Annotated in this window: 119 protein-coding genes, 2 pseudogenes and 1 riboswitch; of the genes and pseudogenes, 66 read left to right on the top strand and 55 right to left on the bottom strand. The window is 72.0% G+C overall.

The genetic code is table 11. The features are described 5' to 3' along the window. The first annotated feature begins 274 nt into the window (after positions 1–274). Complete coding sequence (locus LPA41_RS32320) at positions 275–1,114, top strand: DUF998 domain-containing protein (RefSeq protein WP_229074902.1); 840 nt, start codon at positions 275–277, stop codon at positions 1,112–1,114. After that, entirely contained in the window at positions 1,021–2,322 is a 1,302-nt protein-coding gene (locus LPA41_RS32315; protein ID WP_229074901.1) for a hypothetical protein, read from the top strand. The genes LPA41_RS32320 and LPA41_RS32315 overlap by 94 nt, the downstream gene beginning before the upstream one ends. A 97-nt stretch (positions 2,323–2,419) precedes the next feature. On the opposite strand, the gene LPA41_RS32310 is transcribed toward LPA41_RS32315, so the two are convergent. Next, on the bottom strand, positions 2,420–2,854 hold the full coding sequence (locus tag LPA41_RS32310) for a hypothetical protein (RefSeq protein WP_229074900.1): 435 nt from the start codon (positions 2,852–2,854) through the stop codon (positions 2,420–2,422). A 61-nt stretch (positions 2,855–2,915) separates the two neighbouring features. On the opposite strand from LPA41_RS32310, the gene LPA41_RS32305 reads away from it, so the two are divergent. Further along, positions 2,916–3,557 carry a TetR/AcrR family transcriptional regulator gene (locus LPA41_RS32305; RefSeq protein ID WP_229074899.1) on the top strand — a complete coding sequence of 214 codons (642 nt, stop codon included), beginning with the start codon at positions 2,916–2,918 and terminating at the stop codon, positions 3,555–3,557. Here the strand turns inward: LPA41_RS32305 and LPA41_RS32300 are convergent. Continuing rightward, the gene (locus LPA41_RS32300; protein WP_229074898.1) at positions 3,523–4,158 is read right to left on the bottom strand and encodes a hypothetical protein; all 636 of its coding nucleotides are present in this window, start codon (positions 4,156–4,158) and stop codon (positions 3,523–3,525) included. The two genes, LPA41_RS32305 and LPA41_RS32300, sit on opposite strands and share 35 nt — an antisense overlap. Before the next feature lie 131 nt (positions 4,159–4,289). Between LPA41_RS32300 and LPA41_RS32295 the strand changes: the two genes are divergently transcribed. Beyond that, positions 4,290–4,658 carry a hypothetical protein gene (locus tag LPA41_RS32295; RefSeq protein WP_229074897.1) on the top strand — a complete coding sequence of 123 codons (369 nt, stop codon included), beginning with the start codon at positions 4,290–4,292 and terminating at the stop codon, positions 4,656–4,658. Between the two features lie 102 nt (positions 4,659–4,760). On the opposite strand, the gene LPA41_RS32290 is transcribed toward LPA41_RS32295, so the two are convergent. From LPA41_RS32290 to LPA41_RS32280, 3 genes are all read right to left on the bottom strand, one after another. Then, positions 4,761–5,663: a hypothetical protein gene (locus tag LPA41_RS32290; protein ID WP_229074896.1), complete on the bottom strand. Its 903-nt coding sequence runs from the start codon at positions 5,661–5,663 to the stop codon at positions 4,761–4,763. 173 nt (positions 5,664–5,836) lie between these two features. Further along, complete coding sequence (locus LPA41_RS32285) at positions 5,837–6,328, bottom strand: CAP domain-containing protein (RefSeq protein WP_229074895.1); 492 nt, start codon at positions 6,326–6,328, stop codon at positions 5,837–5,839. Positions 6,329–6,692: 364 nt separating this feature from the next. Beyond that, positions 6,693–7,298, bottom strand: coding sequence for a TetR/AcrR family transcriptional regulator (locus tag LPA41_RS32280; RefSeq protein WP_229074894.1), 606 nt, complete (start codon positions 7,296–7,298; stop codon positions 6,693–6,695). A 434-nt stretch (positions 7,299–7,732) separates the two neighbouring features. Here LPA41_RS32280 and LPA41_RS32275 point away from each other — a divergent pair, with 434 nt between their 5' ends. Continuing rightward, complete coding sequence (locus LPA41_RS32275) at positions 7,733–8,431, top strand: hypothetical protein (protein ID WP_229074893.1); 699 nt, start codon at positions 7,733–7,735, stop codon at positions 8,429–8,431. Positions 8,432–8,562: 131 nt separating this feature from the next. Here the strand turns inward: LPA41_RS32275 and LPA41_RS32270 are convergent, their stop codons facing one another. Next, positions 8,563–9,393 (bottom strand): hypothetical protein, encoded by an 831-nt coding sequence (locus tag LPA41_RS32270; protein ID WP_229074892.1) that lies wholly within the window; start codon positions 9,391–9,393, stop codon positions 8,563–8,565. Positions 9,394–9,618: 225 nt separating this feature from the next. Continuing rightward, the gene (locus LPA41_RS42555; RefSeq protein WP_304523811.1) at positions 9,619–10,518 is read right to left on the bottom strand and encodes a LysR family transcriptional regulator; all 900 of its coding nucleotides are present in this window, start codon (positions 10,516–10,518) and stop codon (positions 9,619–9,621) included. A 69-nt stretch (positions 10,519–10,587) separates the two neighbouring features. Here LPA41_RS42555 and LPA41_RS32260 point away from each other — a divergent pair, with 69 nt between their 5' ends. The 3 genes from LPA41_RS32260 to LPA41_RS32250 all read left to right on the top strand — a co-directional run bounded on the left by LPA41_RS32260 (position 10,588) and on the right by LPA41_RS32250 (position 13,215). Beyond that, on the top strand, positions 10,588–11,517 hold the full coding sequence (locus LPA41_RS32260; RefSeq protein WP_229074891.1) for a DMT family transporter: 930 nt from the start codon (positions 10,588–10,590) through the stop codon (positions 11,515–11,517). 153 nt (positions 11,518–11,670) lie between these two features. Beyond that, positions 11,671–12,567 carry an LCP family protein gene (locus LPA41_RS32255; protein WP_229074923.1) on the top strand — a complete coding sequence of 299 codons (897 nt, stop codon included), beginning with the start codon at positions 11,671–11,673 and terminating at the stop codon, positions 12,565–12,567. 81 nt (positions 12,568–12,648) lie between these two features. Next, positions 12,649–13,215 (top strand): TIGR03086 family metal-binding protein, encoded by a 567-nt coding sequence (locus LPA41_RS32250; RefSeq protein ID WP_229074890.1) that lies wholly within the window; start codon positions 12,649–12,651, stop codon positions 13,213–13,215. 58 nt (positions 13,216–13,273) lie between these two features. On the opposite strand, the pseudogene LPA41_RS32245 reads toward LPA41_RS32250, so the two are convergent. Then, positions 13,274–13,498 (bottom strand): annotated as a pseudogene (locus LPA41_RS32245) (DUF2332 family protein); the annotation flags it as partial. A 29-nt stretch (positions 13,499–13,527) separates the two neighbouring features. Between LPA41_RS32245 and LPA41_RS32240 the strand changes: the two are divergent. Further along, positions 13,528–13,989, top strand: coding sequence for a GNAT family N-acetyltransferase (locus LPA41_RS32240; protein ID WP_229074889.1), 462 nt, complete (start codon positions 13,528–13,530; stop codon positions 13,987–13,989). Between the two features lie 101 nt (positions 13,990–14,090). Further along, entirely contained in the window at positions 14,091–14,543 is a 453-nt protein-coding gene (locus LPA41_RS32235) for a hypothetical protein (RefSeq protein WP_229074888.1), read from the top strand. Positions 14,544–14,612: 69 nt separating this feature from the next. Here the strand turns inward: LPA41_RS32235 and LPA41_RS32230 are convergent, their stop codons facing one another. Beyond that, positions 14,613–15,389 (bottom strand): maleylpyruvate isomerase family mycothiol-dependent enzyme, encoded by a 777-nt coding sequence (locus tag LPA41_RS32230; RefSeq protein WP_229074887.1) that lies wholly within the window; start codon positions 15,387–15,389, stop codon positions 14,613–14,615. Between the two features lie 925 nt (positions 15,390–16,314). Here LPA41_RS32230 and LPA41_RS32225 point away from each other — a divergent pair. Then, positions 16,315–17,322, top strand: a complete 1,008-nt coding sequence (locus LPA41_RS32225; RefSeq protein WP_229074886.1) for an RNA polymerase subunit sigma-70 — start codon at positions 16,315–16,317, stop codon at positions 17,320–17,322. A 48-nt stretch (positions 17,323–17,370) separates the two neighbouring features. Here LPA41_RS32225 and LPA41_RS32220 read toward each other — a convergent pair whose 3' ends face one another. Beyond that, on the bottom strand, positions 17,371–17,934 hold the full coding sequence (locus LPA41_RS32220) for a dihydrofolate reductase family protein (protein WP_229074885.1): 564 nt from the start codon (positions 17,932–17,934) through the stop codon (positions 17,371–17,373). 680 nt (positions 17,935–18,614) lie between these two features. Between LPA41_RS32220 and LPA41_RS32215 the strand changes: the two genes are divergently transcribed. Together LPA41_RS32215 and LPA41_RS32210 are read left to right on the top strand one after the other, a co-directional pair. Next, entirely contained in the window at positions 18,615–19,067 is a 453-nt protein-coding gene (locus LPA41_RS32215; protein WP_229074884.1) for a hypothetical protein, read from the top strand. A 461-nt stretch (positions 19,068–19,528) separates the two neighbouring features. Beyond that, complete coding sequence (locus LPA41_RS32210) at positions 19,529–19,759, top strand: hypothetical protein (RefSeq protein WP_229074883.1); 231 nt, start codon at positions 19,529–19,531, stop codon at positions 19,757–19,759. Between the two features lie 77 nt (positions 19,760–19,836). Here the strand turns inward: LPA41_RS32210 and LPA41_RS32205 are convergent, their stop codons facing one another. The 7 genes from LPA41_RS32205 to LPA41_RS32175 form a co-directional block, all read right to left on the bottom strand. Next, positions 19,837–20,805 (bottom strand): hypothetical protein, encoded by a 969-nt coding sequence (locus LPA41_RS32205; protein ID WP_229074882.1) that lies wholly within the window; start codon positions 20,803–20,805, stop codon positions 19,837–19,839. Positions 20,806–20,835: 30 nt separating this feature from the next. Continuing rightward, positions 20,836–21,660, bottom strand: coding sequence for a hypothetical protein (locus LPA41_RS32200; protein WP_229074881.1), 825 nt, complete (start codon positions 21,658–21,660; stop codon positions 20,836–20,838). Positions 21,661–21,844: 184 nt separating this feature from the next. Next, the gene (locus LPA41_RS32195) at positions 21,845–22,666 is read right to left on the bottom strand and encodes an alpha/beta fold hydrolase (protein WP_229074880.1); all 822 of its coding nucleotides are present in this window, start codon (positions 22,664–22,666) and stop codon (positions 21,845–21,847) included. Positions 22,667–22,860: 194 nt separating this feature from the next. Beyond that, the gene (locus LPA41_RS32190; protein ID WP_229074879.1) at positions 22,861–23,268 is read right to left on the bottom strand and encodes an arsenate reductase ArsC; all 408 of its coding nucleotides are present in this window, start codon (positions 23,266–23,268) and stop codon (positions 22,861–22,863) included. A gap of 61 nt (positions 23,269–23,329) precedes the next feature. Then, complete coding sequence (gene arsB / locus LPA41_RS32185; protein ID WP_229074878.1) at positions 23,330–24,409, bottom strand: ACR3 family arsenite efflux transporter; 1,080 nt, start codon at positions 24,407–24,409, stop codon at positions 23,330–23,332. Further along, the gene (locus tag LPA41_RS32180; protein WP_229074877.1) at positions 24,402–25,091 is read right to left on the bottom strand and encodes a helix-turn-helix domain-containing protein; all 690 of its coding nucleotides are present in this window, start codon (positions 25,089–25,091) and stop codon (positions 24,402–24,404) included. Before LPA41_RS32180 ends, arsB begins: the two co-directional genes overlap by 8 nt. Positions 25,092–25,140: 49 nt before the next feature. After that, positions 25,141–25,500, bottom strand: a complete 360-nt coding sequence (locus LPA41_RS32175; protein ID WP_229074876.1) for a metalloregulator ArsR/SmtB family transcription factor — start codon at positions 25,498–25,500, stop codon at positions 25,141–25,143. Between the two features lie 138 nt (positions 25,501–25,638). Here LPA41_RS32175 and LPA41_RS32170 point away from each other — a divergent pair, with 138 nt between their 5' ends. The 3 genes from LPA41_RS32170 to LPA41_RS32160 are packed head-to-tail and all read left to right on the top strand — an operon-like array spanning position 25,639 to position 28,656. Continuing rightward, positions 25,639–26,121, top strand: a complete 483-nt coding sequence (locus LPA41_RS32170; RefSeq protein WP_229074922.1) for a GNAT family N-acetyltransferase — start codon at positions 25,639–25,641, stop codon at positions 26,119–26,121. A 25-nt stretch (positions 26,122–26,146) separates the two neighbouring features. Continuing rightward, on the top strand, positions 26,147–27,583 hold the full coding sequence (locus LPA41_RS32165; protein WP_229074875.1) for an FAD-dependent oxidoreductase: 1,437 nt from the start codon (positions 26,147–26,149) through the stop codon (positions 27,581–27,583). A gap of 5 nt (positions 27,584–27,588) precedes the next feature. Then, positions 27,589–28,656, top strand: coding sequence for an MFS transporter (locus LPA41_RS32160; protein WP_229074874.1), 1,068 nt, complete (start codon positions 27,589–27,591; stop codon positions 28,654–28,656). Positions 28,657–28,671: 15 nt separating this feature from the next. Here LPA41_RS32160 and LPA41_RS32155 read toward each other — a convergent pair whose 3' ends face one another. Continuing rightward, the gene (locus LPA41_RS32155) at positions 28,672–29,403 is read right to left on the bottom strand and encodes a VOC family protein (RefSeq protein WP_229074873.1); all 732 of its coding nucleotides are present in this window, start codon (positions 29,401–29,403) and stop codon (positions 28,672–28,674) included. Between the two features lie 100 nt (positions 29,404–29,503). On the opposite strand from LPA41_RS32155, the gene LPA41_RS32150 reads away from it, so the two are divergent. Continuing rightward, the gene (locus LPA41_RS32150; RefSeq protein WP_229074872.1) at positions 29,504–29,959 is read left to right on the top strand and encodes a hypothetical protein; all 456 of its coding nucleotides are present in this window, start codon (positions 29,504–29,506) and stop codon (positions 29,957–29,959) included. Positions 29,960–30,063: 104 nt separating this feature from the next. On the opposite strand, the gene LPA41_RS32145 is transcribed toward LPA41_RS32150, so the two are convergent. Then, positions 30,064–30,903, bottom strand: a complete 840-nt coding sequence (locus LPA41_RS32145) for a helix-turn-helix domain-containing protein (RefSeq protein ID WP_229074871.1) — start codon at positions 30,901–30,903, stop codon at positions 30,064–30,066. A gap of 101 nt (positions 30,904–31,004) precedes the next feature. On the opposite strand from LPA41_RS32145, the gene LPA41_RS32140 reads away from it, so the two are divergent. The 3 genes from LPA41_RS32140 to LPA41_RS32130 all read left to right on the top strand — a co-directional run bounded on the left by LPA41_RS32140 (position 31,005) and on the right by LPA41_RS32130 (position 32,544). After that, entirely contained in the window at positions 31,005–31,604 is a 600-nt protein-coding gene (locus LPA41_RS32140; RefSeq protein WP_229074870.1) for an NADPH-dependent FMN reductase, read from the top strand. 69 nt (positions 31,605–31,673) lie between these two features. Continuing rightward, positions 31,674–31,817, top strand: coding sequence for a hypothetical protein (locus LPA41_RS32135; RefSeq protein WP_229074869.1), 144 nt, complete (start codon positions 31,674–31,676; stop codon positions 31,815–31,817). Between the two features lie 7 nt (positions 31,818–31,824). Next, positions 31,825–32,544, top strand: coding sequence for an AAA family ATPase (locus LPA41_RS32130; RefSeq protein ID WP_229074868.1), 720 nt, complete (start codon positions 31,825–31,827; stop codon positions 32,542–32,544). 218 nt (positions 32,545–32,762) lie between these two features. Here LPA41_RS32130 and LPA41_RS32125 read toward each other — a convergent pair whose 3' ends face one another. Then, positions 32,763–33,872 (bottom strand): LysR family transcriptional regulator, encoded by a 1,110-nt coding sequence (locus LPA41_RS32125; RefSeq protein ID WP_229074867.1) that lies wholly within the window; start codon positions 33,870–33,872, stop codon positions 32,763–32,765. A gap of 70 nt (positions 33,873–33,942) precedes the next feature. On the opposite strand from LPA41_RS32125, the gene LPA41_RS32120 reads away from it, so the two are divergent. From LPA41_RS32120 to LPA41_RS32100, 5 genes are all read left to right on the top strand, one after another. Continuing rightward, positions 33,943–34,752 carry a dihydrodipicolinate synthase family protein gene (locus LPA41_RS32120; RefSeq protein ID WP_229074866.1) on the top strand — a complete coding sequence of 270 codons (810 nt, stop codon included), beginning with the start codon at positions 33,943–33,945 and terminating at the stop codon, positions 34,750–34,752. Between the two features lie 23 nt (positions 34,753–34,775). Next, on the top strand, positions 34,776–35,150 hold the full coding sequence (locus tag LPA41_RS32115; RefSeq protein ID WP_229074865.1) for a GntR family transcriptional regulator: 375 nt from the start codon (positions 34,776–34,778) through the stop codon (positions 35,148–35,150). Further along, positions 35,147–36,046, top strand: a complete 900-nt coding sequence (locus tag LPA41_RS32110) for an ATP-binding cassette domain-containing protein (protein WP_229074864.1) — start codon at positions 35,147–35,149, stop codon at positions 36,044–36,046. The genes LPA41_RS32115 and LPA41_RS32110 overlap by 4 nt, the downstream gene beginning before the upstream one ends. Beyond that, a complete protein-coding gene (locus tag LPA41_RS32105) occupies positions 36,043–36,720 on the top strand; it encodes a hypothetical protein (RefSeq protein WP_229074863.1) in 678 nt (225 codons plus the stop codon). The genes LPA41_RS32110 and LPA41_RS32105 overlap by 4 nt, the downstream gene beginning before the upstream one ends. Before the next feature lie 85 nt (positions 36,721–36,805). Next, positions 36,806–37,159 (top strand): DUF6204 family protein, encoded by a 354-nt coding sequence (locus LPA41_RS32100; protein ID WP_229074862.1) that lies wholly within the window; start codon positions 36,806–36,808, stop codon positions 37,157–37,159. Between the two features lie 6 nt (positions 37,160–37,165). Here LPA41_RS32100 and LPA41_RS32095 read toward each other — a convergent pair whose 3' ends face one another. Beyond that, positions 37,166–37,534 (bottom strand): VOC family protein, encoded by a 369-nt coding sequence (locus LPA41_RS32095; RefSeq protein WP_229074861.1) that lies wholly within the window; start codon positions 37,532–37,534, stop codon positions 37,166–37,168. A gap of 169 nt (positions 37,535–37,703) precedes the next feature. Here LPA41_RS32095 and LPA41_RS32090 point away from each other — a divergent pair, with 169 nt between their 5' ends. Then, entirely contained in the window at positions 37,704–38,771 is a 1,068-nt protein-coding gene (locus LPA41_RS32090; RefSeq protein WP_229074860.1) for an SGNH/GDSL hydrolase family protein, read from the top strand. 57 nt (positions 38,772–38,828) lie between these two features. Here the strand turns inward: LPA41_RS32090 and LPA41_RS32085 are convergent, their stop codons facing one another. Beyond that, positions 38,829–39,326: a 2'-5' RNA ligase family protein gene (locus LPA41_RS32085; protein WP_229074859.1), complete on the bottom strand. Its 498-nt coding sequence runs from the start codon at positions 39,324–39,326 to the stop codon at positions 38,829–38,831. Between the two features lie 248 nt (positions 39,327–39,574). Between LPA41_RS32085 and LPA41_RS32080 the strand changes: the two genes are divergently transcribed. Next, positions 39,575–40,450: a sigma-70 family RNA polymerase sigma factor gene (locus tag LPA41_RS32080; RefSeq protein ID WP_229074858.1), complete on the top strand. Its 876-nt coding sequence runs from the start codon at positions 39,575–39,577 to the stop codon at positions 40,448–40,450. 160 nt (positions 40,451–40,610) lie between these two features. On the opposite strand, the gene LPA41_RS32075 is transcribed toward LPA41_RS32080, so the two are convergent. From LPA41_RS32075 to LPA41_RS42225, 5 genes are read right to left on the bottom strand one after another with little or no spacing between them, the layout of a single operon-like run. Then, a complete protein-coding gene (locus tag LPA41_RS32075) occupies positions 40,611–40,979 on the bottom strand; it encodes a PadR family transcriptional regulator (RefSeq protein WP_229074857.1) in 369 nt (122 codons plus the stop codon). Positions 40,980–40,998: 19 nt separating this feature from the next. Then, the gene (locus tag LPA41_RS32070; protein WP_229074856.1) at positions 40,999–42,105 is read right to left on the bottom strand and encodes a hypothetical protein; all 1,107 of its coding nucleotides are present in this window, start codon (positions 42,103–42,105) and stop codon (positions 40,999–41,001) included. 38 nt (positions 42,106–42,143) lie between these two features. Then, complete coding sequence (locus LPA41_RS32065) at positions 42,144–43,259, bottom strand: hypothetical protein (protein WP_229074855.1); 1,116 nt, start codon at positions 43,257–43,259, stop codon at positions 42,144–42,146. After that, positions 43,256–43,618, bottom strand: a complete 363-nt coding sequence (locus LPA41_RS32060; RefSeq protein WP_229074854.1) for a PadR family transcriptional regulator — start codon at positions 43,616–43,618, stop codon at positions 43,256–43,258. The genes LPA41_RS32065 and LPA41_RS32060 overlap by 4 nt, the downstream gene beginning before the upstream one ends. 14 nt (positions 43,619–43,632) lie before the next feature. Further along, positions 43,633–43,755 carry a hypothetical protein gene (locus tag LPA41_RS42225; RefSeq protein WP_255690798.1) on the bottom strand — a complete coding sequence of 41 codons (123 nt, stop codon included), beginning with the start codon at positions 43,753–43,755 and terminating at the stop codon, positions 43,633–43,635. Between the two features lie 229 nt (positions 43,756–43,984). Between LPA41_RS42225 and LPA41_RS32055 the strand changes: the two genes are divergently transcribed. Genes LPA41_RS32055 through LPA41_RS32035 form a run of 5 tightly spaced genes read left to right on the top strand, consistent with a single transcriptional unit; the run spans position 43,985 to position 49,599 of the window. Beyond that, complete coding sequence (locus tag LPA41_RS32055; protein WP_229074853.1) at positions 43,985–45,586, top strand: ABC-F family ATP-binding cassette domain-containing protein; 1,602 nt, start codon at positions 43,985–43,987, stop codon at positions 45,584–45,586. Between the two features lie 4 nt (positions 45,587–45,590). Then, positions 45,591–46,541: a tyrosine-type recombinase/integrase gene (locus LPA41_RS32050; RefSeq protein WP_229074852.1), complete on the top strand. Its 951-nt coding sequence runs from the start codon at positions 45,591–45,593 to the stop codon at positions 46,539–46,541. A gap of 58 nt (positions 46,542–46,599) precedes the next feature. After that, positions 46,600–47,436, top strand: a complete 837-nt coding sequence (locus LPA41_RS32045; RefSeq protein ID WP_229074851.1) for an undecaprenyl-diphosphate phosphatase — start codon at positions 46,600–46,602, stop codon at positions 47,434–47,436. A 32-nt stretch (positions 47,437–47,468) separates the two neighbouring features. Next, a complete protein-coding gene (locus LPA41_RS32040; protein WP_229074850.1) occupies positions 47,469–48,437 on the top strand; it encodes a DUF3626 domain-containing protein in 969 nt (322 codons plus the stop codon). Positions 48,438–48,447: 10 nt separating this feature from the next. After that, entirely contained in the window at positions 48,448–49,599 is a 1,152-nt protein-coding gene (locus LPA41_RS32035) for a hypothetical protein (RefSeq protein ID WP_229074849.1), read from the top strand. On the opposite strand, the gene LPA41_RS32030 is transcribed toward LPA41_RS32035, so the two are convergent. After that, positions 49,573–50,079, bottom strand: coding sequence for an alpha/beta hydrolase (locus tag LPA41_RS32030; protein ID WP_229074848.1), 507 nt, complete (start codon positions 50,077–50,079; stop codon positions 49,573–49,575). The two genes, LPA41_RS32035 and LPA41_RS32030, sit on opposite strands and share 27 nt — an antisense overlap. Positions 50,080–50,137: 58 nt before the next feature. Between LPA41_RS32030 and LPA41_RS32025 the strand changes: the two genes are divergently transcribed. The 4 genes from LPA41_RS32025 to LPA41_RS32010 all read left to right on the top strand — a co-directional run bounded on the left by LPA41_RS32025 (position 50,138) and on the right by LPA41_RS32010 (position 54,494). After that, positions 50,138–50,449, top strand: a complete 312-nt coding sequence (locus LPA41_RS32025; RefSeq protein ID WP_229074847.1) for a hypothetical protein — start codon at positions 50,138–50,140, stop codon at positions 50,447–50,449. A 30-nt stretch (positions 50,450–50,479) separates the two neighbouring features. Beyond that, positions 50,480–51,181: a hypothetical protein gene (locus tag LPA41_RS32020; RefSeq protein WP_229074846.1), complete on the top strand. Its 702-nt coding sequence runs from the start codon at positions 50,480–50,482 to the stop codon at positions 51,179–51,181. A 324-nt stretch (positions 51,182–51,505) separates the two neighbouring features. Next, complete coding sequence (locus tag LPA41_RS32015) at positions 51,506–53,914, top strand: DUF3289 family protein (protein WP_229074845.1); 2,409 nt, start codon at positions 51,506–51,508, stop codon at positions 53,912–53,914. A gap of 19 nt (positions 53,915–53,933) precedes the next feature. Then, positions 53,934–54,494, top strand: coding sequence for a hypothetical protein (locus LPA41_RS32010; protein WP_229074844.1), 561 nt, complete (start codon positions 53,934–53,936; stop codon positions 54,492–54,494). Positions 54,495–54,592: 98 nt separating this feature from the next. On the opposite strand, the gene LPA41_RS32005 is transcribed toward LPA41_RS32010, so the two are convergent. From LPA41_RS32005 to LPA41_RS31985, 5 genes are all read right to left on the bottom strand, one after another. Then, positions 54,593–54,949, bottom strand: coding sequence for a GntR family transcriptional regulator (locus LPA41_RS32005; protein WP_229074843.1), 357 nt, complete (start codon positions 54,947–54,949; stop codon positions 54,593–54,595). 28 nt (positions 54,950–54,977) lie between these two features. Continuing rightward, positions 54,978–56,348, bottom strand: coding sequence for an MFS transporter (locus LPA41_RS32000; protein WP_229074842.1), 1,371 nt, complete (start codon positions 56,346–56,348; stop codon positions 54,978–54,980). A gap of 69 nt (positions 56,349–56,417) precedes the next feature. Beyond that, the gene (locus LPA41_RS31995; protein WP_229074841.1) at positions 56,418–56,903 is read right to left on the bottom strand and encodes a hypothetical protein; all 486 of its coding nucleotides are present in this window, start codon (positions 56,901–56,903) and stop codon (positions 56,418–56,420) included. Continuing rightward, positions 56,900–58,657, bottom strand: coding sequence for a dynamin family protein (locus tag LPA41_RS31990; RefSeq protein ID WP_229074840.1), 1,758 nt, complete (start codon positions 58,655–58,657; stop codon positions 56,900–56,902). Before LPA41_RS31990 ends, LPA41_RS31995 begins: the two co-directional genes overlap by 4 nt. Further along, a complete protein-coding gene (locus LPA41_RS31985) occupies positions 58,645–60,174 on the bottom strand; it encodes a dynamin family protein (RefSeq protein ID WP_229074839.1) in 1,530 nt (509 codons plus the stop codon). Before LPA41_RS31985 ends, LPA41_RS31990 begins: the two co-directional genes overlap by 13 nt. 267 nt (positions 60,175–60,441) lie before the next feature. On the opposite strand from LPA41_RS31985, the gene LPA41_RS31980 reads away from it, so the two are divergent. The 4 genes from LPA41_RS31980 to LPA41_RS31965 all read left to right on the top strand — a co-directional run bounded on the left by LPA41_RS31980 (position 60,442) and on the right by LPA41_RS31965 (position 64,933). After that, positions 60,442–63,273, top strand: coding sequence for a LuxR C-terminal-related transcriptional regulator (locus tag LPA41_RS31980; protein ID WP_229074838.1), 2,832 nt, complete (start codon positions 60,442–60,444; stop codon positions 63,271–63,273). Continuing rightward, positions 63,270–63,815: a LuxR family transcriptional regulator gene (locus tag LPA41_RS31975; protein ID WP_229074837.1), complete on the top strand. Its 546-nt coding sequence runs from the start codon at positions 63,270–63,272 to the stop codon at positions 63,813–63,815. Before LPA41_RS31980 ends, LPA41_RS31975 begins: the two co-directional genes overlap by 4 nt. A 64-nt stretch (positions 63,816–63,879) precedes the next feature. Next, positions 63,880–64,539, top strand: a complete 660-nt coding sequence (locus LPA41_RS31970; protein WP_229074836.1) for an MSMEG_1061 family FMN-dependent PPOX-type flavoprotein — start codon at positions 63,880–63,882, stop codon at positions 64,537–64,539. A 31-nt stretch (positions 64,540–64,570) separates the two neighbouring features. Beyond that, a complete protein-coding gene (locus LPA41_RS31965) occupies positions 64,571–64,933 on the top strand; it encodes a nuclear transport factor 2 family protein (protein WP_229074835.1) in 363 nt (120 codons plus the stop codon). Positions 64,934–65,042: 109 nt separating this feature from the next. On the opposite strand, the gene LPA41_RS31960 is transcribed toward LPA41_RS31965, so the two are convergent. Next, the gene (locus LPA41_RS31960; protein WP_229074834.1) at positions 65,043–65,264 is read right to left on the bottom strand and encodes a hypothetical protein; all 222 of its coding nucleotides are present in this window, start codon (positions 65,262–65,264) and stop codon (positions 65,043–65,045) included. A 710-nt stretch (positions 65,265–65,974) separates the two neighbouring features. On the opposite strand from LPA41_RS31960, the gene LPA41_RS31955 reads away from it, so the two are divergent. Continuing rightward, positions 65,975–66,856 carry a MarR family winged helix-turn-helix transcriptional regulator gene (locus tag LPA41_RS31955; protein ID WP_229074833.1) on the top strand — a complete coding sequence of 294 codons (882 nt, stop codon included), beginning with the start codon at positions 65,975–65,977 and terminating at the stop codon, positions 66,854–66,856. 209 nt (positions 66,857–67,065) lie between these two features. Next, entirely contained in the window at positions 67,066–68,016 is a 951-nt protein-coding gene (locus LPA41_RS31950) for a DUF3500 domain-containing protein (protein ID WP_229074832.1), read from the top strand. Here the strand turns inward: LPA41_RS31950 and LPA41_RS31945 are convergent. After that, positions 68,001–68,864, bottom strand: coding sequence for a 1-acyl-sn-glycerol-3-phosphate acyltransferase (locus LPA41_RS31945; protein ID WP_229074831.1), 864 nt, complete (start codon positions 68,862–68,864; stop codon positions 68,001–68,003). The two genes, LPA41_RS31950 and LPA41_RS31945, sit on opposite strands and share 16 nt — an antisense overlap. Positions 68,865–68,970: 106 nt before the next feature. Continuing rightward, positions 68,971–69,040: riboswitch (guanidine-III (ykkC-III) riboswitch) on the top strand. 15 nt (positions 69,041–69,055) lie between these two features. On the opposite strand from LPA41_RS31945, the gene LPA41_RS31940 reads away from it, so the two are divergent. Beyond that, positions 69,056–69,370, top strand: a complete 315-nt coding sequence (locus LPA41_RS31940; RefSeq protein WP_229074830.1) for a multidrug efflux SMR transporter — start codon at positions 69,056–69,058, stop codon at positions 69,368–69,370. A gap of 17 nt (positions 69,371–69,387) precedes the next feature. Here the strand turns inward: LPA41_RS31940 and LPA41_RS31935 are convergent, their stop codons facing one another. The 3 genes from LPA41_RS31935 to LPA41_RS31925 form a co-directional block, all read right to left on the bottom strand. Then, positions 69,388–70,071 carry a hypothetical protein gene (locus LPA41_RS31935; protein ID WP_229074829.1) on the bottom strand — a complete coding sequence of 228 codons (684 nt, stop codon included), beginning with the start codon at positions 70,069–70,071 and terminating at the stop codon, positions 69,388–69,390. 85 nt (positions 70,072–70,156) lie between these two features. Beyond that, positions 70,157–70,864, bottom strand: coding sequence for a VOC family protein (locus LPA41_RS31930; protein ID WP_229074828.1), 708 nt, complete (start codon positions 70,862–70,864; stop codon positions 70,157–70,159). An 11-nt stretch (positions 70,865–70,875) separates the two neighbouring features. Then, entirely contained in the window at positions 70,876–71,622 is a 747-nt protein-coding gene (locus LPA41_RS31925; RefSeq protein WP_229074827.1) for a metallophosphoesterase, read from the bottom strand. Positions 71,623–71,704: 82 nt separating this feature from the next. Between LPA41_RS31925 and LPA41_RS31920 the strand changes: the two genes are divergently transcribed. From LPA41_RS31920 to LPA41_RS31895, 6 genes are all read left to right on the top strand, one after another. Continuing rightward, the gene (locus tag LPA41_RS31920; protein ID WP_229074826.1) at positions 71,705–72,202 is read left to right on the top strand and encodes a polyketide cyclase; all 498 of its coding nucleotides are present in this window, start codon (positions 71,705–71,707) and stop codon (positions 72,200–72,202) included. Between the two features lie 1,031 nt (positions 72,203–73,233). Next, entirely contained in the window at positions 73,234–74,190 is a 957-nt protein-coding gene (locus LPA41_RS31915) for a tyrosine-type recombinase/integrase (RefSeq protein ID WP_229074825.1), read from the top strand. A 123-nt stretch (positions 74,191–74,313) separates the two neighbouring features. Next, positions 74,314–75,081 carry an L-2-amino-thiazoline-4-carboxylic acid hydrolase gene (locus LPA41_RS31910; protein ID WP_229074824.1) on the top strand — a complete coding sequence of 256 codons (768 nt, stop codon included), beginning with the start codon at positions 74,314–74,316 and terminating at the stop codon, positions 75,079–75,081. Continuing rightward, positions 75,074–75,217 (top strand): hypothetical protein, encoded by a 144-nt coding sequence (locus LPA41_RS31905; RefSeq protein WP_229074823.1) that lies wholly within the window; start codon positions 75,074–75,076, stop codon positions 75,215–75,217. Before LPA41_RS31910 ends, LPA41_RS31905 begins: the two co-directional genes overlap by 8 nt. 191 nt (positions 75,218–75,408) lie before the next feature. Beyond that, on the top strand, positions 75,409–77,571 hold the full coding sequence (locus LPA41_RS31900) for a hypothetical protein (protein ID WP_229074822.1): 2,163 nt from the start codon (positions 75,409–75,411) through the stop codon (positions 77,569–77,571). Between the two features lie 68 nt (positions 77,572–77,639). Beyond that, entirely contained in the window at positions 77,640–78,083 is a 444-nt protein-coding gene (locus tag LPA41_RS31895; RefSeq protein ID WP_229074821.1) for a hypothetical protein, read from the top strand. Between the two features lie 10 nt (positions 78,084–78,093). On the opposite strand, the gene LPA41_RS31890 is transcribed toward LPA41_RS31895, so the two are convergent. The 3 genes from LPA41_RS31890 to LPA41_RS31880 all read right to left on the bottom strand — a co-directional run bounded on the left by LPA41_RS31890 (position 78,094) and on the right by LPA41_RS31880 (position 79,523). Continuing rightward, positions 78,094–78,477: a MerR family transcriptional regulator gene (locus tag LPA41_RS31890; protein ID WP_229074820.1), complete on the bottom strand. Its 384-nt coding sequence runs from the start codon at positions 78,475–78,477 to the stop codon at positions 78,094–78,096. Positions 78,478–78,672: 195 nt separating this feature from the next. Beyond that, complete coding sequence (locus LPA41_RS31885) at positions 78,673–79,092, bottom strand: organic hydroperoxide resistance protein (RefSeq protein ID WP_229074819.1); 420 nt, start codon at positions 79,090–79,092, stop codon at positions 78,673–78,675. Continuing rightward, positions 79,089–79,523 (bottom strand): MarR family winged helix-turn-helix transcriptional regulator, encoded by a 435-nt coding sequence (locus LPA41_RS31880; RefSeq protein ID WP_229074818.1) that lies wholly within the window; start codon positions 79,521–79,523, stop codon positions 79,089–79,091. Before LPA41_RS31880 ends, LPA41_RS31885 begins: the two co-directional genes overlap by 4 nt. Positions 79,524–79,589: 66 nt before the next feature. Here LPA41_RS31880 and LPA41_RS31875 point away from each other — a divergent pair, with 66 nt between their 5' ends. Next, positions 79,590–80,096, top strand: a complete 507-nt coding sequence (locus LPA41_RS31875; protein WP_229074817.1) for a GNAT family N-acetyltransferase — start codon at positions 79,590–79,592, stop codon at positions 80,094–80,096. Here LPA41_RS31875 and LPA41_RS31870 read toward each other — a convergent pair. Continuing rightward, complete coding sequence (locus tag LPA41_RS31870; protein ID WP_229074816.1) at positions 80,060–80,836, bottom strand: endonuclease/exonuclease/phosphatase family protein; 777 nt, start codon at positions 80,834–80,836, stop codon at positions 80,060–80,062. The two genes, LPA41_RS31875 and LPA41_RS31870, sit on opposite strands and share 37 nt — an antisense overlap. Positions 80,837–80,956: 120 nt before the next feature. Here LPA41_RS31870 and LPA41_RS31865 point away from each other — a divergent pair, with 120 nt between their 5' ends. The 6 genes from LPA41_RS31865 (at position 80,957) to LPA41_RS31840 (ending at position 86,811) form a co-directional block, all read left to right on the top strand. Continuing rightward, a complete protein-coding gene (locus LPA41_RS31865) occupies positions 80,957–81,721 on the top strand; it encodes a TSUP family transporter (RefSeq protein ID WP_229074815.1) in 765 nt (254 codons plus the stop codon). Beyond that, positions 81,718–82,194 (top strand): heme-degrading domain-containing protein, encoded by a 477-nt coding sequence (locus LPA41_RS31860; protein ID WP_229074814.1) that lies wholly within the window; start codon positions 81,718–81,720, stop codon positions 82,192–82,194. The genes LPA41_RS31865 and LPA41_RS31860 overlap by 4 nt, the downstream gene beginning before the upstream one ends. A 59-nt stretch (positions 82,195–82,253) precedes the next feature. Beyond that, positions 82,254–83,315 carry a reductase gene (locus LPA41_RS31855; protein WP_229074813.1) on the top strand — a complete coding sequence of 354 codons (1,062 nt, stop codon included), beginning with the start codon at positions 82,254–82,256 and terminating at the stop codon, positions 83,313–83,315. Positions 83,316–83,833: 518 nt separating this feature from the next. Then, on the top strand, positions 83,834–84,436 hold the full coding sequence (locus LPA41_RS31850) for an ABATE domain-containing protein (RefSeq protein WP_229074809.1): 603 nt from the start codon (positions 83,834–83,836) through the stop codon (positions 84,434–84,436). Between the two features lie 629 nt (positions 84,437–85,065). Continuing rightward, the gene (locus LPA41_RS31845; RefSeq protein WP_229074807.1) at positions 85,066–85,548 is read left to right on the top strand and encodes a hypothetical protein; all 483 of its coding nucleotides are present in this window, start codon (positions 85,066–85,068) and stop codon (positions 85,546–85,548) included. Between the two features lie 78 nt (positions 85,549–85,626). Further along, positions 85,627–86,811, top strand: a complete 1,185-nt coding sequence (locus LPA41_RS31840; protein WP_229074805.1) for an MFS transporter — start codon at positions 85,627–85,629, stop codon at positions 86,809–86,811. Positions 86,812–86,936: 125 nt separating this feature from the next. On the opposite strand, the gene LPA41_RS31835 is transcribed toward LPA41_RS31840, so the two are convergent. Next, positions 86,937–87,461 (bottom strand): hypothetical protein, encoded by a 525-nt coding sequence (locus LPA41_RS31835; protein ID WP_229074803.1) that lies wholly within the window; start codon positions 87,459–87,461, stop codon positions 86,937–86,939. 122 nt (positions 87,462–87,583) lie between these two features. Between LPA41_RS31835 and LPA41_RS31830 the strand changes: the two genes are divergently transcribed. Beyond that, complete coding sequence (locus LPA41_RS31830) at positions 87,584–88,258, top strand: TetR/AcrR family transcriptional regulator (RefSeq protein WP_229074801.1); 675 nt, start codon at positions 87,584–87,586, stop codon at positions 88,256–88,258. A gap of 67 nt (positions 88,259–88,325) precedes the next feature. On the opposite strand, the gene LPA41_RS31825 is transcribed toward LPA41_RS31830, so the two are convergent. Next, positions 88,326–89,204, bottom strand: coding sequence for a helix-turn-helix transcriptional regulator (locus tag LPA41_RS31825; RefSeq protein WP_229074799.1), 879 nt, complete (start codon positions 89,202–89,204; stop codon positions 88,326–88,328). A 102-nt stretch (positions 89,205–89,306) separates the two neighbouring features. On the opposite strand from LPA41_RS31825, the gene LPA41_RS31820 reads away from it, so the two are divergent. Continuing rightward, a complete protein-coding gene (locus tag LPA41_RS31820) occupies positions 89,307–90,140 on the top strand; it encodes an SDR family oxidoreductase (RefSeq protein ID WP_229074797.1) in 834 nt (277 codons plus the stop codon). A 21-nt stretch (positions 90,141–90,161) separates the two neighbouring features. On the opposite strand, the gene LPA41_RS31815 is transcribed toward LPA41_RS31820, so the two are convergent. Then, on the bottom strand, positions 90,162–90,848 hold the full coding sequence (locus LPA41_RS31815; RefSeq protein WP_229074795.1) for a response regulator transcription factor: 687 nt from the start codon (positions 90,846–90,848) through the stop codon (positions 90,162–90,164). Then, positions 90,845–91,924, bottom strand: a complete 1,080-nt coding sequence (locus tag LPA41_RS31810) for a sensor histidine kinase (RefSeq protein WP_229074793.1) — start codon at positions 91,922–91,924, stop codon at positions 90,845–90,847. Before LPA41_RS31810 ends, LPA41_RS31815 begins: the two co-directional genes overlap by 4 nt. Positions 91,925–92,083: 159 nt before the next feature. Here LPA41_RS31810 and LPA41_RS31805 point away from each other — a divergent pair, with 159 nt between their 5' ends. Continuing rightward, positions 92,084–92,800, top strand: coding sequence for a hypothetical protein (locus tag LPA41_RS31805; RefSeq protein ID WP_229074791.1), 717 nt, complete (start codon positions 92,084–92,086; stop codon positions 92,798–92,800). Positions 92,801–92,896: 96 nt separating this feature from the next. On the opposite strand, the gene LPA41_RS31800 is transcribed toward LPA41_RS31805, so the two are convergent. Next, a complete protein-coding gene (locus LPA41_RS31800) occupies positions 92,897–93,559 on the bottom strand; it encodes a hypothetical protein (protein WP_229074789.1) in 663 nt (220 codons plus the stop codon). Between the two features lie 42 nt (positions 93,560–93,601). Further along, the gene (locus tag LPA41_RS31795; RefSeq protein ID WP_229074786.1) at positions 93,602–95,272 is read right to left on the bottom strand and encodes an FAD-binding dehydrogenase; all 1,671 of its coding nucleotides are present in this window, start codon (positions 95,270–95,272) and stop codon (positions 93,602–93,604) included. A 163-nt stretch (positions 95,273–95,435) separates the two neighbouring features. On the opposite strand from LPA41_RS31795, the gene LPA41_RS31790 reads away from it, so the two are divergent. The 3 genes from LPA41_RS31790 to LPA41_RS31780 are packed head-to-tail and all read left to right on the top strand — an operon-like array spanning position 95,436 to position 99,578. After that, the gene (locus tag LPA41_RS31790; protein ID WP_229074782.1) at positions 95,436–96,848 is read left to right on the top strand and encodes an IucA/IucC family siderophore biosynthesis protein; all 1,413 of its coding nucleotides are present in this window, start codon (positions 95,436–95,438) and stop codon (positions 96,846–96,848) included. Positions 96,849–96,870: 22 nt separating this feature from the next. Beyond that, the gene (locus LPA41_RS31785) at positions 96,871–98,430 is read left to right on the top strand and encodes an IucA/IucC family protein (RefSeq protein ID WP_229074780.1); all 1,560 of its coding nucleotides are present in this window, start codon (positions 96,871–96,873) and stop codon (positions 98,428–98,430) included. Beyond that, a complete protein-coding gene (locus tag LPA41_RS31780; protein ID WP_229074779.1) occupies positions 98,427–99,578 on the top strand; it encodes a type III PLP-dependent enzyme in 1,152 nt (383 codons plus the stop codon). The genes LPA41_RS31785 and LPA41_RS31780 overlap by 4 nt, the downstream gene beginning before the upstream one ends. A gap of 108 nt (positions 99,579–99,686) precedes the next feature. Here LPA41_RS31780 and LPA41_RS31775 read toward each other — a convergent pair whose 3' ends face one another. Then, positions 99,687–100,439, bottom strand: a complete 753-nt coding sequence (locus LPA41_RS31775) for an alpha/beta fold hydrolase (RefSeq protein WP_229074777.1) — start codon at positions 100,437–100,439, stop codon at positions 99,687–99,689. Positions 100,440–100,446: 7 nt separating this feature from the next. On the opposite strand from LPA41_RS31775, the gene LPA41_RS31770 reads away from it, so the two are divergent. Next, entirely contained in the window at positions 100,447–101,193 is a 747-nt protein-coding gene (locus LPA41_RS31770) for a TetR/AcrR family transcriptional regulator (protein WP_229074775.1), read from the top strand. Further along, positions 101,163–102,104, top strand: a complete 942-nt coding sequence (locus LPA41_RS31765) for a YafY family protein (RefSeq protein WP_229074921.1) — start codon at positions 101,163–101,165, stop codon at positions 102,102–102,104. The genes LPA41_RS31770 and LPA41_RS31765 overlap by 31 nt, the downstream gene beginning before the upstream one ends. Here LPA41_RS31765 and LPA41_RS31760 read toward each other — a convergent pair. The 6 genes and pseudogenes from LPA41_RS31760 to LPA41_RS31735 form a co-directional block, all read right to left on the bottom strand. Continuing rightward, positions 102,095–103,009 (bottom strand): SDR family oxidoreductase, encoded by a 915-nt coding sequence (locus LPA41_RS31760; protein ID WP_229074773.1) that lies wholly within the window; start codon positions 103,007–103,009, stop codon positions 102,095–102,097. The genes LPA41_RS31765 and LPA41_RS31760 overlap by 10 nt on opposite strands. A gap of 127 nt (positions 103,010–103,136) precedes the next feature. Further along, the gene (locus LPA41_RS31755) at positions 103,137–104,024 is read right to left on the bottom strand and encodes an RNA polymerase sigma-70 factor (RefSeq protein ID WP_229074771.1); all 888 of its coding nucleotides are present in this window, start codon (positions 104,022–104,024) and stop codon (positions 103,137–103,139) included. Next, positions 104,021–105,091 carry an NAD(P)/FAD-dependent oxidoreductase gene (locus tag LPA41_RS31750; RefSeq protein WP_229074770.1) on the bottom strand — a complete coding sequence of 357 codons (1,071 nt, stop codon included), beginning with the start codon at positions 105,089–105,091 and terminating at the stop codon, positions 104,021–104,023. The genes LPA41_RS31755 and LPA41_RS31750 overlap by 4 nt, the downstream gene beginning before the upstream one ends. 162 nt (positions 105,092–105,253) lie before the next feature. Beyond that, positions 105,254–105,697 (bottom strand): hypothetical protein, encoded by a 444-nt coding sequence (locus tag LPA41_RS31745; protein WP_229074768.1) that lies wholly within the window; start codon positions 105,695–105,697, stop codon positions 105,254–105,256. Between the two features lie 159 nt (positions 105,698–105,856). Then, positions 105,857–106,419: pseudogene (locus LPA41_RS42795) on the bottom strand (DUF6653 family protein). Positions 106,420–106,428: 9 nt separating this feature from the next. Beyond that, a complete protein-coding gene (locus LPA41_RS31735) occupies positions 106,429–106,959 on the bottom strand; it encodes a serine hydrolase (RefSeq protein ID WP_229074765.1) in 531 nt (176 codons plus the stop codon). Positions 106,960–107,150: 191 nt separating this feature from the next. Here LPA41_RS31735 and LPA41_RS31730 point away from each other — a divergent pair, with 191 nt between their 5' ends. Both LPA41_RS31730 and LPA41_RS31725 read left to right on the top strand, forming a co-directional pair. After that, positions 107,151–107,483 (top strand): hypothetical protein, encoded by a 333-nt coding sequence (locus LPA41_RS31730; RefSeq protein WP_229074763.1) that lies wholly within the window; start codon positions 107,151–107,153, stop codon positions 107,481–107,483. A gap of 35 nt (positions 107,484–107,518) precedes the next feature. Then, a complete protein-coding gene (locus LPA41_RS31725) occupies positions 107,519–109,066 on the top strand; it encodes an ATP-binding cassette domain-containing protein (protein ID WP_229074762.1) in 1,548 nt (515 codons plus the stop codon). Positions 109,067–109,602 lie beyond the last annotated feature (536 nt).

Raw genomic sequence — 109,602 nt, 5'->3', positions numbered from 1 at the left:
TCCGTCCTAGAATCCTAGGATGCATTAGGCGGTGTGTCACGGGGATCGCCGTCGTAAACGCCGACAACCGAGCAGAACTAGGCAACTGATTGTCAGGGTTGCGACGGAATCGACCCCCGAGAGCTGAACCTCGACGAGCTGAACCTCGACGGAGGTGGCTCCACTGCGACGGAGCGATCGCAGCGGCCGTGTTCGTGGATCGACGACGATGGTGTGGTGTGGGCCGGCGACGGTGGTGGTCGCGATCGTGCGGCAGCGACAGGGGAGTGGGCGTGTGAAGGTGCTGGTCTTCGCCGGGCTCGGTGTGGTGTGTGTGGTGGCGTCCCTGATGCTTTACGGCGTGTTGCACCTCGTGCCGCCGTCGGCCGAGCTGGATTGGGCGCGCCGGACGATCAGTCAGTACGCGCTGATGCCGAACGGCTGGCTGTTCGACACGGCGACGTTGCTGCTCGCGGGTGGTTCGGCGGCGATCGTGGTGGCGCTGCTGCGGGCGGGCCTCCTCACGCGTGGTGCCCTGGCGGGGCTCGTGCTCTGGGTTGTCGGGCTGGTAGGCGTCGTCTGGTTCGAGAAACACAACTGGTCTGTCGGGCCGTCGGTGGGCGGCGACATCCACCGGGTCGCCAGCGTCGTGGCGTTCCTGAGTCTGCCGCTCGGCACCCTGCTGGCTGCCGCCCCGCGGATGCGCGAGCCCGGCGCCCGCCTCGTAGCGGCCGCGGCCGCGGTTGCCCTGCTCTGTTTCACTCCCATCTTGTGGGCGGTAACGTCCGAGCCGTGGACCGGTGTCCGCTGGTGGCGTGCGATCCCGCTCGGCGGCGTGGAACGTCTGCTCGGTCTCGCCGAAGTCATCACCGTCCTGCTCCTGGCCTGGTGGGCCGCCCGCACCGCCCGCCGCACCGGTGCCGGACACCGCGTCCGCCGCTGGGCGGTGATCGACCGGGACAGCGCCGGCGACGACGTCCCGCCCGCAGGCGGCGATCGGCCGGCACGGTGGGTTGCCCGGGACGGGCAGACTGGTCGGTCATGGAGGATCCGGGGCGGTCCCCGGCTGCCGGCCAGCTGGTTCTGGTGTGGGCGGCCGGGTCGACGGCGGTCGCGCTCACGTTCTACGCCCTGATCGGTGCGGTCCTCAGTGGTGGCGCGGCGGCACCGGTCCTGGTGGCCGTACCCGCGGGTGGACTTGTCGCGTTCCGCGCGATCGCGGGTGCGACGGCGACCGCCATGCCGCTCGGGGCCACGCGGGGCGGGCGGTGGGGCTGGGCTGTCCTGGTGGCCGGCGGCGGCGCCGCGCTGTTGGCGGCGGGCTGGGCGGTGCTCGCCGCGGTCGTGCGGCCCGGGCTCGGCTTCGTGGTGCTGGCCGGGGCGCCGTACGCACTGGTCGCCGCTCTGTTGCTGAACGCCTCCCGGCTTCGCCTGGTCGCCTGGTCGCTGCTGCCGGCCATCGTTCTCGCCGGGTCGGTCGCCCTGCGGCTGACCGGGCCCGACGAGGTGGAACTGCGCCTGGCGGCGGCCGGCCTGCAACGGGAGTCGCTGTATGTGGTGTCGGTGCCGGGTTACCGGCCGGCGGACGGTGATCACGGCCGTGGGCTGGGCTCGCGTGCCTTCATGCCCGAGGATCCCGCGGCCGTCCCGCCGTACCGGACGGCGAACGTCGCCGCTTACGACCGGGAGGTCTGCCGGGACGTCAACTCCGGCACCCGGCTGGACTTCCTGCCGTGCGAGACCGAGGCGGACGGGCTCGTCTACCGGGCGGGTGCCGACATCCACGGGTACGAGGTGCGCCGCGACGGCCGCACCGTGGTGGCCTCCGGCCCGCGCTCGGTCGGCCGTGAGCAACTGCGCGAGGGCGCCAGGACGGTTCGCCCGGCGGCCGCCGCCGACCTGAGGGCGATCGGCCGTGCGGGGGAGAAGGGCCTGTACGTCGCCGACATCCCGGGTTTCCGGTTGGCGCCGCTGCTGGCGGACGGCGTCCAGTTCGACCCCGTGGGTGGCAGCGGCGGCCCGGCAGCGGTCGGGATCATGCTGGCGACCGGGCAGTCTGCCGCTCAGTTCTGTCAGGGACTGCGGTGCGAGACGGCGGGGGATCTCACCTACCGTCACGGGACCGGCTCGGGGGCGGTCGAGGAGTACGCCGGGTACCTGCTGGCGCGCGGCTCCACCACGGTGCAGGTCACCGGTGGCGCCGCGGTGGACCGGGCGGTGCTGCGGGACGCGGTGCTGGCGGCGCGCCCGCCGACGGACAAGGAGATCCTGCACGCGTTGCCACCAGCGCACGGGCGGGACCCGGTGGCGTGGTGGCGGAGCTGGCTCAAAGAGCACTTCTGACACCGGCTTCTCCTCTCCGCGGCGGCTGCGAAGAGGAGAACAGAGGGGTACGACACAAACCGCGCGGGAGCGGGCCTCGGGCGTACCCCGGTGGCTGTCAGTTGCGGCTAGCGAGACGCTGCTGTCGCAGGTCGCGCACTGTCCGGATGGCGCCGGTGGAGCCGAGGGCCCACGCGACCAGGACCGGCTGGAAGAAGAGCCGGGCGAATCGTTCGGTGTCGGTGTCGAGGCCGAACCCGTCCTTCTGCTCTGCCCACTGCGCGATGTTGCCCGGGAAGACGGCCACGAAGAAGGTCGCGGCGGCAGCGCCGACGAGGCCACGGTACGGCTGTTTCCATACCGCCAGGAGCGCCGCGCCGAGTCCGATCTCGACCACACCGGAGGCGAGGACGACTAAGTCCGCGTCGAGGGGGAACCAGGACGGCACCTGAGCCTGGAACTCCTCGCGCGCGACGGTGAGGTGGGAGGTGCCGGCGAAGGCAAGGCCCGCGCCGAGAGCCGCTTGGCCGATCGCTCCGAGGATGCGCTTCATATGGCGGACGCTATCAGTTCTGATGAGATCCTCAACTTATCGTCTGCCCTAGGATCGGGGCATGACCGAGAACCGCCTCGACCGGCGTCGCGCCCGCACCCGCGCCGCGCTCCTCGGGGCGGCCCGTGAGCTGCTCGTCCGCCGCGCGCCCGCCGAGGTGTCGATCCAGGAGATCACCGACGTGGCAGACGTGGGGTTCGGGAGTTTCTACAACCACTTCGCGTCGAAGCAGGCTCTTTTCGATCAGGCGATCGCCGAGCTTGCCGCCGAGCACGGGCAGGTGCTCAGGACGGCGACGGAGGGCCTGAGCGATCCGGCCGAGGTGTTGTCGGTGGCGGTACGGGTGACCGCCCGGCTGCCGGTCGACCGGCCCACCTTCGCCAGGGTGATCGATCGGGCCGGGCTCGGTTATCTGGACGCGTTCTCGCCGGCGGCGCTCGGGTTCCTGCGGCAGGCCCATGCGGTGGGGCGGTTGTGCTTCGACGACGTACACGTGGCGTGGGCCTGTGCCGGTGGCGCGGCTCTCGGCGTCCTTCGCCATAACCTGGCGTTGGCCGGTTCTGGTCAGTTCCAGGAACTGGAGCTGTCCGGGATGGATCAGGCGGGGACGCAGGCGGCGCTGGGGTTGCTGCGGATGTTCGGTCTCGCCGAAGGCGATGCCCGGCGTATCACCGGGCGTTCGCTTCCTGTCCCATTCGGCTGATGGTGCCATCCGGCAGGCGGACCGTGGACGGCTGCGGCGCCGGCTCGGCCGGGCAGTGTTCGCGCGCGAGCCGGCCGAACGGTTCGGCGGGTGGTGGGTTGCCGGGGCCGCAGAAGAGCGCGCCGTCGGCGGTCCCCGTCCACGAGATGAAGGTTCCGGTCACCGGTGTGGCGCAGTCCGCGGTGAACCGGGCGCTCACCGCGTCCACGCCCGCGTAGAGCATCAGCTCACCGGTGCCCGCTGCGATACCGGGTTCGGTGCTGCCCGTGGGCGCCGTTCCGGTCCGCACCGGGTCACCGATCCGTTCGCCGAGCGATGCGGCGAGGACCTCGGTCCACTCCGGGGGCGCCGCCACATCGGTGATCGTGGTGGTGAACGCCTCGTCGAGCACGGCGGTGCCGGTGGTGTCGCCGGTGCGGAACAGCGTGACGCGCGTCAGGCGCGGCTGTGTCACCGGCTCCGACCAGCGCACCCGCACCTCCGACAGCGCGCAGTCCACCGAGCGTGCGGCACTCGAGTCGTCGTCGGCGGATCCGGTGCAGCCGGCGGGCAGCGTCGCGGCAAGGAGAAGTACCGCGCCGGCGACCCTGTAGTTGATCATCGCGCGATCATCGCGCACCGCTGATGCGCTGTCACATCGGTGTTAGGTCGCTCCGTCTACGTTGGTCCCGTCAGCTTGTTCCGGCCGGCATTCAGCGGGGGGGCCACCATGACCGAAGACGGCGGATCGCCGTGATCACCGCTGTCTGCGCGGTGATGGGACTTGCCGCGCTGCTCTGGGTGATCCGGGCGCGGGCTGATCATCTGCCCCGGCCCCGCGATTTGTGGTACGTGCTGCCACTGCTGCTGTTCTGGAGCGGCGACGCGCTGGTCGGGGAGGGACGTTCGGCGGAGGAGCGGACCTACAAGGGCATCCTGGCCGGCCTGCTCTGGCTGACCCTGATCGTGCTCCTGGTGCGCCGCCGACGCTGGCTGGCCGTGCTCCTCGCCCGTCACCGACGCTACCGCGCTGTGCGCCGGGTGCAGCGCCGACGCACGGAGGCGACGTCGGGCGGTCGGGTGGACGGCTCGGCGGGTGGCACCGGCCAGTTCCCGAGGTGACAGGACTCGAACCGACAGGAGCCGAAGTGGCAGGAGCCGAGGTGGCAGGAGCCGAGGTGGCAGGGGCGGGCGACTTGCGGGTGCGTACGCGGCCGAGCCGCGCTACGTCCGCTCCGCCGCCGAGACCGGTACCGAGTCGGACCGGCGCCGCGCCGGGCCGGGCGGCATCACCAGGAAGGCGAGAGTCAGCGCGGCGGACGCACCGAGGCCGCCCCGCAACCCCGAGTCGGGCGTCAACTCGTCGAAGTCGGCCGAGGAGGGCTCGTAAGCCAGCAGCCACTCGTGGCCCAGGATCAGGAAGACCAGGGCCGCCGCGGCGGCGGCCAGGCCGATCAGCCGGAACCGCAGGACGTACGCCGGCAGCCAGGCGGCCGCCCCGGCCATGGCCAGCGCGGCGAGCACGGCGACGAAGAACACCGACCGCCACGTGTCGACGTCGAGGGTGGTGGGCCCCTCCGGGTCCAAAGCGCCGAAGTCGATGCCGTACCACGGCATGGACAGCGCCGGGACCACGGCGACCAGGGCGACGCCGGCCAGGATTCGGTAGCCGCCGACCCGCCACGGCAGGGTACCGGCCCGGACCGGGACGCGGGCAGCACCCGCGACGGCGACGCCGAGCAGCACCGAGGCCAGACCCGCCGCGTAGAGCAGGTACCCGCGGGCCACCCCGGAGGCACCCACCACGACCGGCTCGTCCGGCGGCCCGCCCTGCACGGTGCCCAACTGCAGCAGCACCTCGAGTACCCGGAACAGATATCCGGCCGCGAGCACCGTCGCGACCAGCACGAACGTGAGCCGCGGTGCGGACGGCAGCCGGCGTCCCCCGGCGAGGCAGAACGCGGCACCGGCGCCCACGACGACCAGCATCAGCACCGCGCCCCGGCTCTGCGCCGGCGGCAGCTCGGCGAGATGTCGGGACTCACTCGACCAGGGCAGCAGCAGGGAGACCAGCGCCAGAACGGCACCGGTGACGCCGAGCGCCGACCCTGCCCGCCATGCCGCCACCACGCCACCATACCGATACCGATGTATGCGACAACCCGCCGACGTGAAGCCGGTCTCCCGGGGTAGGGGCCTAGATCAACTGCTCGGCGTTGTTCTGCGTCTGGAAACTACTCAAGACCGGTACGGCGATGCCCCAGCCGCAGGGGGATCGGCTGGGGCATCGCTGGTCTGTGTCAGTAACCGAAGTCCTGGGTGTAGTACGGGGCGCCGTTGGCGCTGAAGACGACGCCGACGCCGACGGTCTTGGACTTGCAGTTGAGGATGTTGGTGCGGTGGCCGGGGCTGTTCATCCAGCCGTTGACGACCTGCGTGGCGCTGCGGTAGCCCCAGGCGATGTTCTCTGCGGACGGCTTGGTGTAGCCGGCGGCCTTGGACCGGGCCACGAAGTTGGAGTTGGCGCGGCCGGTGTGGGAGAACTTCCCGGTCTGGGCCATCCACGCGGAGTGGCCGCGGGCGGCGGCGGTCAGGGCGGCGTTGACCTTCAGTGCCGAGCAGCCGCGCTGGGTGCGTTCGGCGTTGATGAGCTGGTTGATCTGGTTCTGCAGGGCGGTCTCGCTGGCCTTCGCGGGGGCGGCCTGGGCGGGGGTCGTGGTCAGCAGGGCGGCGCCGATGGCGGCCGGGGTGAGGACGACGGCCAGGGCGAAGCGGCGAAGAACGTTGCGCAAGAGCGGTCCCTTTCGTAGGTGTTTCGCGGTTGCACTGTTCTCTTCGGCGCCGCACCGGGCGGTTGGATCACCGGCACGGTGCGCCTGCGTCGCCGTACGGTTGCCGGATTTCAGTGGGGAGGCGATCTTGGGGCGGACGGCCACCGCTATGGGCGGAGATCAGGACCCCCATGACGGCCTCGACCAGATAAGGCCGGGACCCAGCGTTCAGTGGATGACTTCGTGTCAGCCCGGTACGACCCGGGCCGCGACGATCACGAGTTGGTTCGAGGGTGAGAGGAGGCCGGTCAGGGGGACGGCCACCCCGTGCGGGACGGCGGCTGACCTCTGGATCAGTGCGCCCGCGACGCCCGGCGCTGTCGTGTCATCGCGGCGGGAACAGGCGGCGCAGGTAGTACTCCATGACGGCGACCGCGTCCCCGGTGTCGCGGACGCCGACCAGCATCGTCGACGAAAGGCCGGCGGCGAGAGCGGCCAGGCCGCGTGCTTCCAGGTCGGGGTCGATGCCGGGCGGTACGGCGCCGGACTCCTGGCCGGTCCGCAACTGCTTGGCGATCACGGACTCGAGCTGGTGCTGCGGGTTCTTGGCGTCCGCTCTGGCGAGGGCGGGATCGGTCAGCGCCGCCGCGTAGTAGGCGGCGTGCACCCGGGACAGCAACAGGCTGTCCGCATCCGTGGGAAGGAGTTCGAGGACGCAGATGCGTACCACGTCCTCGGGTGTCGGCGGGTGACCGAGCGCGGCGAAGCGCTGCCGGATGCGCTCGCCGGCGGCCTGCGCGCCCAGTTCGAGGGCATGGACGAGCAGTTGCTCCTTGGTCTGGAAGTAGTACTGCACCAGGCGCATCGACACGCCCGCCTCGGCTGCCACCTCCCGCAGCGTCGCGGCGGGCAGTCCCCGGGTGGCGGCGATCCGCCACACGGCCTCGGCGATGTGGCGTCGTCGTTCGTCGTGGTCGACCCGCTTCGGCACACCCAGACTTTCGCACAGCCACCCGCCGGGCGAACACGCACGGCGTCGCTGGAGCGAGGCGGCCTGCGTCGTTGGAGCGAGGCGGGCGGCGCGGTGCCCGGTCGGTGCGTTTCCGTTCGCAGGCCTGCACGAAAGAGTGAAGATGTCCGGAACTGATCCCGGGGCCGCCGGACCCGGTTCATCCGCGTCGGCGGTCGCGTCCAGCGAACACCGCGCGCGCTCTGGGCCTTCCGATGTCGTAGCAGCTCAGCCCGGCGAAGTCGGCCGGGACGACGCGGTGGCCGGGCATCCGACCCGAGGCTCTGCCGGCGGGCACCACGCTGCCAACCGGACTTAAACGACGAAACCAGGCGCAAACTTAATGATCACTCGTGTGGATCAGGGTCCCGGCGATTCGCGTGGATTGCGCGGAAGATCGTCTTACGTTGGCGGCCATGCGATTCCGTACTCGTTTGATGTTGGCGTCCGGCTTGGCCGCCGGGCTCGCGGTGGGACCGTCGGCAGCGGTGACGGCCGCCCCGCCGGCGATCCCGTCCCAGGAAGAAGCGTGGAGGGCCAGCACGAAGGAGGAAGCGCGGACGGCCGGCACGAAGGATCTGGCCACGATGCTGTTGACCGAGAAGGATCTGCCGGCGCAGTACGCCCGGGTGGAGCAGGACCCGTTCGCGTCGGTGCGGGATGACCTGTTCGGCCGTACGGGGAAAGCCTGCACCCTGCCGATCGACGTACGCCGGTCGGTGCACGCGGTGTTCCGGACCGAGGTGCGGAACACGCTCGACCTCGAATCCCTCGTCGAAGTGATCACCGAGCCGGGCGCGGACGCCGCCCGGGCGCTGGTGGAACGGGCCCGGGCGTTGCCCGGGAAGTGCGCCAAGGTCGAGACGCCGCGACACACGATCTTTGTGAGGCCGGCCGTGATGGACCGGATCGGCGACTCCTCGGCGGCCCTGCGGGTGACCGTCTGGGTGAAGGCGGCGAGTTCGCCGACGAACTACGTCGATGTCGTGGAGGCCGAACTCGCGGTGGCGGCGAAACGGAACCGGGCGGTGACCGTCGTCCTGCTCGGGTTCTACCCGACTCACGCGGCCACACCGGCACGGGTTCTGCGCACGGCGGTGGCCAGATTGCGTTGACGTACGGGCGCGCGCACGGTCCTCTGGACAACAGTGCCGGGGTGCGCGGCCCGTTCGTGTGCGAAAGGCTGCTGCGAAAGGCTGCTGCGAAAAGCTACTGCGAGAGGCTGCTGTGAGAAGCTGCGCTGCTCTTAGCCGTGCCGGTGGTGTTTCTTGACGAAGGTATACCCCGGGGCCAGCGGCTCATCGATCTGTTCCGATTCTATGGCCTGCCGGTGCAGCGACATTTGTTTCGGTGACGGCCGGGCCCCCGGCGGCAGTTTCCGGACGAAACCGTTCACCCAGTGTTCCGACCGTTCCCCGGACGGGTGGGGGACCGGTTCCACCAGCGGCGCATAGAACATCATCTCTGCTTGTTGCTCGCCGTCGACCGCGGGGTAGGAGGGGTTTCCGTCCGCGTCGAGGCTGCCTTCGACGCGTGTCACGTACCCCTCACGGAGCAGTTGTTCGACCGCGTTCTTCAACAGGAAAGTTCCTTTCGTGCCGCGGCCCAGGCCCGACCGCGCGGCCAGGTCCGCCTCCGCGAACACGGCACTGCCGTCCTCGAAGACCCGCCCCTGTGTACGGATCACGCCCAGCACCTGGCCGTGATTGGACCGGCCGGGGTCGAATTCGCGCGTGACGACCCGGGGGTCGTACTCGTGGAAGTAGTCGACGCCGTCCACCCGCATCGGCTCGTCGAGTGCCACGGTGCGCAGGTGCAGCTCCTCCTTCGCGGCCTGCCAGGTGAGGCTGATGAGCACGCCGGGCTGCAGGTCGTCGGGCCAGGCGATGTCGCTGAGCTGCCACCCGATGTCCTGGCTGAGAGTGCTGGTGAAGCCGATGCGCCCGGGGGTGACACCGTCCGCCCGGTGGTCGAACACGACGGTCAGGGAGGAGGGCAGCCGCTTGGCGAGTTGCTCGGGCACCTGGCACACGTCGGCGGCGAGGTCGGCGCGGGTGACGGCAAGACGCGTCTTCACGCAGCTCAAGATACCCGGCAGCCAAACATCCTATCTTCCTAGGATGCCTTACGGGGTGTGCCTCGCGGCTCAGCGGCTCGCTGAAAGCCCGTAAAAAGCAAAAAGGAATCAACGGCAGCCGCCCAACAGAACTTTGGTCGGCCGATTCCGGGAGGCTGCGGCTCGCCGTGCCAGAAGTCCGGGATGCACGGACCCGGACGGTGCGGTGGGGCTGCGCGGTGGGGCTCAGAGCGCCGTCCCGTACGCCTCTCGGCTCAGCCGGATCAGGTCGGGCAGCTGGGCCGGTGGGTCGTCGCGCCACCAGGCCAGCCACACCTCGATGGGTGGGACGGCGCGCAGGGTGCGGTAGGCGACTCCGGGGCGGGGGTTCTGGTTGGCGGTGGCCTCGGAGGTGATGCCGACGGCCTGGCCTGCGGCGATGAGGGTGAGCCACTCGTCGACGCCATGGGTGCGGCGGATGGTGGCGGGGGCGTGGCCGGTGGGCCACAGCTCGGGGGTGGTGGTGCCGGTGCGGGCGTCGATGGCGACGGTGAAGCGGGTGAGGTCCTCGATGCGCAGGGTGCGGCGGCGGGCGAGCGGGTTGTCGGTGGCGATGGCGGCGCAGCGGTGCTCCAGGCCGATCCGCGCGGTGTCGAAGCGGGCGTCGAGCAGGGGGCCGGCGGGAGGAGGCGCGGGAGAGAGGGCGGGGGCGCCGCGGCGGAGGACGGCTACGTCGGCGGTGCCTTCGCTGAGGCCCGCGGTGGCGGTGTTGGAGTGGACGAAGACGAGGGGGACGGCGGGTTGGACGGTGGCCCAGGCGCGCTGCAGGCGGCGGGTGTGTTTGCCGAGGGCGGCCCAGGCGTACCCGATGCGTAGTTCGGTGCGGGATTGTTCGGCGATGCGGTGCAGGTGGGCGGTTTCGTCGAGGATGCGGCGGGCGCCGGCGAGGACCTGTTCGCCGGTGGCGGTGAGGGCGAGGCGGCGGGTGGTGCGTTGCAGCAGGCGTACGCCGAGGGTGGTCTCCAGGGCGGCGACGGCGCGGGAGACGGCGGCCTGGGAGGTGCGGAGTTCGGTGGCGGCGTCGGTGAAGGTGCCGGTGTCGACGACGGCGACGAGGGCGCGCAGGTGCCTCAACTGGACGTCCATGCGGTGAGCGTATAAGTCGGGTGCCGCGCGTATTTCTCTGTCGGCCGGTGGGGTTGAAGACTGGCGGTCGTGACTGCGGGAGTGGTGGAGCTGCCGGTGGCGGCGCGGGGGCCGGGGCTGGCCGGTGGCCTGGTGACGATGGTGGCGAGCGCGGCGAGCAATCAGGTCGGTGCGGCGGTGGGTGCGCGGGCGTTCGACGCGATCGGGCCGGCCGGGGTGGTGGCGGTGCGGCAGTTCGTGGCGGCGGCGGTGTTGTTGCCGGTGGCGCGGCCGAACCTGCGGCGGTTCACGTGGGCGCAGTGGTGGCCGACGCTGCTGCTGGGGTTGGTGTTCGCGACGATGAATCTGAGTTTGTACACGGCGGTGGACCGGATCGGGTTGGGGCTGGCGGTGACGCTGGAGTTCCTGGGTCCGCTCGGGGTGGCGTTGGCGGGTTCGCGGACGCGGCTGGACCTGGTGTGTGCGGTGGGTGCCGGGTTGGGGGTGTATGCGCTGGTGCTGCCGGGTGGCAGCAGTGACTGGTTCGGGATCGGTGCGGGTGTGCTGGCGGCGGTGTGCTGGGCGGCGTACATCGTGTTGAACCGGATGCTGGGTGCCCGGTTGCCGGGGTTGCAGGCGCCGGCCGCGGCGACGACGGTGTCGGCGGTGGTGTATCTGCCGGTGGCGGTGGTGCTTGTCGTGCAGGGGGCGTTCACGTGGGTGTCGGTGCTGTTCGCGGTGGGTGCGGGTGTGCTGAGTTCGGTGATTCCGTACGCCTGTGATCTGGTGGCTCTGCGGACGGTGCCGCCGCGGTTCTTCGGGGTGGTGATGAGCGTTCACCCGGTGTTCGCGGCGCTGGCGGGGCTGGTGCTGCTGGGTCAGGTGCTGGCGGTGCACGAGTGGGCGGGCATCGTGATCGTGGTGGTGGTGAACGTGCTGGCGGTGGTGGCGGCGCAGCGGCGTCGCCCGTCCGGGGCATCGGGTGCGGAACGGCGGGCCGGGCGGCGGTCGCGGTTCTAGCGTTTGCCTGGTGTCCGATGCGGGACGGGACGGGGGGTTGTGCTGGTGGGCCGGTGGTGGGGGCGGATCGGGGCGGGCGTGGGCAGTGTGTTGCTGGCGCCGGGGCTGTTGACGAGTCCGGTGGTGGCGGCGGAGCCGGTGCGGCCGTTGAACATGCTGATCGTGGGGATTGATCCGCGTGACGATCGGACGGCGCCGCTGGCGGACACGATCATCGTGGCGCATGTGCCGGCGGATCGGCGTGGGGTGTATCTGTTCTCGTTGCCGCGGGATCTGGTGGTGCGGGTGCCGGGGTTCGTGAAGTCGGGTACCGGCCCGACCCGCGGGAAGATCAATTCGGCGATGGCGTTGGGCAGCCGGAAGCGTGACGGGTCGTTCGACGTGGCGCAGGGTTTGGAGCTGCTGGAGCGTACGGTCGGTGAGGTGACCGGGATCCGCCGGTTCGACGCCGGGGCGGTGATCGGCTTCGGTGGGTTCAAGCGGATGGTCGGGGCGCTCGGCGGGGTGCGGATGCGCATCGATCAGGATGTGGTGTCGGAGCATCGCAAGCCGGACGGGCGGCCCCGGGACCGGTTGCCGCGGTGCCGGGTGAACCCGGATTGCCTGCGGCCGTACACGGGGCCGCAGAAGGTGTACCGCGAGAGTTCCCGGCCGGTGCGCCTGAAGCCGTGGGAGGCCTTGGATTATGTGCGGCAGCGGTACGGGCTGCCGAACGTCGACTACGACCGGCAGCGTCATCAGCGGCAGTTCGTGCGGGCGGTGGCGAAGCGGATCGCGGCGGACCCGGTGCGGCTGGTGCGGGTGGTGGACGCGGCCGGTGATGCGCTGACCGTCGACTCCGGGCGGCGTGGGGTGCTGGGGTGGGCGGCGGAGCTGGCCGGGCTGGAGGTGCGGCGGATGACCACTCTCGGTCTGCGCGGGGAGCCGTATTTCGAGGACGGCCGCTATCTGGGTGAGCGGGTGCGTGCCGGTGGGTTCTTCCGGGCGGTGCGGCAGGACCGGGTGGCGGCGTTCCTGCGGGCGCATCCGGGTGCCGTGGACGTGGACTGAACGGCCTCGGCATTCATGTCCGGCGATTCCCTTCGGGTGAAGGCCTGGAAGCCGGTGCCGGATCTCCGTACGCTGGTCCGGGTGTCCACAGAGATCAGCGAACTTATCGACGCCGAAGCACCGGCGGCGACCGGCCTGGTCCGCGGTGTCCGCGACGACCAGCTCGACGCGCCCACGCCGTGCACCGACTACCGGGTGCGTGACCTGCTCAATCATCTGCTGCAGGTGACCGGCAACTTCGCCGACCTGGCGGCCCGCAAGGAGGTCGACTGGTCGCCGGGCCCGGACCGGCTCCGTGGTGACTGGCGGGCGGCGTTCGGCGCCGACCTTCGGGCGCTGAGTGCGGCGTGGGGTGATCCGGCGGTGCTGGAGGGGGTGTCACCGGGGATGGGTCTGCCGCAGCGCACGGTCGGGTTGATGCTGGTGACCGACCTGCTCGTGCACGGCTGGGACCTGTCGGTGGCGACGGGTCAGGGTTTCGACGTGCCGCCGGCGGTGCTCGCGGCCGGTCGGGAGTTCCTGGACGAGATGGGCGACATGGGCCGCAAGATGGGCGCTTTCGGTCCTGAGGTGGCGGCGCCTGCGGGGGCCGGCGCGTTCGCGCGGTTGCTGGCCCGGACGGGGCGGGATCCGGGCTGGAAGCCCTGACGGGCTTTGCGGGGGTACGGGTGGGAAGCGGTGGCGGGGTGCCGTGATGGTTCAGGCGGGCACGGGTGAATTCGTGGAAGGCGGCCGGGTCGTGGACGGGACCGCCGAGCAGCCGGACCGCGGCGAGCAGCAGATTCGGTTGCCGTTTGGCCGCGGGAACGGTGTCGAGCAGGGCGAGGATGTCCGGGTCGGCGGCAATGGCGCGGCAGAGGCGTTCATAGGTGAGTGAGGCGCCGCGGGCTTCCCGGTCCGCGAAGGCGGTGTACGTCAATGCGGTCGTCACTTCCGGCATCGTGGCACGACAATGGACGGATGCGCATTCGTGTCGTCCGTGCCGGGGAGCTCGAGGTGTTGCGGGACATCGAGCGGGCGGCGGGGATGCCGGAGATCGCCGACGACGAGCCGTTGCCGGTGGCGGTGCTCGAGCAATACCGGCGGGCCGGTCGTGCGTGGGTGGCGGCCGACGACGCGGATGTGCCGTGCGCTTATCTGCTGGCCGATGTGGTGGACGCGCATCCGCACGTGGAGCAGGTGTCGGTGCATCCGCGGTGCGCGCGGCACGGTGTGGGTCGCCGGCTGCTGGACAGTGTGCCGGGTGTGCTGACGCTGACGACGTTCGCGCGGGTGCCGTGGAACCGGCCGTACTACGAGCGGTGCGGGTTCGTCGTGCTCGCCGACGAGGAACTGACGCCGGCGTTGCGCGAGATCCGGGCTCGGGAGGCGGCGCACGGGCTGGACCGGTGGCCCCGGGTCTGCATGCGCCGCGGCGCATGAGGCGGTCCAGAACACGGCAGGAAACGGCACATGCATGGCCGGGTTCGCATCGCGCCGGCGTCTACGATGGCCGAGAACCGGAAGCGATCTGGGGAGGCCGTGTGAATCCGGCAGGCGACTTCGATCCCGGCACCATTCCGCCCTGGTATGACAGGCCGGACTATCTGGCGGGCACGAGCATTCCGAACCCGGACATCATCCCCAACAGCAACGTGCCGTACGCCGCCGTCCATCATCCTCGGCCCGTCTCCCCGCCACGTCCGGGATCGACGACCTACCGCGCGGACGGCACTCTCGCCTTCCCGTCGGCGCAGCCGCCGGTCACGGGCCGGGCTGCCGTGGGCGGCCCACCGCGGGACACCGGTGGCATCGCGGCGGTCACGCGGTCGCCGGAACTCGAGCCGCCGGCGCCGGCGGCGCCCCGTGCCGGCGGGTTCGCGCTCCGGCACTCGGCGGATCGTTGGCGGCGGTACCGCGTCGGGCTCATGGTGTGGTCGCTTCCGCTGCTGGCCGGGCTGATCTGCGCGGTCTGGTACGCGTCGACCCTTGACTGACGGCCTGGAGGACGCCCACCGGGCGCCGGGCCCACGGCGTGGGGCGAGAGGCGCCGCGGCCGGCGCGTCCTATCCCTCCGGTTCCCAGGCGATCAGCTGGTCGAGGACGCGGCGGTCGCCGTCGACCCGCAGCGAGTCCGCCGGAATGCGGCCGTAGAAGAACATGACCAGCTCGTTGGCCGTGCCCCGGGCGGACACGTAGGCCACGTCGGGCCTCTCGGCGGCGGCCGGCTCGGGGAGCCGGGTGGTGCGGGCACCGTCGGTGGAGAACCAGAGCCGCCAGGACCGGCCCTCGGTGGCGTGGTAGTCGATGACCGCGGGCCGGTGCGGCCACGCGGCCGTGTTCGCGACGCACGTGGTCAGGAACTCGTCGACCCCGTCGAGGGCCACCTCGTCCGGCAGCGGCTGCGGGGTGCCCACCGCGACCTGTGCGTCGTAGGTGTGCACGGCGACCTGCTGGAGCTGGTGCCGGGCGACGGCACCGGTCGTCTGCGGCGACTGCGACGGACCCCACCACGTCCAGCAACCACGATCCGGGCCGGCCTCGCGCAGTGCGTCCCGCAGGGCCACCGTCGACGCGGTGAACCAGTCCAGCAGGGCCTCGCGTTCCCGCGGCACCACCGGCGCGGACGTCGGCGGCGGAGTGTCGGCGGGCCCCGCGGCCACGATGGCGGCCCAGCGGTGGCGTCCCTCGCCCAGGTGCTGCACCAGGTCGAACACCGTCCACTCGGGGCAGGTCGGCACCCGTACGTCGAGGCTGGGTGCCGCGGCGACCGCCGCCCGGAAAGCGGTAGCCCGGTCGTCCATCAGCCGCAACAGGTCAGCGAACTCCACAGTGTTCTCCACCGCGGCTTTCTACCATCCCCGTGCGACAACCGACACCGGATTTCCCCGCCCCCGGACGGCAGGTCACGCGGAAAATCCGTTGCCCGGCGGCCCACCGGCTGACCATGTTGACGCGGCCAAAACTACAAGATCAACTATCTGGCACTTGGTGACACGTTGATTGCCGGCCCCCCGATTCCGTCGATCTCTTCGCAATCCTCGCTGAACTGTTCGCCCAGCACAGGGCTCGGCCACTCTTCAGAATCAACGGCACGGTGCCGCCCGGCCGGTCCGTCCCCGGAGCGGAGCTCAGCCTGACCACAGACGTCGCGTGTTTCGATGTCGGGGCCTGCAACGGGGGATCGACCATGGCAGTCGGTATCGGAACCACACCACCGCGGTGGGCGAAGGTGCAACGTGTCGCCGGGTACGGGGCGGCGTTGGCGACGGTGCCGTACTTCGTCGTCAAAATCGTCTGGACACTCGAGGGCCTGCGCGGCGCAGGACTGCACGACGGGGCCTGGAGCAGGCTCGACCGGTCGCTGATCAACGGTCTGACCGTCGGTATGGCGGGAGCCGCCATCCTGCTGGGCCTGGCGCTGGGTCAGGGGTGGGGGATGCCTCGCGGTGGCGATCGCTTTCCCGCTCTACGTACGCCACCGCTGGCCCGATGCCTTCACCGGCCGGGGCGCCGACGGCCGGCGCGGCCCGGGCCGTACAGGGCACGGTGGCGACGCTCGCCGCGTCCGGCTTCCTGTTCGCGTGGGGCTCGTGGAAGGCAATCTTCGCCTTCGCCGTCGTACCCGATCTCCCGCCGCCGGAGCCTCTCTGGGTGCTGGCGGGAATCAACCATTTCGGCGCTCTCGCCAGGCTTCACCGATCAGGATTGCTCCGCCACGTCGTCAGTTCTGTCGGAACTCCCGCACCGGTGGAAGGATCAATGACCATGACCGACGCCAGACAGCTGGGCGCCGACGAGGCCGCGTTCATCGCGGCGGTCCGCGCGGCGGATTCCGGGCGGTTCGCGCAGCTGACCGAGCGCCACCGGCGTGAGTTGCAGGTGCACTGCTACCGGATGCTCGCGAACTACGAGGACGCTCAGGACCTGACGCAGGAGACGTTCCTGCGGGCGTGGCACAAGCGGGAGTCGTTCCGGGGCCACGCGACGCTGCGGACCTGGTTGTACCGGATCGCGACGAACGCCTGCCTGGACTTCCTGGAGAAACGCAACGGCCGCACGCCCGTACGGTCGGAGCTGCCGGACCCGGACTCCGAGGTGCCGCACCTGCAGCCGTACCCGGATCGGATGCTTCCCGAGGACCCGCAGGAATCGGTGGTGGCACGGGAGACGATCGAGCTGGCGTTCATCGTCGCCGTGCAGCACCTGCCGCCGCGGCAGCGGGCCGTGTTCATCCTGCGCGACGTCCTCGGCTGGCCGGCGTCGACAACCGCCGGCGCCCTCGACCTGAGCGTCGCATCAGTGACCAGCGCCCTGCAGCGGGCCCGGGTGACGATGCGCGAGCGGCTGCCCGGCCGCCGCCTCGACTGGCGAAGCCCCGCCACGAACGAGCTGTCGGAGGCCGAGCGTGGCGCTGTGACGGCGTACATCGAAGCCCATGAGCGCAACGATCTCGCCGGGCTGACGTCCCTGCTCCGCGACGACCTGCGCTTCGCGATGCTGCCCGATCCGGGCGTCGTGACCACGACGGCCGGGGACGCGGTGGACGGCTGGGTCTCCGGTGGGCTCTTCCAGCGCGGCCACGACGACTGGCGCGGCGTCATGACGACGGTCAACCGCATGCCTGCCGCCGTGCTGTACCTCCGCACCCCCGGGGATGCGGAGTACCGGCTGTTTGTCGTCGCGGTCCTGCGCGTCATCGACGGGAAGATCGCCGAGCTCACCGGATTCGAGGCCGCCGACAAACCATGGCTGGGCCTGCCACCGACACTGTGAGACACCACCGCCCCGCCGGCGGGGCGGTCACCGGCGTCGTGGCCGTGTTCAGCGCTTCGTCTCGTACCGGGTCAGTACCACGCCGCCGGAAAACGTCCGCGTCTCCACGAGGTTGAGGTTCACCCAGCTGTCCAGGGCGGTGAAGAACGGCGTGCCACCGCCCACCAGCGCCGGTGCGGTGAGCAGCACGTACTCGTCGATCAGCCCGGCCCGCATGGCCGCCGCGGCGAGGGTGGCGCCGCCGATGTCCATCGGGCTGCCGTCCCCGGCCTTGAGCCGGGTGATCTCGGTGACCGCGTCGCCGGTGACCAGGCGGGTGTTCCAGTCGACCGGGCGGGGTGTCGAGGAGAACACCACCTTCGGCATGTCCCGCCAGCGGCGAGCGTACTCGATGTGCGCCGGTGTGGCGCCGGGCCGCTGGTCCGCGGTCGGCCAGTGCGCGCTCATCTCCTCCCACAGCTTGCGCCCGTACAACGCCAGGCCGGTCGCCCCCACCCGGTCGGACCACCACTGGAACAGCTCGTCGCTCGGTACGCTCCACCCCAGATCACCGCCCGGCGCGGCGATGTAGCCGTCCAGGCTCACGTTCATCCCGAAGGTCAGTTTTCGCATCGTGCGGCCTCTCGTCAGTTCGATCTCACACGTACAGACGGGCGCGACGCGCGAAGCTGATCGGTGCCCGATCCGCGTCCGCGACCAGTTCTCGCGTCCCGGATCCGGCACGGCGTTCTCGGGTGGGCTCAAGCGCCACCCTCAGCTTCACCTTCGCACGAGGCAGCGGCGTGTCCATGGCCCGGCCCTCTCGGACGTGTCCCGGGCGGATCACGCCGGTCCTATTACCGCATTGCTATTACCAGTAATCCGATAATACGGCCGCGCGATTGAAACGGACAAAACCGGCTAGCACCATAATGACTGTTATGTTGTTCGACCTGTTGCGCCAGGAGGCGACGGGGCGGGTCACATCCGGGTAGGAAACGGCCTCACGGAAATATCCGCACCGGCTGGCCTGTCGCGCCAGCTGTACCCCCGGGGGTACAGCTGCGGACCGCCGATAGGACAAGAGGACGCAGCCGGAACGCATCTCGTTTCGCCTGGACCGGCGCTTCCGCCCAGACCACACGATCTGAGCACGGTGTACGCATCCCTCGTCTACCGCGCCACCGCCGAGCCGCCCGTCTCGCCGACCGGGGTGAAACGTTGTTGCCGCCTGTACACCGTGCTGCGCCGGCGCGCACGCTGGCGCCAGGTCTCCGTTCCGGCATTCCGCAAGGGCCGCTACCTTCTGCGGCATGAACTACACCTATTTCGCCGCCCGGTCCGACGCGGCCGCCGTCGCGGTGCTGACCAGGGACGCAAGCCCGTACGAGCCACCGAAACCGGCCGACGCCGGACTGCTCAGCGAGCAGATCGACGGAGTGGGGTTCTCGCAGGAACTCGGCCACTACGCCCGTCTCGTCCTCGGCGCCGGCAGCGACATCGACCTCGAAGACTGGGAGTACCGGATCGCCGCCGCCAACGACGAGCGACGCGTCATGCTGCGGCTGCCGCCGGTTCTGGTCCGCGCCGTCGCCGACAGCGACCTCGACCACCTGCACAGCCTGGTCCCGGCATGGGCGCAGTTCCCGTACTTCGCCGACCCGGACCCTGCCCGACGCCTGCACGCCTTCGCCACCGACCTGCACCGCCTGTGCCGGACGGCGACCGGGAACGCCGGCGGCGTCTACTGCTACGGCTATGCCTGACCACACCAGCAACCGCACGTCGCCGGCGCACCGCATGGGCGTCACTTGACCGGGAGGTATCGCCCCGCCCCTGGACATGCCCGCCAGGCCGAAATCTGTGCGGGGCGGGGCGATTTCTCTCGGCATCGATCAGCCGATAGCTGCCCATTCGGGCGATAGCCCATCGGGCGAACGGCCCCGCCGGGGCGAATGTCGAAACGACGCCCGAAACGGGGTGGTGGGCTGGGGTCCTCGGCTATGAGAGGGGACAAATTATGAAAAAGTCGACACGGGCCGCCGCCGTGGTCACAGGTCTGGTCGCTGGCGTAACGGTGGGGGCCTGCCCGGCTTCGGCCGCCGGCACCGCATGCGCACCTCGGGGCTGCGTCGAGCAGGCTCCGGAGGACGCAAGGGGCTCATGGGGCCACTATGGGGTCACGCAATATTCGTGCGTTCCCATGAGATCGCACACCATCGATGGGGTGCAGGTGCCCTTGGCCGTGACGAACAACGACAGTCCAGACGTCAAGTTGTACTGGCGCAACGGGGCCGGTAGTCGAGTTCTGTATTACACCCTGCAAACGGGCGACAGAGTCGACATCACCACCTACCGGGGGCACGTCTGGGAAATCGCGAACAACGACCGGGGCTGCATGGCGAAATTCGTCGTTGACCGGGACGCCGACAGCTCCGGCATCACCGTCGGCCCATGAAGCGCAGGCCTGTTGCGGCCCAGGTGACGACGTGCTCAGCCCGGCGGTCACAAACTTTGACGGCGGGGAGCAGAGGGTTACCAGGGGCATTGCGCGGCGTGGGCCTTCGGGTCGGCCTTCACGACGTTGAAGTCGTCGGCGACGACGCGCACCTGGTCGAACCGCAGCGACTTGAGGTGGGTGACGTCTTGTTCCGGGAGGCCGAGGAGGTCCGCGGCCTGGCCGCAGAGGTCGGACGCCACCCGGAACGGCCGGCCCTTGTTGTCCAGGACGGCGGTGCGGGTCTCTCCGTCGTGGTCGTACTCGATGCCGACGTCGAACGTGTAGGCGCCCCACGTCGTGGTGAAGAACATGGACAGGTAGCTGGTGCTGTTCGGGTCGAGCGTCAGTTTCGTCTTCTTGAAGTAGAGGTCGCCGGTGGCGGCGTCGCGGGCCGCCGGTGCGGCCTTGTCCATGTCGAACGTCATGTCGGGCGGGTCGCCGCCTTCGCTGAGGAGCCAGAGCAGCGCGTCCAGCGGCATGCACTCGCGGACGAGGTTGACCGGGTAGGCGTCGAGCACGCGGATCCTGGTGTCGCTGGTGTTCTGCAGTTCGATCTGCGCCCAACCGGTGTTGGCGGCGTAGGCGCCGTTCGCGAACGCTGCGGGCGTGTCCAGGTCGGGTGACTGTTTCAGGGTGAGCAGTCCGGGTAGCGCGGCCAGGGTCTCGGCGTCCAGGACCAGGTTCTGGCTGACCTCGGAGATGTACCGCTCGGTGCGCGTGGTCAGCGCGCCGTCGGCCGGCTCGGCCGGTCGTTCCGGTGCTGACGGGCATCCGCTGGTCGGCGCGATCCGGCGGGCGGCGGGCGCGCTCGTGGCCGACGTGGTGGTGCCGCCGGGCGTGGTGGTGCTGAGGCCGGGGGACGCGGCGGGGCTGGGCGCGGTGGCCGGGGACGGCCAGTCGATGTCGGGGTCGTCGGCGCCGGACCCTGCGCAGCCGGCCAGCAGGACGACGACGGCCGCGGCCGCTGCCGCGCGGGCCGGCCGTCCGGTCGCGAATCGGAGCATCAGGACCTGCCTTCGTCGTGGGGTCGGGGGTCAGAACGCTTCGCCGCAGTCGGCGACCTGCGACGTGGTGACTTTCCGGCCGGTCGGGAACGGCGGCAGGACACCGTACGGCGGCACCAGGTGCCTGTTGGTGTCGTCGAGGGTGACGAGGTTGGCGCCGTCGAGGTACCAGTCCCGGTTCGTCTCGGTGAACGCCAGCTTCAGCTGGACCTGCGGTGTCACCGCGTCGGTGTCCCGGTGGAACCGGGTGCCGGGCGGCGCCCCGATCCGCAGCGCCGACGCGGAGCAGGGCCGCACCGCCCCGATGGCGATCTCGGCGTCGCCGGCGCCGGCACCGGCCGCGGTCGTCAGGGACGCGATGATCCGGACGTTGTCGATCGTTGCGGGTGACATGTTCTGCACGGTCACGTCGAGGCCGGCCGGGGTGGTGCTCGTCGCGTCGAGGCCGTCGGTGTACCAGACCGCGACCCGGGACGCGTATACCTGGGCGGCGCGTTTGTCCGCCTCAGTGTTGAGGTCGATCTGCTGGGCGTTGATCCGGACCTGCCCGGACAGGGTGAACAGCGACGCCAGGAGCGCGACGGTGGCGACGGCGGCACTGATCCAGGTCCCTCTCGCCTGCGATTTCGACGCCCGCAGCTCTTCCACCGCACCGTTGCCGGCCGCGGCCGGCGCGGTGGCCGGGCCCGCCGTGGCGCCGGATGGCGCCGGTTCGGTGGCGCCGGTTGGTGCCGGACCGCCGGCGAGCGGTGTGCCGGCGTGGCGGGGGCGGCCCCACAGCATGGTGGCCGCCGCTCCGGCGACCATGCCGATGAGCAGGGCGTGGCCCACGTCTGGGCCCCTGTCCCGCTTCACCTGTCGAGTCTGCGCCGAGGCCCTGACGTAGTGACGGCCTTCGACCCCACTGGGGAGTATTTGTGAGATCTTCACCGCGGCGCGGCAACGGTCCTCGGGAGACTGCGCAGCGACCACCGCACGCCGGCCGGCAACGAGTTCTGCCTGACCCGCCCGGCCGGGGAACGGACGTCCTGAGCCGGGTTCAGCCAGGAACCCGGCCGAGGGCGGCGACCTCGCGGACGGCCGCGACGACAGCCGGGTAGTCCTTCTTCAGGATGGCGCCGTGGTTGCTGGTGACCTTGGCGCTGATGCGGATGTTCGGGTTGCGGGTGGTCGCCGCGTCCAGGCCGGCGCGGATCTGTTCCTGCTCGTCGCCGCGGCTGCCGAGAGACGTCCCGGAGGCCACCACATAGCGCACCGGGACGGTGATGCTGTCCAGCACGGGGCCCAGTTCCCGTTCGCGGCTGAGCCTGCCGAGTTCGATGTTGCTGTCCGCCTGTTGTGCGGCGGTCATCCTCGGGGTCAGGCCGGTGGGGCGCAGCAGCGGGGTGAACCAGCCCATCCGCCGGAACAGCGTGCGGATCCGCTGCTCCATGGCCTCGTCGAGCCAGTCGTGCGGGAACGCGCCGTCGACCAGCACCGCGCCCAGGGTGCGCTCCGGGTTACGGGCGGCCCAGTGCGCCCCGACGACCGCGCCGTAGGACCAGCCCACCAGCAGGGCCGGCCGGTCCACGGCGCGGGCCGCGAGTACGGCGTCGACGTCCCGGACCGCAGCCTCGAAGGTGTAGTCCGCCGACCGCTGCGACGTGCGGCCGCGGGCCCGCTCGTCGTACGTGATGTGGCGCCATGCGGGGCCCAGGCCGGCGATGACCCGCCGCCAGTAGCCCTGCGTGGCGAACTGGCCGTTGAGGTAGACGACCGGGACGCCGGGACCGCCGGTGTCGGTGACGGCCAGCGCGGTGTCGTCCACCGGCACCATGCCGGTCCACGGCGAGCCGGCCGGGGATTTGCTGTTCTTCATCATGTTCTCCACCTTGCTCGTACGGCGACCGATGACCTTTCCGATATGCGAAACGCTACGTTGCATTCCATGATGGAGCAACACGACTATTGCTATAGGTCGCCGTTTACGCAGGTGGATACGACGTTTTCATTGCAATGAGGCTGAATTCAACGCAACGACAGCACGTCAGCGTTGCATTGGATGAAGGATGAACGCTATGGGCGTGCCGGAACCAGGTCGGCGAGCAGCGCGTCGATGCGGGTCCTGATCTCGTCGCGGATGGGGCGGACGGCGTCGACGCCCTTGCCGGCCGGGTCCGCCAGCTTCCAGTCCTCGTAGCGCTTGCCCGGGAAGACGGGGCAGGCGTCACCGCACCCCATGGTGATGATGACGTCGGAGGACTGCGCGGTCTCCCATGCCAGCTTCGTCGGGGTCTGATCGGTGATGTCGATGCCGACCTCGCGCATCGCCGCCACCGCGGCGGGATTGAGGCTGTCGCCGGGCGCGGATCCGGCGGAGCGGACCTCGACCTTGTCACCGGCGAGGTGGCGCAGCCAGCCGGCGGCCATCTGCGAGCGGCCGGCGTTGTGGACGCAGACGAACAGGACGCTGGGCTTGCTCATGGTGGGGCCTCCTGTGGGAAGGGCGAACAACGAGAGGGCGTACGGGTGACGGGTCGCCAAGTCAGAAGAAACGCCGGCGCGCCCACAGGGACACGTAGACGAGGCCGACCAGGACGGGCACCTCGATCAGTGGGCCGACGACCCCGGCGAGGGCCTGGCCGCTGGTGACGCCGAAGGTGCCGATGGCCACGGCGATGGCGAGTTCGAAGTTGTTGCCGGCGGCGGTGAACGCCAGGGTGGTGGTGCGTTCGTAGGTCAGGCCGATGGCCTTGCCGAGCGCGTACGAGCCACCCCACATGATCGCGAAGTAGGCGAGCAGGGGCACCGCGATCAGGGCGACGTCCCAGGGTCGGCTCGTGATGGCGTCACCCTGCAGGGCGAACAGGATGACGATGGTGAACAGCAGCCCGTACAGCGCCGCGGGTCCGATCGTCGGCAGCAACCGGTTCTCGTACCAGTCGCGGCCCTTGATCTTCTCCCCGAAGTGGCGGGTGAGGTAGCCGGCCAGCAGCGGGATGCCCAGGAAGACCAGCACGTTGCCGGCGATCTCCCAGCCGGAGACGTCGAGCCGGGCGCCGTCGAGGCCGAGCCAGCCGGGCAGCACGGACAGGTAGAACCAGCCGAGCACACCGAACGCGACGACCTGGAAGACGGAGTTGAGGGCGACCAGCACGGCAGCGGCCTCGCGGTCGCCGCAGGCCAGGTCGTTCCAGATGATGACCATGGCGATGCAACGGGCCAGGCCGACAATGATCAGGCCGGTGCGGTACTCCGGGTGGTCCGGCAGGAACAGCCACGCCAGGGCGAACATCAGGGCCGGGCCGAGCACCCAGTTCAGCACCAGCGACGACAGCAGCAGGCGCCGGTCGCCGGTGACGGTGTCGAGCCGGTCGTAGCGGACCTTGGCGAGCACCGGATACATCATGATCAGCAGGCCGATCGCGATCGGCAGGGAGATCCCGCCGACCTGGACGGCGTTCAGGGCGTCGTCGAGGCCGGGCACGAGCCGGCCGAGCAGCAGCCCGGCGATCATGGCGAGGCCGATCCAGACGGGCAGGAACTGGTCGAGGCGCGACAGGCGGGCCACGACCGCGGTGTCCGGCGCGCTGTCGCGCGTCCCGGGGCGGGCCAGGTCAGCCATGGTCGGCCCCGGTGGTGAGCGCGGGGGCGAGGCGGTCGATGCGGTCGGCGAGATCGGTGTACGCGGCCTCGAACGCCTCGTCGGTGTCGATGCGCGCGGGGTCCGGCACCGACCAGTGCAGTCGTGGCCGGTGCGGGCCGGTGAGGTCTTCGTGGGCGTTGTCGCAGACCGCGATGACGAGATCGCCGTCGTGGACGACGTCGTCGACGTGGTGGGTGCCGGTCGGGTCGAGGGCGAGGCCGTGCTCGTGGGCGACGCGGACCGCGCGGGGGTGGACCCGCGGGGCGGGTGCGATGCCCGCGGAGGCGACGTGGCCGCCGACCCGGTCGCGCCACAGGGCGGCGGCGAGCTGCGAGCGCGCGGAGTTGTGGGTGCAGACGAACACGACCCGGTCCGCAGCGCCGAGCCGTGGTGCGGTAAGCGCGGACAGCACGCCGGGGACGAGCCGCAGATAGGTGCGGCGGCGGTCGCCCTCGGAGCGGATGCGCATCACCAGGCCCGCGTCCTGCAGCACCTTCACGTGGTGGGCGACGAGGTTGGTCGGCATGTCCAGGTCGGCGGCGATCTCGCCGGGGGAGGCGTCGCCGAGGACGAGCGCGTCCACGACGGCGAGGCGGGCGGGGTCGCCGAGGGCGGCGTGGATCCGCGCCCGCGCGGTCAGCGACGAAGGTTCAGCATTCATTGACTCAATCATCGTTGAGGCAATGCCGTCGTGGCAAACGAGCGTGCCCTCAGGTGGCGAGCAGGCCGGCGAGTTGCCGCATGATGCCGGGCCGGGCCCGGTAGTACACCCACGTGCCGCGCCGTTCCGCGTTGACCAGGCCGGCCTCGCGCAGCGTCTTCAGGTGGTGCGAGATGGTCGGCCCGGACAGCTCGAACGCCGGCGTCAGGTCGCACACGCAGATCTCGCCGTCCGGGGCGGACGCGATCATCGACATCAGCTGCAGCCGGACGGGGTCGCCGAGGGCCTTGAACGCCGGCGCCAGCACCGCGGCCGCCTCCGCGGGGACGCGCTGCCGCGCCAGGGGCGGGCAGCACGGCGTCGCCGCGTCGAGGTCGAGGAGGGCAGGCGACCCGGCTGATTTCGGCATGTGTCTAGGTTGACATCTATCAAAACAACGTGCAACTCTCTGTTTCGAGAAACGTCTACTTCAGCGTACGTCTAATCAACGTGACGCCGATTCACGATCGAAGGAGGTGCCGTGTCCGGCACCGTGACCGTCCGCCCGATGACGGCCGGCGACGCCAAGGCCGTCCTGGCGATCTTCCAGGCCGGCATCGACGGCGGCAACGCCAGCTTCGAACCGGCGGCGCCGTCGTGGCCGGAATTCGACGCGGCGAAACTGCCCGAGCACCGCCTGGTCGCCGTCGACGACACCGGCACCGTGCTCGGCTGGGTCGCCGTGTCCCCGGTCTCGGCCCGCCCCGTCTACGCCGGCGTCGTCGAGCACTCCGTCTACGTCGACGACGGCGCGCACGGGCGCGGCATCGGCGGCCTCCTGCTCGACGCCCTGATCAGCTCCACCGAGGCGGCCGGGATCTGGACGATCCAGTCCGGGGTGTTCCCGGAGAACACCGCCAGCCTCGCCCTGCACGCCCGGCACGGCTTCCGCGTCGTCGGCACCCGGGAACGCATCGGCCGCCACGCCGCCCGGGGCAACCGGTGGCGCGACATCGTCCTGATCGAGCGCCGCAGCCCGTACGTCAGGTGATCCGAACCAGACAGGAGCTCCTCCCATGACCAGCACCGTGCCCGACCTGCCCGTCGTCGTCATCGGCGCCGGACCGGTCGGCCTCGCCGCCGCCGCGCACCTCACCGAACGCGGCCTGCCGTTCCTCCTCCTCGAAGCCGGCGACAGCGCCGCCGCCGCGGTACGCCAGTGGGGGCACGTCCGGCTGTTCTCCCCGTGGCGCTTCGACATCGACCCGGCCGCCGCCCGGCTGCTGTCCGACGCCGGCTGGGTGCGGCCCGACGACGACAAGCTGCCCACCGGCGCCCAGCTCGCCGCCGACTACCTGCAGCCCCTGGCCGACCTGCCCGCGATCAAGAACAGCCTGCGGTACGGGGCCCGCGTCACAGCGGTCACCCGGCTCGGCCTGGACCGGGTCCGCAGCCTCGGCCGCGAGCAGACCCCGTACCTGGTGCGCCTGGCCGACGGCACCGACATCCTCGCCCGGGCCGTCGTGGACGCCTCCGGCACGTGGGGGATGCCGAACTGGCTCGGCGCCTCCGGGATCCCCGCCCACGGCGAGACCGCCGCGGCCGCGTTCGTCGAGCCGGCGCTGCCGGACGTCCTCGGCCGTGACCGGGACCGGTTCGCCGGCTCGCACACCCTGGTCGTCGGTGCCGGGCACTCCGCCGCGAACACGCTGCTGGCCCTGGCCGAACTGGCCGGGCAGGCGCCGGGCACCACGGTGAGCTGGGCGATCCGCGCGACGAATCCGGCGCGCACCTACGGCGGGGAGGCCGCTGACGCGCTGCCGGCCCGCGGCGCGCTCGGCTCCCGGCTGCGCGAACACGTCGAGAACGGCACCATCACCCTGCTCACCGGCTTCTCCGTGGACCGTGTCACCGCCGACGGCGACACGGTCACGGTGTCCGACGGCGAACGCACGGTCACCGCGGACCGGATCGTGGCCGCGACCGGGTTCCGGCCCGACCACACGATCACCGGCGAGCTGCGCCTCGACCTGGACCCGATCCTCGGCTCCACCCGGGCGCTGGCCCCGCTGATCGACCCGAACGAGCACTCCTGCGGCACCGTGCCGCCGCACGGCATCGACGAACTCACCCACCCCGAGCCCGGCTACTACGCGATCGGGGTCAAGAGCTACGGGCGGGCGCCGACGTTCCTGCTCGCCACCGGGTACGAGCAGGCCCGCTCCGTGGTGGCGGCACTGGCCGGGGACTGGGAGGCGGCCCGCGACGTGCGGCTGGACCTGCCGGAGACCGGGGTCTGCAACAGCAACCCGGTCGAGGGCGACGACACCATCGCCGCCGGCGATGGCTGCTGCGGCGCGCCCGCCTCGGCCGACGCCCCCTCGGTCGACGCTGCGGAGCCGGCCGGACGGGGGCTGGCCACCGGGATCGCCGGTGGGCTGCTCACCGCCCCGCTGAATCTGATCACCCTGGGCGACAAGCCCAGCGAGGGCCGGGCCGGCTCCTGCTGCTGACCCGCGTGAACGCGGCGGCGGCCGGGCGCGGCTGGTGGATCGTCGCCGCGTTCGCGATCACCCAGACCATCGGGTACGGCACCCTCTACTACGCCTTCGCCGTGCTGCTCCACCCGGTCGCCGCCGGCCTGCACACGTCGGCGGCCGTGGTGACCGGCGCGTTCACCACGGCGATCCTCGCGCAGGCCGCGGCCGCCGTACCCGTCGGCAGACGGCTCGACCGGCACGGTGGCCGCGCCCTGATGACCACCGGGACCGTCCTCGGCGCCGGGATGCTGGTCGCCTGGTCCCAGGCCCGCACGGTGTGGCAGCTGTATTTGATCTTCGCCGGGCTCGGCGTGGCGAAGGCGATGGCCCTCTACGAGGCGGCCACCCCGGTCCTGGTGTCCTGGTTCGACGCCGACCGGCGACCGAAAGCGATCCTCGGCATGATCGTCGTGGCCGGGTTCGCCAGCACCATCTTCATGCCGCTGACCGCCGGGCTCGCCGACCGGTACGGCTGGCGCACCACCCTGATGCTGCTGGCCGCGCTGTACGCGGGCGTCGCCGTCCCGCTTCACCTGCTCGTCGTGCGCCGCCCACCGGCCGCCTTCGCCGCGACCGTGGCCGGGCTGCTCGGCGTCCTGTCCGTCACCGGCCGGCTCCTGCTCACCGCCACCGGACGCCGGCTGCGCCCGTACCGCGTCGTGGCCGCCGTGTTCGCCCTGCAAGCGGCGGCCGCGCTGGCTCTGCCCCTGACGGCCGGCAGCCGTGCCGGAGCGGTCGTGGCCGTCACCGCGTTCGGGCTCGGCTTCGGCCTGTCCAGCCTGGCCGGTCCGCAACTGCTCGCCGACCGCTACGGAGCCGGCGCCTACGCCGGGATCGCCGGGGTCCTGGGCACCCCGGTCACCCTGGCCAAGGCCGGTGCGCCGCTGGCCGCCGCCGCGCTGCTCACCGGCAGCGGCGGGGACTACACCCTCGTACTCGTCCTGATCGCCATGTCCGCCCTGATCGCCGCCGCCGGGATCCTGGCCCGCGCCACCTCACCGACCCCGACCGTCGTGACAGCCGATGCTGAAAACCCTGGACGGTGAACGCAGCGGGGTTGTTCAGGGCGGGGCGAGCACGCAGAACTGGTTGCCCTCCGGGTCGGTCAGCACCACCCATGACACCTCGCCCTGGCCGATGTCGGCGGGCGTCGCGCCGAGATCGAGCAGCCGGGTCACCTCGGCGGCCTGGCCGGTGCCTGCGACAGGCACCACGTCCAGGTGTGCGCGATGGTGGGCGTCGCCCAGATGCGGCGTGGCCTGGAACTCGATGTCAGGGCCGGGACCGCCGGCCGGCCTCAGCAGGGCACGCTCGCCGCTGACCTCGTGCACAGTCCCGTTCGTCGCCGTACCCCAGAACCGGGCCATCGCCCGCGGATCCGCGCAGTCGACGACCACCGCGGCGATCGGACCGGTGTCGCGGTGGCGGTCCCGGGGCGCCGGCACGCAGAACTGGTTGCCTTCCGGGTCCGCGAGGACCGTACGCTGGCTGTCGCTGTTGACCTGCCTCGCACCCAGCGCCGTCAGGCGCGCCACCAGCGCCGTGCGATGAGCCGCCGAGGTGGTGGCGAGTTCGAGATGGACGCGGCACCGCACGGTCGCCGGGTCGGGGACGGCGATGACGTCGAGGCAGACGGGAGCGTCGGGGGCCGTCCACACGAAGCCCGCTGGTGCGACGCAGCTGGCGCCGCCGCCCTGACCGGAAGTGATCCAGCCGAGCGCGTCCGCCCAGAATCGGCCCAGCGCCGCATCGTCGCGAGCCTTCAGGTTCACCTGGACCAGTCGCAGCGGCATGCCGCCCACCCTATGGGCCCGGCACCACGCGGGCCCGGGCGTGGTTGAACACGGCTCCTAACATCGGTGGTCAGCGATGTCTGCGCGGGGGAGGTGCGGCTTGGTCGGCGAGGTGGTTCAGGTCGTCAGTCTGGTCGCGGTCGCCGTCACCACGTACTTCGCGGGGATGCAGGCGCAGCGACTGCGCAAGCAGATCACCATTTCGAACCTGTTCAGCCGGTACGAGGCCCTCAACCACGCCAGCGAACGGTACGACGCCGGCCTGGCCCTGATCTTCCAGAGGCCGGACCTGCGGCCCTACATCTTCGACGGCAAGCCCCTCGACCTTGACGGTGACGAGCTGGCGCGGCTGCTGACGGTCGCGGACCTGATGGCGGGGGCGGTGGATTACGCGCTGCGGGTGGGCAGCCGGTTCCCGGACGTCGGGTCGGACTGGACGGGTGTGGCCGTGGAGATGACCAAGCAGCCGGCGTTCCGGGTGCTGGTGCTGTCGCGGCCGCACGAATTCCCCGACCTGGTCCAGCACTTCGAGCGCCCGGCGGTGACGGAAGACTGATCCGAAGCGGGCGCGCGGCCGAGCCAACCGGGTCGGGCCAACCGGGTCCAGCCGACCGCGCGCACCGGTCGGGCTGGGCGCACCGGTCGGGCTGGGCGCACCGGTCAGGCCGAGCGGACCGCGCGCAACGGCGGGCGGTGGGCCAGGCCGGTCACCGCGGCCGCGGTGGTGTCGTCGGCGGGGAGCAGGACGATCAGTTGCTGGGCGTCGTCGCCGGGCAGTTCCAGGGTTTCCCGCTCCCAGCGCAGCGGGCCGGCCTGCGGGTGCGCCAGGCGCAGCGGGCGGCGGGCCGGCGGGATGTGCTGGTGCAGCCGCCGGGTGAACTCGGTGCCGGCGACGGTGGCGAAGTCGGCGGTGAACCATTCGAAGGTGGCCGTGGACGGGCCCAGCCACAGGTTGAAGACCTGCTCGTCGGCGATCTGATCCCAATCGGTCAGGACGGTGCGGGCCTGCGGGTGGGTGAAGACGTACCGGGTGAGGTTGGGCTCCCCGCCGTCCAGCAGCCCGGTGTCCCGCATGACCGCGGCGAAGGCCTCGGTGTGGGCGAGCACGTCGCCGATGCGGTTGGTGACGACGGCGACGCCGGGTTCGACCAGGTCCAGGATCCGCCGGACGGCGGGCCGCACGGTGCGTTCGGGCGGCGCCGGCCGGGTCCGACCGGCACACACCCCGCTGCTGATCTTGGCGAGGTAGCCGAGGTGGTTGCGTTCGGCGGCGTCCAGGCGCAACGCGTCGGCGAGGGCGTTGACAACCGGGGCCGACGGGTTGCGGTCGCGGCCCTGCTCGATCCTGGTCAGGTACTCGACGCTGACCCCGGCGCGCTCGGCCAGTTCGGTGCGCCGGAGTCCGGGCGCCCGGCGCCGCTGATGCTGCGGGAACCCCAGGTCCTGCGGCCGGATGCTGTCCCGTTTGGCTCGGATGAAGGTGCCCAGCGGCGTGCCCATGCGGCGAGCCTACGGGCCGCCGGCGGATCCAGGGTGGCCCTGCGGGGGCCAGCCTGCGGGCGGTCTGGCTGCGGCCCGGCGAACACCGCAGCGTGTACGCCATGACACAGCACAGCAAACTCGTGGTGATCATCGGCAGTGTCCGGGAGAGACGGTTCGGGCCGGTCGTGGCCGACTGGGTGGCGGCGCAGGCACGGACGCACGGCGGTTTCGAGGTGACAATCGCCGACCTGGCCGCGGCCGACATCCCGCTGGCGTTGCCGGCCGCACCACCGAAGTTCGCCGGCGACGACTACCCGCGCCCCGCCGGCATGCGGGACCTGACCGCCGACCTGGAGCAGGCCGACGCGTTCCTGATCGTGACGCCGGAGTACAACCACAGCTACCCGGCGAGCCTCAAGGCGCTCATCGACTGGCACTTCACCCAGTGGACGGCCAAACCGGTGGCGTTCGTCAGTTACGGCGGCGCGGCGGGTGGCCGGCACGCGGTGCTGCACCTGGAGAACGTGCTCACCGAACTGCACGCGGTGACGATCCGGGACGGGCTGGCCTTCCCGGACTACTTCACCAGCTGGCGCGACGGCGCGCCGGGCGACGACGCGGCGGCGGGGTATGCGAAGACGATGCTGGAGCAGCTGAGCTGGTGGTCGCAGGCGTTGCGGGCGGCGCGGGCGGCGAGCCCGTACCCCGGTGGCGTCTGAGGGTCAGCTCTTTGCCGTTCTGGCAAAGTAATTCGCTGTCTGCGGTCGACCGGGGTCATCCTCGGCGGTATGACGACACGCGATATGACGACACACAGCGACGCCGAACTGATCGCGCAGGCCTTCTCGGGGCCTGGCGAGGAACGACTGCGCCGGGCACGGCACCCGTTCGACACGGTGCCGTGCGGGCGGCGGCCGGCGGGCACGATCTAATACGGGCGTGTTCATCAAAGGGGTGCGGCTCGACACCGTGCCGGCCGGTGGGTATCCCTTCGACCTGCCGGTGGTCCGGTCCCTGCACGCCGGCGGCGGCCTGCGGCTGACCCGGCCGGTGACGCTGCTCGCCGGGGACAACGGCTCCGGCAAGTCCACGCTGATCGAGGCGATCGCGGTCGCGGCCGGCTTCAACGCCGAGGGCGGCACGACCGCGTTCAACTTCGCCACCCGCGCCACCGAGTCGCCGCTCGGTGAGCACCTCACCTTGTCCCGCGCCCCGGGACGCAAACCGCGCACCGGGTTCTTCCTGCGCGCCGAATCGTTCTACAACGTGGCGACCGAGATCGATCAGCTGGGTGTGTCCCGGTCCTACGGCGGGACGTCACTGCACGAACGGTCCCACGGCGAATCGTTCCTCGATCTGGCCACGCACCGGTTCGGCGCGCACGGGCTCTACCTGCTCGACGAGCCCGAGGCGGCACTGTCGGTGAACGGCTGCCTGGCGTTGATCGCGCGCATCGCCGAACTGGTCGACGCCGGCAGCCAGTTCGTCATCGCCACGCACTCGCCGATCCTGCTGGCCTGCCCGGACGCCACGATCGTCGAGATCGGTCCGGGCGGCGGCCTGGGCGAGGTCACCTACGACCAGGCCGAGGCAGTGGCGCTGACGCGCACGTTCCTGGCCGACCCGCAGCGGATGCTGCGCTACCTGCTCGAGAACTGAAGGGCGCGTCTTCGGTCCCGTTGCGGCCGGTACCGGAGTAGCCGCGTCCGGGCAGCGGTGTTGATCTGCCAGCGATGCGAAATCGCGGTTTCAACCCCATGATCACCGCGTTTTCGTAGCGCCAGCAGATCAACATCCGCACAGCGACAGCGCGTCAGGCGTCACCGAGGGCTGCCGGAAGGGGCTTGGACCGGGAACCTGCCGCGCAGGGGGAGCCGTCAGAGCGGGGCGAAGGGTTGGGCTGCGACGCGCAGGGCAGCCGTCAGGGCGGTCACGGCCGGGTGCGTGGCGGCGCCCCGGCGGTGGGCGATCCGGGTGCGGCGGCGGGTGGGTGCGGGAAGTAACCGGATCCCGGCCGGCGCCAGGGTGGGCGGCACCGGCTCAGGTGGCGCCGGGGCGGGCGACGGCCGGCCCGGCAAGGACGGACTGGGCGCGGAAGTGCTGGGCACGGAAGGGCTGGGCGCGGACGGGCCAGGCGCGGGCGGAGCGGCGGACGGCGGTGGGGCCAGGGCCAGGGCTGGGACAAGGGAGACGCCCTGGCCCGCGGCGACCAGGGCTAGGACCGCGGTGAAGTCGTCGGCCCGGTGGCGTACCCGTGGGGTGAATCCGGCGGCCTGACACACCCGCACGGTGATCTCGTGGCACAGGGTTCCGGGAGTCGCCATGATCCAGGGCTGGTCGCGCAGGTCGGCGAGGCCGGCGGCGGGCAGGGCGGCCGGGACTGCCAGATGCACGGCCTCGTCCAGCAGCGCGACCGACTCCAGGTCGCGGTCGTCGTGCACGGACGGCGCGACCGACGTCACGTCACGGTCGTCGATCATGGCCGGCGCGATGGACTGCCGGTCGATGGGCACGGGCGGGACGGCGCCGGGGGAGTCGTAGGTGTGGACCAGCCCGGCGTCGAGGCGGCGTTCGCGCAGGGCGGCGGGCACGGCGGACGGATCGAGTTCGGTCACCTGCAGTTCGAGGGCGGGATGGTCACGGGCCAGGGCCACCAGCGCGGCCGGGAGGATGGTGCGCACGGCGGTGGGGAACGCGCCGATCCGGAACGGACCGGCGGGTCCGGTGCGGGCGGCAGCCAGGGCGGCGGCGGCCCGTTCCAGGCCGGCGAGCACGTCGGCGGTGTGCCGGACCAGGATGTGCCCGGCGGCGGTGAGGGTGACGCGGCGGCCGGTGCGTTCCAGCAGGGGCACGCCCGCCTCACGTTCCAGGGCGGACAGTTGCTGCGACACCGCGGACGGGGTGTAGGTGTGCGCGGCCGCGACCGCGGCGATGGTGCCGAGCCGGTCCAGGTCGTGGAGCAGGCGTAACCGCCGGACGTCGAGCATCAGCTCAGCTTATGGTCGGGGCCAGGGATCGGAACTGGTGCTTAACGGTCGGGTCGACGATCGTCAGGTCATGGATCTTTCCGGCATTCACGTTCCGTTGATCACTCCCTTCGACGCCGACAACGCGGTCGCGTACGCCGTACTCGAAGATCTGGCGCAAGCCATGCTCCTGGCCGGCGCCCGCCTCGTCGCGCTCGGCACCACCGCGGAGGCCGCGTCGCTCAGCAGTGCCGAACGGCGTGAGGTGCTGAGAGTTCTCGGCGCGAGTCCGGATCTGATCGTCGGCGCGAACACGGCGGCGGAGCTTCGTGAGGCGGCAGCGAGCGGAGCCGGAGCCGCCCTGACCCTGGTGCCGCCGTTCGTCCGGCCGGGCCCGGACGGCGTGGTCGCGCACTTCGAGGCGCTGGCCGCGACGAGCCCGATCCCGCTTGTCGTCTATCACGTGCCGCAGCGCACCGGTCAGCCGCTGGGCGCCGACACGATCCGGCGGCTGGCGGCGATCGACGCGGTGATCGGGATCAAGTACGCGACGGGCGCGGTGGACGCCGATCTGGTGGATCTGCTGGCGGATCCGCCGACCGGGTTCGCGGTGCTCTGCGGCGACGACGTGTTCCTGGCGCCGATGCTGGCGATGGGCGCGCGGGGTGGCATCCTCGCGTCCGCGCACCTGGAGACCGAGGCTTTCGTCCGGTTCTTCGGTGACCGCGACATCGCCTCCGGGCGGCGGCTGGCGAAGCTGTCGAAGGCGGTGTTCGCGCAGCCCAACCCCACGGTGGTCAAGGCGGTGCTGCACGCGCGAGGCCGGATTCCGACACCTGAGGTACGGCTGCCGCTGTTGCCTGCGCTTGCCCCGAGCCTCTATGGTTCGTTACTAGAGTAATTAACCAACGAAGGGCGGGTCCCGTGTTCGACGACCACAGCCCGATCTACCGGCAGATCGCTGAGCAGATCAAGGCGGATGTGCTCCGGGGTGTGCTCAACGCGGAGGAGCAGGTGATGTCGACCAATCAGTACGCGGCGCACTACCGGATCAACCCGGCCACCGCCGCCAAGGCGTTCCAGCACCTCGTCGACGAAGGCGTCATCTACAAACGGCGCGGCGTCGGCATGTTCGTCAGCGCCGACGCCCAGGGCCGGCTGCGCGACCAGCGCCGCGAGCGGTTCTTCGCCGACGTGCTCGAGCCGATGGTCGCCGAGGCCCAGGCCCTGGGCATCCCGGCGGCCGAGATCCAGACCCGTATCCAGCAGCTCTTCGACCAGGGGGGCAACGGCCGATGACACTCTCGATCCGGACCGACGGCCTGCGGGTGTGCTACGGCGACACCGAGGCCCTCGGCGACCTCACCCTCGACCTGCCCGGCGGCAAGATCTACGGCCTGCTCGGGCGCAACGGCGCGGGCAAGAGCACGCTGCTGGCCACGCTCGCCGGTTTCCGCAAGCCGACCGCCGGCACCGTGCGCATCGGCGGGGAACCGATCTTCGAGAACCTGCCGGTCACGTCGCGGACCTGCCTGATCCGCGACGACAGCGGCGTCGGCGACACCGGGGACAACCTGCGCGACATCCTCGACATGGCGAAACACCTGCGGCCCGACTGGGACGACAAGTACGCCGGTGAGCTGATGGACCGGTTCACCCTGCCCCGCAAGAAGACAGTCGGCCAACTGTCGCGCGGGCAGCGCTCGGCGTTCGGTGTGGTCGTCGGCCTGGCGTCGCGGGCGCCGCTGACCATGTTCGACGAGGCGCACCTGGGCATGGACGCGCCGACCCGGCAGCTGTTCCTCGACGAGCTGCTGCGCGACTACCTGGCCCGGCCGCGCACGTTCGTCATCTCCACCCACCTGATCGAGGAGCAGAGCCCGATCTTCGAAGAGGTGCTGATCATCGACCGCGGCCGGCTGCTGGTGCGCGAGGAGCTGGACGAACTGCGGACGCGGGGCGTGTCGGTGACGGGCCCGGCCGAACTGGTCGAGGAGTTCGTGACCGGGCTGACCGTGCTGAGCCGGCAGCGGCTCGGCCCGACCGTGCAGGCCATGGTCTACGGCCTGCTCGACGAGGAGCACCGCCGCCGGGCCCGGGCCAAGGGGCTGGAACTGGGGCCGGTGGGTGTGCAGGACCTGTTCATCCACCTGACGGACAACGGCCGGACCGAGGCTGAGGGAGCGATCCGATGACGCGCTGGCCTATCCTGCGCTACCTGCTGAGCAGCCACACCGTGTTCCTGCTGCTCGTCCTGATCCCGATCTACCTGTTCGTTGGCGTGGTCGTCGGCGCGGTGTCGATCTACGTTGACATCCGGCTCAGCGGTGTCGACGTCGTCGGGCAGGTGCTGCCGTGGGCGGCCCTGGGCTACGGCGCCTCCACGTCGAATCTGCTGCCCACGATGCTGGTGCACGGCCGGACGCGCCGCGAGTTCCTGACCCAGCACCCGATCTTCCAGGTGATCACCACGGGGCTGGTGGCGGCCCTGATCACCGGCTGCTACGCGATCGAGACGGCCGCCTACCGGGCTCTCGACTGGGAGCAGAAGGTACAGCAACAGCGGATCTACGCCGCCGACGAGTACGGGACGATCTTCACGGCGTACTGGAGCATGCTGCTGATCTGGCTGATGGTCGGCGTGTTCGTCGGGGTCGCGTTCTACCGCTGGGAGGCCGGCGGCGGACTGGCGCTGATCCCGGCGGCGGTGCTGGTGGTGCTCAGCGGCGGCGTCAACGGGTTCTTCAGCCTGCCGTTCGCGCGCACCGACCTGCCGCTGCTGCCGGTCACCGTGGTCGCGGTGGCGATCGCGTACGGGCTGCTCTGGCTCAGCGGCCGCGACGTGTCCCTGCGCGCCAAGGTCGCCTAGCATTCCGGCGGACGTCGATGCGGTTGCGCCTGGCGCGCGAATTTATCGGATGAAACGCGCGGCCCGATTGCCGATACTGTCCGGCGTGACAGACAACCGTACCGTCCGCGTCACCGTGCGCGGCTCCTTCGACAACCTGACCGCCGAGCAGCAGGCCGAACTTCTCGCCGCCGGTCCCGAGCACGCCGACATCCTCGCGGTGCGGTACACCGCGGACGGGCACCTCACCTACGACCTCGCGGCGCGGCCGTTCTTCACCTTCCGCTTCGCCGAGGAGGTGGCGCAGGAGAAGGACATCCCGCAGGTGACGGCGCGCTCGGAGGCGAAGGCGGCGGCCTGGATGACCGAGCGGGGGTACGGCTTCAAGCGTCTCACCTCGCAGACGGTCGACATGTCGGAGGTCCCGCTCGGTCCCCGCGGCCGGCGCCTGCAGGGCTGAGCGTTCTCAGCCGGCGCGTTCGGCGGCGCTGCGCTCCACGCAGAACTCGTTGCCCTCGGGGTCGCGCATGGTGACCCAGCCGGTGCCGTCGGGCTTGCGGTGATCCTCGTGGACGGTGGCGCCGGCGGCCAGCATCCGCTCGACGAACTCGTCGCGGGTGCCGGTCGGTGGCTGGATGTCGAGGTGCACGCGGTTCTTCACCGTCTTGCCCTCGGGCACCGCGATGAACAGCAGGCCGGGGGTGGTCTCGACGAGGGCTTCCTCGGTGTCGGACTCGGCGTCGACGGGCGCGCCGGTCAGCTGTGACCAGAACGCGGCGACGGCCAGGGGTTCGCGGGCGTCGAACGTGATGTGACGGACCGGGCTGATAGTCATATGCGTCACTATAGGCAGTTTGTCCCGGCTGGCGGCGCGGGGTTCCGTAGCCCTGCGAACCGGGTGCGGAACGGTCGCCGTGCCCGTTTCCGGCTTTGCACCGTTAGCAGCATGCCGAACAGATCTCGCGAGTTCGGTTTCTGGCTGCCTGAGGACGGTGCTTTCCGCGATGCTGCGTGCTCTTCTCCCCGCTCTTGCGGTCTCCGCCGGCGTGCTGTTCGGCGTGCCCGCGACGGCCGCGCCCGTGACGGCTGCGACCGACGACACGGCCCCGGTGCGGATCATGCCGCTCGGTGACTCGATCACCGCCGGGGTCGGGGTCGTCGGCAAGGACGGGTACCGGCTGCGCCTGCAACGCAAACTCACCAACGCCGGGATGACGTTCGACTTCGTCGGCTCCCAGCAGGGCGGCACCGCCGGCGACCCGGACCACGAAGGCCACGGCGGCTGGACCATCGACCAGCTCACCGAGCAGGCCGGCGGCTGGGTCAACACCTACGACCCCGACGTGGTGCTGCTGCACGCCGGCACCAACAACATCACCCGCGGCGAGAAGCCGGCGCAGGTGGCCGGCAAACTGGCCGGCCTGATCGACCAGGTGCGGGCGGCCGCCCCCGAGGCGCAGATCTACGTCGCCACGATCGTCGGCACGGCGGTGACCTCGGAGGAGGCGGCGAACGTCGGCTACAACAGGCTGATCCCCGGCGTGGTGGCGGACAAGGGGCCGCGGGTGCACCTGGTCGACCAGGCCCCGATCGGCGGGCTGTCCATCTACGACCGGCACCACCCGAACGCGTACGGCTACGCGCGGATGGCCCACACCTGGTACGAGGCGTTGCGCACCACGATCGACCCGTCCTGGCCGGTCACGCCGGACCCGGACGACACCGACCAGGCGTACCTGTGCCACTACCGCACGGTCCGCGACTGCCGGTGGTGGCACCGGCGGCCGGTCACCGCCGTCGTCGGCGGGACCGAGGTGACGACGGTGCAGTGGCAGACCCGGCGGTTCGTGACCGAACGCTACCGGGCGACCGTGCCGGGGCACTACCGCAGCGTCGACCGGCGGGTCTGGGTCAAGGGGCACCACCAGGTGCGCACGGTGAAGGAGGGCGGCAAACTCATCAGCCGTACGGTGTGGGTGAAGGGACACTGGGCGAAGCGGCCGGTGCGGACGTGGGTGCCGGCGCGCACGGTGACCCGGACCCGGACGGTCTCCGCCTGGGTCGGCGCCTGACCCCGCCGCTTCCTGCTCGCCGGGCTGTGCCCGTTCTCCTCGCTCGGCCGTGCCCGGTCAGCCGAGCGGGAAGTCCGTGACGGTGTGCCAGGAGCCGGCGTGGCCGGGGCAGCCCGCCATCAGGTGCAGGGACGTCACCCGGGCACGGATGGGCAGGTGCGCCCGCACCTCGTCGCCGGCGGCGCGCAGGTCGGCGACCGGGTGGTCGTGGCCGACGGTGAGGTGCGGGACGACCTCGGTGAACCGGCCCTCGTACGGCGGGGCCTGCGGGAACCGGGCCGCGATCCGGTTGGTCAGCTCCCGGAACGGCTCGGCCGGTTGCGGATCGAGCCAGACGACCCGCTCCCCGAACCAGCCGACCCGGTCCAGGCTCAGGAAGAAGCGCGGCACCCCGGCCACGATCAGGCGCACCGCCGCCAGCACCGACGGGGTCATCCGCGCCGGCGCCAGGAACGGGTGGAGCACCGTGATGTGCGCCGGCATCCCGCCGGCCGCGGAGCTGTCCAGCCGCGACCGCAGCGCGGCGACCGCCGGCTCCGCCTCCGGAATCGGCACAACCAGAGAACTGTGTGTCGGTTCCATCGTCGCAGTCTCGGCCATCGCCGTTCCCCCGGCAACGACAGTTCCAGTGGTTTCCCGGTTTCCCCTCCGTGCCGTGACGGATCTGGTAGCAGCACTTGAGGTAAATCGCACAGTGCAACCAAGCGGCAACCGAGAGTGCCTGCTTCCTGCACCCGTAGCGGCGAAAAGTTCCCTTTGCAAGCCGGTGAGCCGTCATGGCGCCGACACAGGGGGGAACCGAAATGACCGCGACCGCTCAGACTTCTGTCACCCGTGAGCAGGAAGAACTGATCCGGGACAACATGGCACTGGTCGGACACATGGTCCGCGAGATGCTCTTCAAGGTGCCGCCGCACGTGCACCGCGACGATCTCGCCTCGGCCGGTTACGCCGCGCTGGTCACGGCCGCCCAGGCGTTCGACCCGGAACGTGGCATCCCGTTCGGCCGGTTCGCGGCGGTCCGGGTCCGCGGTGCCCTGCTCGACGAGCTGCGCAGCATGGACTGGGCGAGCCGGTCGGTCCGGGCCCGCGCCCGCCGCGCCGACGTGGCCCGCGAGGAACTGACCCGCCAGCTGGGTCGCACGCCCACGGCCGAGGAACTGGCCGAACTGCTCGGTGTCGCCGTCAACGAGCTCAGCAGCGTCGACGACGACGTGCAGCGGGCCGCCGTGCTGTCGTTGCAGGGTTTCGCCACCGGCACCGCCGAGGACCTGGTCACCGAGACGGCGATGAACCCGGAGGAGCTGCTGCTGCACCGGGAACGGCTCGGCTACCTGCACGACGCGGTGACCGTGCTGCCGGAACGTCTGCGCTACGTCGTGGAGGCGTCCTTCCTGCAGGAACGCCCCCTGTCCGAGGTGGCCGCCGAACTCGGCGTGACCGAGTCCCGGGTCTCGCAGCTGCGCACCGAAGCCCTGGCCCTGCTCCGCGACGGACTGATCACCCACATGGAGCAGATGCGCGTCCCGGACGCCAAGGACGGCTGCGTCGCCCGCCGCCGCGCCGCTTACGCCGCCCAGATCGCGGCCCGCAGCACCCTGGCCGGCCGACTTGGCGTCACCGACGTCACCGGTCTGCGCCTGTCCGACATGGCCTCGGGCCTGGCGCAGGCGGCGTGACCACGCCGCGGGGATTTTGGGGGCTGCCGCGCGAACCGCGCAACAGCCCCCACCTCCAGGAGTACGGCACACAGCCGCCCCCGAAACCTCCCCGGCCGTACCGGCATCCCGCTGGCGCCACCGTCACCGAGTTCATCGGCTCACCGGTGCCGGGGTTGAGTCAGTGCGACAGACCTCTCAGCAAGATTCGCCACAGCGACCCCCCGCCCGCGCCCAAGCCTCCGCCCATGGCTGCGCCCGCGCCTCCGCCCATGGCCGCGGCCCGCCGCCGCAGCGCGCTCTGCCGGTCCAGCTCGATCGCCCCGTGGTAGTCGAGCCGGTAGTACCGCCGCATCCGTCCCCGCCACGCCTCTTCCCGGTCGACCTCGATCAGCTCGCACCCGGTGAGCCGGTCCAGCTCCCCGTAGAGGGTCGCCGCCCGCAATGACACCGCCCCACCGGACAGCTCCCGCACTGCCCGGGTGATGCCGGAGCCGTCCCGCGCCTGCGGCGTCAGAGCGAGCAGGATCAGGAACGTCCGCTCCCGCATCACGCCACCCCGTCCGGCCTCACGCCAACTCCTCGGATTGCTGCCGTGCCGCGACCGGCGATCGTCCCCGCGAGGCCGTCAGTGCCCCGGCGCCCACCAGCAGCCCGGCGCCGGTCAGGGCCAGGTTGAGCCAGCCCGGGCCGAACGGCCAGTACGGCCCCGGTGTGAGCGCGCTGTGCACGGTGAACACCATCTCCCGCTGCCCCGCGAGCTCGACGGCCCGCACCCCGTTGCCGTAGAACGCGACCGCCGGCAGCGCCAGGAGCAGCACCGTCGCGGTGGCCAGCGCCGTGGTGACGGGGGACCGCCCGCTCGGCAGATGACGGATCCGGCGCGCCGCGCCCGCCGCGAGCAGCCAGCCGCCGGCCAACCCGAGCACACCCCCTGCCACGATCGCCGGCACCAGTGCCGCGTTGCCGGTCGTCCCCGTGGTCGTGCCGACCGAGCTTTCGGTGCCCGGCGGCCCGTCGGCGTCGATGGTCCACGAGGTGACCCGCAGGCGGACGCCGTCACGCCGAGCCTCGAACTCGGTGTTGGTCACCTGGCGTTGCAGCAGCTCGCCCTGCCCGTCGCTGATCCGTGGCAGCTGATGCCGCAGGGGCGCGGCACCGACCTGCCACCCGTCGGCGATCAGCCGCTCGCGAGCCGATGCGACGTCCCAGCTTCCGGCCAGCGAGGTGTTCCAGCCGATCTGATCGGTGGACCAGGGCGACCGCGGCGGGTCCATGATGGTGCGCGAACTTTCGATGCCCGGTCCGCCGACCACGGCGCGGTGCAGGACCGCGGCCGCTGCGACGTCGGGCGCTTGCGGGAAGGTGCGTTCGGCCGCCCAGGAGCCGGCGGCCGCGCCGAACGCCCCGCCGATCAGGGTCACCAGGACCGCCGCGACCCAGGCGAGGGGCCGGCCGGCGGGCAGCCGGAACCGCTGGCGCAGCCCGCTGCCGATCAGGTGCCAGGCGTCCCCGGCGACCGGGCGGCGCCGGCCAGGTTCGGCCATCTCCAGCAGCGTGGTGACGATCTCGTGGCCGTGCCGCTGCCGGAAGTCGCCGGGGTAGGCGCGCAGCAGTCGCCGGTACGCCCGTTCCAACCCCGGTTCGGCCTGCGGCGGCCACTGACTGGTTGACATGTGTGTCGTCCTCGTGGTGTGAGCGGGTCGGTCAGTGGTCAGTGGACGGCGGGGTGCGGCACCGCGGCCGGAGCGGGACGGATCAGGACGGTCACCAGCACCGCCAAAGCCAGCGCCAGGCCGGTCGCGGCGAGGATCAGGTTGAGCGCGGGCGGGCCGAACGGCCAGTAGGGCCCCGGGTTCAGGGCGCTGTGCACCGTGAACACCGGCCCCTGCGACGGCGCCGCGTGCTCGACGGCGCGGATCACGTTGCCGTAGACCGCCACCGCCGGCAGAGCCAGCGCGGTCACGGCCGCCCCGGTCAGCACGCCGGCCGTCCGGGACCGGCCCGCCCGGGCGTGTCGCAGCCGCTGGGTGGCCGCGGCCGTGACCAGCCAGCCGCAGACCAGGCCGGCCAGGGCGCCGAGCACGGTGAACGGCAGCAGCGTCGCGTTGCCGGTGGCGCCCACGGCGGTCGACACGCTGCCGCCCAGCTCGGTGAACGAGCCGATGACCGTCACGGTCAGGCCGTCGCGGCGGGCCACGAACTCCTGCCGGCTTTGCGCGGACCCGACGGTGCCGCCCTGCTGCTCGACGCCGGTGGTGCCCTCGGGCCGTTGCTGGACGACACCGACCTGCCAGCCGTCGGCAATCAGTTGTTGCCGGGCGGCCTCGGCATCCCAGCCGATGCCGCCGTGCAGGCTGCTGTCCACCAGCACGATCCGGCCCCACCAGGGTGAGCCGCTGTCGTCGATGACACCTCGGCCGCGTTCCGCGCCGGACGGTGTGTCGCCGAGCAGCCGCTCGTGCAGGGCCTCGACGCCGGCCTGGCTGGGCACGGCCGTGGACGTCCGCTCGGCGGTCCAGGACCCGGCGGCCGCGCCGGACGCGCCGCCGATCAGGGTCACCAGCACCGCCGCCACCAGGGCGAGAGGCCGGCCGGCGGGCAGCCGGAACCGCTGGCGCAGACCGCTGCCGATCAGGTGCCACCGCTCGGTGCGCGACGGCCGCCGCCGGCCGGGCTCGGCCATCTCCAGCAGGGTGGTGACGATCTCGTGACCGTGGCGCCGCCGGTAGGCGCGGGGATAGGCGCGCAACAGTCGCCGGTAGGCACGCTCCAGCCCCGGATCGGCCTGCGGCCAGTCGTCCGCGGTCATCGGGTCGCCTGTGGTCATCCGTTCAGCCCCGCGTGCAGGCCGGCGATCCGGGACAGGCCCGGGACGACGCCCGGTCGCTGCCGGAGCTGCGTCTCCGCGGCCGCGGCCCGTTTGCGCAGCCGCTCGACCTCGACGGACAGGGCGGCGGCACCGTTGTCGCTGAGCCGGTAGTAACGCCGCAGCCGGCCCTCGACGGCCTCCTCCCGGTCGACCTCGATCAGGCCTTGGTCGGCGAGACGGTCCAAGGCGCCGTAGAGGGTGCCGGGGCGCAGCTTGACATCACCGGCGGAGAGGCCGAGCACGGATTGGACGATGCCGTATCCGTGCAGGGGCTGGGCCGCGAGCGCGGTCAGGATCAAAAAGGTGGGTTCCTGCATGCCGGGGCCTCCTTTCAGGTAGTGACGGCGAGCGGGTCGGAGGCTCGCCGCAGGGTCGCGATGGTGATCAGTCGCCGGTAGGCACGCTCGAGCTCGGGAGCGGGCACCGGCCAGTCCGCCGGTGGTGGTGCGTCCACGCCAAGGACAGTACGGCCGTCGCTATATATCGTCAACCGATCTATCGTGGCGGCATGACGACACGGGGGAGGGAAATGCGGGTGCGGGAAATACGGTTGCGGGCGGCGCCGCACTGGAGCAGGGTGGATCACGGACCTGCCGCCGGAGATCAGGAGCACACGCCGATCATGTGAGAGCGACCCGACCTCGCTGCCCTTTTGTCGGTGTCGCATGCTCCGGAGGCGCTCCTTGTCCACCACCCATCTCAAAGCCGCCGGCCTCGGCCGTGCCCACGACGGCGACCTGCTCTTCGCCGGCCTCGACCTGGTCCTGCGCGCAGGCGACCGGATCGGGGTGGTCGGCCCCAACGGCGCCGGCAAAACGACCCTGCTGCGCGTGCTGGCCGGCGAGCTCGCCCCGACGGCCGGTGCGGTCACCGTCGCGCCCGGGGCGCGGCTGTCCTACGTACCGCAGCGGATGCCCGGCCAGGACGACAGCGTCGGCGCCTTCCTCGCCGCCGGTCTCGGTGAGCTCGCGGAGGTGACCGCGGAGCTACGGGCGCTGGAAACGCGCCTGGCCGCCGGTGACGACGTGCTGGCGCGGTTCGGCGCCGTGCAGGAGCGGTGGACGGCCCTCGAAGGGTGGACCGCGGAGGCCCGGCTCACCGAGATCCGGCAACGCCTCGACATCGAGCATCTCGCCGACGACCTGCCGGTCAGTGCGGTCAGCGGCGGCGAGCAGGCACGGCTGCTGCTGGCCCGGGCGCTGCTCGACGCACCGGACCTGTTGCTGCTCGACGAGCCGACCAACCATCTCGACGGCGAGGGCGCCGCCTGGTTGCAGCGGTGGCTGCACGATTTCCCCGGTGGCGTGATCGCGGTCAGCCACGACCGGGCGTTCCTCGACGACTTCGCCACCCGGATCGTCGAGCTCGACGGCATCGAGGAGCAGCCGCAGGACTACCCGGGCGGCGGCTACACCGCCTACCGGGCGGAGAAGCAGCGCCGCTGGGAGCGGCTGCTGCTCGACTTCGAGGCGCAGGAGAAGGACCGGCTGCGCTGGGAGGCCGACATCGAGCGCACCAAGGGACAGGCGCGCGGTGTGGAGAACACGGTGCGGTCCGGGGTGACCGCACCGCACCTGCGGCGGGTGGCCCGCCTGGTCGCCCGCAAGGCCAAGGTCCGCGAGCGGCGGCTGCGCCGGCAGATGGCGTCGGTGAAATGGATCGCGCAGCCGCGCACCCGGCCACCGCTGACCCTGGCGTTCCCCGGCGACGACACGGCCGACGGGGAGATCGTGCTCAAGGTCCGCGACCTGACCGTCGCGCACGGCGACCGGGTGCTGCTCGACCACGTCGACCTCGACGTCACCCGCCGCGACCGCGTCCTGATCACCGGGCGTAACGGCGCCGGCAAGACCACCCTGCTGCGGTCGCTCGCGAGCCGGCACCCGGAGGTCGCGGTGCTGCCGCAGACCGACGACGGGCTGCGCACGGCCACCACCGTGCTCGACTTCTTCCGCGAGCGGGTCCCGGTCTACGTCGACGACGCCGAGCGGCTGCTCGCCGGGCACCAGTTCGAGGCCGAGCAGTGGAGTGCCCCGGTGCGCGAGCTGTCCGCCGGCGAGCTGCGGCGGCTGCTGCTGGCGGTGGTCGTCAACAGCCCGTCGCGGGTGCTGCTGCTCGACGAGCCCACCAACTTCCTCGACTTCGAGGCCCTCGACGTGGTGGAGGAGGCGCTGCGCCGCTACCGGGGGACGCTGCTGATCGTCACTCACGACCGCTGGTTCGCCGATGCGGTCGGCCACACCCGGCACTGGCATGTCGCGGACGGACATGTGATCGAGAGCTGAGAAAATGATCAGCATGTCCCTGGTACCGCATCAGCCCGGCGCGCTCGGCACACCGGGCGCGGCGGCGGAGTTCACCGAGGCCTGGCTCGCGAACCGGCGCCTGTCCGAGCACACCCGCGCCGCCTACCGGCGGGACGTGGCGTCGTGGCTGGCCTGGTGCCACGACCGGGGCCTGGACCCGCTGCGAGCCTCGTTCCTGGACGTCAACGCGTACGCTCGCGGGCTCGAAGCCCGGCCGATGGCCGCGGCGACCGTGGCGCGCAAGCTTTCCGGCGTCTCCAGCTGGTACGACTTCCTGGTCAAGCTGAACGCCGTCGCCACCAACCCGGTCGGTGGCGCGGACCGGCCGCACGTCGACCGCGACCACTCCTCGACGGTCGGGCTCACCCCGCAGGAGGTGGACGCGCTGCTGTCCGCCGCCGAGCAGGCCCAGGGGCCGACCGCGGTCCGGCACCGCGCCGTGCTGGTGTTGCTGGCCGACCTCGGGCTGCGGGTCGGTGAGCTGGTCAGCCTCGACCTGGCCGACGTCAGCTGGGAGCGGGGGCACCGGACCGTGCGGTTCGTCGGCAAGGGTGGCCGGGCCCGCCGCCGGGCGCTGACCCCGGGCGCGGCGCTCGCCCTCGACGAGTACCTGCGGTTGCGCGGCAGCGGCGAGGGGCCGCTGTTCGTGACCGCCACCGGGGCCCGCATCGACCGGCACGCCGTGTTCCGCCTGGTGCGCCGGCTCGCCAAGCAGGCCGGGATCGCCGCCGCCGACCGGTTGTCACCGCACTCGTTGCGGCACTCGTTCGCGACGTCGGCGCGTGCCGAGGGGGTCCCGCTGGAGGACGTTCAGGACGCCATGGGACACGCCGACCCGCGGACCACCCGGCGCTATGACCGTGACCGATTCAACCTGGACCGTGACCCGGCGTACACCATCGCGGCGGCCCGTGCCCGGCGGAACCCGGCGTGATCGGCACCCCTATGCTCTCAAGCTGGCTAGGGGAAAGCGGGATAAATTGAGTTCGGATATGAGCATCGTGGAAGCGGTGATCCTCGGCGCGGTCGAGGGCGTCACCGAGTTCCTTCCGGTGTCCAGCACGGGTCACTTGACGATCCTGGAGAAACTGTTCGGGCACACCATCGACGACCCGGACATCACCGCCTTCACGGTGATCATTCAGTCCGGTGCGGTGCTCGCCACCATCCTGTTCCTGCGCAAGGACATCGCCCGGGTGGTGCCCGCGTTCTTCCGGGGTCTGTTCGACAAGACGCAGCGCGAACACCCGGATTTCCGGTTCGGCTGGGCTGTGCTGCTCGGCTCGTTGCCCATCGTGTTCGCCGCGCTGCTGTTCAAGGACGCGATCGAGACGACGCTGCGCAGTCTCTGGTTCGTCGCCGGCGCGCTGATCCTGTGGAGCGGTGTGATGGCGTTCGCCGACCACGCCGCCACCCAGGTCCGCCACGAGAAGGACGTCTCGTGGAAAGACACACTGATCATCGGCACCGTGCAGTGCCTGGCCCTGATCCCGGGTGTCTCGCGTTCCGGCGCCACCATGTCGGCGGGTCTGCTGCGTGACCTCGACCGGGTCACCGTCACGAAACTGTCGTTCTTCCTGTCGATCCCGGCACTGACCGGCGCGTCCATCCTGCAAGGCGTCGGCGAGGCGGACCGGATAGCCAACGGCGTCGGCTGGACGAACACCATCGTGGCGACCGTGGTGAGTTTCGTCGTGGCGTACGCGTCGGTGACGTGGCTGCTCAAGTTCGTCTCGAAGCACTCGTACAGCATCTTCATCTTCTACCGGCTCGCCCTCGGCTCGCTGCTGCTGGTCCTGCTCGCCACCGGCACGATCACGGCGAAGTGACCGGGTAAGAGCCGCCCGGAGAGGACCGCGAAGTGACCGCGCACGACCCGCACATGCCTGAGCGGCACGCGCTCGCGCACGTGCGTGCTCTCGGGGCGCCCGGGCCGGTCCCGGACGCCCCGATCACGGTGAACTTCCACCCGGACCGCCCGCTCGCCGACGGCCGGACGGTGGCCGAGTGCCTGGCCGCCGACGGCGTCTACCGCAGCCAGTTCGAGACGCGGATCTCCAGCGGGGCGCTCATCGCGTACCCGGGCGGCGACCGCGACCACTGGGAGCACCGCATGTTCGGTGGCGCCTACACCGGCGTCGCGGGCCGGCCCATCTACGGTGCGCTGAACCTGGCCGGGCACCCGGACGGCGCCGCACCCCGGTTCGGCAGCTGCCATCTGGTGCTGCACCGCGCGGTGTCGCAGCGCGCCACGTTCTGCCTCGGCGACAGCCACCGGCAACCGGACCTGGTGGGCACGGCGGACGCGTTCGCGACGATCTGGGCCGAGCTGCTGGACCAGGTGCCCCGGTTCGGTGGCGCGCTCGGCGTCCCCGCCACCGACGCCGGCGCCTGGGCGGCCATCCTCGCGGCGCGCCGCGCCGGGTCCGCGACGGAACCCGGGCGCACCCTCGACGACTACGTCGAAGCCCAGGTCCACGGCGGGCTCACGCTCCGCCACCACGTCGAGGCCGTCGTCGCGGACCCCTGCTTCCGGGGTACGCCCACCGAGACGCACCTGCACGCGATGGGTGTGCCCGTGCGCTGGCACGCCGGGTTCACCCTGCCCGCCGCGGAGTTCCCGGTGCTGCTGCGCGGCCCCGACACCCCGGCGCTGGCGAAGGAACTCGCCGACCGGTACCGCCGGCCGGTCCTGGACGCCGAGGTGCTCGGCCGGGCCGCCCGGGACGGCGCCGACACGCAGCTCGTGAAGTATCTGTGGCACATCCTGGTCCTGCTCGGCCGCCGGCCCGGCGTGCACCGCCCAGCAGCAGTGGACACGTCGGCATAGTCTCGGCCGGATGGACGACTCGCCGCTGCGCCGCCTCCTGGCTCATCACCAGGTCGTCGACCCGGGCGAACGGACCCCGGCAGCGCTGGGTGCTCTCGCACCGCTGCTCGGATGGCGGGCCGCGGACCTGTTCGTGCTGGCCGGCCGTCCGGTCCCGGCCGAGCTGGCGGCCGCACCGAACCCGGGCGGCTCGCCGCACGTCGGCAAGATCATGGACCGGGCCGTCATGCTGGGGACGTCCCAGCGGCGGCGGCTGCACGCCATGATCCGGCGGATGCCGGTGTCGGCCCCGTCCGAGCCGATGCCGGCGCCCGAACCGGGGCAGCCGGGGCAGCTGGTGCAGGCGCTCGCGCGCAACCGGGGGATTCGCCTGATCAACGTCCAGACCCTCATGATCGTCGGCGACGGACCGTACGTCTCCCAGTCCACGGTGCACATGGTCTGCGCCGACCGGGCCGAGCTCACCCCGCAGTATGTGAGTGCGTTCGCCGCGCTGTTCGGGATGCCGGTGGACGACGTGGCCGCGGCCACCGGGGTCGGCGGCGCGCCCACCAACCGCCGGCACCCCGACGCGGCCGCACTCGCCGAACTCGTCTGGGACGCCCGCCGGCTGACCGCCGAGCAGATCCGGGAGGTGCTCGCCGCGACCACCGGCGCCGAGGACGATCCGCGCCGGTACTGCCTGCGCTGCCGCGCCCGCCACCACCCCGGGATGCACGAGCCGGAGCCTGGGCTTGACGTGGACGCCGTGACGGCGTGTGAGCAGCGCCTCGACGGCCTGTTGCGGGTGCTGAACCCGGACTGGACGGTGCCGCCGCTTCCCCCGCTGGGCGAGCTGAACAATCTGCTCAACCGGGTCCACTACAAACGGGCCGAGGTCGCCGACCGGCTCGAGCAACGACCGGACCACGGCGCGGACCTGGGATCCCTGGTGCTCGACGCGATCCTGCACGAGATCAGCGGCAGCACGGTGCGACGGTTCGTCACGGTGATGTGCCGCGCCCTCGGCGAGCGGGCCCTGGCCGAGCGGCTCATCGCCGCGGCCGCGACCGGCACGCCACCGGAACGGGCCGCCGCGGCCCGGGCCTGGCCCTGGATCACCGGGATGTGGGACCCGGACGCCGCTGATCTGCGGCTACGCTTCCGCGCCGCGGTGGGCTAGTTCCCGGAGCAGGCGTTCGCCGTCGGGCCACGGCCCGAACCCGGTCTTGGAGTCCAGGTGCCCGACCGGGCCGGCGTCGTACAGCTGCGCACCCCAGTCCGCGGCCATCCGGGTCGCCTGCGCGAATGTGGCGTGCGGGTCGGTGCGGCTGGCCACCACCACCGACCGCATCGGCAGCGGGTCGTGCGGCGCCTCGTCGCCGACGAACGGCGGGGTGACCAGCAGCGCGGCCCGGACCGGACCGGTGTGCCGCGCCGCCCAGTGCGCCACCGTCAGGCAGCCGGCGCTGTGCGCGATCAGCACGGCCGGCTCGTCGTCCGCGGTCAGCGCCGCGTGCAGGGCCGCCACCCGCTCGCCGGCCAGGTACGGCGGGCCGGGCGGTTCCGGCGCCCACGCACATCCGGGCAGCGTGCGCGCCCACTGCCAGGACCAGTGTTCGGGGTACGGGACACCGCGCCCGGGCACGAGCAGGAATCTCATACGCGTAAAAATAGACGGGATTCGACGGGGGAGACGAGTGACCGATCGACGTGCGCCATTGGACACCACCATTCTGATCGCTGTCGGCTGGTGCATCGTGATCACTGCCGGGGTGCTGATCACGCAGTCGGAGATCCTGACCGGCGGCCGCGACTGCACGGACGCGCCCAGCTGGTGCGTCACCACGGAAATGGTCTTCACCATCGGCCTGACCTGGGGTGCGCCGCTGTGGCTGGGCCTGATGGTGGTGTCCTCGCTGGTCGCGATCCCGATGTCGCGCGTGGTCGCGTCGGCGTTCTGGGCGGGCACCCTGTCGACGTTGCTGGCGGGCGCGGCGAGCCTGCTCGTCATGGCGGCGGCTTTCGGCTGAACACTGGACCGCCGGTCGCACACTGGGAGTGTGCAGACCACCCGCAGAATCCTCATCAGCACGCTCGTCCTGGTCGTGGCGCTGGGCTTCGGGTGGGTCTCCGCCGCGTCCGCAGGTAGTCAGGAGTACGTCGACGACCTGGGCGAGATCGAGCAGACCATGCAGACCGCCGGGATCTTGTTGCTGCTGTGGTCCCTCACCGTCGGTGTCCTCGTGCGCTCGCTGACGCGAGCGATGCTTCTGTCCGCGGGCGGCGGCGCGATTCTGGTGCTCACGCTCAGTGCCTTTCTGTGGTACGGGTACCACAGCGTGCACCCCGCTACCGACGCCTCGATCGACCCGGCCCTCGCCACCCGTGCCGTCGCCCTGGCCGTGCTCGGCGCCGCCCTGGGGTTCGCGACAGCCGCCGTCGCGCGCCGGTTCGCGCTGCCCACCGCCGGTGTGGGCGCGGGTGCGCTGCTGCTGTGGCTGCTCGCCGAGGCGATCGGCTGGGCCGTGCCGACCGGCCGTTTCCAGCTCTCCACCCACCTCGTCGCCTGGGTGGCCGGTGACTGGATCATTTACCGCCCGCCGGCCAGCTGCGTGGGACAGGACGCGGCCACCTGCGGCATGTACCACGCCACCTGGCAGAAGTCCCTGCCGGTGCTGGCCGTGCTGCTGGCGGCCGCCCTGCTGATCGGCGGGCTCGCGTCCCGCCGCCGCGACGAACCGGGCGTCGCCGCAGCGAATTGAGCCCGCCGGCAGATTTTCGGAATCTTTTAGTCACGGGTCGATTAAAAGACGTCGTATTGACCAGTTTCCATGAAACCAGCTGTTATTCAGCACGTGACGCACATCACTGATCGCCTCCCGGCGCAGTCCGGCATCACTCACGGTTCACACGGAACCACTTGACAGACGGCCCGCTATACGTGATCCACCATAGGGGGTCAAGATTTGACTGTCATCAATGTCATGGGGTCGCATTGACCTCACCGCCGCCCTACCTTGAGTCGGTCACGCCACGCCCATTCGGCGGTCCGGGCGCGACCACATTCCAAGCACGGGGAGGAAAGTGTGCGTACTTCTCAGTACCTCCATCGGCTCGGCCTTTCGTTCGGCACCTCGATACTCATGGTCGCCACCGCGGCGCCCGCCGTCGCGGGCCCCGGCGCCAGCCCGGCCCCCGGGGAGACGATCTACCGGGACGCCACGGTCGACGTGTCCTACCGGCGGCTCGCGGCGGGCGATCCGCAGTGGAGCTCAGTGCCGCGGACGTTGCGCGACACCGTGCCGGCGGGCTCCTACATCGCGCAGCTGGAGATCAAGAACCTCTCCGGCGACGACATCGACGGTTGGTCGCTGTCGTTCGAGTCACCGGACCGGATCACGGCGACCGCGGCGGCGAAGCTGGACGCCCCGCGGGGCTTGCGCGCGACGATCCAGAACGACCCGGCGGACAAGCTGATCGAGGCGGGCACCACCTCGACCCTCTGGTACCGCGCGCAGGACGGCAGGACAGCCGCGTACACGCCCATGTGGGCGACGTTCGCGAAGGGCGGGGCGCAGCCGACGCAGGACACCGACGGCGACGGGCTCCCGGACGACATGGAACAGCGCGCGAAGCTCAACCCGAGAAGTGCGGACACCGACCGCGACGGCCTCTCCGACTTCCTCGAACTCGGCACCGGCACCAGCCCCTCGAAGGCGGACAGCGACGGTGACGGCGCCCGGGACGGCAGCGAGGACACCGACGGCGACAAGGTGACGAACCAGCGTGAGGTGCGGTTGCGGACCGCGCTCACCGGGGCGGACACCGACCGCGACGGGCTGGCCGACGGGCAGGAACTGACCCGGCGCACGAACCCGGTCAAGCCCGACACCGACGGTGACGGCGTGGACGACGGCCAGGAAGCGCGGATCACATCGGACCCCCGTGCCGCGCAGGCCGCGTTCGACGTGACGCGGTCCACCACTGCCGGCGCCACCGCGGCCTCGGCCACGATCAAGGATCTCGGCGCCCGCCAGGTGCCGACATTCCGGATCACTGAGCTCCCGGCCGATCAGCCGCAGTTCCCGGCGTCCACCCCGGGTCACCTCGGCAACGGCTACGAGTTCTCGGTCGACGGCCGGTTCGCCCCGGCGACGATGACCTTCACGGTCGACCCCGCACGGATGGGAGCGGACGTCAGGCCCGCCGTCTACCGCTACGACGACACGTCACAGCGGCTGGTGAAGGTCGAGGGCCAGCGGATCAACGGCGGCACGATCACGGCCACCACCGCGACCGCCGCCAAGTACGTGGTGCTCGACAGCCGCGTTTTCGACGAGGTCTGGGATCGGACCGCCCGTGCGGGTTCGGTGGACACCGACGGTGACGGGGTCAGCGACCACTACGAGAACGAGAGCCGGTCCGGGCGGCTCCGGCAGGGCAACGGGGTGCCGCTCGGCGCACTGGACCCGAACAACGCGGACACCGATGGCGACTCACTCACCGACGGCACCGAGGTCCGGATCGTCACCGACGAGCTGCCCGGCTCGCAGGAGCTGGTCTACGCCAGGCTGGCCTCGCATCCGCTGAGGCAGGACACCGACGGCGACGGGGCCCGCGACGCCGCCGACCGGCAGCCCCTCGCCGCCGACCCGGTGTCCATGCTGATCCACCAGTCCCAGAACCGGGAAGGCCGGCGTAAGGAGCCCGACCCGGAGAACTTCCAGGTTCCGCCGAGCCCGCAGGTGGCGGACGACCTGACGTTCAACGACTACACCTTCGGCGAGCTGACCGATCTGGGCTGGGATTTCTGGGTCGCCCGGATCACGCCCGAGTTCCTCATGTGGGCCGAGTTCAACGACATCATGAACATCGGCAAGCTCGGCGCGGCCGCCGACAACCAGCAGGCGGTGGACGACCTCCGCAACGCCTTCCGCTACGGCCGCAACGGGCAGAGCGCGGGCACCGTCGACGTGGACGACAACTACGACCCCGCCAAGTACCTCCAGGTCGGCTCCGGCACCGCGCTGTCGCGGGCGGTCGCGGCCTCGCCGCAGGAGCAGAGCTACATCGACAAGGCGAAGGGAATCATCGTCCAGTCGATCACGAATAATCTGGGCGGCATCGCGCAGTTCCAGGTCCAGGACGATCTCAACCTGAACCTGCTGTATCAGCTGTTCGACAGCAGCGGCCTGCAGTATCCGGTGTACGACTTCTCCCTTACCAACGCCAACCAGCGGGCCCTCTCCATCGCCATTCACCAGTTCCACGGGCACACGATCGAACTGAAGAACTATGTGATCACCGGAAATACCTTCTCCGGGACGCTGCTCTTCCACTCGTACGATCATTTCGGGCTCGACGCCGACGACGAGATCACGAATTACGGTTTCATCGACTGGTTTACGCTCCAGCACTATGACCGGTTCAACGGGAAGTACCCCCCGGCGATCGCGGTGGCGGACGTCGAAGTCCCCATCAGTGGCTCGTTCTGATTCACCGGAACCTGACGCGGTGAAGCAGCAGCGCCGGGGACGACGCTCGCCGGTCCGGATCGTGCTCGTCACGCTCATCGTCGTGGCGGCGCTCGTGGTGGGCTGGCGGGTCGCCGTCCTCGGCGCTCTGGAGCTGCACTTCGGCAGCGGGTTCGACAAGAAGCGGTTCGACCGGCTGGAGTCGGAATTCGATCGTTCGCCGGAGGCCTTCGCCCAGGCCGACGCCCGGATGCAGGAGCTGGTGGCCGCTCACCCGCGGGCCCCGCGCATCTCCTGGACCCGGGCGTTGATCTGCGTCCGCGACGCCTGCGAGCCCACCACCGCACGGGACCGAGCGACCTACGAGGCGCTGCCGGACGTCAACCTGATCGTGCATCAGTCGAAGGACCCGGGGCGCACGTTCTTCCGGCTCTTCATGCAGGACCCGCCGCGCTACACGATCATGCACGCGCCCGGCGACACGGACCCAGCGGCGTGGGCGAAGGACCGTGGGTTCCGCGGCGTCCGGTCGCTCACCCCCGGATGGGTCATTCTCGGGCCGATCCCCGACGTGGATCGTGAGAACGACCAGTGGCCCTGACGCACCCGCCCCGACCTGATCATCGCGCCGCGCCTCGCCGGAAGGAACGGAACGCCCGGGCGGCTCAGTGAAGGGACGGGACGTCGCTCCAGCCGTACTCAAGAAGTCAAAGCGGCCTTGACCAGCGCCAGCGCCTGGTCCGCCGGGATGCCCAGGGCCCGGATCCGTGCCGCGTAGTCGGCGGCGGCCTGCTGCGCCAGCAGCGAGGTGCCCGCGGCGCGGGCGGTGATCACCGTGCCGTTGCGGCCCTGGGTCTCGACGAGGCCGGCGTGTTCCAGCTCCCGGTAGGCGCGGGCCACCGTGTTCGCTGCCAGGTTCAGATCGGCGGCGAGTTGCCGCACCGAGGGCAGCCGGGTGCCGGCGGGCAGGTCCCCGGCGGCCGCCAGCGCCGCGATGCGCAGCCGGACCTGTTCGTAGGGCGGTGCCGGGGACGCCGGGTCGATCGTGATGTCCATCCGGGCAGTCTGCGGCACGGTGCCCGGTTCAGAGCAGCTTGGGAGGTGTGTTGCCGACAGCGGTGATGGCGCGGCGCAGCGGCACGAAGGCCAGCAGGACGCCGCCGACCAGGAAGAACACCATCAGCGAGACAATGCCGGCGCGGTAACTGTTGGTCAGCTGGAAGATCAGGCCGAAGAAGAGCGGGCCGAGCCAGCTGGTGCCCTTGTCGCTGATCTCGTAGAAGCCGTAGTACTCGCCTTCCCGCCCGGCAGGGATGAGCTGCGAGAACAGGCTCCGGGACAGGGCTTGGCTGCCGCCCATGACCAGGCCGATGCCGGCGCCGAGCAGCATGAACGGCAGCGGTTCGCCCTCGGGTAGCCAGTAGGCGGCGGTGACCACGACCAGCCACAGCGCGAGGCTGAGCAGGATCGTCTTGCGCGCGCCGATCCGGGTGGCGAGCGCGCCGAGCAGTAGGGCGCCGCCGAACGCGAGGAACTGCACGATCAGGATCGTGATGATCAGGGTGGACTGGTCGAGTTTGAGTTCCTCGGTGCCGAACTGGCTGGCCAGCGCGATCACGGTCTGGATGCCGTCGTTGTAGATCAGGTAGGCGCCGAGGAAGAAGATCGTCAACGGGTACGCCCGCATCGCCTTGATCGTGTGCCCGAGCTGCTTGAACCCGTCGGTCAGCACGTTGCCCTTGGCTGCGGACGACTCGGTGCCGGGGCGTTCCCGCAGCCAGAGCAGCGGTACGGCGGTGAAGGCCGCCCACCACACACCGGCGGACACGATCGACCAGCGGGCCAGGTCCAGGGTGCGCTGCGGGTTGCCGTCCTCGCTGAGCACGATGACCGCGACCAGGTTCAGGGCCAGCAGCACACCGCCGCCGAGGTAACCGATCGCCCAGCCCCGGCTGGAGATCCGGTCGCGGTCGTCGGGGCCGGCCAGCTGCGGCAGGAACGAGTTGTAGACGACGATCGCCGCGCCGAACGCGATGTTGGCGATCAGGAACAGCAGGCCGCCCAGCAGATAGCGGTCACCGGTCACGAAGGCCATGCTGATCGTGGCGGTCGCGCCGAGGAACGCGGCGCCGGCGAGCAGCGGCTTCTTGCGCGGCGCCCGGTCGGCGATGGCGCCCATGACAGGCAGGACGAAGACGGTGAGCAGCACCGAGAGCGAGACGAGGTACGCGTAGTAGGAGCCCGCGGCGACCGGGATCCCGAACGGGTGGACCATGCCGTTGCACTCGTCGGCGTCGATGGCGCAGCCGGCAGCCTGTTCGGTGACGCTGGTGAGGAACGGGCCGAGGAACACCGTGATGACCGTGGTGGAGAACGCCGAGTTGGCCCAGTCGTAGAAGTACCAGCCGGTGCGTTCTCGTCTACCCGCCGGGACGGGGGTCTGTGTGCCGGTCACGTGCGCTCCCAGAAGTCGATTTGTGCGCGCACATGATGTCACCCACCGGCCGCGATGGGGAGATGTGGATCACTGTTCATCCGGAGTCCACCAGCGCGCGAGGGCACTGGTCGCCGGGTCGTCACTGTCGGCCAGAGCGGCCCAGTCGGCGGGGCCGCCGGTGTGGGCGTACGCGGCGAGTTCCTCCGGGGTGACCGGGTCCAGCGGCGGGGTGAAGCCACCGGTGTCCGGGGTGCCCAGGGTGGCGGTGTCGATCCACGGGAAGCCGTCCACGGGTTCCGGCAGGTCACCCAGCTCCAGCGCCGGCGGGAACGGGTCGTCCGCCGGCACCTCGTCGGGCGGGTCCGCGACGTCCGGCAGGTCCGGTGTGTCCGGCGGATCGAAGTGCGGCAGCTCCGGTGTCCCGGGCAGATCGAAGTGGTCATCCGCCGCGGCACCGGTCTGCGCCGCGGCATGCGGGTCGTCGAAGCCGGGTTCGTCGAAGGCAGGCCCCTCGCCGGGGCGGTGCGCGTCGTCGAAGTCGTGGTCGAAGTGGTCGTCCCAGTGGTCGGTCATGCGATCGTCTCCCGGTCGTCGTCGATCGGTGCGGGTGTCAGTGCCCGGGCCCGCAGCAGCGCCTCGTCGGCCTGCCGCAGCCGGGTGGCGGCCGCGTCCCGTTCCTGCTGTGCGGCGGCCCGCCGCCGGGCACGCCCGGCGGCGTCCTCGGCGGCGGCCGCGTCGATCTCGGCGATGTGCGCGTCCAGCTCACGCAGCCGCCGTTCGATGGCGTCGTCCAGCGCCACCGACAACGTGTACTGCAGGTCGGTGAACCGCTGGGTGACCTCGTCACCGAGCGCGGCCCGGGCCTCGGCGAGCACGTCGCGCAACCAGGTCTGTGCCTGCCGGCGGTCGTTGTGCACGCGCCGGCGGTAGAGCACGTACCCGCCCGCGGCGAGCCCGAGGCCGATCCCGGCGAACGGCAGCAGCAGGCCACCGGCCCCGCCGAGCGCGGCGATCCCCAGGGCCGCGCCGCGCCCGGCGACCAGGGCGATCCCACCGGCGGAGAGCGCGATGAGCACGTTGTCGCCGGACCCGCCGCGCGGCGGCTGGGTGGTCACCCGGTGCCGCAGGCTGATGGTGGCGCTGTTCGTCTCGACCAGGATCCGTTCGGCGATCTCCCGGGAGGTGTCCTCCAGCCGTTCGGACACCTCGGCGGCGATCGCCTGCAACTGGGTGTCGACCTCGTCGGGCAGCCCGTCGGTGCCGGTCGCGTCGATCCGCTCGGCCAGGACGTGCTGAACCTCGCCGATCCGGGTGCGCAGGTGCCCGACGGTCGCCACCCGGGCCCGCTGGATCTCGGTGGACAACCGCAGCGTCGCCTGCCGGGCCTCGGTGCGTTTGCGCCCGGCCAGGGCGTTGCGTTCGGCGCGGGCCTGCGCCTGCGACGCCGGGTCGGCGGCGGCCGCGCGGACCCGGGCCTCGGCGTTGTCGTGCAGCCGGGCCAGGTCACCGCGGGCCGCGCGCAGCACGTTGGCCAGCCGCAGCTGGTGGCCGCGGCCGGCGAGTTCGATGAGCGCGTGCTGCAGCCCGACCACCCGGGACTCCTCGAGCAGCTCGTCCACGCCGCCCAGGGCCAGTTCCGCCAGGCGGGCCGAGACCGGGAACCACGGCGCGTCGGCGAACCGGGGCGCGTGCGCGCGCAGCAGCTCCCGGTTGTCCTCGGCGATGGCCCGCCACTGCGGATACGCGTCGATCTTGGTGAGGGCGAACACGACGGCGTCGACCCGTTCGGTGGCGGCGGTCAGGAAGTCCAGTTCCGGTTTCGACAGCGGCGCGGAGGCGTCGGCGACGAACAGCAGGGCGGTGGCGCGGCGCACCGCGGCCAGGGCGATCGTGGCGTGCGCCGGGTCCAGGCCACCCGCGCCCGGGGTGTCGAGCAGGCTCAGATATCGCAGCAGCGGCGCCGGGTGGGTGACCTCGATGCGCCGGGCGCGCTGCTTGCCGGTGGCCCAGGTGGCCAGGTCGTCGACCGGGACCTCCTCGCCGCCGGGCAGCCAGGCCCGGGCCGAGAAGGCGTCGCCGGGCACGAAGTCGAGGTAGGCGGCGGTGGTGACGGCGGCGTCGACCGGGGACAGCCCGGGCACCCCGAGCAGCGCGTTGATCAGGGAACTCTTGCCGCGCTTGGTCTCGCCGACCACGACCACGCCGGGCCGGACCAGGTGGGCTCGGCGCAACTCGGCGAGCTCACCGGCCGCGTCCGGGTCGGCGGTGCGCAGATAGGCGAGGGTGTCGCGGACGGCGGTGTCCAGCACGACGGTCAGGTCCTGCACGGGCGTACCTCCCCGGTCGTCGTCCCGGTCGCCGGCTCCCCGGCGGGTTTCGTCGAGACCTCGCGCGCCAGCAGGTGGAAGCCGCGGGACGCGACCTGCGCGATGCGCGCCTGTGCCGGGCCGGCGCCGTCGAAGGCCCACGCCCGCCAGCGCCCGGCCGCCGCGATCGCCGCGGCGGCCAGCTCGTCGTCGCCGGCGTCCGGCAGGCCCAGCACCACGCGCGGGTCGTCGGCGGTGGCCAGCCGGATCAGGTCCTGCTCCCAGGGCTGCGGCAGCGCCACCGCACCGGTCGCGGCCCGCTGCGCCGCGTCGAGCAGCCGCAGCCGGTGGTAGGCCGGGTCGCGCAGCGCCTGCTCCAGTGCGTCGCGCAGCGCCGCCCGGTCGCGCGGGTCCGCGGCGAACCCGGCGAGACGCTGCAACCGGGTCAGCGCCCAGCCGGCCTTGATCGCGTCGCAGCGCCAGCGGAACGTCCGGTCCACGGTGTCGCGCAGCCGCGGGAACCCGGACGCGCCGAGCAGCCGCCGCACCAGCTCACCGGTGCCCAGCCGCGGATCGGCGGCCAGCTGGGCGCAGGCGAAGCCGATGCCGTACAGGTCGAGGCGGGTCAGCAGCCGCTCCCGCTGCTCGGCGGAGACCGGCGCGGGACGGCTGCGAAACAGGTCGGCCGAGGCCAGCAGCAGCGTCAGCGTCGCGGCCGGCAGGGCGGCGAGCCGGGCCAGCGCGTCCCGGTCGGCGGCGGTCAACCGGCCCGCCTCGGCGGTCTCGGCGAGCAGGGCGGCCACCGGCACGACATCACCGACGGTACGGGCCAGCAGCCCCGCCTGCTGCCCGGCGAGCCGGCCGGCCACCGGCCACGGGTCGTCGGCGCCACCGGTCAGGGTGTCGGCCTTGCCGAGCACGCCGATCGCGTTGATCGGGCTGGTCGCCAGCCGTGCCGACGCGGTGTGGAACGCCTCCAGCGCCTGCCGGTCGTCGGCGCGGACCGCCTGGGTGAAGACGTAGACGACGGCCTCGGCGGCGGCGACCTCACCGGCCGAGTCGGCGTCGATGCCGACCGCCTCCTCGGCGCGGCCGCTGCTGGCGGCGTCGGTGGAGGCCAGGCCGGGCGTGTCCACAACGGTCAGGTCACGCAGCCGGTCACTGGTCAGGGTCACGTCGACGTGGGCGACCCGGGAGGCGGGCACCCCGAGCCGGGACGGGACCATGCCGTCCTCGTCCAGCGGCAGGCTGTGCCGATTACCATCGCGGGTGACGACGTCGATGCGGTCGGCCGGTCCGTAGCGGAACCGGGTCACCACCCGGGTGCACTCACCGGCGGCGGTAGGGGCGACCCGGCGGCCGATCAAAGCGTTGACTAGTGTCGACTTTCCGGCTTTCAGGCGACCCGCGATCGCCACCCGTAACGGATCGTCAAGACGGTCGCCGATCTGTTGTACCTGGCCACCAGCGTCGGAGGAGACTTTCGTGACGATCTCGTGACAGAGAGTCGCGATGCCGGTGGTGAGGGGCCCGCTCACCACGACTCGTCAGCCGGCCGCACCGTCGGCGACAATGTGCGTACCGCGGCTGTCGTCGTCACGAAGGGACCTTTCATCCGGCGCGCGGCAGGGCGGATCGCCTGCCCGCACCACAGCCTACGGACGTGGGGGCCGGGTCCGGGATCCCGAGTTCGTGCCAGTGCGCGTCCCGGGGCCCGGGACAGCGGGGCCTGAGGACAGCGGGGGTCCGGGGCAGCGCGAGTTCGGGGTAGCGGGAGTTCGGGTCGGTGAGGGGGAGGAGCGCAGGTGGCGGACGAGCCAGAGGTGGCCGCCCGTAACGCACTGCGCCACGGGCCGGCGCTGGTCGTGCTCGCCGGACCACCCGGCTGCGGCCGCAGCACCCTGCTACGCAAGATCGCCGCCTCGGTGCCGGGACCGGCGTACCTCGGCGGCGGGCTCGCCATGCTCGCCGGTGTCCCCGCGCTGGCCTTGTCCCGCGCGGTGCGCGCCCGCCTGCCCGCCGACGACGTGCACCTGCTCGCCGAGGCGGTGCGCTCCCGGGTCCGCGGCGGCCTGCTCGTCCTCGACGACCTGCACCACGTCGACCCGGCCACCCTCGCCGCGTTGCCGCACATCGCCCGGCACTGCCGGGTGCTGGTCGCCGTGCGTACCCCGCATCGCCTGCCCGCCGACGCCCTGCGCGCCGCCGCCACCGCCTGGCTCCCCGTCCCGCCGCTGGGCACCGCCGCGGCCACCGCCCTGGCCCGGTCCACCGCCGCCGGCCTCGACGACGCCGCCCTGGCCGCGGTCCTGGCCCGCGCCGGCGGCAACCCCCTGGCGATCACCGCGCTGGCCCGGCAGGCTGCCGCCGGGCGCGCCCCGGTGGGCGAGGACATCGACCAGGTGGCGTACGCGATCGCCGCCGCCCTCGCCGACCTGCCCCGGCCGGCCCGCACCGCGCTGGCCGCGCTCGGCCTGCTCGGCCGCCCCGCCCGCGCCGAACTACTCGGCACCGGCGCCGCCGACCTGCTCGCCGCCGGCCTGGTCACGGCCGAGGCGGGCGGCTCACTGGTCCCGGTGTCGGCCTACGTGGCCGAAACCGCGGCCGGGCTGCTCGACGCCCCCGCCCGCACCGACCTGCACACCCGGCTCGCCGACCTGACCCCGCCCGCCGAGTCGGCCCGGCACCTCGCCGCCGCCGGCGACACCGACGGCGCCTACCGCCGCGCCCTGTCCGCCGCCGACCGCGCCACCGGCGGCGAACGCGCCGAACTGCTGCTGTTCGCCTGCGGCCTGGGCACCACCACCGACCCCCGGGTACGCCTCGCCGCCGCCGACGCCGCCCTGGCCACCGGCCGCCCCCTGGACGCCGCCGCCGTCCTGCGGCCCCTGGCGCTGACCCCGCCGACCGCGACAACCCTCGCCCTGGAAGCGGCCGTGCTGCGCGGCGAGGCCCTGCTGCAGGCCGGCGAGACCGCCGCGGCCCGCGACGCCGTGCGCCAGATCCCGGACACCGCCGCCGTCCCCGTCGTCGCCGCCCGCGACCGGGTGCTGCTGCTGACCGCCCTCACGCTGGAACCGATGGCCGCCCTCGACCTCGCCGACAAGATCGCCGTCCGGCACCCGGACCCGCTGCCGGGCATCGCCGCCGCCCTGGCCGCGGTGCGCGCCACCCACCGCCTGCCCGGCTGGGAACAGGCCCTGTCCGCGGCCGCCTTCGGCACCGTCACGACCACCGGCCGCCCGCCCGGCCCGGCCTCACGCCCCGGCCTGAACGCCCCCGCCGCCGCACCGGGCGGTCCGGGCTTCGCTTCCGGGACGTCCTCGATGTCCGGCCCCGCCGAACTCGCCGGCACGCCCGTTGCGGCCGCTTCCGGATCCGCAGCGCGCGGTTCGGCCTCCGGTGACTCGGCGACCGGCGCCACCGGCCCGGGCGGGGATCCGCTGATCACGCGGTGGAGTGCGTGGCTGCTCGTGGAACACCTCGCCGCGGACGGCCGGCTCGTCGAATCGGCGCACGCCGCCTCCCACGCGGCGGCGGCTGCCGGTGCGGCGCTCGCCTACGGCTGGCAGACCCGGTTCCTCGCGGCGGCCGACTGGGCGCTCGCCCTGCACGGCCACCACCTGGGACTGCCGCCCACCGCACCGCCCGGAGCCGGCCCACCGGCGGCGCCGGACACCGCGTTCGGCGCACTGACCGTGCCGCCGGCGTCGTCACCGGACGCCGTCCTGCCGGCCGGACCAGCCGGTCCGGCCGACGAATTCGGGTCGGGCGACCGGCTCGCGCCGGAACCTGACTGGGACGGCGCGGAAGGCGTGCTGCGGCGGGCCGCGAACCTCACCGACCTGGCCATCCCGGCCGACGCCCTCGGGTACGCGACGGCCGCCACCGCCCTCATCGAAGCCGACACCGGTCTGCTCGCCGCGGCACGGGCCCGCCTCGGCCGCGCCGCCGCGCACCCGGCGGCCGGGTGGGTGGCCCGGGAGGCGGCGTGGCTGGACGGGCAGCCGGACCGGGCGGTCCCGCCACCCGCGGCCGGCGTGACCGGGCTGCTCGCCGGGTTGCACGCGGTCACCGGGTGGTGGGCGGCGCACGACCTGGGCGTACCCGGGCCGGTGGAGATCCCGGTCAACCTGCCCGGCCCCGCCCGCCGCACCCTGACCGCGTGGGCGCTGGGCACCGGGTTCGCGGCCGCCGCGGACGCCTGGCGGCCGGTGGCGTTGCGCGAGCAGATCCGCTGCCTGCTCGCGGCCGGGCTGACCGAACCCGACCGGGACCGGGCCGTCGCCGCGCTGCTGCGCGCCGAACAACTCGCCGACCAGGCCGGCCTCACCGTGCTCGCCGGGCGGGCCCGCCGCGGGCTGCGCCGCCACCAGATCCACCGCGACACCCGCAGCCGCCGCTCCCACGGCCGGCTCACCCAGCGGGAGATCGACGTGCTGCGCTTGGTCGCCGCCGGTGAACCGACCCGCCGCATCGCCGGGCAGCTAGGCATCTCCGCGGAAACCGTCGACACCCACATCCGCGCGAGCATGCGCAAGCTCGGCGCCCGTACCCGCACCGAAGCTGCCGCCCTGGCCTTCACCGCGCCCCCGGCGCGGTCTGCCCCCTTCGATGACAGCGAGGACGGCCGGTGACCAATCTGCCCGACGCACCACGCCACGTAGTCGCCAACTCGGCCGAGGCCGACACGGTCCTGCGCCGCCTGGCCCGCGAAGGGTGGACCGCGCGGTCCGGCTTCGCCCTGCCCGACCCGTCCTGGGACGTGGGCGCCGCCCAGCTCGTCCTGCACGGCCGCGTCCACGACGAGGACCTGGAGACGGCCCGGCTGGTCGTGCTCGCCGCGGCCCGCGGAGCCGGCATCGTCGCTATCTGCGACGCCGAATCCAGCGCCGGGCGCGCCCTGGTCGACGACCTGGCCCGGCTCGGCCCGCTCAACCGCGGCGCCGACACCGCCGTCGACGGCTCCGACGTGATCGCCAACCTGATCCCGGAGCAGCGCGCCCTGCTCGACCGGCTCGCCTCCGGCGACACCATCGCCGCCGCCGCGGCCGCCGAGTTCCTCTCCCTGCGCACCGCGAACCGGCGCATCGCGGAGGCCCGGCAACTTTTCGGGGTACGCACCACCCGCGAGGCCGTCCTCGCCTACCTGCGGCAACGCCAGCGCCAGCCGGAGTGAGCCGGCGCCGGCCGGCCGCGGCGGGGGCACACCGCCGCCGGGCAGGTCCATTAAGGTCGGTGACATGACGTCAGCCGTTGCCGCCAGCACCTTCGACTCGCTGCGCCTGGACGCCGTGCCCGACCAGCAGGCGCTGCGTCAGGTCTACGACATGCCGAACGCCGCCGCCGTCCGCAAACAGATGACCGAACTCACCGAGCAGACCCGTCAGCTGATCGCCTGCTCGTCGCTGGTCCTGATCGCCAGCGTGGACGCCGCCGGCAACTGTGACGTCTCCCCGCGCGGCGGCCCGGCCGGGTTCGTCTCCGTCCTGGACGCCCGGACGGTGGCGATCCCGGACGCGACCGGCAACAAGCGCCTGGACACCCTGCAGAACGTCATCGCGACCGGCCGGGCCGGTCTGATGTTCGTCATCCCGGGCCGCACCACGACGCTGCGGCTGAACGGCCGGGCCTGCGTCTCCACCCGCCCGGAGCTGCTGTCGCAGCTGACCGCCGTGGGTAAGCCGCCGGCCAGTGCCCTGGTCGTGGGCATCGAGGAGGTCTACCCGCACTGCCCGAAGGCGCTGCTGCGCGGCGGGGTCTGGAAACCGGAGCAGTGGCTGCCGGCGGACGCCCAGCCCACCTCGGCCGAGGTGACGCTTGCCCAGCTGCGGATGCCGGACCTGACGATCGCCCAGATCGAGCAGACGGAAGCCGACGCCCTGAAGTACCGGTACGAGTGACACCCCGCCCCACGGACGGCAGGAGCTGCTGGTGACCACCCACATCCATCGGCTCCATCAAGCTTTCGACGCGGCCGAGCTGGGCGCCGACACCGGCGCGCTTGACGTGTTGCTGGCCGACGACTTCCGGTCCATCGGCGAGCGCGGCCACGTCCTCGACAAAGCCCGGTGGCTCGGCCAATTCGCCGACTTCTCCTACACCAGCCTGGTGAGCAGCGACGTCGAGGTGTGCTCCTACGGTCACGCGGCAATCGTCCGGTGCGTCCAGCGCAGCCTTTCGACGTGGCACGGGCAGCGGATGGCGCTGACCGTCCGCGCCGGCCAGACGTGGGTCGAGACGCCTGCGGGCTGGCGGCTGGCCGGCATCCAGTTCAGCACCCTCGACGGCGCGTGATCGGCACCGGCCCGTCCCGGGCCCAGGTCCGAGAGGAGGTCCCGGTCTGTGCGGCGGTCCCGGTCCGAGCCTGTCACTGGGTCACGTCTCGCAGAAACGGCGGCGCCACTCACCGGATGCGGCCGAACAGGAAGTAGGCGATCGGGACCACACCCCCGGAGTTGATCAGAGTGCTGCCGGCCCACAACCATTTCGGGCCACGCACCTGCTGCGCCGGGCGGCGTTTGAGGTCGACGGCCATCGCCGTCTTCAAGGCGGTCTCCACCACCCCGACCACAATGATCGTCCGCTTCTGTGACCGGCTCAGGTCACGCCACCGCCGCTTCGCCATCGCCGCCTCCGCGCTTCGCTGTGTGCCGTACTGGCAACCTACCGCCCTGCGCGCCGCCCGTAGTGTGATCCGACGGGCTCGATGCGGGGAGCGCGGCAGGGCCGCGGCGGTCCGGCACCGCGCCGTCGCCGCGCTCGGCTGCGTGCTGTCGCCGCGCTCGGCTGCGTTGACGTCCGCTGCGTGCCGTCGCCGAGGTCCGCTGCGTTGGGTCCGCGTGGCGGTGTTTGATCTGCTAGCGATGCGAAATCGCTGTGATCATGGGGTTTTGACCGCGATTTGGCATCGCTAGCAGATCAACATCTCGCCATGGGCGGCGCGTCCGGCGCGCCATCGAGACCGGCAGGGCTACGGAAAGTGTTGCGCGGGCGGGGTCGGCTGGGGAACGAAACAGGTAACGGGCAGGTCGGGCCTCGGCACGGTCGCCGATGCGGCGGCACCGATCGGCGTGTGGGTGGGGCAGTCAGTCGGCACCGAGTCGCAGGTGGTGGCGACGCCGGCCGGCGGGCGGTGGGGTGGGGCAGTCAGTCGGCACCGAGTCGCAGGTGGCGGTGGCACCGGTAAGCGGGCTGTGGGGCAGGTCAGGTCAGGTGGCACGGTCGCAGGTGGCGGTGGCGCCGGTGGGCGGGCGGGTGAGGGCTCGGCACCTGCCGCACGCGACATGGAGGGGATTTCTCTGACCAGGGTCAGAGGACGGGGTTAGCATCATCGGCATGGAGGCCGACCAGATCGAGCGGTTCCGGGACTTCAACCGCTACTACACGCGCCGCCTGGACCTGCTTTCCGAGAACTACCTGGGGCAGGACCGGCCGCTGGGCCAGGCCCGGCTGCTGTTCGAGATCGGGGACGGCTGCGATCTGCGGGAGCTGCGGGCCCGGCTGGGTCTGGACTCCGGCTATCTGAGCCGGCTGCTGCGCGCGCTGGAGGAGCAGGGCCTGGTCGAGGTGGAGCCGCACCCCTCTGACGGCCGGGTGCGGGTGGCGCGGCTGACCACGACGGGACGGCGCGAACGCGACGACCTCGACGACCGGTCGCGGGAGCGGATCGCCGGGCTGCTCGGCGGGCTCAGCGACGAGCAGCGTGCCGAACTCATCGCCGCGCAGGCGCGGGTCCAGCGGTTGTTGCGGCTGGCAGCGGTACGCGTGACGGCCGTCCCGCCGGCCACGGAGACGGCCCGGGAGTGCCTGCGACGTTACGCGGCGGAGCTGAACGAGCGGTTCCCCGAAGGCTACGACGCCGCGAGCCTGACCCCGGCCGCCGCGGTGACCGGCGAGCAGTTGCTGGCCGGCGAGGAGGGCCGTCCGGTGGGCTGCGGCCTCTGGACCCGTCTGGGCCCCGGCGTCGCCGAGATCCGGCACCTGTGGGTGGCGCCGGAGGCCCGCGGCCTGGGCCTGGGGCGGCTGCTGCTCGAGCGGCTGGAGCAGGGCGCGGCACGCGACGGTGCCGGCACGGTCCGGCTCGGCACGCACACCGCGCTGACGGAGGCGATCGCCCTGTACCGGCGCGGCGGTTACCACGAGATCGCCGACTACAGCGACTCGCCGTACAACCAGCTCGCCTTCGAGAAGCGTGTGCGGCCGGCCGGCACGGCCTGACGCGCGGCATCGGCGTTGCCCATCGGTGGGGACGGCCGAGCCACCGGACTCTCGCCCGGCGACCCGCGCGCCCGGGCGACGGCGGCCGTCGCCGGTGCGGGAGGAGGCGGCGATCCGCTGGCGGGACATGCCGTGGATGCTGGCACGGGGGTACGACCATCTGCCGTACCGTCATGGGGCTTTGATCCCTAGATATCCCGGAGGTCCGGATGCGCAGAGGCGTCGGACTGGTTCTCGTGGCCGCCCTGGCCGCCGTCGGCTCCTGCGACACCACCGAGGAGCCCGCGCGCGAGCCCCTGCCGCGCGCCGCCGCCAGTTCGGTGGCCGCCCGCGCCGCCGTGGCCCTGGACGACGCCGGCCACGGCCCGGGCGGGGCGAACAGTGCCGAGGTCGCCACCGCGGCGGCCGCGTTCCTGGCCACCCTCGACACCGGGCGGCGTGAGCGCGCCCACCGGGCCCTCGGCGACCACCGGGGCCGGCAGACGTGGTCGGATCATGCGGCGTCGGCGGTGCCGCGGCCGGGGATCGCCCTGGCCGAGCTGAGCCCGGTGCAACACGCGGCCGCCCTCAAGGTCCTGGAGGCGGCGCTCAGCGACAGCGGCTACGCCGAGGTCACGAGGCGGATGCCGGGGGACGCGCACCTCGCCGTCTACGGCACGCCGGCGGCGAGCACACCGTTCGTGGTGCAGCTCGGCGGTGAACACCTGGCGCGCAACCTCACCTACCGCGGCGACCAGGTCAGCATGACACCGAGCCTGACCGGCGCCGACCCCGCCAACAGCGCCACCACCCGGGCCGTGCTGGCGGCCCTCACCGAGCAGGAACGCGTCGCGGCCCGGCTGAGCACCGGCGTCTCCGACGACCTCGTGATGGGCCCCGGTCACGATGCCGGCGACTTCCCCGACCCGGAAGGGCTGCTCGTCTCCGAACTCGCCGACAAGGTCCGCCGGCAGGTGACCGCTCTGCTCGCGGCGCACACCGGTGACCTGGCCGCACCCGCCGGTGACCGGCTGCTCGCCGCCTACCGCGCCGAGTTTCCGCGGACCCGGCTGTCGTGGACCGACTCCTACCTGCGGGTCGACGGCCCCGCCGGGTGGATCGAAGTGCTCGGCGACGTGGCGGTGTTCCGCGACAAGACCAACGACTACGGCAGCAGCTGACGCGGCCGCACCCGCGACATGTCCCGCGGCCGGCTGGAATCGACCACTTTCGGCATCCGCATCTCGTCTGCGCGCAGCGGTGCCAGCGCATCATCGATCCCGGACATGATCAGTCGGGTGGCCCGCATCGCCCGCGCCCCCGCGGTGCCCGATACCGCGGCGGCGCCCGGCTCCGCCGGAGCGTCCGACGTAGCCGGATTGCCCGACGCAGCCGGAGCGTCCGACGCAGCCGGGGTTCCCGATGCCGCGCCCAGATCGACCGGCTCCCCGAATCGCACCTGCACCACCGGGCGCCGCAGCAGCGCCATGAGCAGGGCGCGGCCCAGCCGTTTCGGCGCCTCGTACGGGATCACCGCGTGCGTGCCCCACTGCGCGACCGGCAGCACCGGCGCCCCCGACAGCGCCGCCATCCGCGCCACCCCGGTCTTGCCGCGCTCCGGCCACATCCACGGGTCCAGACCGATCCGGCCCTCCGGATAGACCAGCACCGCCGAGCCCTCGGCCAGCGCCGCCGCCGCGCCGGTCAACGCGTCCGCGGCCCGCGCGGTGTTGCGGTCGACCCGGATGTGCCCGCACCGGCGCATCACCGCACCCACCACCGGCACCCGGAACACCCCGCCGGTCGCCATGATCCGCGGCGTCAGGCCGGCCCGGCGGCAGGCCACGATCAGCACGGCCGGGTCGAACGGGCTGACATGGTTGGCGGCCAGGATCACCGGACCGGCCCGCATCGCCTCGGGCACCTCGCCGCTGACCCGCAGCCGGCACAGCGGCGCCACCAGCCAGGGGGAGAGGGCGGTCAGGAAACGCCAGATCAGCGGCGCCCGCCAGGTAGTCGTCGCATCCATAGGGCGGCCATGATGGCACGCCGCCGCCAGCCACCCGGAACGCCGGGGGGGTGGTGAGATCAGCCACCACCGCTGCCGGCCACGCCGCCGATGGGTACGCTCGAAACCGATGCCGCCACCCGCGGACATCCCGGACGAGTTGCGTGTCGTACCCGGCCTGACAAGACGACCGCCGACGAGGTGAGTCCGTCATGGCATGGTTGGTCCTGATCGTCTCCGGCGTGCTCGAAACTGTCTGGGCGATCGCCCTGGAACGCAGCGCCGGCTTCTCCAAGCTTGTCCCCAGCGTCGTCTTCGGCGTCGCCGTCGTGCTCAGCATGCTGGGCCTCGGTTACGCCCTGCGCACCATCCCGGTCGGCACCGGTTACGCCGTGTGGGTCGGCATCGGCGCCGTCGGCACCGCCCTGGTAGGCATGGTCGCGCTGGGGGAGCCGGCCAACCTCCCGCGCGTGCTCTGCCTGCTGCTCGTGATCGCCGGGGTGGCCGGGCTCAAGTACTTCCACTGACGAGCCCGGCCGCGACCTCAGGTCAGCTCGGCCAGTCTCGCCTCCACCTCGGCCAACTCGGCCCGCAACCGCTCCGCCTGGGCCTGCGCCTCCGCCCGCTCCGCGGTCATGATCTGCTCGACGGCGTCCTGCACCCCCGGCACGTCGACCAGCGAGACGATCTTCAAGGCCTCGGCCGGGCGAATCACGTAGGGCCGGGCCAAGGACTTCGCGCCCTGCTGCGCGGCCACGGTCCACTCGCCGTCGCCATAGGCCAGGGTCACCGTCAGCGACGGCCCCGGCTTGGCCTTCGCGGGTTTCGTCACCTTGCGCGGTGCCGGAGCCGTCACGTCAGTCCCCTCCGCCGCCGGCCTCGCGGGGGCCGGCGACTCCTTGCGCTGCGGCGGCAGCGGTTTGTCGATCATGAATTCGGGGCCGGTCAGCTCCGGCTCCGCCGGTGGCGCCACAGCCGGCACGGCCTTCTTGGCCGCCACCGCACCGCGCGGGGCGATCTGCAGGTCACCGGGGGAGAAGGGCAGCTCGTCACGCCCGAACCGCACCACCACGAACTCGTCCGACTCGGACCGATCCGTCAGGCCCACCACCTGACCTATCTGCCCGGCGATCTGCCCGGCCGACTCGGTGAACTGCACTTTCGGCTTGCGCCCTGCCGCCAGAGCCGTCTCGATGCCCTGTATGTCCTCCGCGCTCAGCGCCGCCATCCCCAACCACCTTCGTACGCCTGTATGAGAGCGCCCTCTTTCTACCAGCACCCACCGACAGAAACCCGCCACCACACCGAAGTGATCATTTAAACGGGGACCGGGCCGTCACGCAGTACTCCCGGCCCACCGGATCCCGCAACGTCGTCCAATCCCGCGGCACCCGCCGCACCACCGACGCCCCCAGCGCCACATGCCTCGCGACCTCGGCATCCACCTCGTCACACGCCAGATCCACATGCACCCCCGGCGGCCCCTCACCGGTGCGCTGCACCAGCAACCGCACCGGCATCCGCGCCGGCGGCTCCAAGAACGTGAACTCCGGCAGATCCGAGGCCCGCCGCTCCCACCGGGTCACCTCCGACCAGAACACCAACTCCCGCGCGTAGAAAGGCGCCGGAACATTCAGGCACAACTGGTCCACGATGCTGCTCTGCGGACCGTCCCACCGCACCGGCAACGGCAATTCCCGCTCGTACTCCCACGGCACCAGACAGAACGCGATACCGGCCGGGGAACGCAACACCACCAGACCCGGCTCCTCGAACGTCACCACCGCACCCAGCGCCACCACCGCACCCACCGCCGCACCCGGATCGTCCACGTGCAGATCCAGATGCGCCCGCGCCGGGGAATCACCCACCACCTGCGCCCGCAGATAGGCGTCACCCTTCTCCGGAAGCAGCGTCACGCACGGCCCCCGCCGCGGCGACAACACCGAACCCGTCACCGCCAGCCAGAACGCCTCCGCCACCGCCGCACCCGGCGCCGGCGTATCCAGAAAACCCGTCACCCACCGCACGATCACGCCGGCACCCGCCCGTGCCGCAACGCGAAAGCCACATCCGCACGGCCGAATCCCCGCGCCCGCACGGCCGCCGCCTCCCAGTCGTACGCCACCTGCCGGAACTCCACCCGCCACACCCCCGAGACGTCGTCCACCACCGCGTACCGCGCATGCGGCGAACCCGCTTCCATCCGATGCGGGAACGGCGTGTCATCGGCATACGCCGGCCAGCCCACACTTCCCGGATTCACCACCAGCGCACCATTGCCCAGCCGCCGCGAACCCGCCACATGCGTGTGCCCGCACAACAGCAGCGAATACCCGGAAACGTCACCCAGCCGCTGCGCCACCTCACCGCCGGTCGCCTCCCGCGCCCCACCCACCGGATCCACCGAATGCAACAGATACTGCAGATCATCGCCCGGCGTACCGTGAAAAGCCAGAATCCCCGGCCCCGGCTCCACCGTCATCGGCAATGACGCCAGCCAATCCCGATGCGCCACCGTGAGCTGTTCGTCGGCGACCCGATCCGCCAGCCCCATCACCTCCGGCGCGAACGTCAGCAACTGCCGCTCGTGATTACCGGCCACCGTCACCATATCCGCCGCCATGAGCCGATCCGCCGCCTCCGCCGGGCATACGAAACCCGACAGCAGATCACCCAGATTCACCGTCAGATCGACACCCTCCGCATCGATCGACGCCAGCACCGCATCCAGCGCCAGCACATTCCCATGGACATCGGAGACCACCGCGATACGCATCCCGCCATTTTTCGGTACGCGGCCGGCCCGCAGAAAGAGCCACCGCCCGCCCCTTGGCAGGTTTTCTGACAGGGTGGGGGACATGCTCGGCGATCGATGGGGAGTCACCGACCAGGAAACGACACGGCACTACCCGTGCGACGACCACGTCACCGCACCCACCCTGCAGGCCTGGCGAGGCGTCCACGTCCGCGCACCCCACACCACGCTCTGGCCGTGGGTCACCCAAATCCGGCTCGCGCCCTACTCCTACGACTGGCTCGACAACCTCGGCCGCACCTCACCCCGGCACCTCACCGGCCTGCCCGAACCACGCCCCGGCGAACCCTTCACCGCCACCGGCGGCCACCCCCAGGGCCGGATACTCTCCGTCACACCGGGGGAGCAGTTCACCGGCACCATCATGGGCGCCGTCCTGTCCTACGTCCTGGTGCCCCAACCCGACGACACGACTCGCCTGCTGCTCAAAGTCGTCATGCGCACACACCCGATCATCGCCCTGGCCGGCTCCGTCGGCGACCTGATCATGGCCCGCAAACAGCTGCGCACCCTCAAACACCTCGCCGAACACTCTTCATAACCACAGAGCGTGATGGAGCTGGGCGCGCCAGTGGCGAAGCGGGGGAGCGGAATACGGGGCACGCAGGGATCCGCCAGCCCCCGTCATTGCCACGGGCGCGCCGCCCGGGTGGTGTGGTGTCTCCTGGCTTGGGCTCTCTCGCGCGGTCCCAACCGCGATCCGCCGTGCGGACGGCACCAGCACGTCTGACGCCCGGCGTGGCCGAGGGCCATCGCCGTGAGCCGTTCGGTGGGTAGATAGTCCGGTCAGTCCGCCGGAGTCGTGCATCGTTCCTGGCGTAACCAATCGAGGATCGCTGTGCGCGCAGCCGGGGCAGCGTCGTCGACCGTGTGCTGCGCGGGCGGCATGCGCGAGGCGGTACGCGATGATCGGAGTCGACCGCGGTGCGAGTGGCTGCCCACCTGCCTATATTTTTCTGGTCGATAATCTACATTATGTCAACTCGGCTCAGTGAGGGGCCTTCTGAGAGGGGTTCGCCCCGGGCGTTTTCGCGGGTTACAGCTGCGCGAACACTCCTCCGCGCCGCCGGCATGAACCGGGGTCCGACTGTGGGCCTGGAGCAGAGCATCATGGCAAGAACGAGTCGACGCGAGTGCCGGTTCGATGCCGACAGGCGGCGCTGGCTCAGCACGGGTCTCTGGCTCAGCACGGGTCTGAGGAAGATCGCCGGGTGCAGGACTGGAATGGCGTAGCCGCCGCGAGGGCGACCCGACCGCGGCCGGGCAGCTCCGGATGGGGTTTGCGGAATCACCCTCTTGCGCCGGGCGGTGGCAGCTTCGCGCTGCGCCTCACCATGGCGGGCCCGCCGCGCTGTTCCGCCGGCTTGCGGCGGGCGGCCCTCTCCCCGCCCGGCCGGATGGGTGAGCACACGCGCATGAGCGCTGACCGCAGCACTGCAAGATCTTCTAACTCGGTGTAGCCGCGTGCGTGTGTGCGACCGGCGCGCTGCGGCCGATGACGGGTCGGCGGATCCATCTGATCGTGCGATGGATAACCGGCCCAGCTGCGCAAACGGCTATAAGTGATGCATAATGGTGCTTATGCATCACACTGGGATTACGGCGCATGTGGACGAGTTCTTGGCGGCTCGGGCTGTTCGGAAACCGTCGGTGCACACGCTTTCCGCGTACCGCCGGGATCTGGCTCTGATCCTGCAACTCGCCGATCCCGCGCCGCTCACCGTGAGTGACCTCTCCCCTCGCGTGCTGCGGTCCGCGTTCGCCCGGTTCGCGGCGGACCGCGCCCCCGCTTCCGTCTCCCGGGCCTGGTCGTCGTGGAATGCGTTCTTCACCTTCCTGGTGACCGAGGGCGTGGTGGCCGGCAATCCGATGTCGGCGGTGGACAAGCCGCGGCAGGTGGCCCTCTCCCCCAAGCCGCTCAAGGGTGAGGACACGCCGGAGCTGTTGTTACGCACGGTGAACACGGCTGATGAGCGGCAGCGGGATCCGTGGCCGGAGCGGGATGTGCTGGTGCTGGCGCTGGCGTTGTGTGCGGGTCTGCGGTTGTCGGAGATGCTGGCGTTGCGGGTGGGTTCGGTGGGTGGCCGGGACGGTGAGCGCCGCATCGAGGTGTCGGGTAAGGGTGGGCGGCCTCGGGTGGTGCCGATCGATTCCGGTCTGGATGCTGCGGTGGGGCGTTATCTGGATTCGCGGCGGGTGCGGTTCGGGCGGGTGGGTCAGACCGCTCCCCTGCTGGTGGATCGGCAGGGTGTGGCGTTGCAGCGGGGTGGGCTGCAATATCTGGTGCGGGCCTGTTATCGCCGGGCCGGGATCGGTGACCGGGTGCCGCGGGGGGCGCAGTTGCACGCGTTGCGGCACACGTTCGCGACGCGGCTGGCGGAGGACGGGGCGAACGCGTCGGAGATCATGCGGTTGATGGGGCATGCGTCGCTGGCGACGTCGCAGAGCTATATCGAGGTGACGGCGGATCAGCAGCGGGCGGCGGTGCGGGCCAACCGGACGAATCGGGTGTTGCGCGAGCTGGCGTGAGCCGGTGGGCCTTGACGCGGTGGCGATGATGGGAGGAAAGCAGCGCCGGTCGGTGGTGGAGCGCGCTGGTCACCCGGGCCACACGGGGTAACCGAGCGTGGCCCTGACCGGAGAGGCACCACCATGAAGGATCAGTACGACCCTGTCGACTGGACGCCGATCATCGAGCGGGCGTTCTTCGTGCGCCTGCGGGAGTTGCTCGGCTCCGAGGCCATCCAAGAGCGGCCCTCCGACCCCGCCGGGGAGCGCCCCGCCGACCCCGCCGGGGAGGGGCCGGACAGCACCGCCGCGGAGCGGCCCGTCGAGGATCTGGTGCGGGACCGGCTCGCCGAGCTGGAGGTGCGATGGCGGCCACTTGTCGCGAACCCGATGGATGCGGCGAATCTGCGGTTCACGGCGTTGGCGGTCGCGGTGTACGACGTTCTCGCGCCGGTGTCCGGTGCGGCCGGGGCGGCGGCGGTCGCGGAGGACTGTCTCAACGCCCCGTTGCGGGCGGACATTCTCGCCGGTACGCGGGAGGTGCTGGATCGTGCCGGTGATGCGTTCGCGGCGCTGGTCGCGGTGAGCAAGGAGCGGGAGCGGTCGTACTTTGGTCCGTCGTTCCGGTTCGAGCGGCCGGTGGACGATCATGATTCGTACGTCTTGGATGTGCGTCGCTGCCTGTTCCATGAGGCGCTGGTGGCGGCGGGGCGCGAGGAGTTGCAGCCGGTCCTGTGCCGGTTCGATCTGAACTGGGCGGATGCGATCGAGCCGGCGCGCCATGATCTGCGGTTCGTGCGTCCGGTGACGTTTGCCAGTGGTTCGACGTGCCGGATGTTGTTCACTCGTGTGGAACGGGTGCCGGGTCCTCGCGCGGGCGGCGCCGGGCTGCGAGAATCCGCGCATGGATGACGACCGTTCGATGAGTCGTCGGGCCTTGTTCCTCGGGGCTGCGGCGGCGGGGCTGCTGACGTTGACGGGTTGCCCGGGTGGGGGCGACGGGGATGACGATGATGATGACGGCGACGACGGTGGTGACGACGACTGAGCTGAGGGCGGTCGGACCGCTGATGTAGGACGACGCCGGGGGCCGGCGTGGCACACACCCTGCCGCGCCGGCCCCTGTGCTGTGTGCCGGCCGGGGGGCAACCGACCTGAACGGCCCATTGATTCAATAGAGGCGCGTCGATAACCTTCCCCGCGGCTGTCAATCGGCAGTTGTCAATACGGGGAGGCTTCATGCGCGCTGCCCGAAGAGTGGGGATCATCGGGTCCGCCGCTCTGCTGACCACCGGTTTCCTGTTCGCGTCGCCGGCCTACGCCGACGACGTGGACTGGGAGTCCGCGGTCACGAAGATTCCGGCCACGAAGTACCAGCAGGACGCGCCCACTTACATCCGCGAGGCCGCGGAGCGGGTGCGTCCGCTGCTGAGCGCCAAGACGATCCAGACCACGCTTCAGCCGGTCCTCAGCGACCTGGACACCCGGTACTTCGACGGTGCCCGGCTGAAGAGCACGGCGGACACCAAGGTGGTGTTCGGGCACTTCGAGCCGTACCTGGAGTTGCTGGAGGACGAGGCCGAGGACCGCAAGCCGTTCGCGGACGCGCTCGTCGGGACGCTGACCGGGATCCGGTTGCTGGCGGACGCGTCGATCCAGGACGCCGAGGCGATCGTCAACCCGTGGAAGATCATCGTCCCGGCACCGGCCGCGCCGGCGGGGCTGGCCACGGCGCAGGACGACGTCAAGCGGGCGAAGAGCGCGCTCCGGGACGCCGACGAGCAGCTGCGCGAGGCCGACCCGGAGGACGCCACCGAGGCGAACCTGGCGGCGTGGAAGCACGGGTTCGCGGTTCTGGGCCGGTTCGGCATCACCTACGAGGGCGACAAGGACGCGGACGGGGTCGTCGACGTCACCGAGCTGCGGTTCGGGTCGAGCCCGCTGATCGCCGACTCCGACGGTGACCAGCTCACCGATCTGACGGAGATCGAGCAGCTGGCCACGTTCACCCGGCCCAACGACCCGGACTCCGACGACGACGGCACGAACGACGGCGCGCAGGACACCGACGGCGACGGCCTGAGCAATCTGCGCGAGCAGGAGCTGGGTACGCGGCTGACCGACCCGGACACCGACGGCGACGGCCTGGCCGACGGCGCGGAGATCGCCCAGGGCCGTGACCCGCTGGTGGCGGACAACCCTCCCCCGCCGGTCAGTGAGCCGACGGCGCCGGTGCCGACCGCGCCCACCGACACCGACACCGACGGCGACGGGTTGCTGGACACCACGGAGGTCGACGACACCGAGACGGATCCGGCCAACCCAGACTCCGACGGTGACGGCCTCGGTGACCTGACGGAGATCAGTGAGCACTACACGGATCCGCTGGCGGCGGACACCGACAGTGATGCGATCGCCGACGCGTACGAGATCGCGCACGCCGAGGACCAGGGCCTGGACCCGCGGGTGGCGGACGAGCGGATCAGCAAGTGGACGTACGTCACCGACTTCGTGGTGGGTCTGATCGCCGGTGACTTCAAGCCGAAGGACTCGATGGCGTGGCTGTCGGGTTACCTGTGTTCGGGCGGGCTGAGCCTGATCCCGGTGGTGGGCTGGGTGCTGGGTGGGCTCGCGGACCTGCGGGACACGATCGCGGGCCTGATCAACCAGGACTGGGTGGGTGCCGGCCTCAGTGTGCTGGGCATCGTGCCCTACGTCGGTGACGCGGTGGCGATCCCGGGCAAGGCCGCGAAGTTCGTGGCCCGGTTCGTGCATCGGCTCGACAAGGTGGTCCTGTTCGTCGCGAAGTACAACAAGATCTCCGACGCCGTGAAGATCAATGCGATCAAGGCGATCTTCGTGGGACGGTACGGCCGGTTCACCGACGCCGGGTTCCAGGACGCGATCGTGCTGCGCATGGCGGCGTCGAAGAACAACAGCCTGAACCGGCTGGCCGACGCGCTGACCTCGGCGGCCCCGCCCCCGCCGGCCGCGGTGCCGTGGATCCGTGGCTGGAAGAAGGGCGAGCAGTACCTGGTCGAGGAGATCCTCAAGGGCAAGACCGGCAAGATCGGCAACCGGGGCAGTTTCAAGACCGGCGACATCCCGTACCCGAACGCCGCCCGGGAACCCGACTTCCTGGAGGACGGGCCGCCGCTGAAGTTGCACGAGGTGAAGACCGGCACCCCGCACCCGGGCAAGAAGGACGCCCCGCCGAAGTACCTCAAGCAGTGCCAGCAGGATCGGTGGGCGCTGGACAACCAGAAGGTCGGCGAGGTGCTGTGGCACTTCCTGCCCAACGCCGACGGCACCCTGGACATCCCGCAGGACCTGCTCGACTGCCTGCGCAACAACCGCATCCCGTACAACATCTATCCGTCGGACGGCAGTTTCTACGGCTGACCCGTCCTGGTTCCGGGGCCCGGTGGCGACACCGGGCCCCGGCCCGCATCGTGAGAGACAGTGGAAGCATGAGCTGGTTGCGACGCTCCTCCCCCGCCCGCCGCCCCGCGCACGCCGTCGACGGTGTCGAACCGCACCACGACAGCGACGGGGTGGACCATTACACCGGTGATGCGCTGGCCGGGCAGCCCGCGGTCGAGCAGGCCGTCGCGCGGCTGCCGCAGGACCCGGCGCTGGAGTACCTGCTGTACTCGATGGGCCTGTCCACCGCCGACGGCGTCGGGTGGACGCTGAGCTTCGGCGACGAGAGCCTGATCCTTTTCGGCCTGTCGCATCCGGGCGGCTCCGACGTGTTCGAGCACACCCTGGCCGCCGCGCCCTTCACCACGTCGGTGGAGCGCGCCGACCGCGACATCTTCGTGTTCACCACGCCCGGTCCGCTCACCGCCGACACGGTGCTGGCGCACTGCCTCGACGTGTGCGGGGAGGTCTATCGAGGGCTGGCGGCCTGACCGCATCAGCTCACGGCGAGCGAGTTCCGATCACGGCGAGCGAGTTCCGATGCTGCCGGTTGGTCGCGATGAGGCCGTCGAGGGCGTCACGGGTGACGGTGAGAGCGGCGATGTGCTCGGTCAGCCTGTCCCGTTCGCGCATCATCCGCTCCAGCGCGCCGTCGGAGTTCGCCGCGCTGGGCGCGTCCACGCAGGGCAGAACCTCAAGGATGGTACGGCTGGACAGGCCTGCGGCGTACAGCGACTGGATGAGGGTCACCCGCTCCGCCTCGTACTCGGTGTAGTGTCGCTGGCCCCGGGGGCTCCGGACGCTGGTCAGCAGGCCCTGTTCCTCGTAGTAGCGCAGTGACCGCACACTCACCCCGGTGCGCGCCGCGAGCTCGCCGATCCGCATGGGCCAACCTTTCCGGCGCGCACGGCTTCGGTGACCTGGCCCGCAACGCTCGCATCTGACGTCAGTGGCAGGTTCCAGCGTAGCGGCACGCCCGTCCGGTGTGCGCCGCCACGCGACGGCGGGGGCGCTCTTCGGTGGCCCCGGGGCACGATTGCCCGTACTCCCTGGGGTGAAGCGCGCCCCCGCCGGGGCGTGTCAGGCGACGGTGAGCTGGACCTCGACGTTGCCGCGGGTGGCGTTGGAGTAGGGGCACATCTGGTGGGCGGCGTCGAGCACGGACTTGGCGGTGGCCTCGTCCAGGCCGGGCAGTTCGGCCTCGATGGTGACGCTGAGGCCGAAGCCGCCGGCGGGGAGCGGGCCGATGCCGACGTCGACGGTGATCGCGGTGTCGACGAGGGTGACCTTCTGCATGCTGGCGACGCGCTTGAGGGCGCTGTGGAAGCAGGCGGCGTAGCCGGCGGCGAACAGCTGCTCGGGGTTGGTCAGGGCGCCGCCGGGGCCACCCATCTCCTTCGGGACGGCGAGGTCGAAGTCGAGGACGCCGTCGCTGGAACGGACGTGTCCGCTGCGTCCGTCGCCGGTCGCGGTGGCCGAAGCGGTGTAGAGGGCGCTCATGGGAGGTCCTTTCGCGGGTTACGGGCCTTGTGCAGCAGGTGGTGCAGGGTGCTGAGCTCGTCGAGGGTGAGCCCGGTGGCGCAGATGAGCCGCTGGGTGAGGTCGTCGAGCTGCTCCCGCAGGGCGGTGCCCTCGGCCGTGGGGTGCACGACCACGACGCGTTCGTCGCCCGGGTCGCGCAGCCGGTGCACGAAGCCCTGAGTTTCGAGGCGTTTGAGCAGCGGTGACAGGGTGCCGCTGTCGAGGGCGAGGGCGCGGCCGAGGTCGCGCACGGTGGTCGGGCCGTCGTGCCAGAGCACGCGCAGCACCAGGTATTGCGGGTAGGTCAGGTGGTGCGGGTCGAGCAGCGGGCGGTAGAGCGCGGTCATGCCGCGGCTGGCCGCGTAGAGCTGGAAGCAGATCATGTCGTCCAGGGCCGTGCTCGCCTTCATACCCCGGAACAGTAGTGAGCAATCCAGTTGTGCACAACTGAATCGTGGGCTGGTTAACATGCCGGCATGCGTTTCGTGAAGCTCTCCCCCACCGCCCTCAAGGCCCTCGTCGCCGGTGACCTGGACGCCGCGAGCGAGGCCGCCGGCATCCGGCTCACCCCGTACCTGGTGGACGAGCGGTGGCTGTGGGAGGTCCGGCTCGCCGACATCGACGCCGACCCCGGCGCGGCGGAGTGGATCGCCCGGGCCGCGGTCGCCGACGACGGCCAGGTCGTCGGGCACGGCGGTTTCCACGGGCCACCGGACGCCGAGGGCGTGGTCGAGGTCGCCTACTCCGTCGACCCCGCGCACCGGCGCCGCGGGCACGCCAAGGCGATGCTCGCCGCGCTGCTCGACCGCGCCGACGCCGACCCCCGGGTCACCGCCGTGCGGGCCAGCATCCGCCCCGACAACACCGGCTCACGGGCCACCATCGCCGGCTTCGGCTTCTTCAAGATCGGCGAGCAGTGGGACCCGGAGGACGGCCTGGAAGACGTCTACCTGCGCTCGAAGCGGACCACCAGGGGGCGGTGATCCGAGACCGGCGGGTGCGGGGTACGCACCTGCACCACCCGGCCCAGCTCGGCCGCGCCCCGCGGATCCACCAGCACGTGGTCCAGCTGCGTCTTCGGTGCCGGGCTCGGGAACGTCGCCGCCCGTGCCAGCGGTTTCCACCCGGTGAACGCCCGCACCGGGCCCGCCGGCATGTTCAGGTCGCCGAGCAGCACCCGCGGCGCCGGCAGGGCCCGCAGCGCGCGCACCGCCGCCCGCAGCTGCCGCACGTTCCAGCCCGGCACGAACGACAGGTGCGTGGTCGCCACCGTCAGCGGACCGGCCGGCGTCTCCACCACGGCCGCCAGCAGCACCCGCGGCTCGTCACGCAGCAGCAGCAACCCGCCGTCGGGCACGTAGACCGGGGAACGCATCGGCGCCGCCGGCAACTGGGTGATCTGCCAGCGCTGCACCGGGAACCGGCTGACCAGCGCGATCCCGTACTGCGGGTGCGCGATGTCCGCCCCGGAATGCCACGGCTCCCAGGTCTGGCCCGGCGTGCCGACCACCGCCGCGGCGAACCGGTGCGTGCCCGCCCCCAGGGCCTCGGCGGCCAGGGCGGTCAGGTCGATGTTGCCGCTGCGCGGCTGCGCCCGGTCCACTTCCTGCAGGCCCAGCACGTCGGCGTCGAGGTCGGCGATCGCGGTCCGGATCCGATCGGCGTGTACGGTGCCGTCGGACAGCGATCTGCCGTGCAGCAGGTTGAAGGTGGCCAGGCGCACAACGCCGACCCTAGCCAATGGAGTGAGTGCCGTGTTCTTCAAGGCGGTCTGTTGCGCCGCGACGATCTTCATAGCGGGCGCGATGCTCGGCCTCTGGCTGCAGAAAGTACGTGGCAAGCGTTGATCGTCACACTGCTGATCGCGGCCGCCGCGGCCGGCTGGGTCGACGCCGTCGTCGGCGGTGGCGGCCTGCTGCTGCTGCCGGCCCTGCTGCTCGCCGCGCCGCAACTGCCGCTGGCGACCGCGCTGGGAACGAACAAACTGGCCGCGATCTTCGGAACCAGTACGGCGGCGGTCACCTACGCCCGCCGCACGAAGATCGACTGGACGGTGGCGGGGCCAGCCGCCGCGCTCGCCGTGCTCTGCGCCGGCTGTGGGGCCGCCCTGGCCGGGGCGGTGCCGGCCGCCGCGTACCGGCCGGTGGTCCTGGTCGTGCTCGTCGCGGTCGCCGTGTTCGTCACGATCCGCCCGCAGATGGGGCTGATGGAACTGCCCGAACGGCGCACCCCGTGGCGCCGCGGCCTGGCCGTCGCCGTCGCCGGTGGCGTCATCGCCGCCTACGACGGACTGATCGGTCCCGGCACCGGCACCTTCCTCGTGCTGGCGTTCACCACCCTGATCGGCGCCGACTTCGTGCACGGCTCCGCGATGGCGAAGATCGTCAACACGGCGACGAACTTCGGCGCGCTGACCGTGTTCGCCTACCACGGTCACGTGGCCTGGCTGCTCGGCCTGGCCATGGCCGTCTGCAACATCGGCGGCGCGATCGTCGGCGCCCGGATGGCGTTGCGGCGCGGTTCCGGTTTCGTCCGCGTCATCCTGCTCGTCGTGGTGCTGGCCCTGATCATCAAGCTCGGCTGGGACCAGTACAGACTGTCCGCATGAGTGACGACCTCCCCGAGCTGATCGCGCGGATCGAGGACCAGGAACGCCGGCTGGTCCTGACCCGCTTCACCGAGACCGACGCGTGGGCACTGGGCTGCCTGCTGGTCGAGCTCGCCACCACCCGCGAGCTGCCCGTCGCCGTCGACATCCGCCGCGGCGAGCAGCAGCTGTTCCACGCCGCGCTGCCCGGCGCCACCGCCGACAACGACGCCTGGATCGAGCGCAAGGTGCGGGTGGTGCACCGGTTCGGCGCCTCCAGCTACCTGGTGGGCCGCCGGCTGGCGGCCAAGGGCCAGAGCCTCTCGGCGGAGCTGGGCGTGGACCCCGCGCTCTTCGCGGCGCACGGCGGAGCTTTCCCGGTACGGGTCACCGGCGCCGGCGTGGTCGCGGTCGTCACCGTCAGCGGCCTGCCGCAGGCCGAGGACCACGCCCTGGTCGTGGAGGCCCTGACCACGTTTTCCGCCGGGCGCTGAATCTGCTGCCGGCAGATCGGGCTACCGGTGTGCCGGCCCCGTCGGGCAGGCTTCGGCGCATGCGGATCCTGGTGCTCGGCGGAAGTGGTTTCGTAGGACGGGCGGTCGCCTCCGCGGCGGTCGCCCGCGGTTGTGCGGTGACGGTGCTCAACCGGGGGCGGCGCCCGGCGGTGCCCGGGGTGCGGGTGCTCGTCGGGGATCGGTCGCCCGGGGCGGACGCCGGCTCCGCGCCCAGCTCCGGTGCCGGGTCCGGGCCTTCGGACGCCGGCATCGGGAGCCGGGACGCCGGGTCCGCAGAGTACGCCGGGCTGGGCGCCCTCGGAGACGAGACGTTCGACGCGGTGATCGACACGTGGTCGGCGCAGGCGTCCGTGGTGGGTGCGGCGGCGTCGGCGCTGGCCGGGCGGGCCGGACACTACACCTACATCTCGAGCCGGTCGGTGTACCACTACGACGAGCAGGCCGGCACCCGGGTCTCGGGTGAGGACGCGCCGCTGGTGGACGCGGACGACCCCGGTTACGCCGGTGACAAGCTGCGCGGGGAGATCGCGGCCGCCCGGTTCGGCGGGCCGCTGCTGCTGGCCCGCGCCGGCCTGATCCTGGGCCCGCACGAGGACATCGGCCGGCTGCCCTGGTGGCTGCGCCGGCTCGAACGCGGCGGCCCCACCCTGGCGCCCGGCCCGCGCGACCTGCCCCTGCAGTACGTCGACGCCCGCGACCTGGCCGACTTCGTCCTCGACGCTGCGGCCGCCGGGCGCACCGACCCCTACGACGTGGTCAGCGAACCCGGGCACACCACCATGGGCGAGTTCCTGGACGTCGCCAACGAGGTCACCGGCGGGCACGCCGACCTGCGCTGGACCGACCCGCGGGCGATCCTCGACGCCGGCATCGAACCCTGGACACAGCTGCCGGTGTGGCTGCCGCCGGGCCCCCTGCACGACTTCCTGCACGGCGGCGACGTCTCCCGGGCGGTGGCGGCGGGGTTGCGCTGCCGCCCGGTCCGCGACACGGTGACCGACACCTGGGCGTGGCTGCGGTCCCTGCCGGACGGGCCGCCGCAGCGCGCGGACCGTCCCGTGGTCGGGCTGCCGCCGGAACGGGAAGCCGCCCTGCTGTAGCGCCCGGCGCTCGCCTCTGCCGCCGGAACGGGAGGCCGCCCGGCGGTCGCTTCCGCGGCCGAAGCGGGAGGCTGTCCCGCTGTAGCGCCCGGCGGTTGTGGCGTAAGCGACGACGACGCGTCCCGGGACGCCGAGGTCCACTCGCAGGCGCGACGGCCGATGCGGACCGGGAACGCGGTGACGGAAAGCCGGGCCGTCAGGAACGCGCCGCCGCGGGTTCGGCCCGGGTCGCGGACCGTCCCCGCAACCCGGGCCGCGCGCCGGGCGGGCCGAGCCGACTGCCCCGGCTCCGGCCCGCCCGGCGCGCTTTCTCACCGGCGCTCTCACCTTGGCGCCCGCCCGGCACGTGCCGAAACCTGGGAGCGCTCCCGCTCACGATAGCTCACCGCCCTGCGCGGGTCGGCCACCCGCGACTCGCGCATGCCCCGACGCTCCCCACCAGCGCTGATGCGGGCTAAAGTGTGGTAGCCGGTAGCCATCGGCCACAGCTACCCCCTAAAGCCGTTTCGGTGGGATCAATGAGCGGCTTCCCCGCGCTGTACGGCGGCAACACCTGCCTCGACTTCGCCAACACCGCCGACCGCCGCGACGGCGCACCGCAGCCGGAACACGTGCCCGGATACGGCGATCTGGTGCGCTGGGCGGCGTACGCCGGGCTGCTCGACGCACCCGCCACCCGCCACCTGCACACCCTCGCCGCGGCGCGCCCGCAGGCCGCGCAGGCGTCACACACCGCGGCGCTCACCCTGCGCGAAGCGATCTTCCGGGTCTTCGCGGGCCGGGCCGGCGGCACCCCACCGGCCCCGGCGGACCTCACCCTCATCCAGCAGGGGTACGCCGCCGCGCTCGCCACCGCCCGCCTCGAACAGCGCGGCGACACCTTCGTCTGGACGCTGCCCGCCGACCACCTGCACCGCGCGTGGTGGCCGGCCGCGGTGGCCGCCGCGAAACTGCTGACCACCGGCCCGCTCGCCCGCGTCAAGCTCTGCGCCGCCGGCTGCCGCGGCCTGTTCCTGGACACCAGCAAGAACAGCAGCCGCCGCTGGTGCAGCATGGACGCCTGCGGCACCAGCACAAAAATCCGCAACCAGAACGCCCGCCGCCGCGCCGCCCGCGCCTGACCGCGCCATCCGGCCGCTCGGCGACGCCCCGCCGGCACGCTCGCGGCTGGGCAGGGGGCCTACGTCGCCCCCAGCCCGACCTCGGCGACGGGGAGCGGTCGGCTACGTGGCGTCCGCGGGCCTACGTCGCCCCCAGCCCGACCTCGGTGACGGGAAGCGGTCGGCTGCGTGGCGTCCGCGCGGCGGTGTTGATCTGCTGGCGTAGCGAAATCGCGGTGTTGACCCCTTGATCACAGCAATTTCGTATCGCTAGCAGATCAACATCTCGGCTGGGGCCCGTCCGGGCGGCACTGGGGCAAGAACCGGCGGAGAAATCCCGCACCAACGGGTGCGGGAACCGGATCCCGCCAGAACGGCGATGGATCATGCCGCTAACGGCGACGGGTCATGCCGGTGCGGCGACAAGTCATGGCAGTACGGCGATGGTGAGCACGCCGGCTGCTGACCCTCCCCCGGGAATCCGCCCCGCCATGAGATGACCCTTCTCGTCGTCGCGTGACCGCACACGAGAGGCCCGGAACCGTACGCGCCGCCCATTGTCGGCGGTGGCAGCAGCCGTGGTCCGCCCGTTGCGGAAAGCGCCGTCCCGCGGCTGGGTTCCGCGAGCGCGTCAACATAGCGTTGACGACGTGGCAGACGAACTGGTCCGGCTTGCGGAGATCCGTGCGGCTCGTGCACTGCTGGACGAGCAGGAACTGGACCTCATCGACCGTGCGCGCCACGCGGGCGCCACGTGGGCCCGGATCGCCGCCGCCGTGGGATTGGGCAGCCGGCAGGCCGCCGAGCAGCGCCGGCAACGCCTCGCGGCCGCCGCGCAGGCCCGGTGCCGCGACGTCGACCTGGAGCAGGGGCCCGGCGTCGCCGCCGCGCGGACCGCAATGACTGGTCTGCACAACTGGATGACTCTGGATCGGCACTGGGACTCCCGCTTCACCCGGGCGGCGCTGGTGCGCGCCACCGTGGCCGTCGCGCTGCGGGCCGCACCCGGCGCCCTGTACGCACTGGGTCGGCACGTGCTCGCCGACCTGACCGCGGTGGCCCCGCGTCATCTGCCCGCGCCGGTCCGACAGGAGGCGGCAGCCCTGCGAGCGGCGTTGTCAACGCGAGATTGACATCTATCCCCGGGGCTTGCTGCAGACGCCGGGCACCTCTGAAGATATGAGCCGGAACGGCTCAACTCTGGAGGGTTCGTGCGCGGTAATGCGGCGCTGTTCGTCCTGATCTCGCTGCTGTCGGGTTGGGGAAGCACCACCATGTCCCTGGTCGCCGGCATCTGGATCCTCGACCTCACCGCGTCCGCCGGCCTGGCCGCCCTCGCCGGTCTCTGCGTCTACGCCCCGCAACTGGCCGGACCGTGGCTCGGCGCCGTGCTCGACCGGCTGCCACAGCGCGCCACCATGATCGCGGTCAATCTGGGGCTCGCCGCGGTGCTGCTGAGCCTGTTCACCGTGCGGACCGCCGAGCACACCTGGCTGATCTTCGTGGTCGCGTTCACGTACGGGGTCAGCTACGTGATCATCGACGCCGGGGAGACCGCTCTGCTGCCGCGGGCCCTGGCGCCGGCGCGGCTCGCGGACGTCAACGGCTGGCGGACCAGCGCCCAGGAAGGTGTCAAACTGGTGGCACCGCTGGCCGGCGCCGGCCTCTACGCGTGGCACGGCGGCCCCGTCGTCGCCGCGGTCAGTGCCCTGATGCCGGTCCTGGTCGCCGGCCTGTACGCGGCCCTGCGACTGAACCCGCCCGGCTCCCCGACGCACCGGCCGGACGGCTGTCGTACCGGCCCGGGCATCCGGCGCACCCCGTACGCCATCCGTCTCACCGTGGGCCTCGCCGCGACCGCGATCGCCATGTCCGGGTTCACCACCGCGGCCCTCTACGCGGTCGTGACGACCGACCTGGGGCTGCCGGCGACCGTTCTCGGTGTGCTGCTCAGCGTCCAGGGTGCCGGTTCCGTCCTCGGTGGTCTGGTGGCCGGGCGCCTCATCGCCGCGCGCGGGGCGGTCACGATCGGCGTGGCCGGCACGGTTCTGTTCGCCGCCGGCTGCCTGCTGCGCTGCTTGCCCTGGCCGCCGGCGGTGTTCGCCGCTTCAGCGCTCATCGGTGTCGGACTGCCCTGGACCGTCGTGGCCGCGGTCACCGCCGTGCAGACACACGCACCGGCGGCCTCCCTCGGCCGGGTCGCCGCGACAGCCAACACCGTCATGTTCGCCCCGATCGCTGTGGCCATTCCACTCGGAGCCGCCGCCGTGCAGCTCGGCGGCCGCGCCCCCTTGGTCGTCGCCGCGATCGTCTGCCTGGCGGCCGCCACAGCCGTGTGCCGGGTGCCCGCTCAGCGCCGTGCCGCCGGCAGGCTCGTGGCCCCGGGGTCCCGGTGACCGTGCGGAAGGAGTCGCGGTACCGCGCCCGGCCGCTACGAATGAGAAATGCCCATCCTGCAGCGCCGCGGCATCCCGGCCGGCTCTTCCCGCCCGACCGCTCGACGGGTGCCGGAGGTTGAACGTCACGCGGGGACGAGGGAGACGGCGATCAGGGCGACAGCGGAGCCGGCGAAGACCACGGTGTTGCGCAGGTATGTCTGGGCGCGGACCCAGTGCGGGAAGGCGTCCTCGGCGGCGTGCAGGAAGGGCGCGACCTCGATGCGGGCCAGCTCCGGGTCGCCGTTGCGGCGGAAGGCCGCCTCCACGGACGTCACCGCCGTGAGGTTGCTGTGGACGATCGCCACGTTCATCAGCAGGACCAGCGAGGAGAAGATCCAGGTCAGTAGCTGGGCCAGGTCGGCGCCGGCGAAGTTCAGGGCCGCGGTGAGGGTCATCACCGCGGCGACGGCCAGCGGCGCCGCGGTCTCGTGGCCGCCGGCGTCGAACCGGAGTTTGTTCTCCTCCAGCACCTCGGGGCGGACGTTCTGGCGGCGGAGCTCGGCCACCGCGGCGGCCTTCGCGGCCGGGCCGAAGCGATGGCGGACGACCGGGATGCTGACGAAGGCGGCGGCGACGAGCAACTGCATGACGGCGGTGATGGTGTGCATCGGGAACCCCTCGACTTGTACTTAGTTCAAGTAAGTTGGCGAGGGGGACCGTAACCCCCGACTTGAACAATGTGCAAGGCCCTTCTTGAACAATGTGCAAGCGGCTGCGTAGCGTACGGGGCATGCCGCGCGACACCCTGACCCGAGAACAGATCGTCCGTACCGCCGTCGAACTCCTGGACGCCGAGGGCCTCGAAGGCCTGAACATGCGCGCCCTGGGCCAACGACTCGGCTCCGCGGCCACAGCCGTGTACTGGCACGTCCAGAACAAGGACAACCTCGTCCTGCTCGCCACCGACCACGTGTGGGGCGAACTCGCCCTGCCGGACCTGGAGGCGGTCGGCTGGCGCACCGCGGCCACCGCCATGGCCACCGACCTGTACGCGATGTTCATCCGGCATCCGTGGCTGGTGCAGGCCCTCGCCGCACATGTCCTCTACGGCGAGGGCAAGGCCCGCCACGACGACCACAGCTTCGCCGTCTACGAGGCCGCCGGCTTCACCGGCGCCCGGGCCGACCAGGCCGCCGCCGCCGTGTTCACCTACGTTCTGGGCAACGCGGCCGGCGCCGCCGCGACCGCCTCACTTACCCGCAGACTGACCCGGGACGGCGCCATTGCCGAAGAACACTTCCAGGCCGCCATGGCCGAGGCCCAGCAGATCGCCATGGGCTACCCGCACCTGCGTGCCCGCCTGGAAACCCCGGCCGCGACCGAGTACACCGCCGCTGCCGACAAGGCCTTCGAGTTCGGCCTGCATGCCCTTCTCGACGGCCTCGAACAGCAGATCGCCGCATAGCCCCGGGACCCCCACACGGAGCGTCGGTACGACGTACGGCACCGCTTCGGCCGCAGGCCGGCCTTCGCTACCGGTCAGCGTGGCTGTTCCTGTGGTGCCGGGCCTTCGCAGCCAGGTCCTGGGTGCCGATGACGCTGAGCAGTTGGAGCTGACTCACGGCCTCCGAGCCGGGCCTCGGGGTGAGGATGACCAGGCGCTGGTCCTGGCGGGAGGTGCCGAGCACCTCGCAGTCCAGTTCGATGGTGCCGACCGAGGGGTGGACGATGCGTTTGCGGTCCGAGCGGCGTACGGCCACGTCGTGTTGCTGCCAGAGCGTGGTGAACTCGTCACTGCTGTTCTGCAGGGCGCGGATCATTTTCGCGGCTTCGGGGTCACCCGGGCGCAGGGCGATGGCGGCCCGGACGTCGGCGACCATGATGCGGGCCTGCTCCTGCTGATCCTCGGCGGGGTATTGGGCGCGGGCGGCGGGGTCGGTGAAGAAGCGGTAGATGTGGCTGCGTGCCATGCCCCGGAAAGCCGAGACCTGATCACCGAGCAGGGCAACTGCCAGACGGTTCTGCGCGAGCGTGATCCCCAGGTCGGAGCCGATCTGGGCGGGTATGGCGGTGAGCGCGTCCAGCAGGCGCAGCAGGCCGGGGCTGACATGTTCGTCGACACCCAGAACCGGCGGTGCGTGATGCCCGGCCAGCCGGTACAGGTGGTCGCGCTCGTCCGTGGTGAGGCGCAGCGCGCGGGACAAGGCGTTGAGCATCTGCGGTGAGGGCTGGGGTCCGCGTGCCTGTTCGAGGCGGATGTAGTAATCCGGGGACATGCCGGCGAGGTCGGCGACCTCGTGACGGCGTAGCCCCGGTGTGCGTCGGCGGGCACCCGCGTGCAGGCCGACGTCGGCGGGCTGAAGGTGCTCACGGCGCGTCCGGAGGAAACCGGCCAGCTCCTTTTGTTGCATCTGACCAGCCTGCCTCATGGCCCCCGGGCGAGACAGGGACCGGCGATACCTGTCTCACGGGGTCTCTCCCGCCGATGACCGGGCGGGCTCAGGCTCAAGCCCATGAAGATTCTTGTCACCGGCGCGACCGGTACCGTCGGCGGTCACATCGTCCGCAAACTCCGAGGCCACGAGGTGGTCGCTCTCGTCCGCGATCCGTCGGCCGCAATGCCCGCTGGTGTCACCGCGATCGCCGGCGACTTGACCGACCGGGACGACGTGAACCGCGCGCTGGAAGGTGTCGACCGGGCGTTCTTGATCCTGGCCGCCGACAGCGGGGCGATCTTCGCGCAGGCCGCCGCCGAGGCCGGCCTGCGGTTGGTGGTCATGCTGTCCTCGTTCACCGTCGACACGCCGCTGCGGTCCGGGGCGGCCAACGTCGTCGCCGCACATCACCGGGCGGGGGAACAGGCACTGACGAAGGCGGGGGTGCCGGCCGCCTTCCTGCGGGCCGGAGGGTTCGACTACAACATCGTGCCGTGGGTGGCGGCGGCACGCGACGACGTCGTACGTCTGCCGTACCCGGACATGCGATCGCCGTTCGTGGATCCCGCCGACATCGCGGCGGCGGCGGTCGCGCTGCTGACCGCCGCCGAGCCGATGCCCGGGGAGTACTCGATCACCGGCCCCGAGGCCGGGTCACTGCGTGAGCAGGTCGCCGAGATCAACCGGGCCTTCGGCCGCTCGTACGTCGTCCAGGAGCTCGGCGAGCAGGAGACCGGAATCGGCTTCCTGGACGAGATGCCGGACCCCGTACGCACGTCGTTCCTCGAAGTCTTCGAAGGCGCGGGGCACGTGACACCGAGCGACGACGTCCTGCGTCTGACGGGCACACCCGCGCGTCCGTTCGGCGCTTGGCTCGACGAGAACCGCGGAGCCTTCGCCGTGCATCAGTGACGCGTGATCCGGGCCGGCCGGTCAGGGGGTGTCCGGGGTCGCCGTGACCAGGCCGGTCTCGTAGGCGACGACGACCAGCTGGGCGCGGTCGCGGGCGTTGAGTTTGGTCAGCAAGCGGCCGACGTGCGACTTCACGGTGGCGAGGCTGAGGGTGAGATGGGCGGCGATGTCGGTGTTGGACAGCCCGCGCGCCACCAGGGTCAGGATCTCGCGTTCCCGGCCGGTCACGCCGGTGAGCCGGCGGTGGAACGCACGCGACGGCCGCGGCTGGGCGCCGAACGCGGCGATGACGCGCCGGGTGACGGCGGGGGCGAGCAGGGCGTCACCGGCGGCGACCACGCGCAGGGCGTCGACGAGACCGGCGGCGGTGGTGTCCTTGAGCAGGAAGCCGCTGGCGCCCGCGCGCAGCGCGCCGTACACGTACTCGTCGAGGTCGAAGGTGGTCAGGATCAGCACCCGGATGTCGCCGGTGTGCCGGCAGATCTGCTCGGTGGCGTCGATGCCGGTCATGTCGGGCATCCGGATGTCCATCAGGACCACGTCCGGGCGGTGCGCCAGCGCCAGCCGGACCGCGTCGCGGCCGGTGCCGGCCTCACCGACCACGGCGAAACCGGGGGTGCTGTCCAGCAGGACCCGGAAGCTGTCGCGCAGCAGCGCCTGGTCCTCGGCGATCAGGACCCGGACGGGCCCGGTCCGGGGGCCGGTCACGGCTGGCCCTGCCGGTACGGGATGCGCGCGTCCACCGCGAACCCGCCGCCGCCGTGCGGCCCGGTGCGCAGGCTGCCGCCGTACGCGATGATCCGTTCTCGCATCCCGCGCAGCCCGTGCCCATGCCCGTGCCCGGGCACCGCCGCGGTGCCGTCGTCGGTCACCCGCACCGTGACCGCGTCCGCACCGGCCCGCACGTCGACGGTGCATGCGGTGGCGTGCGCGTGCCGGACGATGTTGGTCAGCGCCTCCTGCACGGTGCGGTACACCACCAGCCGGATCCCGTCCGGCAGGCCCGGCACCCCGTCCAGGGTCATCGTCACCCGCACCCCGGCCTGCTCGGCGCGGCCGGCCAGGGCGCGCAGGTCGCCGTCCGGCGCGGTGCCCGCGTCCCGGCCGTCGCGCAGCAGGCCCACGGCACGGCGCATCTCGACCAGCGCCTCCCGGCCGGCCGTCTCGATCACCTCCAGCGCGGCCAGGCTCTCCTCGGGCCGCACCGCGGCGACGTGCCGGGCCACACTCGCCTTCATCGCGATCATGCTCAGGCTGTGCGCCACGGTGTCGTGCATGTCCCGGGCGATGCGTAGCCGTTCCTCGGTCACCGCCCGCGCGGCCCGTTCGGTGAACGCCCGCTCGGCGAGGTCGTGGCGGCGGCGGACCAGCCGGCCGGCCAGCCACGGCACCGCCACCACCGCTGTGGCCACCAGCGGCGCCGCCGGCCACAGCAATCCCAGCGCGGCGGCACCGGTCAGGCCCGCCGCCAGCACCGGCACCGACCGCGACAGCGCCAGGTCCGCCCCCGCCGGGAACTGGGTCAGGGCCACCGCGGCGCACAGGCCGGGCGCGGCGTACGCCGGGATCACCCCGCCGGCCAGGACCGCACCGGACGCGGCGAGCGCCACCGCGGCGGCGGGCAGCACCAAGCGGCGGCGCACCGCGACCGCGGCGGCGACCGCGGCCACCAGTGCCCACTCCCACCAGGCCGGACGTCCGGTCTCCCGGGCCGCCTGCGCGCACACCGCCAGCACGGCCACGGCCGCCACCGCATCGACGAGCGTCCCTCGCGTCCTGAGCACCGGGTCAGGCTATCCATTGCGGACGCCCGGTGGCGTCCGTCCCGGGGCTGTCATCCTGCGGTAGCACCCGCCCGCCCCCGCTGCGCCCGGCGGCCCAGGCACGGTTTGGTGCGCCGGCCCGATGTGCCGCACCCGGTCGCGGCGGCACAGTGCTGCGACATGAGCACAACCACCACCTGCCGTCCCTTCACCTTCCCCGGACCGCGGCTCGGCGGCGTGTCCCTGATCGCCGGGCCCCTGCTGCTGCTGACCGGCACCGTGCTGCGCCTCGGCGTGCCGTTCTTCTTCCCCGACCAGCTCGCCGCGCACCACCGCCAGCCCGCCCTGTTCGGGGCGGCGTACGCCCTGGTCCTGGCCGGCACCGTCGCGCTGTGGCCGGGGATCGCCGCCGTCGCCGCCCGCGTCGGCGGTACCCGGCCCGGCTGGGCGGTGTGGGGCGGCGCCCTGGTGACGGCCGGTCTGTTCGCGCGCGCCTTCCACCACGGCGCCACCACGTTCGCCTTCGCGCTGGCGGACGCCGACGGCCCGGGCGCCGCCGTCCGGGCCGTCGGCGTCTACTACGCCTACCCGGAGTGGGTGGCGTCCAGCCTGACGGCCGCGGTGATGCTCGGCTGGGTGGTCCTGGCGACCGGCTGCTACCTGTCGGGCACCCTGCGGCTGCTGCCGGCGGTGGCCCTGGCCCTGATGTCGGGCCTGATGATCGGGGTGCTCAAGGGCAGCACGTGGGCGTCGGCGGTGCAGGTCGCCGGGCTCGTGGTGGCGCTGGTGCCGCTCGGGGTGTCGATGCTGCGCGAGGCCGGCCGGCCCGCCCGGGGCACGGTGCTGCTGGTGTTGCTGTTCGCCGCCGGTTCGATCGTTCTCGGACAGCTGGGCTGAGCGGCGAGATACCTGCCGGGCGACAACCCTGCCGGGTGACGCGAAGGGGCCGGTGGGCGACGCGGAGCACGCGGATGCGGTCCGGCCGCGGCTCGGTCAGCGGCGGGGGTCGCCCGGGGTGAGCACGTCGGAGACGGCGCGCAGCTGCTCGGGCGGCAGGGCGGCCGCGGCGTCCGGGTTGCGGGTGCTGCCCGGGTGAGCGCACACCCGGGCGCCGTCGCGGACCTGCCAGCGGGTGGGAAAGGCGCCGGCCAGGCGGGCGGCGACGGCGCCCGGGTCACCGCCGGTGCCGGTGGTGCGCAGCGCCGCGGCCAGCGCCGCCACGGCGGGTGCGCCCGCGGCGGGGCTGTCACCGAGGACCGGGGCGAGCAGCAGCAGCGACCGGGCCCGGGCCAGGGGGTCGGCCTGCCGGGCGGCCACGGCGGCGAGTTCGGGCCAGGACAAGGCGGGGCCGTCGGGGACGCCCTCGGCGTACCCGATCCGTACCGGGCCGGCGCCGGGCACGTCGAGCAGGTAGTCGACGCCGGGGTCGTCGTCGTTGCGGTACAGCACGGTCAGGCCGGCGCCGGCGGCGAACACCGGGCTGCCACCGGAGTCGGTGAGCCGCAGCCAGGCGCCGCGGACCAGGCCCAGGTCGGTGCCGAACAGCGCGGCCACCGGCGCGTCCAGGGGTTCACCGAGGGCGGCACCGAGGTGCGCCGCCCAGAACCCGGGCCGGGTCAGCAGCACCGAGCCGTCGAAACAGAAGTCACCGGTCACGGCGACCGTTGTACCCCGCCGGAAGAGGCGGGAACTTATAACTTATACGGCGCGGGCGGCGTGCCGGCCGGCCGCGCGCCCGGAGAACAGGCAGCCGCCGAGGAACGTACCCTCCAGGGCGTTGTAGCCGTGCACCCCGCCGCCGCCGAACCCGGCCACCTCGCCCGCCGCGTACAGCCCGGGCAGCGCCGCGCCCGCCGGGTCCAGCACCCGCGAGTCCAGGTCGGTCTGGATGCCGCCGAGGGTCTTGCGGGTCAGGATGTGCAGTTTCACCCCGATCAGCGGGCCCGCGGCCGGGTCAAGGATGCGGTGCGGGGTCGACGTCCGCCCGATCCTGTCGCCGAGGTAGCGGCGCGAGTTGTGGATGCCCTGGATCTGCGCATCCTTGCTGACCTTGTTGGCGATCTGGCCGTCGCGGGCGGCGATCTGGGCCCGCACGGTGGCCGCGTCCAGCAGCGGCGTGTCGGTCAGCTTGTTCATCCCGGCGACAAGGTCCTCGACGGTGCCGGCGACCACGAAGTCGGCGCCGTGCTGCTTGAACGCCTCCACCGGGGCGGGCGCGCCCTTGCCGAACAGCCGTTCCTTGATGAAGGCGCGCCGGTCCCCGGCGGTCAGGTCCGGGTTCTGTTCCGAACCGGACAGCGCGAACTCCTTCTCGATCATCTTCTGGGTGAGGACGAACCAGGAGTGGTCGTAGCCGGCGATCTCCGGGCTGGTGCGCAGGTACTTCAGCGTGCCCAGCGTGTCGTAGCTGGGGAAGAACGGTGCCGGCAGGCGCCGCCCGAGCGCGTCGAACCACATCGGGGACGGCGCGGACAGGATCCGGATGCCGTGGCCGGGCCAGACCGGGCTCCAGTTCTGCACGCCCTCGGTGTAGTGCCACATCCGGTCCCGGTTGACCAGGCGCGCCCCGGCGGACTCGGCGATGCCCAGCATCCGGCCGTCCACGTACGCCGGCACCCCGGTGATCATGGTGGTGGGTGCGGTGCCGAGGCGCCGCGGCCAGTACTGGCGCACCAGGTCGTGGTTGGCGCCGATCCCGCCGGAGGTGACGATCACCGCCTGGGCGCGCAGCGTGAAGTCGCCGACGACCTCGCGGCTGGAGCTGACCCCGCGGGCGGCGTCGTCCGGTGCCAGCAGCGCGCCCCGGACCCCGGTGACCGCGCCGCCCTCGACGATCAGCTCGTCGACCCGGTGCCGGTGGTGGAAGGTGAGCAGGCCCGCCTCGGCGGCGCGGTGCGCGGACGCCGCGAAGGGCGCGACCACGCCGGTACCCGTACCCCAGGTGATGTGGAACCGCGGCACCGAGTTGCCGTGCCCGCCGGCGCGCAGGTCGCCGCGTTCCGCCCAGCCGGCGAACGGCAGCCAGCTCATCCCCAGCCCGGCCAGCCAGGCCCGTTTCTCGCCGGCGGCGAACTCGACGTAGGCGCGCGCCCACTTCACGGCCTGCGCGTCCTCGTCGGCGACCCGGTCGAAGCCGGCACTGGCCTGCCAGTCCGCCCAGGCCAGGTCGACGCTGTCGGTGATCCGGGCGCGTTTCTGCTCGGGGCTGCCGACGAAGAACAGCCCGCCGAACGACCACCAGGCCTGCCCGCCCAGGTTGCCGGCGTTCTCCTGGTCGACCAGGGCGACCCGTTTGCCGGCGGCGGTGAGTTCGTGCGCGGCGGCCAGCCCGGCCAGCCCGGCCCCCACGACGATGACGTCAGCGTCCACGATCCGCACCTTTCGACGACAGTGACCCGCGCCACGCGGATACGAGAATTTATCGGATTCCACCGGCGCAGGGAAACGGCGCACCACCACCCGGCTGTGTCCTCGCTCGCCCCGCGTCGCCCCGCAACGACAACCCCCGGCGCCACCGGCGACAATCGACAGCGTGCCCGAACCGACCGCCGGACCCGCGCAGACCCGCACCCAACTCGCCGCGCTGCGCCCCGACCTGGTCGGCCCCTACGACGCCGCCCTGCCCGGCGCGCACACCGCGATCCTCGACCGGCTGCGCCTGGCCGTCAGCCGCGAACCCCTGCCCGGCATCACCGACCCCGGCACCGCCATCAGCGCCCACGACACCGACGCCGTCGCCGTCACCGAACGCCTCTGGCCCGGCAGCCGGCTCACCACCGAGATCGCCAACAGCGTCGCCAACCTCGCCCTGGCCCGCGCCAACGCCGAGCCCGCCGACCGGCCCCTGCCCACCGGACCCGACGCCCTCGGCCGCATCGAACAGACACTCGTCGACGGACACCCCCTGCACCCCTGCTGCCGCACCCGCACCGGCATGACCGTGCAGGACGTGCTCACCTACGCCCCCGAACACCGCCCCGTCATCCGGCTGCGCCGCCTCACCGTCCCCCGCGACCGCTGGCACGGCACCGGCCCACCCGTCCTCTACGCCCACCCCTGGCAGGTCCCCCGGCTGCTCGAGCAGTACCCCTGGCTCGGCAACGCCGGCGTCACCCGGCCCGTACGGCCCCTGATGTCGCTGCGCACCGTCGCCCCGGTCAGCGGCGGCCCGCACATCAAGACCGCCGTCGACATCGGCATGACCTCCGCCGTGCGCACCGTCTCCCCCGCCGCCGTCCACAACGGACCCGTCCTGTCCGACCTGCTGCGCCGGCTCACCACCGACCTGCCCCTCGACGTGCTCGCCGAGACCAGCGCCGGCGCCGTCATCACCGACCACGGACCCGACCGGCGCCTCGCCCACCTCGTGCGCCAGGCACCGCGCCTGCGACCCGGCGAGACCGCCGTACCCCTCGGCGTCCTCGCCACCACCCCCGCCCTGCTCGCGCGCATCGCCGACCCGTACGCCTTCCTGCGCAGACTCGGCACCGTGCTGTTCGCGCCCCTGGCCCGCGTCCTGCACCGCGGCGTCGCGCTCGAAGCCCACGGACAGAACACGCTGATCGTGCTCGACGGCACCGAACCCGTGCGCACCCTCTACCGCGACCTCGGCGGCGTCCGCGTGCACGCCGGCCGGCTGCGCGCCGCCGGCCTCGAACCACCCCACCTGCTCGGCGACCTGCCCACCGACGACGACACCGCGCTGCGCACCAAACTCGCCGCCGCCGCCCTCGGCACCGTCGCCACCCAACTCGTCGGCGCCCTCGACGCCGACGACGACAAACTCTGGGCCGTGCTCGCCGCCGCCCTGCGCGCCGACCCCAGCACCGACACCGAGGCCCTGCTCACCGAGCCGCTCCCGATCAAAGCCACCACCGCGATGCGGCTCGCCGCCGACCCCCTCGACGACATCTGGACTTACCAGCACAACCCGATGGCGGCATGAGCCACCCGCGGAAGGACCCCCCATGATCATCCGCAGTGTCAGCACCGGCCGCCTCGCCGCGGCCGCCGCACACACCGAAGCCGCCCTCGCCGTGCACGCACCCCACCTCGTCGACGGCTTCCTGCGCCACCTCCCGCACGCCGCCGACACCGTCGGGCGCCGCCTGCGCGCCGCCCTCGTCCGCGAAGAACTCACCCCACCCGTCGCCGGCGGCCGCACCCACGCCTTCCACCGCGTCGAATACCCCGTCGCCGGCGTCAGCGACCCCGTCGACCTGCTCGCCGGCATCGACAACGGCCCCTTCGCCGCCGAGATCCGCAACGCCGTCATCAACCTCGCCATCGCCCTGTCCCGCTTCACCACCACCGCACCCACCACCGACCCCGACCTCGACGCCGTCCGCCTCGAACGCCTCGCCGTCGCCGGACACAACCTGCACCCCTGCGGCCGCACCCGCCTCGGCTGGGACACCGGCGACGTCCTCGCCCACGACCTCGAAGCCGGCCACACCACCATCGGCTTCGTCGCCGTCCGCGACGACCACCACCTCGGCGACGACCTCGGCGCCCACCTCGGCCTGCCCGCCGCACCCGCCGGCTACCGCACCCAGCCCGTGCACGCCTGGCAGCACGAACTCATCACCGGCCGCTACGCCGAGCTGTTCCGCGACGGCACCCTGCGCCACCTCGACGGCCACCTCGACGCCATCCCCACCGCCGCCCTGCGCACCCTCTACGTCCCCGGCCTCGGCGCCTACCTCAAACTCTCCCTCGACATCCAGGTCACCTCCACCCGCCGCAGCATCAGCGTCGCCAGCACCCGCAACGGCCCCGCCCTCTCCACCCTGCTGCAGCACCTCGTCGCCGACGACCCCGACGGCCACCGCCTGCTGCTGCTCCCCGAGACCGCCGGCGCCGCCGTCCCCGCCGGCAGCGGCCGCGACCTGTCCGCCATCGCCCGCACCGGCCTGCGCGGCCACCTCACCGACGGCGAACACGCCGTCCCCGGCGGCGCCCTGCCCGCCCACGACCCCGCCACCGGCACCACCGTGCTCGCCGGCCTCGTCGACACCTCCCACCTCGGCGCCGCCGGCTGGCTCGACGCCTACACCCGCCTGCTCCTGCCACCCCTGCTGCGCCTCGCCACCCGCGGCATCGCCCTCGAAGCCCACCTGCAGAACTGCCTGCCCACCTTCGTCGACGGCCGCCCCCACCGGATGGCCCTGCGCGACTTCGCCGGCCTGCGCCTGCACGAACCCCGCCTCGCCGCCGCCGGACACCACATCGACCTCTGGCCCGGCTCCGTCGTCGCCACCACCGACGACACCACCCTGCTCGCCAAACTCGGCTACACCGCACTGCAGGCCCACCTCGGCGAACTCGTCATCAGCCTCACCGAAACCCACGGCCTGCCCGAGGACCACGCCTGGCGCACCGTGCGCACCGTCATCGACGACACCCTGCACGGCCACCCCGACCACGCCTACTGGACCGCACCCACCATCGCCCACAAAGCCCTCGTCCGGATGCGCCTCGCCGGCGAGAACGACATCTACCTCCCGGTCAGCAACCCCCTCGCATGACCACCGAGCCCGCCACCGCCCTGCCCGCCGCCGTCGCCGCCGCCCTGCGCGACCTGCCCGCACCCGCCTGCGCCTACCTCTACGACACCACCACCCTGCGCGAACGCGCCGCCACCCTGCGCGCCGCCCTGCCCCCGCGCACCACCATCCTGTACGCCGTCAAAGCCAACGGACACCCCGCCGTCGTCGCCACCCTCGCCGACGCCACCGACGGCCTCGACGTCGCCTCCGGCGGCGAACTGCGCCTCGCCCTCGACGCCGGCGCCCGCCGCATCGCCTTCAGCGGCCCCGCCAAGACCGACACCGAACTCGCCGCCGCCGTCCACGCCGGCGCCCTGCTCAACGTCGAAAGCGCCCACGAACTACGCCGCCTCGCCGGACTCGGCCTGCACGCCGACATCTGCCTGCGCGTCAACCGCGCCGGCCCCGCCCTCTCCGGCAGCCACACCATGACCGGCACACCCACCCCCTTCGGCATCGCCGACGACCAGCTCGGCGACGTCCTCGCCGACCTACCCCCCGGCCTGCGCGTCATCGGCTTCCACCTGCACGCCGTCTCCAACAACCTCGACGGGCACGCGCACGCCGCCTTCCTCACCGACGCGATCGGCTGGTCACAGACCAAGGCACAGGAGTACGGGCTGGACCTGCGAGTAGTAAACGCAGGAGGCGGATTCGGCGTCGACTACCGGACGGACAGCGCCATGGACCTGACACCGCTGTCCACCGTCACCGTCCCACCCGGCATCGACCTCGTCGTCGAACCCGGCCGCTGGCTCACCGCCGACGCCGGCTGGTACACCGCCGAAGTCCTCGACCTCAAAACCACCCACGGCCGCACCTTCGCCGTCCTGCGCGGCGGCACCCACCACTTCCGCCTCCCCGCCGCCTGGGGCTACAGCCACCCCTTCACCGTCCTGCCCGTCGACCACTGGGACCGCCCCTACCCGCGCCCCGCCGTCACCGACACCCCCGTCGACGCCGTCGGCGAACTCTGCACCCCCCGCGACGTCCTCACCCGCGACCGGCACGTCACCCACCTGCGCGCCGGCGACCGGCTGGTGTTCGCCCGCACCGGCGCCTACGGATACGACATCTCCCACCACGACTTCCTGCGCCACGACCCACCCGACTTCGTCATCCTCTGACGACCGTCCGCGCGTCGGCTCATGACTCGCGGTGTCTGCCGCTCGCTCAGCTCAACCCGGACCGGTGGCCAATTCGTCCCGCTCAGGTCGCAGGCACCCGCGGCGGGTTCATCTCGCTCCGATCGCCGGGACCCGCAGCCGGTTGATCAGGTCGGCGAGGCGGCCGGGTGCCTCCCGATACGCCAGATGGCCCTGCCCGCCGAGCTCGTGCACGGTCGCGCCCGGCAGCCGGCGGGCGACGTCGTCGAACGACGACCCGTACGGCGCCCGCCCCCGGTTGTGCTCACCGACGATGAGATCGACCCGCGCTGCCCGCACGGCGAGCGTCGCCGGCAACGGGGCCTGGTTGATCGCGAGCGTCTCGTGGTAGGCCGGGGCGGCGAGACGCCGCAGCTCCGACCAGGTCGCCTCGTCGGCGCGCAACGCGCCGACCATGTCGTCCCCCACGCCGGTGACCTGCCGCAGTGCCACCGTGACGACGGCGTCGAGGTCGCCGTCCTCGTGCGCCCGCCGCAGATCAGGCAGGGCCGCCGCCCCGAACGGCGCCATGACCGGTTCATAGGCGACCAGGTGCGGCACCGGCAGCGTGCCGGCCAGGTGCACCGCGATCAGACCCCCGTAGCTCCATCCGAACAGCGTGCGCACGTCGGTGAACGTGCGCAGGACCGCCGCGGCGTCCTCGACCTCGGTCGCGAACCCGTACCCGTCCGTCAGGGGCCCGGACGGCTGCCGCCCCCGCCGGTTGACGACGGCAACAGCCCGCCAGCCGTCGAGGCGCCCCGCCACGCCGGCCCACTGCGCGGCGTCGGCCATGGCGCCCGGGATCACCACGACGGACGGCCCGTCCGGGTCCCCGTACACGTCGACGGTGACCGGCCCCCGGGCCTTCGACCGCGACCTCGCCCTCCGCGAAGCCGCCCGCCTGTTCTGGCAGCACGGATACTCCGGCACCTCGACGCGGACCCTGACCACCGCCCTCGGAATCTCCAGCTCCAGCCTGTACGCCGCCTTCGGCACCAAGGCCGAACTGTTCGACGAAGCGGTCCGCACCTACGCCCTGCGCTACAGCGCGATCTACGAGAACGCCGTGGCCGAACCCTCCATCGAGCGCGTGATCGAGCGCGTGCTCCTCGACTCCATCGACGAGTTCGACCGCGCCGCCGACGGCCACCCCGGCTGCCTGACCAGCAGCGCCGTCATGGCGGACGCCCCCGCCACCCTCGACGTACGCGCCTACGTCGCCGACCTGCAACGCTCCGACGAGGCCCGCCTGCGCGCCCGCATCGAACGCGCCGTGCACGACGGCGAACTCCCCGCGACCACAGACCCGGCAGTGCTCGCGGAACTCGTGCAGACCATCTGGCAAGGACTGTCGCTCCGCTCCGAACTCGGCGCCACCCGCGAACAGCTCACCGGCGTGGCCGACCTCGCACTGACGGCTCATCCGCCGGTCCGCTCGCCGGCCGTAGCCCGTACCGGCCCGCCCCTCGCCCGCAAGCCCGGGCACGCCGGGTGGGCGCGGCGCCGAAAAACCTGGCTCGTCCGGCCAAGATGGTGGATGTGCGTGCGTCCCGGCTGTTCACGATGGTGCTGTTGCTGCAAGCGCGGGGGGTGATGACCGCAGCGGAGCTGGCCGATGAAACAGGCGTCTCCGAACGGACCGTCTACCGCGACATCACCGCGTTGGCTGCCGCGGGGGTGCCGGTCTACGCCGAACAGGGACGACACGGTGGCTACCGGCTGGTCGACGGCTACCGCACCCGGCTGACCGGACTCAGCCGGGTCGAAGCCGAGGCGTTGTTCCTGCTCGGTCTGCACGGCCCGGCGCGAGACATGGGGCTCGGCGATCTGCTGGCCACCGCCCAGCTCAAAGTCAGCGCGGCACTGCCGGCCGGATTGCGTGACGCGTCGGCACAGGCCGCGCAACGCTTCCACCTCGATGTGCCGGGGTGGTTCAACGACAGCGACCCGCCGCCTGCGCTGAGCGCCCTGGTCCGCGCGGTGTGGCAGGACCTGACGGTGATCCTTCGCTACCACCGTCATGACGAGGTGACACGCACCGTGCAGCCCTACGGCGTGGTCCTCAAAGCCGGGATCTGGTACCTCGTCGCGCGGGCCGGCGCCGACCTGCGGGTATACCGCGTCGACCGGGTCGTCGCCGTCGAAGTCACCGACCAGCGGTTCGTCCGCGAGGAGTCCTTCGACCTGCCGGCAGTGTGGGCCGAACGGGCGGCACAGTTCGTCCGGGGCATGCTCGCCGAACAGGTGACGCTACGACTGAGTCAGGCCGGGCTGCGGGCGCTACGGTCCGCCGTCGAGCCGCCCGCGGTGCAGGCGGCCACCGACGCGGCGGGCGAACCCGACGAGCAGGGCTGGGTGGTCACCCACCTGCCCGTCGAGTCCACCGAGGTCGCCTACGACCAGCTGCTCCGCCTCGGCCCAGAAGTGGAGGTACTGGCCCCCCAACCGTTGCGCGAGCAGTTGCGGCTCGCCGCGGAACGGCTGGCCGGCCTATATCATCGGTAACCGGTGACGTCCGCCGGCCTGCCGGCGTCCTGCACCTCGACCACGTACCGCCAGCAGTCCGGACGACTACCGTCGAGATCGGTGAAGCCGTAGACCTGAGCCAGCTGCCCGCTCGACAGCGACTGCCCGTTCCACCGGGCGACATCCGGGTCGGCCGCGAGCGCGGCGGCCGCCCGGCCGACGAAGGCGGGACTCTCCGAAATCGCGAAGTGCGGTTCCGTTGCCGTGGCGTCGACCCAGTTCGCCTCGGTGACCCCGAAGTGCTCCAGCATGAGCTCCGAACGCATCCACCCCGGCGTCAAAGCCACCGCGGTGGCACCGAACGCCGCCAGCTCCTGGGCCTGCGCGAACGCCATGCGCAGTACCGAGGCCTTGGCCAGGTCGTAGAAGAACGTCGCCCGGTACGTCGTACGGTTGTACTCGGCGGTGCCGTCGGTCACCTCGACCACCAGGCCACCCGGTCGGCGGATCAGCAGCGGCAGTGCGAAGTGGCTGGTGATGATGTGGGTGTCGACCGCCAGCCGCAGGATGTGCAGGCCGGTGTCCAACGAGTGCTCCCACAGCTTCTGGTCCCAGCTGAACAACAGCTCCGCACCCCAGATGTTGTTGACCAGGATGTCCAAGCGCCCCTGCTCGGCGTCGATGCGCTCCACCAGGGCACGCACCTGCTCCGCGACGAGGTGATCGACCTGGACGGCGATCCCCGTACCACCGGCCGCGGTCACCAGCTCAGCGGTCTCCTCGATGGTCTCCGGCCGGTCCATCTCCGAACGCTGCCCTCTGATGCTGCGGCCGGTGGCGTACACCGTCGCCCCACGGGCACCGAGCTGCACGGCAATCTGGCGCCCCGCACCCCGTGTCGCCCCCGCCACCACAGCAACCTTGCCTGCCAGATCACGATCCATGACGGGGACCCTGACAGAAAAACCTGACGAGGCACGTCAGCTTTTCACCGGTCAGGTCGGCGAAGCCGTCCTTTTTGTTCTTGGTGCGGCTTGCCGCACTACCTGTAAAGCATCCTAGGATGATAGGTCACCGCAGAGTCAGCGGCGTCTCCTCGGTAACCCTGGTCAGCTTGTCCGGGTTCCGCACGTAGTAGATGCCGGTGATCAGCTCGTCCTCGATACGAACCGCCATCACCCCGTCCACCACCCCGTCCAGGTGCAGGAACAACGCCGGACTCCCGTTGATCGTGGTGGCCGAGGCACTGAGCACCCCACCCGTCCGCGGCGTCCCCGCCGCGAGCAGGAACCGGGCCAGCTTGTCGGCACCCACGATCGGGCGCGGCGCGGACTGCTTGCGCCCACCGGCGTCCGCGATCAGCACCACATCCGGCGCCAGCACATTCAGCAGAGCCTGCGGATCGCCCGTCTCCAGCGCCCGCCGGAACGCGTCCAGCACCGCCCGCGTCCGTTGCGCCGGCACCACCTGCCGGGGCCGCCGCGCGTCCACGTGCCGGCGGGCCCGGCTCGCGATCTGCCGCACCGCCGCCGGCGACTTGTCCACCGCCGCCGCGATCTCGTCATAACTGACGCCGAACGCCTCGCGCAGTACGAACACCGCCCGCTCCGTCGGCGACAACGTCTCCAGCACCAGCAACAACGCCATCGACACCTGCTCGGCCAGCGCCACGTCATCCGCGATGTCGGGCGTCGTCAGCAGCGGCTCCGGCAGCCACGGCCCGACATAGGCCTCCCGGCGCCGCTGCACCGTCCGCATCCGGTTCAGCGCCTGCCGCGTCGTGATCCGTACCAGATAGGCGCGGTCGTCGCGCACCTGCGCCAGGTCCACCTTCACCCAGCGCAACCACGTCTCCTGCAGCACGTCCTCGGCGTCCGCCGCCGAACCCAGCATCTCGTAGGCGACGGTGAACAACAGATTGCGGTGCGCGACGAACGCGTCGGTGGCGGCATCGCTCATCCCCGGCTCCCCCTGGTCAGCTGACTCACCGTGCCCCGGCAGACGAACTCCTTCACCCGGGCTGCCGCACCGCCACGCAGGTACCAGCCCCGGGCACCGTCGTTGAGGCCCGACATCTGTACCAGACCCGACCGGCGGCCCAGACTCAGACACTGACCGGCGAAGTACAGCGACACCGGCTTCGGCTGCCGGCCCCCGATCCGCGCCAGCACCGTACGCGGCGCGTACCGCCCCAGCTGCCCGGCGGCCTGGCAGCTCATCCGGAACGGCCGGTCCGACGGCACCAGGCAGTCACCGGCCGCCACCACCCGCGAGTCGTCGACGCTGGTCAGCGTGTCATCGGTACGCAACCGGCCGATCGCGTCCGTGCTCAGCCCACTCCGGGCCGCCAGATCCGGCACGACGAACCCGGTCGTCCAGATCGTCACCGCGCTCGGCCGCTCACCGCCGTCGGCCAGCTGCACCGCTCCCGCCGTCGCCGACGAGACCTTCACGTTCTCCAGGACCGTCACCCCCAGCCGGGCCAGCTGCCCGGCGACCACCTTGCGGCCCGACGGATGCAGGTACGGGTTCAGCACGCCACCACACACCAGCGTGACCGTGCGCCCCCGTTCGGCGAGCTCGGCAGCCGTCTCCACGCCGGTGGCACCACCACCCACCACGGTGACCGGCCCGTCCGTGGCGTGCAGCGCCGCCCGCAACCGCTGGGCGTCCTCCCACGTCGCGATCGAGTACGCGGCACCGGGCGCGGGCGTGCCGGCGCTGCCGATCGCGTACACCAGGTAGTCGTATTCGGCCGCACCGCCCGACGCCAGCTCCACCGCACGCCCCGGCGCGTCGATGCGGGTCGCGGTGTCCACCAGCAGCCGCACCTTCGGCGACAGCACCCGGTCGAACCCGGTGGACGCCGGGTGGGTGCCGGCCACCAGCTGGTGCAGCCGGATCCGCTCCACGAACGACGGCCGCGGGTTGATCAGCGTGACCGCCGTCCGGGAATCACGGGCCAGCCGGTTCGCGGCCAGCACCCCGGCGTATCCCCCACCGATCACGACGACGTTCTCGGTCATGAGTGCCTCCTTGTTGTCGTGCGTCAGGCATGGAGGCACCGGCCGGCGGTCTTTTGTGACAGCTTCTTTTCGGGGATGGTTGGCGAAGCCGTCCGTCGGGGTTCCCGGTGCGGCTCGCCGCACTGCCCCTAAGGCGTCCTAGGACACTAGGTTGAAGGTTGGTCAGGCGTGGGCCGGGGCGAGGTCCGCGCCGGTGGCGCGCTTGTCGATCAGGGGCCGCCATGCGGTCCAGCCCCGGGTCAGGACGTAGGCCACAGCGCCGCTGACGACCAGCCACCCGTCGACCATCGCGGTCTCCCGTGCTTCGGGGACGCCGGCAAGGGCCAGAGCGAAGGTGGTGATCGCCACCTTGTGGACGAACATGAGTTCCCATGCTCCTGGCGTCCGGCGCGGCCAGATGGTGACCATCACCCAGAAGGCGAGGAAGACCAGGAACCCGAAGGTGCGCCAGCCTTGCACGATCAGTTCGTCGGGCGGGGCCTGGGTGAGCCGGTAGATGCCGTGGCCGAGCGCTATGAGCGTGAGGAAGGCGTTGATGCTCGTCAGCACCCGGGCGATCCGGTCGGCCTGCGCGCTGCGCCGGCCGAGATTCGCTGCGTTGCGCACAGCAGTCATCTCGGGTGCGGCACTGGTGCGGTTCCTCGATCTTCGCGCCGAGGTCGTCGAGGGCTTCAGCGTCGCGCGATTGCTGTGGAAGATCATGACTACTTCCTAACGTCGGTAGATTTTCTAACGGCGTTAGATTTTCATGGGGCGCGAGGCCTGTCAAGGCCACCTCGGCTCGCCCTGCGCGGAAGCCCGGCGGACCCGGAGATGGAGATCGGAGCGACGGCCGAGGGCGTAGCCGCCGGTGGCGAGAGCCGCGGGCGCTGCGTTGTCGCGCGGTACCCGATCAGTACTCCCACCGGGCGCACTGTGGCGGTGCTTCATGTCCTCGAAGAGCAGCACCTGGCGGTCGATGTACCACGCCTTGGCGCTCAACAGGATCACCAGGCCCGCGACGGTGTTCACCAGATCGAGACGGACCAGGCCGTACGCCAGCAGAATGGCCCCGAGAAGCTGGATGGCGTAGGTGGGTGCCAGCGCGGCCGCAGTGAACTGCGCCGGGACGGACACCCTGGTGCGTTCCGACCAGACACGCTCGCCGAAGACGCCCTTGGAGGCCCAGTCGACAGTGCCAGCAGGGGCAGCACCGCGAACCGGGTCCAGACACTCATCGGGTTGGCGTGCCGCGCCCAGCTCTCGCCCTCCACCCCGAACAGCTTCGCCACCCGCTGCTCACTGGTGACTCTCGTGGTCGGCGCCGGAGGATTCACGGGAGTGTTCATCGAAGTTCCTCACCTCTCGCAGAAGGACCGGTCGAGCAGGGCGTAGTAGGCCGCGTTCGCCGCGTCACCCACCGTCTTCGGGTCCTCGTTCATCATCAGGACGGTCTCGTGCCGGGCGTCCGGGCTGATCCACGTGTAGACGACGTAGCCGCCGACGTTGCCGCTGTGACCCCAGGCCACCCCGCACGGCGTCCAGCGCTGCACCCCCAGACCGGACCGGCTGGGCAGGTCGCTGTCGGTCACCTCGATGGTCCGGCGCAGTTCCCGCATCATCCGGGGACCCAGGAGGCGCCCGGTGAACAACGCCCGGTAGAAGGTTGCCGAGTCGTCCGCGCTGGTGTTCAGCCCGCCGGCTGCCCACGCCCACGGGTACATGTAGGCGAGGTCGACCTCGCCCGGCGGATCACCCATCACGAAGTAGCCGTGCGCGTGCGACCCCCAGATCGCGGTGGTCACCGGCAGGTCCGTGTGGCGCAGCCCCAGCGGCCGCAGGATCCGGGCACGCAACTCGTGCAGGATTCGTACTGCGGTTGCTCTCATGCGGTTCACGCTCGCAGCCGGCGGCCGGCGCGGTAAGGCGGTGGACAGGCCGTTGCGGGGGGCGGTTCTCTGGTGTGCCGGGAACCGCGCCGCGGCCCTGGAACCCGGGAGCCCGTCGGCGTAGCGTGAGCGGCGACCGCAGGGGGTGCCGAAGCCGGCCCGTCCGTCTGCTCCCCCACGGGCTGATCGTCGTGGAGGCGCCCGGCGCGGCCGCCGTCCTGCACAACGTGGTGCTGACCACCGTGAGCGCCGTCGCGCTGGGCGGGGTGGCCCTGCTGTTCATCCGGCGCCGCACCCACGGACGGCATCTGCGCCGATCGCTGACCCTGCTGGTCGACTCGTTCGCGCTGGGCCTCGTGATGATCGCCGTACTGCTGATCGTGGGGCCGTCGGGTGGCCGGTGTTACCGTCTACGGCGTGATACAGCAGCTGCTCTTCCTCTGATACCGGGACCCTGGTCCGGCCCGCAACCGCCCTCGTCGACGAGACACGTCCGAGGCCGCCGGTCGGCACCGCACGCCTGACCACGTCCCGTCACGTCAGTGTGGAGAACACCCGCATGTCCGCTGTCACCATCACCCTGCCCGCCCGCGCCCAGGCGCAGCTCGTCGCCACCGGCCTGCACGTCAACCGGGGCGGCCGTCCCGTCCTGACCGGGCTCGACCTCACCGTCTCCCCCGGCAGCCGGGTCGGCGTCGTCGGTGAGAACGGCCGGGGCAAGTCCACCCTGCTGCACACCCTCGTCGGCCGGTTGCCGGCCGATCACGGCACGGTACGCCTGACCGGCACCGTCGGCACCGCCGAACAGGAGATCCCACCGGTCGGCACGGTCGGCGACCTGATCGACCAGGAACTGGCCACCGTACGCGCGGTGCTGTCCGCGGTCGAGGCCGCGGCCGTCGGCCTGGCAGCCGGCGAGCCCGGTGCCGGGGACGCCTACGCCACGGCGATCGAGGCGGCGGACCTGCTCGACGCCTGGGATGCGGACCGCCGCGTCCAGGTGGCGTTGGAGGCACTGGGGGCGGTCACCGACCGTACCCGTGCGCTCGCCGAACTTTCCGTCGGGCAGCGGTACCGGGTACGCCTGGCGTGCCTGCTCGGCGCCGCGCACGACTTCCTGCTGCTGGACGAGCCCACCAACCACCTCGACGCGTCCGGGCTGGCGTTCCTCACCGCCCGGCTCCTCGCACACCCCGGCGGCGTCGTGCTGGTCAGCCACGACCGGGCGCTGCTCACGGACGTCGCCACGACCGTCGTGGACCTGGACCCGAGCCGCGACGGCCGGCCCCGGGTGTACGGCGGCGGCTATGCCGGCTACGTCAGCGGGCGCGTCGCCGAGCGACAGCGATGGATCGAGGAGTACGAGCATCAGCAGGCCGAACACACCCGGCTCACCCGCGATCTGGAGCAGGCCCGGAGTCGCCTGATCACCGGCTGGCGGCCGGACAAGGGCACCGGCAAGCACAAGCGGGCCAGCCGGGCGCCCGGCCTGGTGCAGGCGGTGCACCGGCGCCGCGACGACCTGGCGGCGCACGCCGTCACCGCACCGGTGCCGCCGACGGCCCTGCACCTGCCGGAGGTTCCGCCCTGGTCCGGCGAGATCGTCGTCGGCGACCTGCGGGTACCGGGCCGCCTCGACCACCCGGGCACGGTCACCCTGGCACCCGGGGCCCGCCTGGTGGTCACCGGCCCCAACGGGTCCGGCAAGTCGACGCTGCTCGGGTTGCTGGCCGCCCGGACCGGCGCGGCGTACCTGAGCCAGGAATCCCCCGCGCACCCCGCCGGGGTCACGGCCCGCGAGGTCTACCTGGCGAACACCGGCGACACCCCCGACCCGGAGGAACTCGGGCTGCTGCCGGCCGCCGCATGGGACCGGCCGGTGCCGGTGCTCTCCACCGGCCAGCAACGCCGCCTCGACCTAGCCCTGTGCGTCGCGGCGGCCCCGCCGGTACTGCTGCTCGACGAGCCGACGAACCACCTGTCCGTCGCGCTGGTCGACGAACTCACCGCGGCCCTCATGACCACCCGGGCCGCGGTGGTGGTGGCCACCCACGACCGCCAGCTGCTGCGCGACACCGCACACTGGCCCCACCTGAACCTGAGCTGATCACAACGCGCACAGAGCCGTCCCGGCGTCCCCGAATCCGCTCCCGGCATTCCGCCGGGCCGCTCGCGGTATTTCGCGGGCCGCTTCCGGCAGTCGCGGGGCGGCTCTGCGCGTCCGCATCGTCGATCGAGCATGAACTGCCGCACAGCCACCACCCCCGGCTGGCGCGATCGCGTCGAATGCCTGGGCGGCCTTCTCAGCGAGCGGTAGGCGCCGGTTTCTCCTGAGACCGTCCGGACAAGTCCCGGCAGCCATGAACGACAGCCAGCCAACGGGCTGTCACCCACGGCTGCCCAAAAGCAAATCCAGCAGCCATGCACGACAGCCGGCCCGCCCAGCTGTCACCTACGGCTGCCCGCAAGCCACCCAAACAACCACCAGCGACAGCCGACCCAACCAGCTGTCACCCACGGCTGCCCGCAAGCCACCCAAACAACCACCAGCGACAGCCGACCCAACCAGCTGTCACCCACGGCTGCCCGCAAGCCACCCAAACAACCACCAGCGACAGCCGACCCAACCAGCTGTCACCCACG

Source organism: Actinoplanes sp. DH11 (assembly GCF_020873875.1).
In the GTDB taxonomy this organism is placed as follows: Bacteria; Actinomycetota; Actinomycetes; order Mycobacteriales; family Micromonosporaceae; genus Actinoplanes.
The sequence above is the reverse complement of the archived record's forward strand: the minus strand, read 5'-3'. Positions and strand labels throughout refer to the sequence as shown.

What these genes read in the sequence shown, in the direction of transcription:
- LPA41_RS32305 (WP_229074899.1), top strand. Translation starts at nt 2,916, where the DNA reads ATGACCGAGAACCGCCTCGACCGGCGTCGCGCCCGCACCCGCGCCGCG.
- LPA41_RS31960 (WP_229074834.1), bottom strand. Translation starts at nt 65,264, where the DNA reads ATGGCGAAGCGGCGGTGGCGTGACCTGAGCCGGTCACAGAAGCGGACG.
- LPA41_RS32110 (WP_229074864.1), top strand. Translation starts at nt 35,147, where the DNA reads ATGACACTCTCGATCCGGACCGACGGCCTGCGGGTGTGCTACGGCGAC.
- LPA41_RS32145 (WP_229074871.1), bottom strand. Translation starts at nt 30,903, where the DNA reads ATGGGCACGCCGCTGGGCACCTTCATCCGAGCCAAACGGGACAGCATC.
- LPA41_RS32165 (WP_229074875.1), top strand. Translation starts at nt 26,147, where the DNA reads ATGACCAGCACCGTGCCCGACCTGCCCGTCGTCGTCATCGGCGCCGGA.
- LPA41_RS32005 (WP_229074843.1), bottom strand. Translation starts at nt 54,949, where the DNA reads ATGGACATCACGATCGACCCGGCGTCCCCGGCACCGCCCTACGAACAG.
- LPA41_RS32135 (WP_229074869.1), top strand. Translation starts at nt 31,674, where the DNA reads ATGACGACACGCGATATGACGACACACAGCGACGCCGAACTGATCGCG.
- LPA41_RS31860 (WP_229074814.1), top strand. Translation starts at nt 81,718, where the DNA reads ATGAGTGACGACCTCCCCGAGCTGATCGCGCGGATCGAGGACCAGGAA.
- LPA41_RS32310 (WP_229074900.1), bottom strand. Translation starts at nt 2,854, where the DNA reads ATGAAGCGCATCCTCGGAGCGATCGGCCAAGCGGCTCTCGGCGCGGGC.
- LPA41_RS32155 (WP_229074873.1), bottom strand. Translation starts at nt 29,403, where the DNA reads ATGCCGCTGCGACTGGTCCAGGTGAACCTGAAGGCTCGCGACGATGCG.
- LPA41_RS32300 (WP_229074898.1), bottom strand. Translation starts at nt 4,158, where the DNA reads ATGATCAACTACAGGGTCGCCGGCGCGGTACTTCTCCTTGCCGCGACG.
- LPA41_RS31935 (WP_229074829.1), bottom strand. Translation starts at nt 70,071, where the DNA reads ATGGCGGCGCTGAGCGCGGAGGACATACAGGGCATCGAGACGGCTCTG.
- LPA41_RS31885 (WP_229074819.1), bottom strand. Translation starts at nt 79,092, where the DNA reads ATGAGCGCCCTCTACACCGCTTCGGCCACCGCGACCGGCGACGGACGC.
- LPA41_RS31895 (WP_229074821.1), top strand. Translation starts at nt 77,640, where the DNA reads ATGAGCTGGTTGCGACGCTCCTCCCCCGCCCGCCGCCCCGCGCACGCC.
- LPA41_RS31805 (WP_229074791.1), top strand. Translation starts at nt 92,084, where the DNA reads ATGAGCACAACCACCACCTGCCGTCCCTTCACCTTCCCCGGACCGCGG.
- LPA41_RS31830 (WP_229074801.1), top strand. Translation starts at nt 87,584, where the DNA reads ATGCCGCGCGACACCCTGACCCGAGAACAGATCGTCCGTACCGCCGTC.
- LPA41_RS31725 (WP_229074762.1), top strand. Translation starts at nt 107,519, where the DNA reads ATGTCCGCTGTCACCATCACCCTGCCCGCCCGCGCCCAGGCGCAGCTC.
- LPA41_RS31820 (WP_229074797.1), top strand. Translation starts at nt 89,307, where the DNA reads ATGAAGATTCTTGTCACCGGCGCGACCGGTACCGTCGGCGGTCACATC.
- LPA41_RS32275 (WP_229074893.1), top strand. Translation starts at nt 7,733, where the DNA reads ATGCGATTCCGTACTCGTTTGATGTTGGCGTCCGGCTTGGCCGCCGGG.
- LPA41_RS31875 (WP_229074817.1), top strand. Translation starts at nt 79,590, where the DNA reads ATGCGTTTCGTGAAGCTCTCCCCCACCGCCCTCAAGGCCCTCGTCGCC.
- LPA41_RS31995 (WP_229074841.1), bottom strand. Translation starts at nt 56,903, where the DNA reads ATGACCGACCACTGGGACGACCACTTCGACCACGACTTCGACGACGCG.
- LPA41_RS31735 (WP_229074765.1), bottom strand. Translation starts at nt 106,959, where the DNA reads ATGAGAGCAACCGCAGTACGAATCCTGCACGAGTTGCGTGCCCGGATC.
- LPA41_RS32030 (WP_229074848.1), bottom strand. Translation starts at nt 50,079, where the DNA reads ATGAGATTCCTGCTCGTGCCCGGGCGCGGTGTCCCGTACCCCGAACAC.
- LPA41_RS31750 (WP_229074770.1), bottom strand. Translation starts at nt 105,091, where the DNA reads ATGACCGAGAACGTCGTCGTGATCGGTGGGGGATACGCCGGGGTGCTG.
- LPA41_RS32050 (WP_229074852.1), top strand. Translation starts at nt 45,591, where the DNA reads ATGATCAGCATGTCCCTGGTACCGCATCAGCCCGGCGCGCTCGGCACA.
- LPA41_RS31970 (WP_229074836.1), top strand. Translation starts at nt 63,880, where the DNA reads ATGACGTCAGCCGTTGCCGCCAGCACCTTCGACTCGCTGCGCCTGGAC.
- LPA41_RS32070 (WP_229074856.1), bottom strand. Translation starts at nt 42,105, where the DNA reads ATGTCAACCAGTCAGTGGCCGCCGCAGGCCGAACCGGGGTTGGAACGG.
- LPA41_RS31915 (WP_229074825.1), top strand. Translation starts at nt 73,234, where the DNA reads ATGGTGCTTATGCATCACACTGGGATTACGGCGCATGTGGACGAGTTC.
- LPA41_RS32315 (WP_229074901.1), top strand. Translation starts at nt 1,021, where the DNA reads ATGGAGGATCCGGGGCGGTCCCCGGCTGCCGGCCAGCTGGTTCTGGTG.
- LPA41_RS31755 (WP_229074771.1), bottom strand. Translation starts at nt 104,024, where the DNA reads ATGAGCGATGCCGCCACCGACGCGTTCGTCGCGCACCGCAATCTGTTG.
- LPA41_RS32045 (WP_229074851.1), top strand. Translation starts at nt 46,600, where the DNA reads ATGAGCATCGTGGAAGCGGTGATCCTCGGCGCGGTCGAGGGCGTCACC.
- LPA41_RS31950 (WP_229074832.1), top strand. Translation starts at nt 67,066, where the DNA reads ATGCGCAGAGGCGTCGGACTGGTTCTCGTGGCCGCCCTGGCCGCCGTC.
- LPA41_RS31955 (WP_229074833.1), top strand. Translation starts at nt 65,975, where the DNA reads ATGGAGGCCGACCAGATCGAGCGGTTCCGGGACTTCAACCGCTACTAC.
- LPA41_RS31855 (WP_229074813.1), top strand. Translation starts at nt 82,254, where the DNA reads ATGCGGATCCTGGTGCTCGGCGGAAGTGGTTTCGTAGGACGGGCGGTC.
- LPA41_RS32205 (WP_229074882.1), bottom strand. Translation starts at nt 20,805, where the DNA reads ATGCTCCGATTCGCGACCGGACGGCCGGCCCGCGCGGCAGCGGCCGCG.
- LPA41_RS32065 (WP_229074855.1), bottom strand. Translation starts at nt 43,259, where the DNA reads ATGACCACAGGCGACCCGATGACCGCGGACGACTGGCCGCAGGCCGAT.
- LPA41_RS32240 (WP_229074889.1), top strand. Translation starts at nt 13,528, where the DNA reads ATGCGCATTCGTGTCGTCCGTGCCGGGGAGCTCGAGGTGTTGCGGGAC.
- LPA41_RS32140 (WP_229074870.1), top strand. Translation starts at nt 31,005, where the DNA reads ATGACACAGCACAGCAAACTCGTGGTGATCATCGGCAGTGTCCGGGAG.
- LPA41_RS31890 (WP_229074820.1), bottom strand. Translation starts at nt 78,477, where the DNA reads ATGCGGATCGGCGAGCTCGCGGCGCGCACCGGGGTGAGTGTGCGGTCA.
- LPA41_RS31850 (WP_229074809.1), top strand. Translation starts at nt 83,834, where the DNA reads ATGAGCGGCTTCCCCGCGCTGTACGGCGGCAACACCTGCCTCGACTTC.
- LPA41_RS31920 (WP_229074826.1), top strand. Translation starts at nt 71,705, where the DNA reads ATGCTCGGCGATCGATGGGGAGTCACCGACCAGGAAACGACACGGCAC.
- LPA41_RS31880 (WP_229074818.1), bottom strand. Translation starts at nt 79,523, where the DNA reads ATGAAGGCGAGCACGGCCCTGGACGACATGATCTGCTTCCAGCTCTAC.
- LPA41_RS32170 (WP_229074922.1), top strand. Translation starts at nt 25,639, where the DNA reads ATGACGGCCGGCGACGCCAAGGCCGTCCTGGCGATCTTCCAGGCCGGC.
- LPA41_RS32090 (WP_229074860.1), top strand. Translation starts at nt 37,704, where the DNA reads ATGCTGCGTGCTCTTCTCCCCGCTCTTGCGGTCTCCGCCGGCGTGCTG.
- LPA41_RS32215 (WP_229074884.1), top strand. Translation starts at nt 18,615, where the DNA reads ATGAACTACACCTATTTCGCCGCCCGGTCCGACGCGGCCGCCGTCGCG.
- LPA41_RS32105 (WP_229074863.1), top strand. Translation starts at nt 36,043, where the DNA reads ATGACGCGCTGGCCTATCCTGCGCTACCTGCTGAGCAGCCACACCGTG.
- LPA41_RS32095 (WP_229074861.1), bottom strand. Translation starts at nt 37,534, where the DNA reads ATGACTATCAGCCCGGTCCGTCACATCACGTTCGACGCCCGCGAACCC.
- LPA41_RS31940 (WP_229074830.1), top strand. Translation starts at nt 69,056, where the DNA reads ATGGCATGGTTGGTCCTGATCGTCTCCGGCGTGCTCGAAACTGTCTGG.
- LPA41_RS31835 (WP_229074803.1), bottom strand. Translation starts at nt 87,461, where the DNA reads ATGCACACCATCACCGCCGTCATGCAGTTGCTCGTCGCCGCCGCCTTC.
- LPA41_RS32175 (WP_229074876.1), bottom strand. Translation starts at nt 25,500, where the DNA reads ATGCCGAAATCAGCCGGGTCGCCTGCCCTCCTCGACCTCGACGCGGCG.
- LPA41_RS32190 (WP_229074879.1), bottom strand. Translation starts at nt 23,268, where the DNA reads ATGAGCAAGCCCAGCGTCCTGTTCGTCTGCGTCCACAACGCCGGCCGC.
- LPA41_RS32035 (WP_229074849.1), top strand. Translation starts at nt 48,448, where the DNA reads ATGGACGACTCGCCGCTGCGCCGCCTCCTGGCTCATCACCAGGTCGTC.
- LPA41_RS32255 (WP_229074923.1), top strand. Translation starts at nt 11,671, where the DNA reads ATGCTGATCGTGGGGATTGATCCGCGTGACGATCGGACGGCGCCGCTG.
- LPA41_RS32195 (WP_229074880.1), bottom strand. Translation starts at nt 22,666, where the DNA reads ATGATGAAGAACAGCAAATCCCCGGCCGGCTCGCCGTGGACCGGCATG.
- LPA41_RS42555 (WP_304523811.1), bottom strand. Translation starts at nt 10,518, where the DNA reads ATGGACGTCCAGTTGAGGCACCTGCGCGCCCTCGTCGCCGTCGTCGAC.
- LPA41_RS31785 (WP_229074780.1), top strand. Translation starts at nt 96,871, where the DNA reads ATGATCATCCGCAGTGTCAGCACCGGCCGCCTCGCCGCGGCCGCCGCA.
- LPA41_RS31825 (WP_229074799.1), bottom strand. Translation starts at nt 89,204, where the DNA reads ATGCAACAAAAGGAGCTGGCCGGTTTCCTCCGGACGCGCCGTGAGCAC.
- LPA41_RS31905 (WP_229074823.1), top strand. Translation starts at nt 75,074, where the DNA reads ATGGATGACGACCGTTCGATGAGTCGTCGGGCCTTGTTCCTCGGGGCT.
- LPA41_RS32120 (WP_229074866.1), top strand. Translation starts at nt 33,943, where the DNA reads ATGGATCTTTCCGGCATTCACGTTCCGTTGATCACTCCCTTCGACGCC.
- LPA41_RS31910 (WP_229074824.1), top strand. Translation starts at nt 74,314, where the DNA reads ATGAAGGATCAGTACGACCCTGTCGACTGGACGCCGATCATCGAGCGG.
- LPA41_RS32075 (WP_229074857.1), bottom strand. Translation starts at nt 40,979, where the DNA reads ATGCGGGAGCGGACGTTCCTGATCCTGCTCGCTCTGACGCCGCAGGCG.
- LPA41_RS32225 (WP_229074886.1), top strand. Translation starts at nt 16,315, where the DNA reads ATGACCGACGCCAGACAGCTGGGCGCCGACGAGGCCGCGTTCATCGCG.
- LPA41_RS31780 (WP_229074779.1), top strand. Translation starts at nt 98,427, where the DNA reads ATGACCACCGAGCCCGCCACCGCCCTGCCCGCCGCCGTCGCCGCCGCC.
- LPA41_RS32125 (WP_229074867.1), bottom strand. Translation starts at nt 33,872, where the DNA reads ATGCTCGACGTCCGGCGGTTACGCCTGCTCCACGACCTGGACCGGCTC.
- LPA41_RS32080 (WP_229074858.1), top strand. Translation starts at nt 39,575, where the DNA reads ATGACCGCGACCGCTCAGACTTCTGTCACCCGTGAGCAGGAAGAACTG.
- LPA41_RS31925 (WP_229074827.1), bottom strand. Translation starts at nt 71,622, where the DNA reads ATGCGTATCGCGGTGGTCTCCGATGTCCATGGGAATGTGCTGGCGCTG.
- LPA41_RS31945 (WP_229074831.1), bottom strand. Translation starts at nt 68,864, where the DNA reads ATGGATGCGACGACTACCTGGCGGGCGCCGCTGATCTGGCGTTTCCTG.
- LPA41_RS32180 (WP_229074877.1), bottom strand. Translation starts at nt 25,091, where the DNA reads ATGAATGCTGAACCTTCGTCGCTGACCGCGCGGGCGCGGATCCACGCC.
- LPA41_RS31900 (WP_229074822.1), top strand. Translation starts at nt 75,409, where the DNA reads ATGCGCGCTGCCCGAAGAGTGGGGATCATCGGGTCCGCCGCTCTGCTG.
- LPA41_RS32060 (WP_229074854.1), bottom strand. Translation starts at nt 43,618, where the DNA reads ATGCAGGAACCCACCTTTTTGATCCTGACCGCGCTCGCGGCCCAGCCC.
- LPA41_RS31760 (WP_229074773.1), bottom strand. Translation starts at nt 103,009, where the DNA reads ATGGATCGTGATCTGGCAGGCAAGGTTGCTGTGGTGGCGGGGGCGACA.
- LPA41_RS31765 (WP_229074921.1), top strand. Translation starts at nt 101,163, where the DNA reads ATGGTGCTGTTGCTGCAAGCGCGGGGGGTGATGACCGCAGCGGAGCTG.
- LPA41_RS32220 (WP_229074885.1), bottom strand. Translation starts at nt 17,934, where the DNA reads ATGCGAAAACTGACCTTCGGGATGAACGTGAGCCTGGACGGCTACATC.
- arsB (WP_229074878.1), bottom strand. Translation starts at nt 24,409, where the DNA reads ATGGCTGACCTGGCCCGCCCCGGGACGCGCGACAGCGCGCCGGACACC.